At 47.7% G+C, this 104930-nt stretch carries 86 protein-coding genes, 4 tRNA genes and 1 riboswitch; of the genes, 58 read left to right on the top strand and 32 right to left on the bottom strand.

All coding sequences use genetic code 11. The features are described 5' to 3' along the window. Nucleotides 1–205: 205 nt before the first annotated feature. Nucleotides 206–919, bottom strand: a complete 714-nt coding sequence (locus BGO59_RS17260; protein ID WP_080058690.1) for a YebC/PmpR family DNA-binding transcriptional regulator — start codon at nt 917–919, stop codon at nt 206–208. 96 nt (nt 920–1015) lie between these two features. After that, entirely contained in the window at nt 1016–2269 is a 1254-nt protein-coding gene (gene lysA / locus BGO59_RS17255) for a diaminopimelate decarboxylase (protein ID WP_293685002.1), read from the bottom strand. 42 nt (nt 2270–2311) lie between these two features. On the opposite strand from lysA, the gene BGO59_RS17250 reads away from it, so the two are divergent. The 7 genes from BGO59_RS17250 to BGO59_RS17220 all read left to right on the top strand — a co-directional run bounded on the left by BGO59_RS17250 (nt 2312) and on the right by BGO59_RS17220 (nt 9943). Then, nucleotides 2312–3703 (top strand): alkaline phosphatase, encoded by a 1392-nt coding sequence (locus BGO59_RS17250; protein WP_293685000.1) that lies wholly within the window; start codon nt 2312–2314, stop codon nt 3701–3703. A gap of 60 nt (nt 3704–3763) precedes the next feature. After that, a complete protein-coding gene (locus BGO59_RS17245; protein WP_293684998.1) occupies nt 3764–4486 on the top strand; it encodes a 6-phosphogluconolactonase in 723 nt (240 codons plus the stop codon). 123 nt (nt 4487–4609) lie between these two features. Beyond that, complete coding sequence (locus BGO59_RS17240; RefSeq protein WP_293684996.1) at nt 4610–5920, top strand: NCS2 family permease; 1311 nt, start codon at nt 4610–4612, stop codon at nt 5918–5920. Between the two features lie 13 nt (nt 5921–5933). After that, nucleotides 5934–6767, top strand: a complete 834-nt coding sequence (locus BGO59_RS17235; protein ID WP_293684994.1) for a 5'-methylthioadenosine/adenosylhomocysteine nucleosidase — start codon at nt 5934–5936, stop codon at nt 6765–6767. 132 nt (nt 6768–6899) lie between these two features. Beyond that, nucleotides 6900–7982, top strand: a complete 1083-nt coding sequence (locus tag BGO59_RS17230; protein WP_293684992.1) for a lipase family protein — start codon at nt 6900–6902, stop codon at nt 7980–7982. 181 nt (nt 7983–8163) lie between these two features. Then, entirely contained in the window at nt 8164–8778 is a 615-nt protein-coding gene (locus BGO59_RS17225) for a TetR/AcrR family transcriptional regulator (RefSeq protein WP_293684990.1), read from the top strand. A gap of 13 nt (nt 8779–8791) precedes the next feature. Next, nucleotides 8792–9943, top strand: coding sequence for an NAD(P)/FAD-dependent oxidoreductase (locus BGO59_RS17220; RefSeq protein ID WP_293684988.1), 1152 nt, complete (start codon nt 8792–8794; stop codon nt 9941–9943). A 6-nt stretch (nt 9944–9949) separates the two neighbouring features. Here BGO59_RS17220 and BGO59_RS17215 read toward each other — a convergent pair whose 3' ends face one another. The 4 genes from BGO59_RS17215 to BGO59_RS17200 form a co-directional block, all read right to left on the bottom strand. Then, a complete protein-coding gene (locus BGO59_RS17215; protein ID WP_293684986.1) occupies nt 9950–10678 on the bottom strand; it encodes an alpha/beta hydrolase-fold protein in 729 nt (242 codons plus the stop codon). A 74-nt stretch (nt 10679–10752) separates the two neighbouring features. Further along, the gene (locus BGO59_RS17210; RefSeq protein ID WP_293684984.1) at nt 10753–11346 is read right to left on the bottom strand and encodes a GDSL-type esterase/lipase family protein; all 594 of its coding nucleotides are present in this window, start codon (nt 11344–11346) and stop codon (nt 10753–10755) included. 6 nt (nt 11347–11352) lie between these two features. Next, nucleotides 11353–12438, bottom strand: coding sequence for a homoserine O-acetyltransferase (metX, locus tag BGO59_RS17205; RefSeq protein WP_293684982.1), 1086 nt, complete (start codon nt 12436–12438; stop codon nt 11353–11355). 109 nt (nt 12439–12547) lie between these two features. Continuing rightward, a complete protein-coding gene (locus BGO59_RS17200) occupies nt 12548–13861 on the bottom strand; it encodes an O-acetylhomoserine aminocarboxypropyltransferase/cysteine synthase family protein (RefSeq protein ID WP_293684980.1) in 1314 nt (437 codons plus the stop codon). A 204-nt stretch (nt 13862–14065) separates the two neighbouring features. Beyond that, nucleotides 14066–14169: riboswitch (SAM riboswitch) on the bottom strand. Nucleotides 14170–14357: 188 nt separating this feature from the next. Between BGO59_RS17200 and BGO59_RS17195 the strand changes: the two genes are divergently transcribed. After that, nucleotides 14358–14684 carry a DUF721 domain-containing protein gene (locus BGO59_RS17195; protein ID WP_020598119.1) on the top strand — a complete coding sequence of 109 codons (327 nt, stop codon included), beginning with the start codon at nt 14358–14360 and terminating at the stop codon, nt 14682–14684. Nucleotides 14685–14736: 52 nt separating this feature from the next. Here the strand turns inward: BGO59_RS17195 and BGO59_RS17190 are convergent, their stop codons facing one another. The 3 genes from BGO59_RS17190 to BGO59_RS17180 form a co-directional block, all read right to left on the bottom strand. Continuing rightward, complete coding sequence (locus BGO59_RS17190; RefSeq protein ID WP_293684978.1) at nt 14737–15528, bottom strand: polysaccharide deacetylase; 792 nt, start codon at nt 15526–15528, stop codon at nt 14737–14739. Then, the gene (locus BGO59_RS17185) at nt 15480–16478 is read right to left on the bottom strand and encodes a glycosyltransferase family 2 protein (protein ID WP_293684976.1); all 999 of its coding nucleotides are present in this window, start codon (nt 16476–16478) and stop codon (nt 15480–15482) included. The genes BGO59_RS17190 and BGO59_RS17185 overlap by 49 nt, the downstream gene beginning before the upstream one ends. A gap of 182 nt (nt 16479–16660) precedes the next feature. After that, complete coding sequence (locus BGO59_RS17180) at nt 16661–18259, bottom strand: Na+/H+ antiporter (RefSeq protein WP_293684975.1); 1599 nt, start codon at nt 18257–18259, stop codon at nt 16661–16663. Nucleotides 18260–18368: 109 nt separating this feature from the next. Here BGO59_RS17180 and BGO59_RS17175 point away from each other — a divergent pair, with 109 nt between their 5' ends. The 3 genes from BGO59_RS17175 to BGO59_RS17165 all read left to right on the top strand — a co-directional run bounded on the left by BGO59_RS17175 (nt 18369) and on the right by BGO59_RS17165 (nt 21175). Next, nucleotides 18369–19361: an ion channel gene (locus BGO59_RS17175; protein WP_293684973.1), complete on the top strand. Its 993-nt coding sequence runs from the start codon at nt 18369–18371 to the stop codon at nt 19359–19361. A 26-nt stretch (nt 19362–19387) separates the two neighbouring features. Beyond that, nucleotides 19388–20311 carry an LD-carboxypeptidase gene (locus BGO59_RS17170; protein WP_293684971.1) on the top strand — a complete coding sequence of 308 codons (924 nt, stop codon included), beginning with the start codon at nt 19388–19390 and terminating at the stop codon, nt 20309–20311. A 66-nt stretch (nt 20312–20377) separates the two neighbouring features. Continuing rightward, nucleotides 20378–21175, top strand: coding sequence for an SDR family oxidoreductase (locus tag BGO59_RS17165; RefSeq protein WP_293684969.1), 798 nt, complete (start codon nt 20378–20380; stop codon nt 21173–21175). Nucleotides 21176–21239: 64 nt separating this feature from the next. Here BGO59_RS17165 and BGO59_RS17160 read toward each other — a convergent pair whose 3' ends face one another. Next, on the bottom strand, nt 21240–22592 hold the full coding sequence (locus BGO59_RS17160) for an amidohydrolase (protein ID WP_293684967.1): 1353 nt from the start codon (nt 22590–22592) through the stop codon (nt 21240–21242). Between the two features lie 204 nt (nt 22593–22796). On the opposite strand from BGO59_RS17160, the gene BGO59_RS17155 reads away from it, so the two are divergent. The 7 genes from BGO59_RS17155 to BGO59_RS17125 all read left to right on the top strand — a co-directional run bounded on the left by BGO59_RS17155 (nt 22797) and on the right by BGO59_RS17125 (nt 32152). After that, complete coding sequence (locus BGO59_RS17155) at nt 22797–24779, top strand: glycoside hydrolase family 97 protein (RefSeq protein WP_293684965.1); 1983 nt, start codon at nt 22797–22799, stop codon at nt 24777–24779. Nucleotides 24780–24981: 202 nt separating this feature from the next. Continuing rightward, nucleotides 24982–27438: a bifunctional aspartate kinase/homoserine dehydrogenase I gene (gene thrA / locus BGO59_RS17150; RefSeq protein ID WP_293684963.1), complete on the top strand. Its 2457-nt coding sequence runs from the start codon at nt 24982–24984 to the stop codon at nt 27436–27438. Between the two features lie 27 nt (nt 27439–27465). Next, on the top strand, nt 27466–27708 hold the full coding sequence (locus BGO59_RS17145; protein ID WP_293684961.1) for a hypothetical protein: 243 nt from the start codon (nt 27466–27468) through the stop codon (nt 27706–27708). Nucleotides 27709–27726: 18 nt separating this feature from the next. Continuing rightward, nucleotides 27727–28176 carry a hypothetical protein gene (locus BGO59_RS17140; protein WP_365982257.1) on the top strand — a complete coding sequence of 150 codons (450 nt, stop codon included), beginning with the start codon at nt 27727–27729 and terminating at the stop codon, nt 28174–28176. A 68-nt stretch (nt 28177–28244) separates the two neighbouring features. Beyond that, a complete protein-coding gene (locus BGO59_RS17135) occupies nt 28245–29381 on the top strand; it encodes a TIGR02281 family clan AA aspartic protease (RefSeq protein ID WP_293684959.1) in 1137 nt (378 codons plus the stop codon). A gap of 87 nt (nt 29382–29468) precedes the next feature. Beyond that, complete coding sequence (locus BGO59_RS17130) at nt 29469–31058, top strand: AAA family ATPase (RefSeq protein ID WP_293684957.1); 1590 nt, start codon at nt 29469–29471, stop codon at nt 31056–31058. 62 nt (nt 31059–31120) lie between these two features. Then, nucleotides 31121–32152, top strand: coding sequence for a galactitol-1-phosphate 5-dehydrogenase (locus tag BGO59_RS17125; protein WP_293684955.1), 1032 nt, complete (start codon nt 31121–31123; stop codon nt 32150–32152). On the opposite strand, the gene BGO59_RS17120 is transcribed toward BGO59_RS17125, so the two are convergent. From BGO59_RS17120 to BGO59_RS17105, 4 genes are all read right to left on the bottom strand, one after another. Next, nucleotides 32153–33553, bottom strand: a complete 1401-nt coding sequence (locus BGO59_RS17120) for a DUF4932 domain-containing protein (protein ID WP_293684953.1) — start codon at nt 33551–33553, stop codon at nt 32153–32155. Between the two features lie 171 nt (nt 33554–33724). Then, nucleotides 33725–34129 carry a hypothetical protein gene (locus BGO59_RS17115; RefSeq protein ID WP_293684951.1) on the bottom strand — a complete coding sequence of 135 codons (405 nt, stop codon included), beginning with the start codon at nt 34127–34129 and terminating at the stop codon, nt 33725–33727. 17 nt (nt 34130–34146) lie between these two features. Then, nucleotides 34147–34587, bottom strand: a complete 441-nt coding sequence (locus BGO59_RS17110) for a hypothetical protein (RefSeq protein WP_293684949.1) — start codon at nt 34585–34587, stop codon at nt 34147–34149. A gap of 52 nt (nt 34588–34639) precedes the next feature. Continuing rightward, nucleotides 34640–35008 carry a hypothetical protein gene (locus tag BGO59_RS17105; protein ID WP_293684947.1) on the bottom strand — a complete coding sequence of 123 codons (369 nt, stop codon included), beginning with the start codon at nt 35006–35008 and terminating at the stop codon, nt 34640–34642. A gap of 109 nt (nt 35009–35117) precedes the next feature. On the opposite strand from BGO59_RS17105, the gene BGO59_RS17100 reads away from it, so the two are divergent. From BGO59_RS17100 to BGO59_RS17090, 3 genes are read left to right on the top strand one after another with little or no spacing between them, the layout of a single operon-like run. After that, on the top strand, nt 35118–35333 hold the full coding sequence (locus BGO59_RS17100; RefSeq protein WP_293684945.1) for a hypothetical protein: 216 nt from the start codon (nt 35118–35120) through the stop codon (nt 35331–35333). Nucleotides 35334–35335: 2 nt separating this feature from the next. Further along, nucleotides 35336–35755 (top strand): PIN domain-containing protein, encoded by a 420-nt coding sequence (locus BGO59_RS17095; RefSeq protein WP_293684943.1) that lies wholly within the window; start codon nt 35336–35338, stop codon nt 35753–35755. Further along, nucleotides 35755–36831, top strand: a complete 1077-nt coding sequence (locus BGO59_RS17090) for a Gfo/Idh/MocA family oxidoreductase (RefSeq protein ID WP_293684941.1) — start codon at nt 35755–35757, stop codon at nt 36829–36831. Before BGO59_RS17095 ends, BGO59_RS17090 begins: the two co-directional genes overlap by 1 nt. A gap of 82 nt (nt 36832–36913) precedes the next feature. Here BGO59_RS17090 and BGO59_RS17085 read toward each other — a convergent pair whose 3' ends face one another. Beyond that, nucleotides 36914–38215, bottom strand: a complete 1302-nt coding sequence (locus tag BGO59_RS17085) for a RagB/SusD family nutrient uptake outer membrane protein (RefSeq protein WP_293684939.1) — start codon at nt 38213–38215, stop codon at nt 36914–36916. Nucleotide 38216: 1 nt separating this feature from the next. After that, nucleotides 38217–41405, bottom strand: a complete 3189-nt coding sequence (locus BGO59_RS17080; protein WP_293684937.1) for a SusC/RagA family TonB-linked outer membrane protein — start codon at nt 41403–41405, stop codon at nt 38217–38219. A gap of 165 nt (nt 41406–41570) precedes the next feature. On the opposite strand from BGO59_RS17080, the gene BGO59_RS17075 reads away from it, so the two are divergent. Beyond that, nucleotides 41571–43802, top strand: coding sequence for a S9 family peptidase (locus BGO59_RS17075; RefSeq protein WP_293684935.1), 2232 nt, complete (start codon nt 41571–41573; stop codon nt 43800–43802). 181 nt (nt 43803–43983) lie between these two features. Then, nucleotides 43984–44304, top strand: a complete 321-nt coding sequence (locus BGO59_RS17070) for a hypothetical protein (RefSeq protein ID WP_293684933.1) — start codon at nt 43984–43986, stop codon at nt 44302–44304. 100 nt (nt 44305–44404) lie between these two features. On the opposite strand, the gene ruvA is transcribed toward BGO59_RS17070, so the two are convergent. From ruvA to BGO59_RS17040, 6 genes are all read right to left on the bottom strand, one after another. Further along, entirely contained in the window at nt 44405–44998 is a 594-nt protein-coding gene (gene ruvA, locus BGO59_RS17065) for a Holliday junction branch migration protein RuvA (protein ID WP_293684932.1), read from the bottom strand. A 108-nt stretch (nt 44999–45106) separates the two neighbouring features. Next, on the bottom strand, nt 45107–45628 hold the full coding sequence (locus BGO59_RS17060) for a hypothetical protein (protein ID WP_293684930.1): 522 nt from the start codon (nt 45626–45628) through the stop codon (nt 45107–45109). A gap of 60 nt (nt 45629–45688) precedes the next feature. Continuing rightward, nucleotides 45689–47263: a lytic transglycosylase domain-containing protein gene (locus BGO59_RS17055; protein ID WP_293684928.1), complete on the bottom strand. Its 1575-nt coding sequence runs from the start codon at nt 47261–47263 to the stop codon at nt 45689–45691. A gap of 108 nt (nt 47264–47371) precedes the next feature. Beyond that, a complete protein-coding gene (gene gatA / locus BGO59_RS17050; protein WP_293684926.1) occupies nt 47372–48811 on the bottom strand; it encodes an Asp-tRNA(Asn)/Glu-tRNA(Gln) amidotransferase subunit GatA in 1440 nt (479 codons plus the stop codon). Nucleotides 48812–48954: 143 nt separating this feature from the next. Further along, nucleotides 48955–49161, bottom strand: coding sequence for a twin-arginine translocase TatA/TatE family subunit (locus BGO59_RS17045; protein ID WP_026262249.1), 207 nt, complete (start codon nt 49159–49161; stop codon nt 48955–48957). Nucleotides 49162–49291: 130 nt separating this feature from the next. Then, nucleotides 49292–49753 (bottom strand): YkvA family protein, encoded by a 462-nt coding sequence (locus tag BGO59_RS17040; protein ID WP_293684924.1) that lies wholly within the window; start codon nt 49751–49753, stop codon nt 49292–49294. Nucleotides 49754–49939: 186 nt separating this feature from the next. Between BGO59_RS17040 and mdh the strand changes: the two genes are divergently transcribed. Both mdh and BGO59_RS17030 read left to right on the top strand, forming a co-directional pair. Next, nucleotides 49940–50881: a malate dehydrogenase gene (gene mdh, locus BGO59_RS17035; RefSeq protein WP_293684922.1), complete on the top strand. Its 942-nt coding sequence runs from the start codon at nt 49940–49942 to the stop codon at nt 50879–50881. A 152-nt stretch (nt 50882–51033) separates the two neighbouring features. Next, nucleotides 51034–51693 (top strand): hypothetical protein, encoded by a 660-nt coding sequence (locus BGO59_RS17030; RefSeq protein ID WP_293684920.1) that lies wholly within the window; start codon nt 51034–51036, stop codon nt 51691–51693. 67 nt (nt 51694–51760) lie between these two features. Here BGO59_RS17030 and BGO59_RS17025 read toward each other — a convergent pair whose 3' ends face one another. The 4 genes from BGO59_RS17025 to BGO59_RS17010 form a co-directional block, all read right to left on the bottom strand. Then, the gene (locus BGO59_RS17025; protein ID WP_293684918.1) at nt 51761–53146 is read right to left on the bottom strand and encodes a hypothetical protein; all 1386 of its coding nucleotides are present in this window, start codon (nt 53144–53146) and stop codon (nt 51761–51763) included. Nucleotides 53147–53324: 178 nt separating this feature from the next. After that, complete coding sequence (locus tag BGO59_RS17020; RefSeq protein WP_293684916.1) at nt 53325–55826, bottom strand: zinc-dependent metalloprotease; 2502 nt, start codon at nt 55824–55826, stop codon at nt 53325–53327. Between the two features lie 135 nt (nt 55827–55961). Beyond that, nucleotides 55962–59261 (bottom strand): S41 family peptidase, encoded by a 3300-nt coding sequence (locus BGO59_RS17015; protein WP_293684914.1) that lies wholly within the window; start codon nt 59259–59261, stop codon nt 55962–55964. Between the two features lie 389 nt (nt 59262–59650). Then, complete coding sequence (locus tag BGO59_RS17010; RefSeq protein WP_293684912.1) at nt 59651–60124, bottom strand: DUF4293 domain-containing protein; 474 nt, start codon at nt 60122–60124, stop codon at nt 59651–59653. Between the two features lie 181 nt (nt 60125–60305). Between BGO59_RS17010 and mnmD the strand changes: the two genes are divergently transcribed. The 19 genes from mnmD (at nt 60306) to BGO59_RS16915 (ending at nt 79177) form a co-directional block, all read left to right on the top strand. Beyond that, a complete protein-coding gene (gene mnmD / locus BGO59_RS17005) occupies nt 60306–60980 on the top strand; it encodes a tRNA (5-methylaminomethyl-2-thiouridine)(34)-methyltransferase MnmD (protein WP_293684910.1) in 675 nt (224 codons plus the stop codon). A gap of 79 nt (nt 60981–61059) precedes the next feature. Further along, nucleotides 61060–61650, top strand: a complete 591-nt coding sequence (locus tag BGO59_RS17000; RefSeq protein WP_293684908.1) for a DUF255 domain-containing protein — start codon at nt 61060–61062, stop codon at nt 61648–61650. Nucleotides 61651–61774: 124 nt separating this feature from the next. Beyond that, a complete protein-coding gene (locus BGO59_RS16995; RefSeq protein ID WP_293684906.1) occupies nt 61775–63796 on the top strand; it encodes a M13 family metallopeptidase in 2022 nt (673 codons plus the stop codon). A 101-nt stretch (nt 63797–63897) separates the two neighbouring features. Next, a complete protein-coding gene (locus BGO59_RS16990; RefSeq protein WP_293684904.1) occupies nt 63898–64446 on the top strand; it encodes a hypothetical protein in 549 nt (182 codons plus the stop codon). 116 nt (nt 64447–64562) lie between these two features. Next, nucleotides 64563–64645 (top strand) — tRNA-Tyr (locus BGO59_RS16985). A 37-nt stretch (nt 64646–64682) separates the two neighbouring features. Then, nucleotides 64683–64758: transfer RNA gene (locus tag BGO59_RS16980), tRNA-Gly, on the top strand. Nucleotides 64759–64824: 66 nt separating this feature from the next. Continuing rightward, nucleotides 64825–64896: transfer RNA gene (locus BGO59_RS16975), tRNA-Thr, on the top strand. A 159-nt stretch (nt 64897–65055) separates the two neighbouring features. Then, the gene (tuf, locus tag BGO59_RS16970) at nt 65056–66243 is read left to right on the top strand and encodes an elongation factor Tu (RefSeq protein ID WP_020598178.1); all 1188 of its coding nucleotides are present in this window, start codon (nt 65056–65058) and stop codon (nt 66241–66243) included. Nucleotides 66244–66422: 179 nt separating this feature from the next. After that, nucleotides 66423–66496, top strand: a tRNA-Trp gene (locus BGO59_RS16965). Nucleotides 66497–66509: 13 nt separating this feature from the next. Beyond that, the gene (secE, locus tag BGO59_RS16960; RefSeq protein WP_020598179.1) at nt 66510–66701 is read left to right on the top strand and encodes a preprotein translocase subunit SecE; all 192 of its coding nucleotides are present in this window, start codon (nt 66510–66512) and stop codon (nt 66699–66701) included. Between the two features lie 112 nt (nt 66702–66813). Continuing rightward, nucleotides 66814–67374, top strand: a complete 561-nt coding sequence (gene nusG, locus BGO59_RS16955) for a transcription termination/antitermination protein NusG (RefSeq protein WP_293684899.1) — start codon at nt 66814–66816, stop codon at nt 67372–67374. Between the two features lie 168 nt (nt 67375–67542). Beyond that, nucleotides 67543–67986 carry a 50S ribosomal protein L11 gene (rplK, locus tag BGO59_RS16950; protein ID WP_080058733.1) on the top strand — a complete coding sequence of 148 codons (444 nt, stop codon included), beginning with the start codon at nt 67543–67545 and terminating at the stop codon, nt 67984–67986. Nucleotides 67987–68012: 26 nt separating this feature from the next. Then, entirely contained in the window at nt 68013–68711 is a 699-nt protein-coding gene (gene rplA, locus BGO59_RS16945) for a 50S ribosomal protein L1 (protein ID WP_293684896.1), read from the top strand. A 3-nt stretch (nt 68712–68714) separates the two neighbouring features. Next, entirely contained in the window at nt 68715–69248 is a 534-nt protein-coding gene (rplJ, locus tag BGO59_RS16940; RefSeq protein WP_293684895.1) for a 50S ribosomal protein L10, read from the top strand. A 117-nt stretch (nt 69249–69365) separates the two neighbouring features. Further along, the gene (gene rplL / locus BGO59_RS16935; RefSeq protein WP_020598184.1) at nt 69366–69752 is read left to right on the top strand and encodes a 50S ribosomal protein L7/L12; all 387 of its coding nucleotides are present in this window, start codon (nt 69366–69368) and stop codon (nt 69750–69752) included. 329 nt (nt 69753–70081) lie between these two features. Further along, on the top strand, nt 70082–73951 hold the full coding sequence (gene rpoB, locus BGO59_RS16930; RefSeq protein WP_293684893.1) for a DNA-directed RNA polymerase subunit beta: 3870 nt from the start codon (nt 70082–70084) through the stop codon (nt 73949–73951). 120 nt (nt 73952–74071) lie between these two features. Further along, nucleotides 74072–78421: a DNA-directed RNA polymerase subunit beta' gene (gene rpoC, locus BGO59_RS16925; protein ID WP_293684891.1), complete on the top strand. Its 4350-nt coding sequence runs from the start codon at nt 74072–74074 to the stop codon at nt 78419–78421. 68 nt (nt 78422–78489) lie between these two features. After that, nucleotides 78490–78831: a nucleotidyltransferase family protein gene (locus tag BGO59_RS16920; RefSeq protein ID WP_293684889.1), complete on the top strand. Its 342-nt coding sequence runs from the start codon at nt 78490–78492 to the stop codon at nt 78829–78831. Continuing rightward, nucleotides 78821–79177, top strand: a complete 357-nt coding sequence (locus BGO59_RS16915) for a HepT-like ribonuclease domain-containing protein (protein ID WP_293684887.1) — start codon at nt 78821–78823, stop codon at nt 79175–79177. Before BGO59_RS16920 ends, BGO59_RS16915 begins: the two co-directional genes overlap by 11 nt. Nucleotides 79178–79314: 137 nt before the next feature. Here BGO59_RS16915 and BGO59_RS16910 read toward each other — a convergent pair whose 3' ends face one another. From BGO59_RS16910 to BGO59_RS16900, 3 genes are all read right to left on the bottom strand, one after another. After that, on the bottom strand, nt 79315–80328 hold the full coding sequence (locus tag BGO59_RS16910) for a zinc-binding alcohol dehydrogenase family protein (RefSeq protein ID WP_293684885.1): 1014 nt from the start codon (nt 80326–80328) through the stop codon (nt 79315–79317). Between the two features lie 241 nt (nt 80329–80569). Beyond that, nucleotides 80570–83431, bottom strand: coding sequence for a carboxypeptidase-like regulatory domain-containing protein (locus BGO59_RS16905; RefSeq protein ID WP_293684883.1), 2862 nt, complete (start codon nt 83429–83431; stop codon nt 80570–80572). A gap of 322 nt (nt 83432–83753) precedes the next feature. Beyond that, complete coding sequence (locus tag BGO59_RS16900) at nt 83754–86321, bottom strand: TonB-dependent receptor (RefSeq protein ID WP_293684881.1); 2568 nt, start codon at nt 86319–86321, stop codon at nt 83754–83756. A gap of 507 nt (nt 86322–86828) precedes the next feature. Here BGO59_RS16900 and BGO59_RS16895 point away from each other — a divergent pair. Beyond that, the gene (locus tag BGO59_RS16895; RefSeq protein ID WP_293684879.1) at nt 86829–87233 is read left to right on the top strand and encodes a hypothetical protein; all 405 of its coding nucleotides are present in this window, start codon (nt 86829–86831) and stop codon (nt 87231–87233) included. Beyond that, nucleotides 87169–87957, top strand: coding sequence for a transposase (locus BGO59_RS16890; RefSeq protein WP_293684877.1), 789 nt, complete (start codon nt 87169–87171; stop codon nt 87955–87957). Before BGO59_RS16895 ends, BGO59_RS16890 begins: the two co-directional genes overlap by 65 nt. Nucleotides 87958–88036: 79 nt before the next feature. Here the strand turns inward: BGO59_RS16890 and BGO59_RS16885 are convergent, their stop codons facing one another. After that, nucleotides 88037–88402 (bottom strand): VOC family protein, encoded by a 366-nt coding sequence (locus BGO59_RS16885; protein ID WP_293684875.1) that lies wholly within the window; start codon nt 88400–88402, stop codon nt 88037–88039. A gap of 103 nt (nt 88403–88505) precedes the next feature. On the opposite strand from BGO59_RS16885, the gene BGO59_RS16880 reads away from it, so the two are divergent. From BGO59_RS16880 to BGO59_RS16865, 4 genes are all read left to right on the top strand, one after another. Beyond that, the gene (locus BGO59_RS16880) at nt 88506–89102 is read left to right on the top strand and encodes a MarR family winged helix-turn-helix transcriptional regulator (RefSeq protein WP_293684873.1); all 597 of its coding nucleotides are present in this window, start codon (nt 88506–88508) and stop codon (nt 89100–89102) included. A gap of 654 nt (nt 89103–89756) precedes the next feature. Next, a complete protein-coding gene (locus BGO59_RS16875; RefSeq protein ID WP_293684871.1) occupies nt 89757–90683 on the top strand; it encodes a hypothetical protein in 927 nt (308 codons plus the stop codon). A 702-nt stretch (nt 90684–91385) separates the two neighbouring features. Beyond that, complete coding sequence (locus BGO59_RS16870) at nt 91386–92540, top strand: histidine kinase (RefSeq protein ID WP_293684869.1); 1155 nt, start codon at nt 91386–91388, stop codon at nt 92538–92540. A 92-nt stretch (nt 92541–92632) separates the two neighbouring features. Next, the gene (locus BGO59_RS16865; RefSeq protein WP_293684867.1) at nt 92633–93265 is read left to right on the top strand and encodes a response regulator transcription factor; all 633 of its coding nucleotides are present in this window, start codon (nt 92633–92635) and stop codon (nt 93263–93265) included. 584 nt (nt 93266–93849) lie between these two features. On the opposite strand, the gene BGO59_RS16860 is transcribed toward BGO59_RS16865, so the two are convergent. Beyond that, nucleotides 93850–94530, bottom strand: a complete 681-nt coding sequence (locus BGO59_RS16860; protein ID WP_293684865.1) for a hypothetical protein — start codon at nt 94528–94530, stop codon at nt 93850–93852. A gap of 357 nt (nt 94531–94887) precedes the next feature. Between BGO59_RS16860 and BGO59_RS16855 the strand changes: the two genes are divergently transcribed. The 6 genes from BGO59_RS16855 to BGO59_RS16830 all read left to right on the top strand — a co-directional run bounded on the left by BGO59_RS16855 (nt 94888) and on the right by BGO59_RS16830 (nt 103214). After that, nucleotides 94888–97098, top strand: coding sequence for a penicillin acylase family protein (locus BGO59_RS16855; RefSeq protein WP_293684863.1), 2211 nt, complete (start codon nt 94888–94890; stop codon nt 97096–97098). A 380-nt stretch (nt 97099–97478) separates the two neighbouring features. After that, the gene (locus BGO59_RS16850; protein WP_293684861.1) at nt 97479–98081 is read left to right on the top strand and encodes a hypothetical protein; all 603 of its coding nucleotides are present in this window, start codon (nt 97479–97481) and stop codon (nt 98079–98081) included. A 1188-nt stretch (nt 98082–99269) separates the two neighbouring features. Beyond that, nucleotides 99270–100076 (top strand): hypothetical protein, encoded by an 807-nt coding sequence (locus BGO59_RS16845; RefSeq protein WP_293684859.1) that lies wholly within the window; start codon nt 99270–99272, stop codon nt 100074–100076. A 466-nt stretch (nt 100077–100542) separates the two neighbouring features. Then, nucleotides 100543–101214, top strand: a complete 672-nt coding sequence (locus BGO59_RS16840; protein WP_293684857.1) for a hypothetical protein — start codon at nt 100543–100545, stop codon at nt 101212–101214. Nucleotides 101215–101683: 469 nt separating this feature from the next. After that, nucleotides 101684–102316 (top strand): hypothetical protein, encoded by a 633-nt coding sequence (locus tag BGO59_RS16835; protein WP_293684855.1) that lies wholly within the window; start codon nt 101684–101686, stop codon nt 102314–102316. A gap of 379 nt (nt 102317–102695) precedes the next feature. Beyond that, a complete protein-coding gene (locus BGO59_RS16830) occupies nt 102696–103214 on the top strand; it encodes a hypothetical protein (protein ID WP_293684853.1) in 519 nt (172 codons plus the stop codon). A gap of 126 nt (nt 103215–103340) precedes the next feature. Here BGO59_RS16830 and BGO59_RS16825 read toward each other — a convergent pair whose 3' ends face one another. Continuing rightward, entirely contained in the window at nt 103341–103547 is a 207-nt protein-coding gene (locus BGO59_RS16825) for a hypothetical protein (RefSeq protein WP_293684851.1), read from the bottom strand. A gap of 172 nt (nt 103548–103719) precedes the next feature. Here BGO59_RS16825 and BGO59_RS16820 point away from each other — a divergent pair, with 172 nt between their 5' ends. Both BGO59_RS16820 and BGO59_RS16815 read left to right on the top strand, forming a co-directional pair. After that, the gene (locus BGO59_RS16820) at nt 103720–103971 is read left to right on the top strand and encodes a hypothetical protein (protein ID WP_293684850.1); all 252 of its coding nucleotides are present in this window, start codon (nt 103720–103722) and stop codon (nt 103969–103971) included. Nucleotides 103972–104394: 423 nt separating this feature from the next. Continuing rightward, complete coding sequence (locus BGO59_RS16815) at nt 104395–104823, top strand: hypothetical protein (protein ID WP_293684848.1); 429 nt, start codon at nt 104395–104397, stop codon at nt 104821–104823. The last annotated feature ends 107 nt before the right edge of the window (nt 104824–104930 follow it).

The raw sequence follows: 104930 nt of genomic DNA, 5'->3' as shown, positions 1-104930 counted from the left end.
CAACGGGTTTGTACTACTATCAGGCGACGGTGCGGTACGCGCTGCTGGACAGGAATGCCCCCCCGCAAGTGCTGAAGGGCTGGGTACAGATCCTGCGAGAAGGCGTATCCATGAAATAAAGGAGAAAAGGGAGGAGGGACGAAAGGAGGAAAAGAGTCAACTACAGATTCCTTTCCTCCTTTCGTCCCTCCTCCCTTTTCTCCTTTTACTTCATATTGTGATAGACCATCTGTACATCATCGTCTTCTTCAATACGTTCGATGAGTTTTTCAACGTCGGCAGCTTCTTCGTCTGTTAACTCTTTATAATCATTCGGAATACGCTCGAACTCAGCCTGTTTGATTTCGTACCCTTTTTCTTCCAGGAATTTCTGAATACTTCCAAACGCGGTGAACTGACCGTAAATGACCAGTTGATCAGTATCATCATCGTACTCGATCTCATCCCCACCGAAATCAATCAACTCAAACTCCAGTTCCTCCCGGTCAATCCCTTCGGCTGGAATGCGGAAAACCGACTTACGCTCAAACATAAAATCGAGCATACCCTGTGTACCCAAACTACCACCAAGCTTATTCAAATAACTTCGAACGTTGGCTACTGTCCGGTTGTGGTTATCCGTTGCGGTTTCGATAACGAGCGCAATACCATGCGGAGCGTAGGCCTCGTATACAATCTCCTTATAGTCCTCCTGCTCTTTCGATGAGGCTTTTTTGATAGCCCGTTCAACGTTTTCCTTCGGCATGTTAGCCGCTTTGGCATTTTGGATAATAGCCCGCAGCCGTCCGTTGGTATCTGGATCAGGACCGGCACTTTTGACGGCCATAACGATGTCTTTGCCGATGCGAGTAAAGGTCTTTGCCATTTGACCCCACCGCTTCATTTTGCGCGCCTTCCGGTATTCAAACGCTCTTCCCATTGTTGTTAGTGGTCATTAAGTGGTCATTCCATAGTCACTTGGTGGTCATTCTATCGTCACTACTTAATGACAAACTAATGACATCCAAATGAGCATTTAATGACTATATACAGTTGATTCAAATTCAATAATTTCCTGCCCACGCATCAGATCCTCGAAGGTTTCGCGCTGGCGAATTAGGTACGGTTTACCTTCGTAGACCAGCACTTCGGCTGGGCGAAAACGGGCATTATAATTCGACGACATGCTGAAACCATAGGCCCCTGCATTTTCGAACGACAGCACATCACCCGGACGTACTTCGGGCAGAACCCGGTCGGTAGCGAAGGTATCCGTTTCGCAAATGTACCCGACAACGGTATACATTTTCGGTTCGCCTGCTGGATTCGAGATGTTTTTGATGTCGTGGTATGCATCGTACATCATGGGGCGAATCAAATGGTTAAGGCCCGAGTCGACTGCCACAAATGTCCGGGTTGGATTTTCCTTGACGATATTGGTACGCACCAGCAGATGCCCACTTTCACTGACCAGAAACTTACCAGGCTCGAACCAAAGCTCTAACTCACGACCATAGTGCTGGCAAAACTTCTGAAATGCCGCCGAGACCTGATTCCCCAGCTCAACCACATCCGTAACATGATCACCTTCTTTATAAGCAACTTTAAAGCCGCTGCCAAAATCAATGAATGTCAGATCAGGATAGTCGGAAGCCAGATCGAACAGGACATCAGCCCCTTTCAGAAAGGCATCGGCATTTTTGAAATCCGACCCCGTATGCACATGAAGCCCCGTTACCGAAATCTGATATTTTTCCACCAACGCCCGCATTTCGGCCCGTTGCAGGATTGAAATACCAAATTTGGAATCCGCGTGACCAGTCGAAATCTTGATGTTACCTCCTTCGCTGATGTGCGGATTGATACGGATACTTACCGGAACCTGACTACCGTAGTTTTGGCCAACCCATTCGAGCAAAGGCAGGCTATCGACATTCAGTTGCAGGCCCAGTTCAATGGCTTCCCGGATTTCGCCGAACGACACTCCGCTGGGCGTAAACATGATCTGGTTGGGTGTAAATCCGGCTAGCATACCCATCCGGGCTTCGTTGACCGACACCGAATCCATTTCAACCCCCTGCTGGCGCATCAGTTTCAGAATCGACACATTTGTCAATGCCTTGGCTGCGTATTTTATCTTGAGGTTAACTCCGGCAAAAGCTGACCGGAGCAAGCCGATTTTTTCGATAATTTTGTCGGCATCGTACACGTACAATGGCAGACCGAACTCGTCGGCTATGGCTAGTACATCGACACCCTGAATCTGATAAACCTGGTTATTTAGTTGCATACCTTCCTAAAACGAATCGCAAAATTACGCCATCTTTCCCCCATGTACAAAATTCAAAGGTATCTGTTCATACTTATCCTGCTTGGTACGTATTCGGCTTTTGCTCAGCAACCTACCGTTACCAAAGGAAAGAGCCGTCAGGCCAGCATAAATCAGCCATCCAGATCGGCCTCGAAGCTCCAGTCGGGCCCAATGGTGGGGTATTCCGACATGCGGGAAGTGATGCTTTGGGCGCAGACTAAGGAACCCGCCAAGGTTCAGATTCGCTACCATGAAACGGGCAAGGCTGCTCCGGTTTATCTGACCAATGAAGTACAAACGACCCGGCAAGCGGCTTTTACCGCCCACCTGCTCGCCGATCAGGTGGAACCCGGAAGAACGTACGAATACGACGTGTTAATCGGGGGCCAGAAGGTGAGCCTGCCCTACCCGACCCAGTTTCAAACCCAATCCCTGTGGCAGTGGCGGACCGACCCACCGACGTTTCGTTTCGGCGTCGGAAGCTGCACCTACGTCAACGAACCTGATACCGACCGCCCTGGTAAACCCTATGGCGGAGGATACGAGATTTTTACGGCAATGGCAGCTCAGAAACCCGATTTTATGCTCTGGACGGGCGATAATACCTACACCCGCGAAACTGACTGGAACAGCCGTACGGGGGTATTGAGACGGTATACACATACGCGCTCTTTACCTGAAATGCAGCCTTTATTAGCCAGCACTCACAACTACGCCACCTGGGACGATCATGACTACGGCCCCAACGATGCCGACCGTTCGTACTGGCTCAAACCGGTTACCCTCGAAGCGTTCAAGCTCTTCTGGGCCAATCCGAATTTCGTTTTTCCGGAAGGATGTGCGGGTACGTTTTTCTGGAACGACTGTCAGTTTTTCCTCCTTGATGACCGAACGTTCCGCGCGCCAAACGACATGCCCGATGGCCCGGAGAAAGCCTACTTTGGCGATAAGCAAATTCAGTGGTTACTGGATGCGTTGACCTTTAGCCAGGCTCCGTTTAAGTTTATCGTGACGGGTGGTCAGATCATTAACCCGACCAAAGCGTTTGAAAATTATAGCATTTATGGCACCGAACGAGACCGGCTCCTGAAGGCGATTGCCGATGCTAAAATACCTGGCGTCCTGTTCATCACCGGCGACCGTCACCATTCGATCCTGCATAAACTGGACCGCCCGGGCACTTACCCGATTTACGACCTAACGGTTTCTCCGCTGACTTCATCCGTAGCGCAACCCCGCGCCGACGAGTTAAAACAACCGACATATGTAGACGGCACACTGGTTACCGAACGTAATTTCGGACTCCTAAGCGTGAGTGGACCTCTCAAGGATCGCGTACTGACCATAAAAGTTTACGATCAGAAAGGCGCCGAACGCTGGAGCCGCGATATACGCGCCAATGAATTAAAGTAATAGCTCGGTTTGCAGCTTTCGGTTTAGACCGGACTGCCGTAAGCCGAAAACCAATTAAACATGACTATTCAAAAATTCCCTGACCACAACACCCTTTCGCAACATACGGCTGAGTACATTGCCGCGCTGATCACTAAAAAACCTAACGCCCTGCTTTGCCTGGCATCCGGCGATACCCCCATCGAAACCTACCACCGATTTGTAGCCCTGGCGAAAGCCGGGAAAGTTGACGTTAGCCAATGCACGTTTGTAGGGCTTGACGAATGGGTTGGCTTTGGGCCGGATGACTTCGGTAGTTGCTCGTATTACGTGTTTCGGGACTTGTTCAATCCGCTACAGCTACGGCCCGACCAGATTCATGTGTTCGATGCCAAATCAGCAGATCTCCCAGCCGAATGCGCCAAAATCGATGCGGTGATCCGGGCGCATGGCGGATTGGATTTACTGCTCGTTGGTATGGGCATGAACGGACATATTGCCCTCAATGAACCCGGAACGCCATTCAACTTAGGGTGTCACGTATCGCAATTAGCCGAAAGTACAATTACCGTTGGGCAGAAATATTTCGATAAAGAAACGACCTTAACGCAGGGAATCACCGTTGGCCTACGGCATCTGGCCGAAGCGCGCGACGTGATTTTGCTGGTGAGTGGCGAAAAGAAAGCGTCAAAGCTGCGCGAAGCCCTGACCGGGCCCATCACCAACGAAGTACCAGCCAGTATTATGCAAACGCACCCCAATGGCCGGGTTTGGGTTGACGAAGCGGCTGGAAAATTGCTTTAATTACAGCGTGGTCATTGGTTGCCATTTGCTTTGCGTCATTAATTGTCATTTCTTGTATGTTGCGTACGAAATACAGTCCAATTAGCGCCAAATGCATCTTTAATGACAACCAATGACCATCTAATGACTACTCCTACCCGGAATTACCGAACCGAAATCCTGGCCGGTGTTTCGACCTTTCTGGCGACGATGTACATCATTGTCGTGAATCCGGCGATTTTGAGCCAGGCGGGTTTACCATTTAGTGGCGTTCTGACGGCAACGGTGCTGCTTTCTTTCTTTTGCAGCCTGATGATGGGTCTATATGCTCGTAACCCTATTGTAGTAGCGCCGGGTATGGGCATGAATGCCTTCTTTACCTTCACGGCTGTAAAAGGGATGGGTATTCGGCCCGAAGTAGCCTTGGGAGCCGTTTTTTGGGCGGGAGTTTTGTTTCTCCTGATGTCGGTACTGAATCTTCGGTCGGCCATTGTCCGAGCCATTCCGCAACCGTTACGCTATGCCGTATCGGCGGGTATCGGACTATTTATCACGCTTATTGGGTTTGAGAACGCCAAGTTTATCATTGCCAATCCAGCTACGTTAGTTGGCATCGCTCACCTGAACGACCCGATTGTTCTCACGTTTGTTTTTGGGTTGTTGCTCACCAGCGTATTAGTCATTCGCGATGTACCGGGGGCTATTATCATCGGTATTGTGCTGACGACGCTGGCAGCCTGGCCTGTCGGACGGTGGTGGGGCGATGCATCTGCCATTAATTTCGGGCAGAAAACACTGGTCAATTTTCAGGGCATTTCGGCAGCACCTGATTTTTCACTACTTGGCAAGCTGGATTTAGTCAGTTCGCTCTCCTGGTCATTATGGCCGGTCATTTTTGCGTTCGCCTTTACCGATCTGTTCGATAGCCTGTCTACGTTTGTGGGTGTGGCCGAAGCTGGTGCCTTGCAGGACGAGCAGGGAAATCCACGGAATTTGAACCGATCACTCCTCACCGATGCCGTGGCGACAACCTTAGCTGGAATACTGGGTACCAGCCCCGGTACGGCTTATATTGAATCGGCGGTAGGGATTGCGCAGGGTGGTCGTACTGGCCTGACGGCAATCGTGGCTGGCTGCTGTTTTCTTCCGTTCCTGTTCCTGTCGCCCTTATTGTCTATTATTCCGGCCATTGCTACAGCTCCCGCACTGGTACTGGTGGGTGCGTTTATGATGAAGCCCGTCACCCGTATCAATTGGGGGCAGTTGGACGATGCTTTACCGGCTTTTCTGGCGCTGGTGCTGATTCCGTTCAGTTACTCCATTACGCAGGGCCTGATTTGGGGATTTCTGTCCTGGACTGTGATTAAACTGGCCATCGGCAAAACGGCCGAGCTCCCGTTGAGCCTGCTGATTGTCGATGTCTTTTGTGTACTGGCCCTCACAAGTGGCCATTGAATAGACCTATTGCATGAAGAAACACCTCATTTTTACCGTATTCGTTCTTTCACTCGTCCAGTCGTTCGCCTTTGGTCAACGCTATAAAGCCAAACCCATTACGGGCTTGCTAGGTGCATTCGGAGCCGAAGTAGCTTTGGTTAAAGAATCGTTGCAAAAACCTAAAACGGTTGTTGTTGACGGCATTACGTTTACCTGCGGACGAATTGGCAAACAGCGTATTGTGGTAGCCGAAACGGGTATTGGCAAGGTGAATGCGGCCATGACCACCTCGCTCATGCTCGATCATTTTCGGCCGTCGCGCATTCTCTTTACGGGTATTGCCGGGGGCACCAACCCCGACCTACAACCCGGCGATATTGTGATAGCCGGACGAACTGCTCACCACGATTACAGCTCCATTACCGACAAAAACACCCCCACCCGGCAAACCCGCAACGCCATCACCAAAGAATTCAATCCCGTTTATTTCCCCGCCGATTCGTCACTGATGCATCTGGCCGAAAAGGTAGTCAAAACAGTCTCGTTAGAAGGTATTCCATTAGCGTCGGGTGGGGTCTCGGATCGTCCGGTAAAGGTGGTAACAGGTACGGTTGTGACGGGCGATGTGTTCGTAGCCTCGGTTGATAAAGTAAAAAGTTTGCGGACCGATTTTGGGGCCGACGCGACCGAAATGGAAGGCGCGGCAGTAGCCCAGGTTTGTTATCAGATTCAGGTGCCCCACCTGATTATGCGCAGCCTCAGCGACCGGGCCGACGCCGAAGCCCACATTGCTTACGACAAATTTTACCCGACAGCCGCCCGCAATTCTGCCAAACTGGTGATCGCACTGGTTAAAGCGTTATAGCCATTTAGTCAAAACAGTACGTACAATGAAGTAAGCTGGCTGTTTTTTTTCATTTTTGAAAAGACTAAACGATTGATCAATAAGTTATTGTGGCTTATTGATCAAGTCAGTACTGCTTAGCATTTCTCAACTATGAAACACGCGACTGTTTACTTTTTTCTGGTTTTACTCCCAACGTTTCTTTACGGCCAACCCCTAAAGCCCGGTTTCGACAAAGCGGAATATATTGAACTTCTGAAAGTCTCAGCGCAGTTTGGCGACTCGACTTACGTCAGGGCTTTTCCAACACCTGAGCGATTTAAACTAATTTATCGTTCGCCGATAGTCGGACTGGACAACCGCTGGGATCTTTGGGCCAACAACCAGGGCGTAGCTGTTCTGAGCATTCGAGGCACTACGGCCAACAGTGTTAGCTGGCTGGCAAATTTCTATGCGGCCATGGTTCCGGCCAAAGGCGAACTCCAGATCAGCGACACCGAAAAATTTGCGTATGAGCTGGCATCCAGCCCATTGGCAGCCGTGCATGTTGGTTGGCTGGTCAGTACGGCCTTTCTGGCAAAAGACATGCTCCCTAAAATCGATTCGTGTTACCGGGCTAGTATTAAAAACATGCTGATCATGGGGCACAGTCAGGGAGGGGCAATTGGGTTTCTTCTAACGGCTCACCTCCGCCAGTTGCAAAAACAATCCCGAATTCCTGCCGATATACAGTTCAAAACCTATTGCAGTGCCGGACCTAAACCCGGCAATCTGCATTTCGCTTATGAGTACGAAGCTGCCACGCAGACAGGGTGGGCCTACAACGTCGTTAACTCTGCCGACTGGGTGCCTGAAGTTCCGTTGACCGTTCAGACTGTCAATGATTTTAACCCAACCAACCCTTTTGTGGGAGCCCCGGCCATGATCAAAAAACAGAAACTTCTGAAACGAATCGCACTCAAGTATGTGTATAACAGCCTGAGCAAACCTGCCCTTAAAGCCCAGAAAAACTATCAGAAGTACCTGGGTAAGCTGGCCTCCAATACCGTGAAGAAAAATCTGAACGGCTATGTCGCTCCCGACTATTACAAAAGCAACGACTACGTTCGAACCGGCAACACCATTGTACTGCTAGCCGATAGTACCTATTTTGCCAAATACCCGGATAGTAAAGAGAAAATCTTTATCCATCATTTCCACCGACCGTATTTATACCTCACCGAGAAGCTACCTTGACAAGTCGGGATCGATAGCCTAGAGAGGTCACCTGGACAAATTCTATTTTATGCATTGCGTATGCCCGAAACGGGTCATATAAAATGACACGCGTTAAGCGGAGAAGATTAATTGAAAATTTCCCTTTAGTAAATGAACGTTTACTTATTAAATGCTATTACCCCTGTAAATAGCAAGTTCTATGCGGCCAAGAAATATTGAAAAGGAAGAATCGATCCGAGCGATAGCGCTAAAAATCATTCAGGAAGAGGGGCTGGAAAACCTGAGCATGCAGAAGCTGGCCAAAGCCGCCAATGTATCGCCCCGAACCATTTACATCAAATACGAAAATAAAGAAGACCTGCTTATCAAGCTTTTCATCGACGAAGTGCTGGGCACTTATGAAGCGGTTGTACTAGAAAATTTCGATGAAAGCATGGCGTTTTCTGCAGGTGTCAAAAGGCTCTGGCAGAACAGCTTCCGGTATTTTCAACACAATCAGCAGGCGTTTGCTCTGATGCAATATGGAAAATCATCGCCCTTACTGAACAAGGCATTTCGGGAGAGGGACATTAAGGAAGGTCAGTTCTTTGCCCCTATTCATCGGTTTATGGCTCGTCATGCCAGGGCCGGTACTATTCAACATTTTCCGTTTCAAGTCCACAGGGCATTACTTTTCGCTCCCTTATTCGACCTAATCAACGAGTACGTCGAGCATATTAACCGACCCACGCAACCAATCACTGAAAAACTCATGCTCGACTGTTGCCAAATGGTAATCAATGGTATGCTTATCGAAACGAACAAACACCAGTAATCACAACAAAACAATGAACCCGACTACAAATAAAAAAATAGCTATCGTTGGCGGTGGACCAGGAGGCCTAACCCTCGCCCGACTTTTACAACAGAAAGGAGCGACCGTGACCGTTTACGAACGGGATGTTAATCAGCATGTCCGCGTACAGGGCGCTACACTGGACCTTCACCACGACTCTGGTTTGCTAGCCTTACAGGAAGCCGGACTGATAGACGCTTTTAAAGCCGCTCATCGGCCGGGAGCCGACCGGACGCGGATCGTAGAAAAAACGGGAACAGTTATATTCGATGATAATTTTAATGATAGTAACGATCTGTTTCGGCCAGAAATTGACCGTGGACCGCTAAGAAAACTATTACTGGATTCACTACAACCTGATACCGTCGTATGGGACAGCCAGTTCGTATCGCTAACTCCATATGGCAATGGCTGGCTGCTCGATTTTAAAAATGGTTCGTCAGCTTTTGCCGATCTGGTGATTGCCGCCGATGGAGCTAACTCCAAAATACGGCCACTCATTACCCCAATCAAACCTTTCTATTCGGGAGTTACCATTGTAGAAGGCAGCGTTTATAATACTGAAACCACAGTATCTAGCATCCATACACTGTTGAACGGTGGTAAAATTTTTGCGCTTGATAACGAAAAAACACTAATTGTCAGCTCAAAAGGAGATGGTAGCCTGGTGTTCTACACGGGCTGCAAAACAGATGAATTCTGGTTCCGTGACAATGGAATCGATTTTAGCGACCGGGCGCAGGTGATAAACTGGTTTAAGGAAACCTTTAGTGACTGGGATGCCTGCTGGCTCGAACTAATCGAAAATGCCCGTTTACCCTTAACGCTGCGCCCGCAGTACTGTATGCCTGTAGACCAGACCTGGGAGGCTTTACCGAACCTGACGCTGCTGGGTGATGCGGCTCACCTAATGCCCCCTTACGCAGGTGAGGGAGTTAATATGGCGATGCTGGATGCCCTCGAATTAAGCAAATGCCTGACCAACGAAGCCTATACGAATACCCAAACGGCCATTGCAGCGTATGAAAACCAGATGCGGACTAGAGCCTCTGAAATAGCCCGACTTACATTGGCTCAAACGGACAGCCTGCATTCGTCCGATGCGATTTCTAATTTGCTTGAGCTATTCAATCAAACCGAATAAAAGCACCTACAGATACAATTGCACCATTTTTCGCCAGTCTTCGGCCTGATGAGCCCGCCCATCCCAGAGGTATAAGTCGTGCGAGACGTTCTTAGCCCAAAGTGTTTCGCTCAGGCTAAGATTACTGGGAAGAAAAGGGTCGTCGGTCCCTACGGTCATGACAATCTCCATTCGACGAAGATGATCAATCAGCGCTTCATCCTGTAGGTTTGGCAGAAAGTGGTTGGGGCTGTGGAAATAAATATCGTCGTCGTAGTAGTTGTCAAACAGACCACGAAACTCGGCAACGGGCTCCGACAGGTTATAACGCCCACTGAATGCTGCTACTTTCCCAAACCATTGCGGATGCCGAAACGCAATATTCAACGCATGGTAAGCTCCCAGACTACATCCATGCGAAATCATAAAGGGTTGAGGATTGATCAGCCTTGAAAACGTAAGTACTTCATTCAGAATGTATTGCTCATACTGATTATGACGTCGAATGCGATCTTGCGGAGCAGCTGAACGATTATATACGCTTTCCCGGTCGACGCTGTCTACGCAAAAAAGCTGAAGCCATCCATTCTCAATACGGTCGGCTAAGGCCTCAACCAGGCCCAGTTCTTCATATTCATAAAATCGACCACGCCGGGTTGGAAACACCAGAACCCGCGCGCCAGCATGGCCAAAAACGAGTAATTCCATGTCACGGCTCAGATTAGGACTGAACCACTTATGATACTCACGGTTCATACCGCATGTGTTAAGTACCCATGAAAATACATCGGCCCAACTAATAAATTAGTATGAGGCAAGTAAATAAATCGTTAAAAACTTGGGATTTGCTGTTCGAGCGTTCGCTTCCAGGCCTGGTATCCAGCCGGACTTAAATGCAGTCCGTCATTCTCAAACGACTCCCGACGGGGTTGCCCATTTGGCCAGAGCAACGGGGCGGTCATGTCGATATAATGGGCATTTCGCCTTTTTTCAACTTCTTTGCCAATCAAATAGTTGGTGTACCGAATCCGATCAACAATTCCCCAGCGGGCTGGGCTAATTTTTATAGATAAAAAGAAAAGTGGCAAATCCGGAAAATGCTGCTGCATTTTATCGGCGAATGTGCAGAAGAACAAATAAACCTCTTCGGGATGCCGGCCGTCGCCCAGGTCATTGTCGCCTGCATAAAATAGGACAGCTTTCGGGGCTGCGGGCAGCAGCAGTCGTTCAAAAAACCAGGAGCAGGCCGCCAGCGTCGATCCACCAAACCCAAGGTTCAGGGAGTTGATTTGTGGAAAATCCTGCGCCAGCGTTGTCCAGAGCCGGATGGATGAACTACCATAAAAAACCACCCTGTCGGATGCGGGCGGTAATGTCATCAATTTCGTTTCCAACTGCCGAACTTCGGCTTCATACCAAACCATATGCTGTTATTTAACCTGCCGAACAACCGCTTCCAGTTTCGCTATTTCAGCATGAACGGGAGCGCTTGCCATCCATTTTCGAATGATGTTCGCCAGTGGTCGAAATTCAATCAGAAAACCATCATGACCATATAATGAGTCGATTTCTTCGTAGGTCGCATTCGGAATATGGCGAGCCAGAAACTGTTGCTCAGTAGGTGGAAACAGCAAATCAGACCGAATACCTACCACCAATGTATACGCTTTAATCTGGGCCAGTGCATTCAGAATACTACCCCGATTTCGGCCCACATTGTGCGAATCCATCACCTTGGAAAGTGTCCAGTACGTAAAGGCATTAAATCGGTCGGCCAGTTTATCGCCTTGATACCGCTGGTAACTGGCAGATTTGTAGCCGTCCAACTGCTCGTTATTATCCAGTGCCTGTGTAAATCCATAGGTATCGTAATTCCGATACGAAATCATGGCCATCGCACGGGCTGCTTTCATCCCCGACACACCCGCATCGGCTCGGTTCTCTGGCCAGGTTGGGTCGGCTTCAATAGCCATTCGTTGAGCTTCGTTAAAGGCAATGCACCAGGGCGAAGCAACGGCGCTGGCGGCAATGATGATTAGATTCTGAATCAGGTTGGGTTGTAAAATTGCCCATTCCAACGCCTGCTCACCACCGACCGACCCACCAATACAGGTTTCAATTTTTTCGATACCTAACTCTTGCCGTAATAAATCCAGCGCGTTCACCATATCCCGAATAGTAATCGCTGGAAAATCATGATAGTAGGGTTGCCCGGTCGCAGGGTTCACAGACAACGGCCCGGTTGAGCCATAGCAGGAGCCCAGCACATTGGCACAAACAATAAACTGCCCGGTTCCTGTCGAAGGAGCAGGGTCAAAATATCGACCGGGGCCTACCATGCCTCCCCACCAGTCGCCTGCATCGGCATTACCCGTCAGCGCATGGCATATCCATACGACGTTCGACCCATCTTCATTCAAGGTACCGCGCGTTGTATAGGCCAGCCGAAATCCCGGCAAACTCTCACCAGATTCGAGCGAGAAAGAATACTTGTAATCGAAATACTGTAGTGTCAATGGAAAAAAGTTTTCAGTTCACAAATCGTAGTCTTCAGTTTACAATGGATGAATTCCTAAAAACAATGTAGCATCAGTCCACTGCAAACTGAAGACTAAAGACTGTAAACTATGTTAACACTGGTTGGGCAATCTGAGCGAACGCCTGTTCGAAATCAGCTTTGATATCGTCGATATGTTCAATACCAGCCGAAACCCGCAAAACACCGGCTTCAACACCTGCGCTGGCTTGTTCCTGCTCGCTCAGTTGTTGATGTGTGGTAGCCGCCGGGTGGATGATCAGCGTTTTCGAGTCGCCCACGTTGGCCAGGTGGCTCACCAATTTCAGACTGTTTACAAACCGATCCGCAGCATCTTTGTCACCTTTTACCTTGAAGGTAAATACGCCCCCAAAACCTTTCTTTAAATACTTTTTAGCCAGTTCATGGTACGGGCTACTTTCCAGACCAGGATAGTTGACAAACTCAACCTGATCATGCTGTTCGAGCCACTGGGCCAGTGCCAGCGCATTCTGAACAGTCCGATCCACGCGCAACGAGAGCGTTTCCAGTCCCTGAATCAGTAAAAATGCATTGAACGGACTCAGCGCCGGGCCGTAATCGCGTAAACCTTCAACCCGGGCCCGAATAATGAACTGGATGTTGCCAAATGGCCCGCCTACTCCAAAAACATCGCTGAATACCATGCCATGATACCCTTCCGACGGTTCACTGAACTGAGGAAATTTACCATTACCCCAGTTGTAATTTCCCCCGTCGATAATAACCCCGCCGATACTGGTGCCATGTCCACCAACCCATTTTGTAGCCGACTCAACAACTACAGCTGCGCCATGTTCGAGTGGTCGGAACAGGTATCCACCTGCTCCAAATGTATTATCAACAATCAGAGGGATATCATGCTGTTTCGCCAAAGCTGCAAACGCTTCGAAATCGGGAACGTTAAAGCCCGGATTACCTATAGTTTCGAGGTAAATAGCTTTCGTGTTTTCATCAATCAGTTTAGCGAATGATTCGGGCTTATCGCCATCCGCAAAACGAGCGTCGATACCCAGCCGCTTAAACGACACCTTAAACTGATTGTAGGTGCCTCCATACAGGAATGATGTGGTTACGAAGTTATCGCCCGCATTCAGAATATTGTTCAGCGCAATAAACTGAGCCGCCTGCCCCGACGACACAGCCAATGCCGCTACGCCACCTTCTAAAGCCGCCATGCGTTTTTCTAACACATCGGTGGTTGGGTTCATGATGCGCGTATAAATGTTACCGAAGGCTTTCAGGGCAAACAAATCGGCGCCATGAGCCGAGTCGTTGAACACATAAGATGTTGTTTGGTAAATAGGTACTGCGCGAGCGTTGGTTGTAGGATCTGGCTCCTGGCCTGCGTGTAGCTGGAGTGTTTCGAAATGCAGTTCTGACATGATTAATGATTTAGTTCTAACGTGGTTTTGGTAAAATTGTATGATTTCCGATCCATAGCAGGTTGGTTTCGGACGAACCTGTACCGGCCGCAACCGATAAATGGACGAACACGACAAACCCTCCCAGTTTTCGTGGTAGAAGGTGGCTGTGCTTAGTAGGCCCCGGCGGGCATACAGCGTTGAATACAGAGCATGTGAAGAAACGATTTATAGTCCCTAAATAACTTTAGGCAGGAGTTAGCACCTTGCCATGTGGTAGGTTGCCAGCGGTTCACAGAGCCTGATCTCTCCCCGCTTCTTTATAAATCAACGCGCGTCGGTATGATAAAACCGCGTAACTATTGACTTGATACTGCAAGTATAACAGCCAACGGGTGCGAATCCAAAAAACGGCTGCTTTTTCTAAGCGTTTAACTATTTTTTACATAATGCCATCAATTGTCATACATGGCGTTTAATCCTTCTTTACTTTTGCAGTGAAAATACCTTCCGCCCCATGAACCAAACGTACCGCTACAATCGCGACAACGCTACCCGGGTAGCAGGAACCACTACTGTAAAGGACGCCATTGGGCAACTGCTGAAGGCTTACCAGCTTCAAACCCGCTTTAACGAAACCTATCTGGAAGCTTTTTGGGGGAAAATGATGGGGCCAGCAATTGCCTCCCGAACAAACCGACTCTACGTTCGCGACCGAAAGCTTCACATTGAAATTGCATCGGCCCCGCTTCGCAATGAACTGGTCAACGCCAAACAGAAACTGATTCAACTCGTCAACAAAGACATGGGCAGCGATGTCATTGACGATGTTATTTTTATCTAGAGAATTCTGAAGTTTTAGAAACTGTCTAAACGTTTTTTGTTTAGACAGTCGATCAGACTTTTAATTCGTCTACAAATTCCTGCATTCCCTTGAATTCGCCCATCGGTTTCAAATACCGTAACAGCTTTTCGACCCGATCCAGCAACTCATCGCGCGAATGCCGACGCACGTAGGTAGGAATTTTTTCATAAGCCGATAAGTCCGTAAACTCCCAGGGGTGGACATACAGGTTCAGAAAACCATCCGCTTTAAGGGTCTGTCGGCAAAGTGATTTGTAGTAGCTAAACGGAAAATTTTTCAGGCTCAGCCAGAAGAGTGGTAAGCGAAGCATCGGTGTGACCGATGCCGGAATTTGCCAGACCCCCACTTCCCGAAACGGGTGCCGGGGTTCGCCCCAGTGATTATATCGGCCAGGGAGCCAGGTTGGGTGTAACGAGGAATTATACTGATAACCAGCCTGCTTCACATCGTTTGGATCAACAAACCCCATCCGCGCCCGTCGAAAGCCCGTAACCGGACGTTTGAGCAGATCTTCCAGTGCTAATCGGGATTTGAGCAGATCGGCTGGTTCAAAGGTTGTGTGGTAGTAGCCGTGCGACGCTATTTCATGCCTGTTGGCCAGACGCAACACTAAGGCCGACTCATGAAGGGCATAATTGGCCGTTGTGAACATCGTGGTTCGAACATCCAGTGCATCGAACCGCTCAGCCAGGAGGGTTAACCCACGCGTTGAAACGGCCACCTGCTCATCCAATGGAATGTTGTGGCCGAATTCAACGGCAGTATCAAATTCTTCTACGTCAACGGTGAATAAAATATTTCTTCCTCGATTGGGGATTGCCATGGCGTTACAGTCTCCTCGATCTCGCTCGTGTCGCCGATAATATAAGCAGGTCGGCCTTTCACTTCGACAAACGTTTTGCCCAAATATACGCCAATAATGCCGATCATGATAAACTGTACCCCACCAATCAGCACCAGCAGCAACACCAGCGTTGTCCAGCCCGATACGGTTTCATTGGTAAAGTAATGCTCATAAATCGCTTCGGCCCCAAACAGGACAGCAAATAACGACATGCAAAAACCGAGGGTGACCGATAGGTAAAGCGGACGCGTTGAGAACGACGTAATGCCCATAGCCGCCAGTTGCATCATCTTACGGAACGAATATTTCGAACGCCCCGCATACCGGGCGGCTGGCTCATACAAAATGCGGCATTGCCGGAAGCCTACCCATGAAATAGCACCCCGCAGAAACAAATCAGCTTCTTTGAACTGCTTGATGGTATCTACAACTTTCCGATCAAGCAGCCGGAAATCAGCAGCCCCATCTTCAATTTCCAGGTTCGAAACCCGGCGCAACACCCGGTAGAAATATTTTGAGGTAGTGCGTTTGAACCACGACAGCTTAGGATCGGGCCGTCGGACGGTATAAACCACCTCAAAGCCCTGGCGCCATTTTTCGATTAATGCCGGAATCAATTCGGGTGGGTGCTGCAGATCGGCATCCAGGCAAATAACAGCGGCTCCCCGCGCGTTATCGTAGCCAGCCCGTAAAGCCATCTGATGGCCAAAATTTCGGGAGAAGGAAATGAACCGCACAACCGGATATTCCTGGCTCAATTGCCGCAATACATAGCGGGTTTGGTCAGAACTACCGTCGTCAACGATCAGGATTTCGTACGATTCATACTGTGCCATCACCGCCATCAACCGATGCACCAGTACGGGAAGATTCTCTTCTTCGTTATAAGCGGGTACAACCAAACTGATCATACCCTGATGAAATGCCATAGGTTACTAATTAGTAAGGAATTATTACGGATGGGGTTTCGAAGAAACTGGGTATAAATATAAGTAGATTTACCTAATGCACAACAAAAAAACTGTTGCATAATCGTTAATTCTCCGATAAAGCCATTTAATATCCTAGCTATTAACCACTTGCCATTCCTAGAATATATCCCAATTTTATCCTATGGTTGGGCTAAGCTCAGACGAGCTGCTTCCAGATCCAACTCCTGTTCCATTTTTCGTATGACCTCCCCATCCAGTAGCGTACTTTGGCGCTGCTCGGTTAGCACTGTACGTTCCACATCAATTAGCTCTAATTGCAGGCGTATAGCCTGCTGATAGAGTTCTGTTGGTTTGTGAGGAGTGCTGATTGAGCCGCGTAGCATCCCATTCAGCTCATTGATTCGTAGTTCGTACGTATTTTTCACATAGTTGAGCACATCATCATGTACAGACCCTGCTGAGTGATTTTCTTCCAGATGCGTAATCACCTGTAGTGCCATTCTACGACGCAACTTGCGTTCTTCCTGTTTTTCATCGACATCCTCGCGCACATTGAGGGTTTCCACCAGCACGGGTAAGGTCAGCCCTTGTATAACCAGCGTAACCAGAATAACAATAAATGTGATGAACAAAATCAGGTCGCGAGCCGGAAAGGGTTGACCATTGGGTAAGGTATTGGGCAACGCCAAAGCACCAGCCAGCGAGACAACCCCACGCATACCCGCCCAACCAACAACCATAATCTGCTGCCAGGCTGGTTTGTCTTCGCGTTTGCGGATACGTGAACTGAGCAAGCGTGGCAGATAGGCGCCGGGAAACACCCATATCAGCCGACTAATAACTGCCACCACACTGATCAATAAGGCATAGTTGATCGCTTCAGGGAGCGTATATCCGTTCAGATCAGCCACAATCATGGGTAGTTGCAGACCGATCAGGATAAAGACGAGTCCATTGAGTAGAAAAACGACGATCTCCCAGACCGAATTTGTCTGTAATCGACTGTGATAGGTAAAAATCTGGGAGGTTCGGGCCGACAGAAATAAGCCCGTCGTTACCACGGCCAATACACCGGATAGGTGAAAGTTTTCGGCAATCAGGTAAGAGCCGTAGGGGGTTAGTAGTGTTATGGCCGTGCTGGTCACATTATCTTTACTGATGATTCGATGAACCCAAATCATTATCCAGCCAATGGCCAGCCCAATCGCTACACTAATCAACGCAATACCAATAAACTGATAACTGGCCTCCCAAAGGACAAAATGATTGGTGAGTATCGCCACTAGTCCATAGCGATAGATAATCAGGCTGGTAGCATCGTTTACCAGACTTTCGCCCTCAAGTATGGTCGTAATTTGCCTGGGTATGTTAAGTCCTCGCATAACGGACGTAGCCGCTACAGCATCAGGGGGTGCAATAATAGCTCCCAGCAAGTAGCCCTGCGCCAGTGAAAAACCAGGAATAAATGTGTGAGCAACCAGGGCGACCAGTGTTGAGGTGAATAAAACCAGGCCTACAGCCAGCAACGATACCGACCGACTGTATAATTTTAGTTCCAGATTATCGATCTGCCAGGCAGCCGAGTACAATAATGGGGGTAGGAAAACCAGGAAAACCTCATCTGGCGACAAAATAACGGGAGGTAAGCCCGGAATCCAGCCAATCAGAAGACCTACAATAACCAGTAGGATTGGATACGATATGCGCAGCCAACGGGCTATCACCACCAATAAGGTCGTGACGCCCAGCAGACCTGTTACAATTTCAATTGGATGCATTGAATGATCAGAATTGGAATGATTGCAGCTTAGCGGTTAAAGCCCAACAAATTTGCTATAACTTTGTCAGTAGACCATAACTGGTGATAGAGTAACAATTCTACTCATTATGAATTCATCAACCCGCCAGGTTTTTAAGAAGACCCCCAAAAACAGTCGGTTAGTTGAACAGGAAGAACAACGAAACGACATCGGCTTTGGCACCAAACTCACCGATGCCCAGGCCCGATTGGTCAATCAGGACGGGAGCTTCAATTTTGTTCATGCCAATGTCAGTTTATGGGACCAGTTAAATGTTTATAACCGACTCATTACCATGAGCTGGTCGCATTTTTTTGGCTGGATTTTACTGGCATATCTGACAGCAAATACGCTTTTTGCGGGCATATATATGCTGGCGGGTGCTGGCACTCTCGAAGGCATGGACGACGACTCCATTTATGGGCCCTTCTGGAAGTGTTTCTTTTTTAGCTCCCAAACACTCACGACCGTAGGCTATGGGCATATTTCACCCAATAGTTTCCTGACCAGTTGTATTTCGGCTTTCGAGTCGATGGTTGGGCTATTGGCATTTGCCCTCGCCACCGGGCTACTCTACGGTCGGTTTTCGCGCCCGGTAGCCCACATCCGTTTTTCGAAACACGCTGTACTGGCCCCCTATCTGGATGTAAATGCCTGGATGTTTCGAATTATCAACACCCGACCGAATCAGCTTATTAACCTGGAAATCACTGTTAGCTTATCAAGGGTGGAAGCAAATGACAAAGGTTCGCTGGCCCGAAAATATTATAACCTACATCTCGAGCGGAATAAAGTAGCTTTCTTCCCGGCCAACTGGACGCTGGTACACGCCATTACAGAAACCAGCCCTTTGTACGGCCTTACCGCTGAAGATCTGGAAAAATCAGATACTGAATTTTTGATTTCGTTTCAGGCACTGGACGACACCTTTGTGCAGGGTGTGCATCGACGTTTTTCGTACCGCCACGATGAGGTTCGCTGGGGGTATAAATTTCGGCCTATGTACGATGGGGCACAAACGGGTCGTGTCCTGCTTGACCTGGATAAGCTTGACGATATTGAAGAAGTACCGTTGAATTGAGTACCTCAAAAAACAATACATTAACGTTGATTCTACCTCCTTTTTTACAGCCCGGCGATACGGTTGGCGTAGTGGCTCCTGCGAGTTGGTTTCCTTACGAAGAATTAGCCGATGGGCTTCGCATTTTGCGAGAAGACTGGCAGCTAAACGTGATCGAAGGGGATAGTTTGCATACGATTGACGGACCTTTTGCCGGTTCAGATGACCTCCGGCGGGCCGACATTCAACGATTATTCGATGACCCAGGCGTTCGAGCTGTGTTTGCCGCCCGGGGTGGGTATGGTTGCTACCGCATTGCTGATGGTCTTGATCTGACGGGATTACGGGCTAATCCAAAATGGCTAATCGGTTTCAGCGACGTAACGGTATTACTCAGCCTGTTGTTCAACCATCAGATTGTGAGTCTGCACGGGCTTATGCCTCGTCAGTTTGGCGATCCTGACCGAGCCGCTTCACTGGAGTCGGTACGACAGTGGTTGTTTGGTGAAACGCCCGCTCAGTACACCGTACCCGTACATCCCCTTAACCGTCTCGGTCAGGTCACAGGTGCATTAGTAGGGGGCAATTTGACCATGCTGAGTAATTCGATCGGTACGCCTACCGATGTGGATTTGTCTGGAAAAATTCTGTTCATCGAAGACATCGACGAAACGTTTTTCTCCCTCGACCGCATGCTCACCCAGTTTCGGCGGGCCGGGCGGCTGGCCAATCTGGCCGGTTTGGTCGTCGGCCAGTTTACCGATATGCGTGCTAACACGTCGCTTCCTTTTGGTAAGGACGCCTTCGAGATTATTGCCGATGCCGTTTCGGCCTACAGCTACCCGGTGCTGTTTGATTTTCCGGCTGGGCACGTTCCGTTCAACCTGGCGTTGCCAATTGGTCAGGAAGTCGAACTTGTCGTAGCAAAACAAAACGTGCGGATTAATTTTTCGACAGGATTTACAGGATGAACATGATTTCTGATTGTTAAGAGTCAAATCATGTTCATCCTGTAATCCTGTCGAAAAATTAATCTCATGCTTTTCTCCAATTCTGTCGTCTGGATTACGGGCGCATCGTCTGGTATCGGAGAGGCCGTTGCGTTAGCCCTATCTAAGCAGCAAAACATATCTCTTATACTATCTGCGCGTCGTGCCGATGAGTTACAGCGGGTCGCTAACCAAACGGGTCTACCAGCATCCCAGGTATTGATCGTACCGATGGATATGACGGATATAAAAAGCTTGCCTGCACATGTAGAAACGGTACGCCAGCGATTTGGCCGTATTGACTATTTATTTCAAAACGCGGGCATCAGCCAGCGAAGTATGGTAGCTGATACCGATTTTTCGGTTTACCGGCAGATTATGGAAGTCAATTTTTTCGGGGTGGTTGCGCTCACCAAAGCCGTTTTACCGATTATGCTGGCACAGGGCAACGGCCATTTTGTAGTGACCAGTAGTGTAGCGGGAAAATTAGCCACCAAACAACGCTCCGGCTACTGTGCCAGTAAACATGCCCTACACGGCTTTTTCGATGCCCTTCGGTCGGAAGTCTATGAGGCTGGTCTTCGTGTAACCATTGTGTGTCCTGGCTATATCCGAACAGCTATTTCGCTCAATGCCCTGGAAGCCAGTGGGCAGAAGCATAACAGAATGGATGATAATCAGGAAGAGGGAATGGCTCCCGACACCTTTGCCCAGCGGTTGCTACAGGCTGTTGATGCGCAAAAAGAGGAAGTCTATATTGGAGGGTCTGAAATCTACGGCATCTACCTCAAACGATTCTTTCCGAACCTATTATCCAGAATTCTTCGCAATCGAAAAGGGGTTTAAACACAGAGGCACAGCGAACATAGAGATAAAACTTTGTGTTCGCTGTGCCTCTGTGTTTACATTTCTACTGACCACCCAGAGTCAATTCCTTAACGGCAACGCCTTTGTTGGCGAATTCCATATAATCGGTAGTTAGGCGGCATAACGATTTCATCCCCAGCACAAAACCGCCTTCGTCGATGTAAAAATCGGGCGTATGGTGCGAAGGCACTTCCGTTCCTTTTTTGCCTTTAGGCATTCCTCCCAGGAAGAAAAAGAAGCCTGGCACTTTTTGCTGGTAGAACGAGAAATCTTCGGCTCCGGTTTGCGCAGGCGTAATTTTCACATTGTTCTTTCCGGCAACCGTTTCGAGCGATGGAATCATCTGGTCGGTTAGTTTCGGATCGTTGTATGTAACCGGATACATCACATCAATCTTCACTTCGGCTTTAGCGCCAGCGCTTTCGGCAATATTGGTAGCGATCTCGTTAATCCGGCGATGCACCAGTTGCTGGGCTTCGGGGCTGAAGGTGCGAATGGTACCAATCATGTTTGCTTCTTCGGGAATAATATTCTGACGGATACCACTATGCAATGCACCAACCGTTACCACGGCAGGGTTATCGGTTAATGTAAGGTTACGACTTACAATAGTTTGCAAGCCCATAACTACCTGTGCTGACGTTACGATAGGGTCTACACTCGACCAGGGAGCCGCACCATGCGCCTGCTTTCCTTTAATTTTAATCGCATACGAATCAACTGCAGCCATCGTAGCGCCCGGACGGTACTTAATGGTTCCTACTTCGGTTTGTGAGTTGATATGCAGTCCAAAAATGGCATCCACTTTCGGGTTTTCCAGAACCCCCTCTTTCACCATCAGATAAGCGCCCCCCTCTTCACCCTGGGGAGCCCCTTCTTCGGCTGGCTGAAAAATAAACTTAACCGTTCCACGCAGATCAGCCTTAACGGATGTCAGAATTTCAGCTACCCCCATCAAAATGGCCACGTGCGAGTCGTGTCCGCAAGCGTGCATAACCCCCGTTTGCTGGCCATTATACTCCGTCCGCTCCTGCGATTTAAAGGGAATATCGACCCGCTCGGTTACTGGCAATCCGTCCATATCAGCCCGAAGCGCCACCACCGGGCCGGGTTTACCTCCCTTTAGCAAACCCACAACGCCAGTTTTGCCCACACCCGTTTTCACCTCCATACCCAGCGACTGCAAATGGGCGGCAATTTTGGCGGCTGTCTGAAACTCCCGGTTTCCCAATTCAGGATGCTGGTGAAAATCCCGACGCCAGGTTACCACCTTTTTCTCAAGGCTTTCAGCCATTTTATCCATCCGGGTATTCAACGTAGCCACCTGCGCAACTACCGATTGCGTCAGAAGCCCGCCCAAAAGCAGTGAAGAGATTAATAAATTATGCTTTTTCATCAAAAAAGACAGTTTTTGAAACTTAGTTCGATTAGCGTTCAATTTACGGATAAGTCAGTAGAAAATAAGGCTATTATAGCTACTCCCTCATCAAACAGTTCCGATCTTATCACCTCACCATGTTATATTTTCCGTTTATCGACTAGGACAAAATTCTTTCCGCAAGGCACTTTTGCTTATTTTCCCGTTGATAAGTCATCGTTTATGCAATCGCCCAGTTTATATTTCCTGCTAATCGTTCTGCTGATACAGGCACGCGTTGCCCAAAGTGAGATACGAGTATCGTCGCCCAATGGCCGTATCGATTTTATTTTCAACCTAAGCCAAACAGCACCTACTTACAGAATTCTATTCAATAAAAAGGTCCTGGTCGATAACTCCACGCTGACGCTCACGTTTCAGAACGATGACCTGTTTGGCCCGAATCTGATTCAGCAAAAGCCAACCATCGAAACCATTGACGATACCTATGAACTGGTAGTGGGGAAAGTCAGAAAAGTGCATACCGTTTATCGGGAAGCGGCTATACCCCTGGTTGAACGGGATAAAGCAGGCAAATCGGGCCGACAGATTACTTTATGGGTTCGGGTATTCGACGATGGGGTCGCTTTCCGATATGAATTCCCGAAGCAGGCAAACTGGGAATCGTATGTACTTACCGATGAGCATACTACGTTTCAGCTACCACAGAATCCAACGGTCAGGGCTCTGTTTCTACCCAACTTTACCACCTCGCACGAGGGAATTTATACGACGATTCCATTGGCGAAGATCAAAAACGACACCCTGATGGACATGCCCGCGCTGTTTGAGTTCCCCAATAAAACGTATCTGGCTATTACAGAAGCAGCACTGGTCAACTATGCAGGCATGTATCTGGTGAAAAAGAATAATGTGCTGACCAGTCAGCTTTCGCCCTTACCGAACCAGACAGCGGTAAAGGTAAAAGCCACATTACCCCATCAAACACCCTGGCGCGTTATGCTCATTAGCGACCGCATCGGTGCGCTGATCGAATCAAATATGCTGACCAGCCTCAATGAACCCAATAAGATCGAAGATATTTCCTGGTTGAAACCCGGCAAAACCACTTTCCCATGGTGGAACGGGAACATAACCCCCGACACCACCTTTGCCCCCGGCAACAACTTCGAAACCCAGAAGTATTACATTGATTTCTGTGCCGCCAATCACATCGATTATCATTCCGTGGTCGAATATGGATTACACGAATGGTACGTCAACGATGGGGCAGGCTTCGTACCGGGTCCGAACGTCAATGCCGCCAAAGCCGTACCGGGGCTGGATATGCAACAGGTGTGCGATTATGCCAAAAGCAGAGGTGTTGGTATTCGGGTATGGGTGTATTGGTCAGCGCTCTATCCAAAACTGGAAGAAGTCTTTACCCAGTACGAAAAATGGGGAATCAGCGGCCTGATGGTCGATTTTATGGACCGCGACGATCAGGAAATGGTCAATATTCAGAATGAGATTTTGCGCTCGGCAGCCCGGCATAAATTGCACATCCAGTTTCACGGAGCCTATAAACCGACAGGCCTACACCGCACCTACCCCAACGAACTCACCCGCGAAGCTACCCTTAACTACGAAACCAACAAATGGAGTGGGCTCGACACGCCCGATCACGACATTATGTTTCCATTTACCCGACTTCTGGCTGGCCCGACAGATATGCACCTCGGTGGTTTTCGAGCCGTCCCCGATAAACAGTACAAAATTCAATATACCCGACCCCTTATGCACGGTACCCGCTGCCACCAGTTGGCGATGTACGTTGTGCTCGAAAGTTACCTCAATATGGTATGCGACTACCCAGACGCCTACAAAGGGCAACCAGGTTTCGCGTTCATCCAGCAAGTGCCCACTACCTGGGACGAAACCCGCATTTTGAATGCCGAAGTAGGTCAATACATTACGGTAGCGCGTCGCAAAGGGACCGACTGGTTTATTGGCAGTATTACCAACTCAACTGCCCGCGAATTATCCGTCAAACTGGATTTTCTATCCGACGGAAATTATACAGCCGAACTATACGCAGATGCGCCAGATGTTGCCCAAAACCCAAATCACCTCATCCAGCAAACGCAAACGGTCGGTCGGCTGGAAGTCGTTTCGCTGACATTAGCGGCTGGCGGAGGTCAGGTAATGCGACTACGAAAGCAGTAATTGTATACACAATAGTCATAGGACAAAACGGCTTTCTTTCGAAGAATTCTATAATGTTTAGGATAGGCATTATCTTTGCGTCCTTAAAAATTACCTCATCAATAGCTTCCTGAAAATGAATAATGGACAATGCACAATGAAAAATGTGCACTAGCGTAACCGTATCATTATTCATTCTACATTATTCATTTTACATTACTCTATGCAGGTTCTTAAATTCGGTGGCACCTCCGTCGGTTCCGTAGAAAGTATAAAACTGGTTCTTCAAATCATTGATAACCACCGCCAAAATGGCGACCAGATTGCTGTAGTTTTTTCGGCAATGGGGGGTGTTACTAACCAGCTTATCGAAATCGGACGCATGGCCACTACCGGCGAAACAGACTATATGGAACTGGTTCGGCGGATTGAAGACCGACACTTCAACGTGGTGAAAGCCCTCATTCCCATCAAGGAACAGAGCAAAGTGTTTGCCCACATTCGTGGGATCATCAACGAACTGGAAGACCTGCTACGTGGCGTTTCGCTCATCCGGGAGCTATCAGCCCGCACCCACGACCTGATTACCAGCTTTGGCGAGCGCTTATCCACAACGGTCATTACCGAATGTGTAAAAAGTCGCGGGATAGCGGCACAGTATTGTGATGCCCGTAAGCTGATCAAGACCGATGCGCAGTTTGGTCATGCCGAAGTCAACTATACCCTGACGAACCAGCTGATTCAGGAGTACTTTGCCAAGACAACGGATTTACAGTTAATTACAGGCTTTATCGGCTCCACCGAGAAAAACGAAACAACCACACTCGGCCGGGGTGGCTCAGATTACACGGCCTCGATCATCGGGGCTGCGCTGAATGCGGAAGTGATCGACATCTGGACGGATGTGGACGGGATGATGACGGCCGACCCCCGGAAGGTGCCCAATGCCTTTAACATTCCAACCATTACCTATGCCGAAGCTATGGAACTCAGTCACTTCGGTGCGAAAGTCATTTATCCGCCGAGTCTGCAACCAGCCTTTGCCCGTAATATTCCGATTCGGGTTCTTAATACATTCAACGCTACGCACAATGGCACAGTCGTGAGTCGGACTGCCGAACGGCGTCAATATACCATTACGGGTATTTCGAGCATCGACGACATTGCCCTGGTCAACGTACAAGGTTCGGGTATGATCGGTGTAGCGGGTGTATCGGCCAAGTTATTTGGTGTATTAGCTGCTCACCGGATCAGTGTCATTCTGATTTCGCAGGCTTCGTCGGAACACTCCATCTGTTTTGCCATCGACCCACGGGGGGCTGATAACGTAAAAGCCATTCTGGAAGCTGAATTTGCTACCGAAATCGAACACGGGCATATCGACAGCATTGCCATCGAGCGTGACTTGTCGGTGATTGCCACGGTAGGCGAAGGCATGAAAAAAAGCTCCGGTATCGCCGGAAAACTGTTTTCGGTACTGGGTAAAAATGGGGTAAACATTGTGGCTGTTGCGCAGGGCTCATCGGAGATTAACATCTCGGTTGTTATCAACAAGAACAACCTGTCGAAGGCCCTCAACTCGCTGCACAATATCTTCTTCCAGTCCGAAGCCCGCGTGCTGAACCTGTATCTGGTCGGTACGGGTCTGATTGGCAAAACCCTGTTAAAGCAAATCCATGACCAGTCGGAATTTCTGCGGACCGAAAAACTGCTGAAAGTGTGTGTGGTAGGCATGACGAACAGCCGAAAAATGCTGCTCGACCCCAAAGGCATTTCGCTGGACGACTGGCACGAACGGCTTTTAACCGAAGGCGTAACCACCTCGTTACCCGCCTTTGTGGATCGAATTAAAGATTATAACCTGCCCAACTCGGTATTCATCGACTGTACATCGGATAAAGACATTGTGCAGTTTTATGAATCGCTGCTGGACAGCAATATCTCCGTTGTAACTCCCAACAAAGTAGCCAACTCAGGCCCCTATAGTGAATATCGGCGTTTGCAGCGTACGGCCCTGAATCGGGGAGTTAAATTTCTGTACGAAACCAACGTCGGTGCAGGCTTGCCCATCATCAACACCGTGCAGGGGCTGATGACGGCAGGTGATCGTTTCCTGAAAATCGAAGCGATTCTATCAGGAACGTTATCGTTCATTTTCAACACCTTCCGCCCCGGAACCTCCTTCGCCGATGTAGTCCGCGAAGCGAAGGAAAAAGGCTATACCGAACCCGATCCCCGCGACGATCTGAGCGGGCTGGATGTAGCCCGAAAAATCCTGATCCTGGCCCGCGAAGCCGGTTTCCCACTCGAACCGGAAGACATCACGATTACCCCCCTACTACCCGAAGTTTGCCAGTTGGCCCCAACTGTACCCGCCTTTTTTGACGAGTTGGAACGGAATAATGCCTATTTCGAAAACCTGCTTTCCGAAGCCGAAGCCAACGGTGAAAAGCTCCGTTTTGTCGCCAGCTTCGAAAACAACAAGGCAAGCATCAGCCTGCGCCCGGTGGGTCAGGAGCACCCATTTTATCAACTAACGGGTGCCGACAACATCGTTTCGTTCACCACCGAACGGTACAAAGATCGGCCCCTAGTCGTGAAAGGGCCCGGTGCAGGTGCTGAAGTTACCGCTTCGGGCGTATTCGCCGACGTGGTCAGTATCGGGAGTTATCTGGCGTGACGGCTCAGTAAGAACCAACCCTACGCTATGTCTGTTAATGAAGAAAAACAACGATTACCAGATGGACAAGAACGTTACATACCTCAACAAATACCATCGGCAGCAGAGCAAAAAAATGATCAGGAAAGTCTCCGAGCAGCCCTTGATGTCATTGCAAGAGTGCATCGAGCAAGCAAAGCGGCTCAGGGACCAGCCCCTCAAACCCGTGCCGAAAAAATAGCCCTGGATCGGGCCTTACGTATAGGCGAAGAAAAGCTACTCCGTAAGTAGGCTAACGCGAATAATAAACTGATCCCTGAAGAGCCGTTTACTGATGCATGGCAGGCTCAAGGTGGCGAAGGTGGAGCCGAACATCAGGTTTACGTTCAACTAGGCGTTTACTTTAAACGGAACAATCTCAACTATTACAGCACCTGGTTGAGCTATTTTCATAACCTGCTGCTTCATAACTGGCTTTTTCCAGAAACAGGCTACACGTTCCTGGGCTTGATGGAAGTCGATGATTCATTAATGGCGGTAGTTAGCCAAAAAGCTCTTCGTGGTATACGTGGAGCGACTCCCGAAGAAGTCGCTGACTATATGGAACCGTTCGATTTTATTCCTCTGCAAAACAATGATTATATCAATTCAAGCTTTGGGATTATCGTCAGCGACCTCCATCATCGAAATGTACTGGTAAGAGATGATGGTGAGCTATTGGTGTTTGATCCCGTTATCTATTTGCAGCCAATTAAGTAGTGACTAAAACAACATAGAGAGTCTTAGCTAGTGTTGTTAGTATCGGGAGTTATTTGGTGTAAATAGATATGCGTAAAGTTAGTTTAGGAGGACTTCTATTGGCCTTGTTGTGCAACCCTGCCTTTGCCACAATACAGGCAGGGGATACGCTTTCAACAAGCCGCTATCTTAATGCTATAAACCATTGGTTATTTGGCCGAACCGAAGCAGCGCATAAGGCTCTTCGCCTTATTTCATCTCAGGACGCAGTGCCAGTTGAACGAGATGCAGCCCGGTATTTATTACTAGAAGAAATGTATTACTGGACGGGCAACTATCATCAGTATCTGCACCTTGCTGACTCGATGGGATTCCAGTCTTCCAGTTACGAAATGGCCCGATTACTCTCGAATCAGCCTGAGCTGCGAATTCATTTACGAAGAGATACGTTGCAAGTACCATTCAGGCTTAAACACAAAGCCCATGCCGTTGTAGAGGTACTGATCAATGGGCGGGTGGTTCGGCTTGCCGTAGATAGCGGAGCACAGCGAACATTTATATCCAATCGGACGGCAAAAGCAATCGGGCTAAAAAAACTGTCTGATATTAAAGTGCTTAATTACGAAGGGCAATCAGTGCCAGCGTCAATAGGCCTTGCAGACTCCCTTAATTTGAACGGATTAGCTATTTATAACTTGCCCGTTTTTAGTGCTTATTTACCTATACCTGGTATTGATGGCTTGTTAGGTTGGGATGTATTACGCCGGTTTACTATCATAATCGACTATCCCAATCGGCAACTTAGTATCCAGAAATCAATACCGGACTCCACGCTGGAACATAATCTTCTGGGCGGAAGTCAACCGATGCTTTTGGTACGAGGCCCATCGAACAACCAGTTAAACTTCATATTGGATACTGGCTCAAACGAAAAACTTCGTATCTCTCCAACAGGAGTAACCAAAATTGGCCCTTATCAGATTGGAAGGAAACTTTCAATAGGTGGCAGCGTAGGCCGTTTAGTTCATATTGGTCTGGAAAAACAGGTTAAGAAGCTTTCAATTCGTATCGACGGTAGGCAACGGCAATTTCGGCGTTCAACCCTGTATAAATCCGATCAGGTAATTGGGCAGTTTTTACGAGATGGACTGATTGGGGCCGGGGCTTTCCGAAAGGGGCGGTTGACCCTGGATGCGCCTAATCATCATTTTAATTACGTAGAGTGAACTACCGTTAGCCAAACCCTATCACAGCCTACTTAGGACATTATCAACGGAGAATCGTTATCTTCGTACACAAAACCTTTACCCTTTGTGATCGCCGACTCCCAGCAGCAAGCCCTTATTGATCGTATTCGCGACATTGGCCATGCCGAAGCCATCCGTCGGTTTTTCGGTTTGCTCAAGGACCTGATCGATATGGTCAACCTGCCCAATGGCGATGCCCGGCTGGCGTTTGTCGTAAAACCCGATAAAGCGTCTATCACGGCTAACATCAACTTTTTTCAGGCGTTACGGATTCAGAAACCGCGTCGCGGTGAGGTTGAGTATCACCTAACGATTAAGAAATCATGCCAGGATCGGCTTAAAAATCTGGACGAAATAGGCTTTGAGCCGTTGACCGAAAAATCTGATTATCTGGCGGTAATCATTGGGCAATCAACGGCTCATCTGCTGTATAACCCTACGTTGCGCACCTGCTGGGAAGACTGTCTGCTGGAACTGGTCGAAAGCACCAAACGCGGCCCGCACCTGGCCCGGCATAATGCGGATGTGTACCAGGCAGCCGAAGACGAAGCGTTTCTGAGCGACATGATTCGACTGGCTGATGACCCTAGTTTGGGGGAACGGCTGATCAATGGACAGTTGCTCGAAGAGCCGGAAGCGACGTATGAGCCGGAGCCATCACTACCCAATCAGCCGCACAACCTCATCTTGTTTGGCCCGCCGGGTACAGGTAAAACGTTTGCTCTACAGCCCTACCTGACCGATAAAAATGCGAGTCTGATTACCTTTCATCCATCGTATAGCTACGAAGAATTTGTAGAGGGGATTCGGCCGGAAGTGGTCAATGGGCAGATCAGTTATAAAATTCGCCGGGGTATTTTTCATCGGGCTTGTCTGACGGCCATTCAACAGGCAGGTTATGGAACCCTGGCCGACTGCCTGAATGATTCAGCCGAAAACCGAAGCAAAAAGCTAAAACGGGCGCCAGCACATTACCTACTCATCGACGAGGTCAACCGGGCTAATGTCGCCAGTGTATTTGGTGATCTGATCACGCTGCTTGAATCGGACAAACGGCTGGGTGCCGACCATGAGCTCTGGCTAACTCTGCCCTACTCCCAGGAACGTTTTGGCGTGCCCATCAATCTGTTTGTGATCGGTACCATGAACACTACTGACCGATCCATTGCCCTGCTCGACATTGCGCTCCGTCGGCGGTTTTCGTTTCGGGAGATGCTGCCCGAACCATCCCTTCTAAAAACAGTCGACGGTGTCGATTTAGCGCAGTTACTTCGAACCATAAATGAGCGTATTGACTATTTGCTCGACCGAGATCATCAGATTGGCCACGCGTACCTCATTAACATTGAAACCTTTGCCGATCTTTGCCAGACATTTCGCGACCGGATCATCCCGTTGTTGCAGGAATATTTTTTTAACGACTGGGCCAAAATCCAACTGGTTCTGGGCGACAATATCGCCTGGGGCAAAGACCCCGATCATCGGCTCGTTCGGACCAAGAAGAAATATACGGCTACTACCGCCAGCAAGTTGTTTGGCGAACTACCCGACTCGATGGATGAGGTAGTAACCTACGAGATCAACCCAAATCTTCAGCAAGGCAACTACGATCAGGTGCCTATTGATGCGTTTATCAGGATTTATCAGAAACTGTGAGTAGAGCGGGAGGAAGCCCGCTTTTTATAAATCATTTAAGCGGGTTTCCTCCCGCTCTACCTATGAAAGCACTCGTTCTTACTGAATACAATCAATTCGATCTGCAGGACCTGCCGAAGCCAGGTATCCAGCCAAATGACGTTCTGGTTCGCGTACAGGCGGTAGGTATTTGCGGATCTGATGTTCACGGCATGGATGGCAGCAGCGGCCGACGCATTCCGCCTATTGTAATGGGTCACGAAGCCAGTGGCATCATTGCCGAGGTAGGTGCCGATGTACGCGACTGGTCGGTAGGCGACCGGGTTACCTTCGATTCGACCGTGTATGCGCTGGACGATTGGTACAGCCGCCGGGGGCATTACAACCTCAGCGATGGCCGGGAAGTGGTGGGCGTATCGACACCGGACTTTAAACGGCAGGGGGCTTTTGCGGAGTATGTCTCGGTTCCTCAGCATATTCTGTACGCCGTTCCCGACAATGTTACGTTTACACAGGCCGCACTGGTCGAGCCAGTAGCCGTAGCCTTACACGCCCTTAGCCTTACACCAATCCAGGTTAACGACTCCGCCGTAGTAGTTGGAGCAGGGATGATTGGGCTATTTATTATTCAGGCGTTGAAACTGGCTGGCTGTACAACCATCATTGCCATCGATCTGGACGACGACCGGCTGGCCTTGGCGCAAACCTTGGGTGCCACACACGCCATCAATGCACGGAGTGGTGAGGTAGCCCGGCAGGTGCAGGCACTTACGCATGGGCGCGGAGCCGATGTTTCGTTTGAGGTAGTGGGCGCTGGCCCGACGGTTAAAACCGCTATTGAGTGCGTTCGAAAAGGAGCTACCGTAACCCTTGTCGGAAATCTGGCTCCGACGGTGGAGATTCCGTTGCAAGCCGTTGTGACGCGTCAGTTAAGACTGCAAGGTTCCTGTGCCATCAATGGAGAATACGAAGCGGCTTTGGCTCTGATCTCATCGGGTAAAATAAATGTCGAAGCCATCCTGAGTGCCGAAGTACCACTCGAAGAAGGAGCAGACTGGTTCAAGCGGTTATACGCGAAAGAAAAGGGACTGATCAAGGTGGTATTGAAACCGTAACTACGGCTGAGCGGCTGCCCAGGAAATAATGGCCGGGTACAGATCGGCAACGGTTTGGCCCGGTTTTCTTGTTCGATATAGCCGCAGCAACTCCTCATTAAATTCTTTAAAACGCTGGAAGCCCCGGTTTACGACCATCCCTTTTTCGACGCCCGCATTGAGCGTATCGAAACTTTTGGCATCGAACAAATCAGCGTACAAGAGCGATACGAGAGCATAATTCATATACTCTTCAAAGCACGAAAGTGCATTGCTATAGCCCGCCGATGGCTTGCCGTTCGTAATCCACTTCGATAGGTCCTTAAAAGCGGCTCCGATTTGGGGTGTGTATTTTTCAGCCTCTGGGTTCAGGTAGTTGTGATTCAGCTCGGTAAATACAATTTTCATCCGTTGCCCTTTCGTAATGGTTGGCGGCTGGCTTTTCTGCGTCGCACTTACAAAGGGGAAATCAACATGAGCCTGCGCTTCGGTAAAGTCGTTGTCGCTGAAATTATTGGCCGATTGATTCCAGCCGACCAGTGGTGAAAACAATACTTTGACAGCCGAATAACGCGTGGTTGGAAACTGTTTTTCCAGCCAGTCTTTCATGCAGGCAACATTAACATTCTGGCGAAAATCAGTAATCAGGCTATTGTAATAGGGTTGATTTTTTTGATAGAACACCCTGAATTTCGATTCTTTGGCAAATTGCTCCAGTAAGGGAATATAGGGCGACAGCGTATTTTGCTCGCCCCAACTGACCCGGTCATAGATACCGCCGTTCACTAGCCTATCGCCCTGAAACTGAAAGGCGTAGCTGTCCATTTTCAGATTATGGTACTGATCGGCCGAAGCCCGCAACAGGGAGTCAATCACCTGCACCGCCCGATTAGTTTTGTAGGGCATAAACTGTGTCATCACGGCCGAATAGTAGTCAGTCCCCTTATAGATAGCCTCGGTTTTGCCATAGTCGGTCAGGGCAAATACCACATTGATCAGCTCATAGACTTCGGGAACCTCAATAATCGTTTTGCCCTGATTGGCCTTTTTGTAGGCATCCGTAAAGACGGCGGCTTTGACAAACGGGTGACTGGAGAAATGACACTGAACCGTATCGCCCTTGGCCTGTCGGATGATCTGAAAATCCGTCTGAACCCCATGACGCAACAGCAATACAACAGAATCCTGTTCCGAAACGAGGGTTAAGGGTGTACGTTCAGTCTCGGTACCAAAATCATAGGAAAAATCTTTAGGGAGGTCGTTGATTCCATTGAAATTACCTCGTTCCTTGTTCATGTACATAAACATGGAATTGCGCTGCGTTCGTATGATTGGTTTCTGGTTGGATTGACCAACGGCTGTAATCACAGCAAGAAGGGTAAGCAGAAAGGGATTAACAAGCTTGCCGACGAATGACTTCATAGCGTTGAATTTGGCCACCGACCCAAGTGTGGGGATCTGGATACTGGATTTCGTGATGAATGCAATATAGAAAACCATATTCATTCAATAGCATTATCCAGTTGTAACGCGGGTGGGAACCCGTGATTTTCAAGCAAAGAGCGCGGGTTCCCACCCGCGTTACAAAATTGATTAATCAGCCGCTTCATATTGAGTGACGATGTAGCCATCCGATAATTCAAGTGACTGCTTGCTAAGTTGTGTAATCGTGGTCTTTTTTAGGGTCGCGCAAAAGACAGTAGGGCACAATACCCAGTCAGTATAATTAATCGTAACTCCCTCGCGGGTGAACGCTGTAGGGGCACAGCAATTACCCTGACCAGACGCACCATTTCGCCGATACACAATAACCCCATCTGGCCGATACTCCAGATCATAATAGGCATCCGTATCGTGAAACGTCCAGTTTGTGTCCTGTATTGGTCGATACCGAATGAGGTGCCAGCGCTGATAAAAATCGTCCAGGGGGCCAACGGCCTGATCACGCTGACAGGCTCCTATCAGAATCAGCAAGAGGACTATAAACGGGTTTCTCATTACGTTGACATGTATTCTTAAGGATACGGTGCATACGTTACCAAAGCTCTGTCCTGTTGAATCACTAATTCACTCGGGTTGAGCTTGGCAATCTGCCAAAACGGGTCAAATAGAGCACAGGAAACCATAGCGCATAGGCCATTGGGCGTTCGCTCAGGCATGGGTATGTCAGCCACATTCTGTAGATCCAGGATGTCCCCTTTCCACCTAAATCGGGCAGGTGAGCAACAGGGATCATATTTGCCGTCTTCGCCGTACAGAATGGTTCCGTTCGGCCTGAACTCAACTAGTGCCCAGGGATTGGGTTGCACCACTTCTTCTGGATTGCCAGTAGCGTACTGAATCTTCGCTATTCGCCATTTCCGGTATAATAGATCGTTGGGCGCTACGTCGTCGGTTCGTCGGCACCCCAATACCAGTAGAAGCAGTACAATTCCGTTGAGTAAATACGATTTCATAATTTCTGCTCTAAAGGTTATGCTTCACAAATTCGATTTTAAGATGAGTGATTTACAGACTTCGTTTATAGAGAACATACGGCTCCTGCGACCATAACCGACTCGTTATTTCCTCCCGGTCAGCAGTTGGTAGTTGACTCATATCTACTGAACTACCATCGCAACGGTAGATATGACATCCCATACATGACCAATGATAAGCGTACAAATCGATATAGGTTTCGCCTTTGTATGTAGCTGCCCGAACGATATCAGCATTAAATTGGTCAATGAGGCTGCGAAGCCAGGGCAGATTTTGGGCAGGATTCAGTGCTCCACAGGCTATTGTAGTGGTATAAGGGCCAACACCGATGTCATCATTCTTGCGGCAGGACATCGTAACCAGATTAACCAGAATCAATCCGATAAAGAGTGGTTTCATAGGCTATTGGTAGTCGTTATGAGTAGAAGACCCTATTTTTGAGCATTCGTTGGAATAGTTTCTATAAAAGGTGCGCATTCCTTCGTATATTGATAAAACAACTCAGTCTATGAACGCTATCAACATACAGAATCAACCAGATCGTTACGTAATCAGTATCGATAAAAAATCAGTGAGTCAGGAATTTATGCTTGACCTGCTCGAACGGTTACAACTAGAGCAGTTAGCGCAGAAAATTGACTTCGATGAGTCTATTCTGGCTTTAGGAGAAGAAATCAATGCTACTTGGTGGCAACAGAATAAACATCGCTTTATCAAAGAATAGCCGTGAAGAAAGTTATCATTGACCATAACATCTTGTTTGCGGCTATTCACACCAAATCGTCTCTTACCCGACAGCGCTTGCTAAACAATCCATTTGCTGTTTACACGCCCAATTATTTGATTGTCGAATTATTTAAACATCGCCAGCGAATCGTTGAAAAATCGAAAGCAACAGAAGAAGAGGTGCTCAGTTATCTAAACCAGGTTATTCACAAAGTACACTTCTTTAACGAAGAACTAATCAGTCTCGAAAATTTTTTCACAGCGTACCATCTTTGTAAGGATGTAGACGAGAATGACACTGCCTACATCGCTTTAACCCTTGAGTTAGATGGCGAATTGTGGACACGAGATGAAGAATTAAAAGCTGGGCTCCGTCAACGTGGGTTCAATCGATTTTTTGATGAATTAATACTACCCTAATGCCAAATCCTCTTCGTATTGCCATTATTGGCCCTGGCAAAGTAGCGCATCTTCATGCGAAAGCGACTTTGCAAACACCCGATACCCAACTCGTAGCCGTTTACGGACGTACCTATCAAAAAGCCGAAGATTTTGCCAACCAATACGGCATTCGGGCGTACAGCGACATTTACGACATGGTCGACCGGGAGAACGTTGATCTCTGTCTGGTCTGTACCACACACCCCTCACACCGGGAGGTTACGGTAGCTGCGCTGAATGCTGGCTCGCATGTGTTGGTTGAAAAGCCATTGGCCTCTACCCTGGAAGACTGTGACGCGATGATCGAAGCCGCCAACCGGAACAATCGCTACCTCGGCACTATTAGCCAGCGTCGTTTCTACGCGCCTTCCATGCGGATTCGGGAAGCGATCGATACGGGCAAGATTGGCAAACCAGTACTGGGAACAATTCAGATGCTTGGCTGGCGGAGCGAAGAATACTATAAAAGCGATGCCTGGCGGGGCACCTGGGCCGATGAAGGCGGTGGTGTATTGGTCAATCAGTCGCCCCACCAGTTAGACCTGCTGCTGTGGTACATGGGTGATATTGACGAAGTGTATGGCGTATGGCGCAACCTGAACCACCCCTACATTGAAGTGGACGACACGGCGCTGGCTATTGTTAAATTCAAAAATGGAGGCCTCGGCAACATCATCGTCAGCAACAGCCAGAAACCGGGCATTTTTGGAAAAGTACACGTGCATGGCGAAAATGGGGCATCGGTGGGTGTGCAGACGGATGGAGGAGCCTTATTTATTGCGGGCATGTCGAGTATTACCGACCCGCCCGTAAACGACCTCTGGACTATACCGGGCGAAGAAGGAAAACTGGCCGAATTCGTAGCCGAAGACACGGCCTTTTTCAATACCATCGATGCAACGGTATATTATTTTGGTATTCAAATCGCTGAGTTTCGGGATGCTATTTGGGCGGGTCGCCCACCGATGGTCACGGGCGAAGATGGTCGTAAAGTTGTCGCTCTTTTCCAGGCTATTTACGAATCGACCCGAACGGGAATGCCTGTAAAATTTTAGAGAAAGGTATAATGAAAAAGGAGAAAAGGATTACCTCACGGCAGTTCCTTCTCTCCTTTTTTCATTACACCATTCCGTCTTTTTAGTTCGCTGGATCGGCGGGCGTACTCGTGTTGTTATTGCGCTCCGTCAGCGGATAGGGGAAAAAGTTCCGGTTCCGCTCAGCTCCGGTAGCACCCGGGCCAGGCCTGTTGAATCGACGGTTATCTTCAAGCCGGAATCCCTGATACGCCAACTCAATCTGCCGGTTCCGGTAGATTTCAGTCAGGATTGCATCGGCGGTTTGCGCACCCGAATAAGCAGGCAGAGATGCTCCCAATCCAAACGCATCCGTCGTTTTGGTTAGCACTTTATTTAGCGACGCAACGGCATTGGTCAAATCACCTTTGCGAGCGTAGGCTTCGGCCTGAATCAGCAGGATTTCACCGGGTAGGTAAACGGGTACAGCCGCGTTGTTGGCCGTGTAGAAAGCCGTGGCAATTACGGGCGCTACAGCCGTGTTGGTACTCGGTTTGGTCAAAAACGAAATCCGTTTATCAGCCGGATCTGGAGCTAACGCACCTGTCAGTCCCAGGCTAGCATTCGTTGGTTGAAACACGTTCAGATTACCAAATGTGTATTCAAACAATGGGTTTCGCGTCACGTCATCGAAGTTGTAGACTGACTTTTTCGTTAAATCGACCTTCGCAGCCGCAGCCAGAGCTTTATCATAGTCACCAGAGAAAAGTGCATAGCGCGCAATGAGCGCCTGAATCGTATTCGATATATCGATACCGGACACAATCTTGCTGCTAAAATCAGCCGAAACAGGTGCCGAAGCAACCTGTGTTGCCGCTGTTTCGAGCGTCGTAATGGCTTCTTTAAACACCTGGGCTCGTGGAACAAAGGGAACGTTCGTTCCTGTCGTAACGGGCGATTGCTCAAAAAATAGCCCCAGCGTTCCTAGCGACAATGCCCGGAAGATAGACGCATAACCAATAATCCCACTCTTGGTTCCGGCATCGTTCACCACACCTGTATTCGCCAGAATCAGTTCAGCATTGGCGCGGACCAGATGGCTTTGGGTCCACAGGTTACGGACAACGCCGTTGATATTCGACACGTTTCCGCCCCCAACGGCGAGGTTCGCTTCATCGAGGTTACCCACGTTCAGAACAAAATCTTCGCGGGTCGTGAGTCCGGCACCGGCTGTGCTGGCGTAAAGCACACTTAATGCGCCCCCCGTTGTGTACCGATATTGCAGACCATTGCTCAGTGTAATCAGACCGTCGGACGAGCTAACGGCCTGCGACTGGCTGATGGTACTGGGATTTAAAAACGTCTGATTACAGGAAAACTGTAGCAACAGCCCTGTCAGACAAATGGGTATGAGAAACTTTTTCATATTAGAATGTGGCTGACAGTTTAAGTTGGTAGGTGCGTGGAATAGGGACGTTCCCGAAGTCGATACCGCGCAACAGGTCGTTGTTCCCCCCGGCGTTCGTTTCAGGGTCGAAGCCCGTGTACTTATCCCATGAATAGAGGTTTCGACCCACCAGACCGATGTTCAGTCGGCTAAGACCTTTTACCAGCGTTGGCAGCGTATAGCTCAGCGATACCTCACGAAGCTTAACATAAGACCCTGGATCAACCCGGAACTCCTGGGTATTATAAATACCGAAAATATAGCCGCGTTTTAAGGTTCCGCGTAGCTCCTGCTCAGCATAATCGCCCAGGCCAACTCCCTGCCGTGTACGTTTATCAGCATTGAACACATCGACGCCCTGAACAGCATCCAGCAACACATGCACACTCAGCTTTTTGTAGGAGAAATTCGTGTTAAACGAGCCAGTCCATTTAGGGTTTGGGTTACCGATGATAATGTTAGCCGTTGGTTTGGAAGGGTCAATTGCTCCGTCGCTGCCACGAGTGGCCGGTACATAGTTGATGGCCCCGTTATCCTGCGAAGCTGCCCGCTCCGACTGTGGGAAGCCCGATGGCGACAGGAATAGCGAACCATCTGGATTCCGGGCATACGCTGTCCCGTAGAAAACGCCGACCGGCTGACCAACCATCAGATAAACGGGCGTACCAGAAGCCGAGGAGGCATCAGGGCTAATGATTGGTAGCCCACCCAGATCAAGCACTTTGTTCCGGTTGTGGTTGTAGATCACCGTGAAATCCCAGGTAAAATCCTTGGTCTTAATCGGTGTAGCATCCAGCACAATCTCAAACCCTTTGTTTTCCATCGACCCTACGTTATTCACGATGCTCGTTCCACCCGTGGTGGGTGCTAGTGTCCGGTTAACAACCAGATTGCTGATTTTCTGATGATACGCCGTAACACCCAGGCCAATCCGACCATTCAGGAACGCCAGATCGATACCGCCTTCGAGTTCACCCATCCGCTCAGGCTGTACATCAGGGTTAGCCAACTGTGTACCCGGAACAACCGTGTTTTTACCCAGATAACTTACCGGGCTAAACTGGTAGAAACGAGCATACGAGCCAATACCCGACAGGTTACCCGCTTCACCATAACTAGCCCGTAATTTCAGACTATTGAAGGCGTTGCTAAAGGAGAGGTTCTTCCAGAAATCCAGATCCGACAGAATGAACGAGCCACTGACTTTGGGATAATATTGGTTCGTTTGAGTTGGCGAGAATTTTGAGGACTGATCGCGCCGAACGGCCCCCGTAATAAAGGCCAGGTTACGATACCCAAAGGTAGCCTGGGCAAACATACCACTCAGGCTATACCGATCCAGATCATATTTCACTGAATAGGAGGCACTGGCTCCACTAACCGTTTCGATGAATGGCGACAGGTTCTGCCCGCTATTAATCGAGTAATCGGCCTGGAAATACTGATAGCTATACCCGATGGCCGCGTTGATTTTAAAATCCTCGCTAAACTGGCGTTCGTACTGCGCATTCAGGTCATTGTTGAACTGGACAACCTGATTGGTAGCCGTAGCGGCAAATCCATTTGGATAACGAGCCGCTGGTAAGCCTGCAATGGCCTGATAGGGGTACGGACGGATGTAGTTTTTACCAAACTGCGAGTAGGCATCAACCCCAACGATGTAATCGACACTTAAGCCTTTGAGTGGGGTCAGGTTCAGTTGCAGGCTATTGATGGTCCGGCTGACCGACTGCGAAAACTTCATGTCCTCAATCGTCGACAGGGGATTCACACGGGTTGGCTCAACAGCTTGTAGGTTACCGGCCGCATCTCGCTGGGTAATGTCGTAGATGTTGTTCGTAATATTGACCGAGTTGATCGGGCTGTAAAACACGTTGCCGTTGGCTTTCTCGTTCGACAGGCTATTGATGTAGCTCAGTCCCACCGATACTTTAGCCCAATTGGTCAGTCGCTGATCGACACGGGCGCGGAGGTTATACCGAGTAAAATCCGTCTGTTTGATAATACCCTGATTTTTCAGATAACCGAACGATACATAGTACTGCGTGTTATCGCGTCCACCAGCAACGGAAATGTTATTGTCGGTACCTGTCCCTTTCTGGAAAATCTGATCGAAATAATTATACCGCTGTACATCGACCAGATTTGTAGCCAGGGCCGATAGAGTACCGTCGCGGTAAATATTTGTAGTAGTGGTTCCTGGATTGGCAGCGACCTGAGCAGCCGAAATAACGCCAATTGGATAAAGCCGAAGCGAAGAAAATCCAAACTGCTTGCCATACGTATTCACGGGCACACTCTTACGCAATTCATTGACGTTAAACGAAGTCGTAAACGTCACGGTCGGTTTGCCGGTTTGCCCACGCTTAGTCGTGATAATGACTACGCCATTGGCCGCCCGCGAACCGTATTGAGCAGCCGCAGCCGCCCCGTTGATTACGTTGATCGTAGCAATATCGTCGGGATTAATATCCGACAGGCGGTTTTGTCCAACGTTGGCATTACCCACATCATTCGCCAGCGCCAGTTGCGAAACGTTTGTACTGGCATTGCTCACAATGACTCCATCGACGACGTACAACGGATCGGATGAACCCACCAGCGACTTTATCCCGCGTAGGCGAATGCTGATACCCCCCGCTGGATCGCCCGAGTTTTGCGTGATCTGCGCACCTGGCATTTTACCCTGCAACGAATTGATCAGATTGCCCGAGCCCGACTGTTGTAAGTCAGTTGCCTTGATGGTACTGATCGCATTACCCAGTTCACGCTTGGGAGCCGACAGCGTTGAGCCCGTAACAACAACCTCATCCAGATTGGTAGGAGCCGCCACCATCTCCGCATCTAAAGTCAGTTCAGTAGCATTTCCAAGGGTAACGTCTTTCCGCAGAGTTTCATACCCGATAATCGTAAACGCAACAGTAATAGGACCAGGTTTAAGGGTTACGGGCAGGGTGTAATTTCCTTCGGCATCGGTGGTTGTTCCGACGGTTGTCCCAACGATCACAACGGTCGCTCCCGGAAGAGGCAGTTTCTCAGGGTCAGTAACGCGGCCCTTCAGCGTATAGCGCGTGCTTTGTGCCAAAGCTGTCGTACAAAGCAATAAGGTCAGACAGAACAGCCATAGCGAATGGATTGATCTGCTAACCAGTACGTACCTGTTTGTCATAGGTCTGTAGTTAGTTGGTGAACGATACGAGAAATAATTGTTAATTAATTGTGAAATATAGCGATAAAAGACGGCCTAAAGACACCCGCAAAGCATGATTCATTGCACCAAACCGAAAAGCCTTTTTTTGTAAATTTGAATCTTTGATAAGTCATACAATTCTTCATGAACAACCGTAATCGACTCGGGCTGCTTTTGCTGGCTGCTACTTTATTGGCTCATTTGAGTCTGGAACAGGCAGTTGCACAGTCACGGCAGCGCTATGCCAATCTTCAACAAGCCCTGTTTTCGGGCGGCCAACTGACCGGATCGCCCGGCCCCCGCTCCGTAAACTGGATTGAAGGCGGTAGCAAGTTTTCGTTCATCGATGGCCAAAACACCATCAAGACCTTTTCGCCCAAAGACCAGAAAGAAGAGGTAATCTTCGATGGTGCTCAACTGAAATTCCCCAATTCTGACCGTCCGTTTGCGTATGGCTCGTTCCAGTGGTCGAAAGACTCGAAGAACATCCTTTTTCAGAGCAATTTTCGGCCCGTCTATCGGCGTTCGGGTATTTCGGACTACTACGTGTACACGGTAGCCGATAAAAGCCTGAAACTGGTGGCCAAAGACGCACAAACGGCCGAACTGTCGCCCGATGGCCAGAAAATTGGTTACGAACGGGGTGGCAATCTGTTTGTATTCGATTTTGCCACCCAACAGGAAACCCAACTCACCGACGATGCCAAACCCGCTTTGTTCAACGGTCGTTTTGGCTGGGTATATGAAGAAGAATTTGGACTGGCCCAGGCCTGGGAATGGTCGCCCGATAGCAAGTTCATTGCGTTCTGGCAGTCGGACGAACGGCAGGTGCCAATGTATCGCCTGACAGATTATAAAGGCTTTGACGAAAAATACGACTCGCTTCCCTACCCCCGCGTGGGCGATACCAATCCGATTGTCCGCATCGGGGTCATTGAGATTGCCAATAAAGCCAAACAGTGGATGAAGGTCGATCTGGGTGATGGCTATATCCCACGTATTTACTGGACTTCGCTCGAAGGCCAACTGGCAATGATGCACCTGAACCGCAAGCAGAATCACCTGCGGTTGTATATGGCCAATGTGCGCACGGGTGATGCGCGCCAGATTATGGAAGAGACCTCCAGCACCTGGGTCGACATCTTCGATTTCTTCGCGGGCATCAACCACCTGATGTATTTCCCGGCAGGTGTTCAGGAGTTCTATTGGGTTTCTGATCGGGATGGCTATGCACATCTGTATCGCTACAATTATTCAGGTAAACTGCTCAATGCCGTTACAACTGGTAAGTGGGAGGTGACGTATGTCCATTACATCGATCCCAAAACAAAGAAGGTTTATTTCACGTCGACCGAAGCCTCTCCCCTGGAACGTCAGTTGTTTGTAGCCGATGTTGACGGCAAAAACAAACGACGACTGACCAGTGTAGCCGGACGACATGCAGTAAATTTTTCACCAAACGGCCAGTATTTCATCGACAAATATTCGAACGTTAACACGCCTACCCAGGTTGAACTTCGCGATACAAAAGGCCAGCTTATCAAAGCACTGGAAACCAATAAGCGGGTTTGGGATTACATTGCCAGCCACGATTACGCCCATAAAGAACTGGCAACCTTCACAACCTCCGATGGCCAGCCTATCGACATTTCAATTATAAAACCCATTGATTTCGATCCAAGTCATAAATATCCGGTCGTGCTGGACATTTACGGTGGGCCGGGTGCTCAATCCGTGTATAACGAATTTGCGACTACGGGCTGGCATCAGTGGCTGGCTCAAACCGGCTACGTAGTTGTTAGTGTGAATAACCGGGGTAGCGGAGGGTACGGACGTGATTTCGAAAAGATCGTTTATGAAAAACTAGGCAAGTACGAGAGCCTCGACTTTGCCGAAACGGCAGCCTATCTGTCTAAACTTCCCTGGATCGATGCCAACCGGATGGCCATTCGCGGTCATAGCTACGGTGGCTATATGAGCAGCTATACGATGCTGACCCATCCGGGCGTATTCAAAGTCTCGATTGTGGGTGCTCCCGTGACGGACTGGCGGCTCTACGACTCGATATACACCGAACGATACATGGGTTTACTGCCCGAAAACGAAGAGAAATATAAAGCCAGCGCGGTTACAACTTATGCGAAAAACCTGGCCGGAAAAATGTTCATTGCCCACTCTACAATGGACGAAAACGTACACGTTCGAAACACATTTCAATTAATGAACGCCCTCGAAGATGCCGGTAAAGATGCGGATTTACGGATCTATCCGCCCGGTGCCCACGGTGTTGCGTATAGTGCGAATACTCAGCTATTACTCTATCAGCAATACACAACCTATCTGGAGAACTACTTAAAAAATACACCTGTCAACTAACAAAAAAGTCCAGCCAAAAAGCTGGACTTTTTTACTATAAAGGGCCTTTAGAGCCAACCTGAGGGATTTATATAAATTCTAAATTATCGGAGTGCTAAACAAACGTAGACATAGCTGGTTAATAATGCATTCACGACACTAATTAGATTAATAAGTAAATTCACTAAAACCATCAAACGTTATGAAAAAGCTAATCATTGCTGCTTCTGTCTGCGCTATGCTGGCAGCCGCACAAACCAGTTTTGCCCAGGCCGTTCAGGAAGGGAAAGCGGTTAAAAAAGAGATGAAAGCTGAAAAGAAAATTTCAAAAGCACATGAACTCAATGCTAATGCTCGCACTGGTAAAGGGCTTGAGATAGCCGGTGTTTCCGATCCTAAAACGCGGATGGCAAAAGCTGACCGTAAAATGGAAAAAGCCGAAAAGAAAGCCCTGAAAAGCGATGCGAAAGAGCTAAAAGCCGTGGCAAAAGCCAAAACTAAAAAAGCGGCTGGCGTTGATTAACTCCTGATAGAAACTAAAGGCGAGGATCATTTCCTCCTCTATCCATATCATATAGCCAACAAACGTAGTCAGGTTTTCTGGCTACGTTTGTTGTTTCTAACTAGCCCTGTCGCAGCGCTTGCCGAATAACCTCTTCTACGGTCAGATTCGGTTCTGCTTTCAGCGCATCATCGACACTCTTTTCGGCAGTGGCTTTGGGAAATCCTAAGGCAACCAGTGCAGCCAGCGACTCCTCCCGAACGGGATTGGTAGCTTGCTGGCGGTAGGTGGGGCCATCCGGCACTACACCCGATTTTTTCATTTTGTCGCGCAGTTCCAGAATAATCCGCTGGGCGGTTTTAGCACCAATCCCTTTGATGGCCTGGACAGCCCTTACATTTTCCCCAAGAATAGCCAGCCGTAAATCGCCCGGCTGCATAGCCGACAGCATACCGAGCGCTGTATTCGGCCCAACACCCGACACCCCGATCAGATCCAGAAAAAGCGATTTTTCATCGGCGCTGGCAAAGCCATACAATGCCTGAGAATCTTCCCGAAACAGATGATGAATGAATAATTTGATGCGGTCGCCACCTCCGGGTAAAATAGAATAGGTTTGAAGCGATATGTGTACCATATAGCCTACACCATGAACGTCGATAATCGTATGGGTAGGCTCTTTGTAGGCAAGAATCCCGTCTAAATAAGCAATCATTCGTTAGCGGTAAAGGCTTGTTTATAAGCCCATTATATAACTATAAAGATACAAAAAACCGACGACTTATCCATCAGAAAGCCGTCGGTTTTACGATCTTACGTTCACTTATTTGAGTCGCTCCTGTAGGAGACTAAAAATAGCCTTAATATCCTGTTGCATTTCACCCTGTCGAGCTTCAAGACGGACCTGACCTTCTTTCAAATTAGCGACATCAGCTTCGAGACGAGCCTGACCTTCTTTCAGATCAGCAACATCAACTTTGAGTCGTTCCTGACCTTCTTTCAAATTGGCTACATCAGCTTCGAGACGAGCCTGACCTTCTTTCAAACCAGTTACATCAGCTTCGAGACGAGTTTGACCCTCTTTCAACTCAGCGACATCCGTTTTAAGACCAGCTACATCCACTTTGAGAACTACAATGTCGCTGGCTATCTGATTCGTTCGCTCTTCTACTAAATCGACTTTGACTTCTAGCCGATTTAGCCGCTGAATAACTACATCAACCTGCTCTCGGGTGTCGGTAACATAATCGACTATCTTACCAATTTGGAAAATAATGCGCTCTTGTGTACGAACAACATCCGCTAACACAGGCTCAATTTGATCTAATCGCTCGTTAGAAGTCATGGTGAGTGAATTACAGTAGTAAATCTAACGAATTAGACGATCTATGCAACTTTTGGTTACTTAACCAACAATCAACTTTTGACCGGGGCGGAGCGCATTGTTACGAATGTGGTTTAATTTTTTCAGCCGCTCAATAGTCAAACCATCATATCGCTGGGCAATGTTCCAAAGCGTATCGCCGTCCTGTACGCGATGGTAACGAGGCTTATACCGCTTACTTTTTGCCACAACTTCGGCTTTCTTAGTTGCTTTAGCGGTTCCCTGATGGGCCAGTCGCTCCGCACGTGTTTCGGCAACTTCCTTCAGGATTGTCAACTTCTGTCCACGCTGGATTCGGGTAGACCGTAAATGGTTCCAGCGTTTCAAGTCATACAGCTCTACGTTGAACCGATCCGCAATATCGGTCAGATTGTCTCCTTTTTTAACGACATACGTTTGCTTGCGGGGCTTCCGCATCACAATCGTTTCAATGTCTTCTTCGGGTTCATCATCTGATTCAGCCAGAGCCTGTTTTGCAGCAACCGCCGATGTTTCGTCCAGAGTTATGTTCGCTAAACCATTCTGACTCCGTGCAGTCCAGGCTCCTATTGAATCAGCACCGTACCGAATATCCTCGGCACTGGCCAACAGAATATGCTCCATCCGGCCTGGTATTTTACGAGCCGAATCCATAATAGCCTGCCGACGACTGGCAAAGTAGCCATATTGCTGATGAGGAATGCGTAAGGGGTATCGCCGGGTATAATCGGGCAAAATCGTCGTCGTAATAGCCGGATTCATTTTCTGCAAATCCGTCAGCGGCATTGTACTATGCTTGGCAAACGTTTCTAGATTGAAGTAGCCCGAAATGTGAATCGTATCATGCGGAATTGGATACTCATAGTTTTCCGCAATGATACCATGGTCGTTGGCATAGTTCATCAGGTACGTAAAAGCCACGAACTGAGGGACGTAACCACGCGTCTCTTTAGGCAGGGCGTCGTAGATTGAATAAAATGAATCACCACCCGTTCGGCGCATGGCCCGTTTCACCGCTCCAGGCCCGCAGTTGTAGGCGGCCATTGTCAGTTCCCAATCACCAAAGATGTTGTACAAATCGCGCAGGTATTTGCAGGCCGCTTCTGTCGCCTTGACCGGGTCCATCCGCTCGTCTACGTAATCATCCTGAGAGAGTCGAAGATCACGGCCAGTACCAGGCATAATCTGCCAGAGACCACCAGCACCTGCCCGCGAAATAGCCCGTGGGTTCAGGGCTGACTCAACGATGGAAAGGTATTTTAATTCGTTCGGTAGCCCATATTCGGCAAGCACCCGTTCGTAAAGTGGAAAGAACAGGGGCATTCGTTCCAGCATGGTTTGGGTGTAGCTCGCCCGGCGGAAGGTAAAGTAATCGACGTAAGCCTGAACGGCTTTGTGGTAATTCAGGGGGATGTCTTTCTGTAGCTTTGCCAGCCGTTCGCGAATCAGACTGTCAGGAACAGTCGGCACATAGGCCAGCGTATCTTTCTTAACTATCGTACTGTCCAATTGAATCGTAGTCTCGGCGTGGGCGCTGCTTACCGACCCAATGAAGGTCGCCCCCACTACCGCACTCAACAGCCCCAGTCTTAACAGGCTACGGTTCAGGTAGTTCATATAATTATTAATGAATAATGTAAAATGTATAATTGATAATGTAGAGGGTCAAAATAATAATGGTTTAGGCCTCGGTAGTTTTAACCATTATTCATTGTTCAGTCTACATTATCCATTTTTTATCATCATTTTTCTTGCCAATCCGATCAAAGACTCTTCGGCAAAAGGCGGAGCCATCAGTTGTATACCTATCGGCAGCCCGTTTGCGTCGGTACCATTTGGAATCGATATAGCTGGGTAGCCTACTACGTTTGCCTGAACCGTAAATATATCGGCCAGGTACATTTGTAATGGGTCCTCTGTTTTTTCGCCCAATTGGAATGCAGGTGTGGGTGTGGTGGGTGACAGTAAAAAATCGTATTGCTCAAACAGCCGCTCGGTTTCCTGCCGAATCAGTCGTCGAACCTGTTGTGCTTTGGTGTAGTAGGCGTCGTAGTAGCTGGCACTCAGCGCAAACGTACCTAACAAAATCCGCCGACGTACTTCAGCGCCGAACCCTTCTGTCCGACTTTTTTTGTACAACGTCAAAAGGTCCATTCCTGATGTACCCGTCGATAAACTTCTATATCCATAACGTACGCCATCGAAACGCGAGAGGTTCGACGACGCTTCGGCCGTTGTCAGAATATAATAGGTAGGAAGCAGATACTGTAACAGCGAAATCTCAACGGGTTCAACCGTATGACCTGCCGCTTTCAATTGATCGATAGTACGTTGGGTAGCTTCCCGAATGCTTTGATCGACCCCTTCACTTTCGACTCCATCGCGCAAATAGGCTATACGCAGTGGGCGTTCAGGAAGCGACGCCTGGCTATACGCCGAAACCGGCCGACTTGAAACTGTACTATCAAACTCGTCGGGGCCAGCCATAATTTCGAGCAGGAGTGCGGCATCGTCGGGCGTATTGGCAATCGGTCCAATGCAATCGAAGGAAGATGCGTAGGCGATTAAACCCCAGCGGCTCACGCGGCCATAGGTGGGTTTCAGGCCTACAACGCCACAGAACGCAGCCGGTTGACGGACCGAACCACCTGTATCGGAACCGATACTGGCTAAACAAAGACCAGCCTGTACTGCTACAGCCGATCCACCACTCGATCCACCAGGCACGCGACTGGTATCAGCCGCATTTCGAACCGGGCCGAATGCCGAATTTTCGTTCGATGAACCCATCGCAAACTCATCGCAGTTTTGCCGACCAATGATAATTACATCCTCATCAATCAGTCGTTGCACGGCTGTGGCCGTAAATTGCGCCGTAAAATTGTCGAGTATACGACTACCTGCCCGTACACCATGATTGGTATAACTGAGCACGTCTTTGATACCAATCACCATACCCGCCAGTCGACCAGCCGTACCATCGGCCAGTTTTTGGTCTACTAAATCGGCCTGTCGACGGGCCTCATCGGCATATACTTCGGTAAATACGTTAAGGTGCTGGGCTTCCTGAATACGAGTGAGGTACTGCTCTACCAACTGGCGGCAGGTAATCTGGCCTGTTTTTAGGTCGGCCTGTACAGAAGAAAAGCTACGGTATAGCGTCACAAGGAAATGGCTTATCGCTACCCAGCCTTCAACGGAAAAGAATTACGTTCTCTCGTAGGACAGGCAGCTAAACTAATAAAAACAGACAATCAGACGGCCCCTTACTGGAACCGCCTGATTGTCTGCCTAGATACAATACATGATTAGTGTTTATCCGACTCTTTAAGACCTTCTTCGATGTTTTCGCGAACGTCTTTAGTAGCGTCTTTGAATTCTTTGATGCCTTTACCGAGGCCCCGTGCGAGTTCGGGAATTTTTTTAGCGCCGAACAACAGGAGCAACGCCAGGAAGATAAAAATCATTTCCTGACCGCCCAAACCCATAATTGCAAAAATGCTTGAAACCATGATTCCTGGAATTTGAATGTATGCAAAATTAATGAATTACGAAGTACGATTTACGATTTACGATATAAAAGTTACGAACTAAGATTGGACTTTTGCCAAATCGTCAATCGCAAGTCATACATCGCTTCTCACTTTATCCGATCTTAATCGTTGCCGCTCGGCGAGGTGACTCACCCTGCTGATTAACGACCGGATTTTCCCACTGTCTGAACTTTTCTATATCGTCTTTTAGGCCACTAAACAGCCAGAGCATCAGCGCGATATCGTCGGTCAAACCAATAACGGGTAGAAAATCCGGTAAAAAATCCAGGGGCGACACAAAATAGATCAGCACGGCAATCATTCTGAGCAGGGTTTTCCAGGGTACTTCCCGGTAATCGCCCGATGCGTATGCTTTCAACAACCGGGTCACCACGCCTAATTGGTCACGGAATGCCGAAAAGTTAGCCCCTGTCAACCCCCCACTTTTTTCAACGGCTTCCCGAATCAATTCAAACAAACTACGACTATTTCGGGCATATCGGGATGCACCAGCGTTGGCACGCTTGAAGAAAATAGAGGATAGAACTCTGGATATAAGATTACTATTTTTCATTGGCATGTCCATTCCGTAGAATGGCTGATTAACAAAGCAGATGGCAGTGAATGTCTAACAACTTTTTTTGAATAATCTATTAACGTTGGAACCCAACCATAAGTTTTATTACCGTTGTATTGGTTTGTGTAGAACCGGGACTGTACTTTTGCGGTCTCGTGTTAACCCTTTAATTCCGAATACCGTATGAAAGTTACAGTAGTAGGTGCTGGGGCCGTTGGAGCCACTTGCGCCGATAACATTGCCCGCCGGGAGCTTGCCCATGAAGTTGTGCTGTTAGACATCAAGGACGGGCTTAGCGAAGGTAAATCCCTCGATATGCTCCAGGCGTCAACGTTGCTCGACTGCGACGTTAAAATAACCGGTTCTACCAATAATTACGAAAAAACGGCAGGTTCGGATGTCGTCGTTATTACTTCGGGGATTCCACGTAAACCTGGGATGACCCGCGAAGACCTTATTGGCATCAATGCGGGTATCGTGAAAGGCGTTACCGAAAACATTCTGAAATACTCGCCCGACGCTATTTTCATCATCATATCGAACCCGATGGATACCATGACCTATCTGGCCCTGAAAGCCTCAGGTCTGCCCAAAAATCGGGTAATCGGCTTAGGTGGTGCGTTGGATTCGGCTCGTTTTAAAACTTATCTGTCGCTGGCATTAAACTGCTCGCCCAACGATTTGCAGGCTTCGGTTATCGGTGGTCACGGCGATACAACCATGATTCCGCTGACCCGTCTGGCAACAAAAGCGGGCGTTCCGGTCGGCAATTTCCTGGACGAAGAAACACTGAAAAAAGTAGCTGCTGATACGATGGTTGGCGGTGCTACCTTAACCGGATTGATCGGCACCTCGGCCTGGTATGCACCGGGAGCGGCTGGCGCCTATATGGTCGAAAGCATTCTGCGCGATCAGAAACGTGTGATTCCATCCTGCGTACTGCTCGAAGGTGAATACGGCCAGTCGGACATTTGCCTGGGTGTACCCGTAGTGCTGGGCCGCAGTGGTTGGGAAGAAATCATTGATTACAAACTGAACGAGGAAGAGCAGGCTGCCTTCAACAAATCGGCCGATGCCGTTCGCAACATGAATAGCGTATTGAGCACGCTAAACATCGGTATCTAATTCTTTCGATTGCTCATTATTTGAAAAACCGGTCCCAACGACCGGTTTTTTGTTTTCCCCACTTCATACGGTGTTAATGCCGTTTCAGCCAAAGTCGATTTCCAAGCCCACTCGTCGCTCTGTAACTATGCAGTGTTTAACAGCCTCTTTTTATGAAAGCCTTATTAACCACTGTACTGTTTCTTGGCGCACTGATTAGTGCTTTTGCCCAGACGCGTGAGATTTATACGAATCCAAATTTCAAAAACCTGGCCAAAGACCATAAAGTCCTGGCTATTCTTCCCTTTAAAACGACTCTGCAATTACGCCCCAAAGAAGTAGAAAAAAATGGGGGACCTGCGGGTGTTGCAGCGCTCGAAAAACGGGAAGGCCTGGGCGTACAAAGTGCCGTTCATTCCTACTTTCTGAAGCGGAAGGAAAGCAACGATATCTTTGTTGATTTTCAGGACCCGGCCCGGACAAACGCGCTGCTGGAACGTAATGCTGTAACCTATGAAACGCTGGCGAGTTTTACACCGGAAGAACTGGCAAAAATTCTGAAAGTTGATGGCATTGTATCGGGTACATTTGAAAGTACACAGCCCATGTCGGATGGAGCTGCGATCGCCATGACGCTGGCCGTCGGATTTGGTGGTGCTACCAATACCGGAAAAACAACCATCAGCATCAACGATGGCAAAACGGGCGAACTCCTCTGGAAATATGACAAAACCCTGTCGCGCGGTTTTGGCAGCAATACCAGCAGCATCATCACAACCATCATGCGTAAAGCCTCCCGTCAATTCCCCTACGATAGAGACTTCAAGGAGTAGCGCCAAGCTCTCTCCTGTGGTGTCAGATGCTTCCATCTGACACCACGTTACTAACACCACACTCTTATTAGATAAAAATCTGATACTGCAATGTCAACTGACCACGACGGCCACCCGGTGCGTACTGATTACCTGAAATCTGGTAAAAAGGCCGATTCTGGTAATCGAGGGTAAACTTACCGTTATGTCCTTTGATCAGGTAGTTGATTCCAATGTTGTAAACGCCCAACGTCTTTGTTAAACGCTCATAGTTCGCAATCTGCGCCTGGACATAGGGCATAAGCGTGCCATTACCGGGACCGAACAGATCGCGTTTTAACAAATACCCAACCTGGCCATAGACTAAACTTCCTGTACCAAACATTGGAAATGCATTCCCTTGCGTGTTAGCCGGATAGCCAGCCACAATACCACTACCAGGGTTCATGATTCCGTTGAAGCGCAGATAATTTGGACCATAGTCGGTACGGAAATAACCCAGATACGCATTCACGGCTGTCCCTTTTTCTCTGTCAAGGGGCATATCCAGGAATGACGCAATGGACCACAGATTCATGGTATGATACGCCGTATCGCCAGCCGCAGGAACGCTCACGGTAGCATTTTTCTGGGTAATAAAGCCCGCTTCAAGATTGAAAATCTTTTTAGAACCCAAATAGGTGCCTGTATTGTAGCCAGGTGTCTGGTGCGATTCCTTATCGAAAAACTGCCACATAAAAAGTCCCTGATACTGCTTGGTGTGGCCTTTTAGTGCAAAAATGGCGTTCGGTCCATAGATCGGCAGAGCCGAGCCGTTGGTCTGAATCGGGAATGGATCACTCATCGCAATCCGGTAATCCAGATGCCCAATTTGCCCTCGTGCATAGAGACTTAGCTTCCGCGAAAATTCGTCCGTCTGATCAACCGTAGCCTGGGCAAACACCGGAACATCCATACTCATAATGTTACTTACCCCCGGCGCTGAAAATCGGGATAGGCCATTGACAATCGTCAGACCATAGCCGATTTTCAGGTAATCCTTATTCTTCCAGACGATATATTCGCCTACCGCATCATGAAAAAAGGGTTGGATTTTCCGGTTCGATGTAGCCGTTGGGTTGAATCCACCATTCAGGTAATTAAAATTATTCAGCCCAAACTGAAGGTATAGAAAAACGTGATCGCTGACCTGTCCGAATAGCTGGATACGCGTCCGGCGCAGACCAATATCGAATGTATTGTCTTTGGGCTCACTCACAACCGTAGTCCCCGGATTACTTTGATTAAACCGAAGCCAGCTCTGATTTAAAAACGTAACTTTAAAAAAACGGGAGCCCGACGCATTTAGGTTGTATTTCAGTTCGTTTATTTCGGGCGATTTTGTGGTATCGGGTTTAGCATATTGTTGAGCAATTGTCAACTGGCTGAGCATCACCAAAGCAATTACCCAGACAGTTTTTAGAGAAAACATCATATAGATACTGTTTTTGGATCGAAACGAGACAGACATGAGTCCCACTGTAAACGAGCAAGCAAATTAAAAAGAGATTAAAATTAGATTGCGTAATGCGATCAATACAACAGAACTAGTCAGAAAAGGCAAAAAAAAATCCGCCTGCTTTAAAAGCAGGCGGATTTTTATGACGTAGAGCTTATTTCCAGTCGCACGCAGGAGCGAGCCATTCCTGGCCCGTATCGATCGGCATACCGTCGGGGGGCGTTTGCGGATTAGTGGGCTTCAGGTCAGCAATATTGCCTTCGGCACGGCGTATCTGATCCAGTGCCAGCAGGCGGTGAGCGTTTGCTTTCGGATTAGTAGCTGGAGCCGAAATCTTCGCTTTCAACTGACTGAGCTTTAGCAAGGCGATTCCCCGCGCCTGTGGAGTGGCTTCCAGGCTGTTCGCCAAATCGAGTAGTTTTTGTAAAAGCAATTTTTCGGTCAGCCGCTTTACTTCGGCCTGATAACCATCAGCCGGATCGGCTTTGTACCAGGTGGTAGCTAATAGCTGATCGAGCATACCTTCCAGACTCAGTTGAGCCGGATCGATAGCCGATTGGGCTACCAGTCGGCTTACCCGCTCGGAATTAAACAGCATCTGGAGTGTCATGCCCGCAGCCGCTTCGGGCGCTGCCAGTGGATCGAAGGAAAGCCCTGTCCGACGTTTGAATACTTCCCGTGGATTAGGATCATACCGGAACGGATGGGGTGGAATCAGAGCCAGCACTGATTTAGGAACTGCCAAAAACGCGGGATCAATCGTAGACAGTAAGGCGTCTAAGGCTCGCTTCTGCTCCTGAACTGGCACCGTCGCTACAACCGGCTGACCATCACCCCGTAGCGCATTGGTGTAGACTTGCCCCGCTACAACCTTGGCAGCCGCTTCGACCTGATAGCGGTGGAACATATACATCGGCACTAGTACCTCTTCCAGTGTAGCCATAGGTGTTCCGGTCGGAATTTTTTTCTCTGTGAAATTGGCCAACGCTATCCGGCGCACATCGCTCACTCGTTTTAATTCATCGACAGCGTTGTTGCCATTGTCCCACAGGTGCGTACCAGGATGAACAGACCCCTCTGGGCGGGCATCTTTGTCTGTCAGGAACGTAAGGCCGGACTTATGCATGTCGTTTACGATTTTATCGAGTGCCTGTTTCTCATTAGTACCACTCGGAAACTGCTCATAACCGTAGCGGATGCTCCATTTGTCGTAAATACCAATCCCTTTTGCATAGGCATCCGACAGGTCGATACTAGCTCCTTTCACTTTAGCCACCATCGTTGGGTAGTCCATAACCGATGCCCGACCAAACTCACCTCCTCCCTGTGCACTAGCAATGTAATTATGTGGCAAACCAAGCGTATGGCCTACTTCATGGGCAGCCAATTGCCGAAGTCGCTCAATGGACATCTTCATCATAGGGTCCGAATTAGGATCGGGTGCGGTGGCTCCGGGGTAATCGCCAACCAGCCCCTGTGCAATCAGGTAATCCTGCCGAACCCGCAGCGAGCCCAGGGTTACTTTGCCTTTGATAATTTCGCCTGTCCGGGGGTCGCTGATACTGCCGCCGTAGCTCCAGCCGCGTGTTGAGCGGTGTACCCACTGCACGAGATTATATCGAATATCCATCGGGTCGGCATCGGCAGGAAGCAATTTTACCTGGAACGCATCCTTATAACCAGCCGCTTCAAACGCCTGATTCCACCAGGCCGTTCCTTCCATCAGTGCCGAACGGATTGGCTCGGGCGTTCCGGGGTCGATGTAATAAATGATGGGCTTAACTGCTTCACTAACAGCCGCCGATGGGTCTTTTTTCTCCAGTCGATGCCGTGAAATATACCGCTTCATGATCGGCTGGCTAACGGGCGTTGCATAGTCGAAGTATTCAATACCACCGTAGCCAATGCGTGGATCAAAAACCCGTGGTTTATAGTTAGCATCGGGCAGTTGCACAAATGAATAGTGCTGATGAATGGTGACAGCCGTTGGTGTTGGCACCACTTCGCGCAGATAGGCGCCTGGATTGTCGCCTGTAAGCGTCAGTATAGCCTCAAATTCGGTATTCTGTGGAAACGCTTTTGTATTCGGCAGGTAGATCGCACAACGGGCCGGGTCTAGCCGAAAAGCTCCCTGACGCGTGCGGGTGATGGCCTGAATAGCGCCGACCAGATCCTGCATCATAAACGGTGTCAGATCGACCAGTACCTTGCCGTTCTCTTCGGCAGCCACATCGAAGCCCGCATGAACGGATTTGGCAAACGATTCTTCAACCGCCCGACGCTCCAGCGGGTCATTGCTGATGGCACGATACGAATAGTTAGGCTCGATCATCAAGACTTTAGGCCCACTCCGCTGAAACTTGATGATATGCTCCTGACCCAGCCGCCCACGATCAAGACCAATATCATTGGAGCCGACGCCCTGCGCCAGCGAAGGGTAAAACAAAAGCTCTGTATCGAACTTGTCGATTTCGAGCCAGATTTTGCCTTTTTTGGCATCCCAATAATAGGTCAGATAGCCCGGATGTTTTTCCATGCCATTGGTAAAACCGGCAATGGTAGCTGAACCTCCAGAACCACCCGCAGGAGCCTGGGCGGCCAATTGATACATGGGAATAAGTACAAGTGCTAAGAAGGTAACTAAACGTTTTTTCATGTGCTAACAGGTTGTCTTTTGCTGCTGACGATAGTTAATTAGTGGATATTAGGTGGCTGTTTCTTGTAACGCGGGTGGCACGCACTCTCTGATTAAAAATCGCGGGTTGCCACCCGCGTTACAGCAAATCTCATTTTACTTGCCCGCACTGACCTTGCTGGATTTGGCTTCGTCTAGTTGCCTGATGAGTTCTTTTACGGCTACATCGAGCTGGGTATTCTGATCGGTATAGCTTTCGCCAATGGGACGAGATACAGGAATATCGACCGGACGTGGATTCAGTTCCATATTCTTGCCTGTATTGTCGGTAATGCGAATGAAAGGCAGGCGAATCGATGAGCCGTCGATCAATTGGGCGGCTGAAGTATAAATGATCCAACCACCCGTCGGTTCGCCCACCACTTTACCCAGTTTAAGCGACCGATACCCTTCCGTGAAATCTTCGGCGTCGGAGAGTGAATGCTGATTAGTGACCAGAATCGTTGGTTTTTCCAGTGACCGCTGTCCCAGTTGTGTACGCGCCGGTGAGGCCGGAAGCCCACGGGGAGTCATGGTCATATAGCCTTTACGGGCAAATACGTCGAGGGCATACGCATTCACAAAGCCACCGTTATTATTGCGCACATCAACCACAACGCCTTCACGAGCGTGGTTATCGGCATCCAGATCGATGTACAATTGGTTGAGCGATTCGGCCGACATATCGAACATATGCACGTAGCCTAGCCGTCCGCCACTCGCTTTCGCTACATATTCGCGCTGCTGCTCAACCCACTGTTTATATAACAAGCCTTTTTCCGTAGCCAGGCTAACGGGCAATACGCTCACCTCATGGGGAGTTGCATTGGGAGCCGATACGATCGAAAGGTTGACCCGACGGTTGATTTTATTATTTAATAACTCATCCAGATTGGTACTCGTATCGATTGTTTTCCCATCAACGGCCTGCAAATAATCTCCGGGTTTAACCGTACCTACCAACGCCACGGGTCCTTGCGACACGACTTCTGTAATCAGGAGTTTGCCGGTATTCTCATACGTAATCCGATCAAACCGGAGTCCTAGTCGTCCGGTTGTTATATCGATGGCTCCCTGCGGGCCTGATACGCCCGAGTGCGACGCATTCAGTTCGCCCACCATCAGGCTTAGTAATCGGCGTAATTCATCGGGGGTACGGGCTCCAGCCGCCAGCGGTTCATAATTTTTACGAACGGTTTGCCAGTCGATACCATGAAATTCAGGATCATAGAAGCCTTTGTTCTGTACATCCCAGGCCTGCTGAAATACCTGAAGTTTTTCGCTGGAAAAATCAACATCCATTTCAGCCGTTACAGCCACTGGTTTAGGTTCCCGTTTTTCCAGCGAAATCGATTGAATACGCCCCTGTTCCAGATAAAATACCTCTTTGCCATCGGCCGTAAACTGCGCATTGCTTTTCGGGCCGGGCGTTGTCGTTAACTGACGGGCTACACTTCGCTCTGCGCCCGTTTCATCGAGAGAGTAGGTGTATAAATTCTGCCGACCGGCCACGCTGGCTACCAACAGAAGTGTTTTACCATCTTTACTGATCGACTGCGCATCAACTTCCATACCGATGGGCAATAAACTCAACCGCTGGCGAATACCGTCAAACACAATGCTGGTTGTTTCTTTACCCGCACTTTTCGCTTTTGTGCCCGGCAATGAACTAGCAACGGAATCGCGGGAGGCAACTTTATCAGGGGCGCTTGGAGCTATGGGTGCCGTAGTCGTTCGAATCGTCCGGGGCACTTCCTCATTAAACAGGTCGCGAAACTGATCCTCCCGGAATTTGGGCAATCGTGGAACCAGATCAACTCGGGCAATCTGCGCCATTTCGGTCCGCTGGTTGGTTCCAAACAGAATGTACTTCCCGTCAGGGCTCCAGTTTACATTTCCACCAAAGGTATTAGCCAGAAAACTTACCGGATGACTTTCGCCACCCGTTGCGGGTACGACCGAAATATTCCGAAACGTTTTAGTCCCATAGGCAGCGAAGGCCAGCCATTTATTATCTGGCGACCAGGCTACCGAACCCGTACTGGCAAAAGGCGGACGGCCCAGAAAACCTTTATACACCACCCGGTCTTTCTTATTACCCAACTCCATCACATGCAGTTCCTGCCCATTTCGCAGGAAAGCGACCGATTGCCCATCAGGCGATACAACCGGAGCCGCATCGTCCTGCTGAGAGTCGGTAAGGCGGATTTCCTCGCGAGTCGAAAAATCATACTGATAGAGGTTGGCAATACCATTTCGCGTACTTATATACAGTAGCATCCGGCTATTAGGTGTCCAGGCCAGTTGCGACTCGAGCGCGGGGGTGTTACTAACCCGAACCGCATCGCCACCCTCTTTCGCCGAAGCCGCAAACACTTCACCGTGAGCGGTAAACGCTACTTTCTTCCCATCGGGCGATACAACCAGATCCCGAAACTGACTCGTAAGCTTTACATGATCGACAGCAGGGCCAGCCGCTGCACCCCGTAGGTGAATGGCTACCGGGGCTGTTTGCTTCGTGGTAATGTCATATTTCCAGATTTGAAAATCACGCTCAAAAACGATCGACTTTCCATCCTGACTGATGGATGGCCAGATGACCCGCCCGTCTTTAAACGATGTGAGCATCATAGCCTGTCCTTTCAGTGCCTTGGCCCATAAGTTCTGTCCACCACCTTTATCCGACATAAAATAGACCGTTTGACCATCTGGGCTCCACATGGGCCAAAGTTCCTTTGCTCCTCCTTCGGTCAATCGCTCATAGGTGGGTTTATCCCCTTTCTTCGCGCCAATCTTACAGGTCCAGATTTCGGATTGGTCAAGATGGCTGCTTCCCTTTCGCCACCATTGAGCCGCAGCAATACCACGGGCCGAAAATGCCAGTGTACTACCATCGGGTGAGGGGGTTCCAAAAAATTCGCTTGCATACCGATCGGCCGTAACGGGCATCGGCGTACCTCCGGTAATAGGCATCCGGTAGATGTCGTTCATACCCGAAATATCGCGGCTGGTCGACTGGAAATAGACCATTTTGCTATCATTCGACCAGGCCGTAAGGCTTTCGGCTCCATCGTCGAACGTTAGTCGGCGCAAGGAACCCGTTTCCAGTGTTAGCAGATAAATATCGCCATTACCGGAGCGGGTTGAGGCAAACGCCAGGTATTTGCCATCGGGCGAATACAGGGGTCGGGTTTCGTTGTCGGTATGCGCTACCAGCAGTCGGGCTTCACCACCAGCGGCAGGTACAGTCCAGATGTCGCCACCCGAAACAAAGGCAATTTCTCTTCCATCGGGCGATAAAGCGGGCTCTGCAAAGGCAAACTTTGGGGTTGGGTTCGTTGTCTGTGCAATACCTGGTTGGCTAAGCCCTATAAAAGCTGCTAACCCAATGCGCATTACACGGGTAGACGTGTTCATAAAAAAGAGGTTTGTTGATAACGTATAGAAGTCGGCCTAGTCAGCAAAATACTAGTTGATTCGTAAGACTGATTGTGTAGAAAGACCAAGCCACTTAGTTGGGCAAAACGTGCCTGAAGACGGCAGTAAAATTCCGTTCTGCCATCACCTGATTTACAGTTCTTACCCAATAGTACAATGCCTATTCAGCCTCAAAATTCTTATTTTCAAAAAAACGAAATAAGATTAAGGCTTTTTCATAGAAAAGACAACTTCCTTCTGTGCATTACCCAAAAAAGAATAAAAAATCTTAAACCGATACTTATTTATAACCAATAAAAAAGCCTGCTGTCTGACGATATATACGATCATCAAACAGCAGGCTTTTACTAGCCTAACGAAAAATAAGCCTAGCGTAACCGATCAGAACCCCGCACTAATTTCTCATCCCGACGAATGAAACGGTTTGCCAATGCGTTAAATACAAGAGCAGCAATAATGGCGTAAAAACCGGTTAAAAAATCACCCTGATTTTCCGGATCACCATACAATTTGCCCAGATAGAGCGTCCGATAGAGAACAATGCCCATAATGGCCGTAAGCATCAAGGCATTAACAGCACATAAGGCTGTCTGTGTCAGCCGATTCTTATACTGGAAAATAGCGTAAAGAGCCACAACTCCCACCAGAGCGATTAATAAGGCTAAATACCAGACAGTATCAGCATACGTAGTAACTCCCTGCTGCTGAGTATATTGTAGTGCCGATAAATGAGCCATTTCGGGCGATTTGGTACCCGACTTCTCCCATAATGGTGTGGCCAGTGCTGTACCCATTGCAACAGCAATAAGAAATAGAAATATGGATTGAACGCGTTGAATCATTTGACTTACTAAATAATTGACTATGAATGGCCCATGCCGACTAGATTACGAGTAAATCGCGATTTTCGTTACCCAGCCTACAGAAACCAGACACAAAATTAGCCCAAAAACGAACAGATTAAGATTAGGTTAAGGTTGTTTCTGTAGATTCTTTACACGCTGTGCTACTATTTTCTTTCACATGAACGCCAATGTCCGCTTGCTAATCACTGCCGATGGCTCTCATACCGCCATTAATCAGACGCTCGATAAAACCTATCATTCCATTCATGGCGCCTATCAGGAATCCCAACGAGTCTATATTGAATTAGGATTACTGGACGCTTTCGACCGATTCCCTGACCAGGAGCTACATATTTTTGAAATGGGATTTGGAACGGGACTAAATGCTCTTTTAACGGCTCAACAGGCTCTGTCCCATCAGCGTCGGATTATGTATACAGCGGTCGAAGCCTTTCCGATGGCGCCTGACGATGCGCGACACCTAAACTACGACGAACTAATAGGCACTAACTATTTAGCCAGTCTTCACGAATCGCCCTGGAATAAGTGGGTACCCATCAATCCGTGCTTCAGTCTGTTAAAAATTCATTCTCAACTCCAGGACTGGGCTACGTCAGAATCCTTCCACCTGATGTATTACGATGCCTTTGCGCCTACGGCCCAGCCCGAACTGTGGGAGCCGGAAATTTTCGCAAAACTGGCTCATTTATTGCTCCCAAATGGTATACTGACCACTTACTGTTCAAAGAGTTATGTACAACGAAACCTTCGTTCGGCAGGTCTTACCGTTGAAAAGCATCCCGGCCCTCCGCATAAACGGGATATTTTACGGGCAGTTCGGCCTGTTTCGTAAGTTACTTTTTTAGCAGAACTCAGACCTGTTTACTAATTTTATTAGCCCCCGTACGTTACTAATTAAAACAACAGCCTGTATGAACCGCCTGTTTCTCTTTTTCGCGGCCTTCGTTTTATTAACGATCAGCGCATTTCGAACCTCCTTACCTGTCGATCTACCGACTGCTAGGCCGACCGACGAGCGCAAGCACATTAACTGGTTGACCATCCAGGAAGCTTACGCGCTTACTCAGAAGAAACCAAAGAAATTTGTTATCGATGTATACACAGACTGGTGTGGCTGGTGTAAGGTTATGGATCGCAAAACGTTCTCCGAGCCCGCCATTGTCGACTACGTGAACGAAAATTTTTACCCGGTCCGGTTCAACGCTGAACAAACCGCCGATATAACCCTGGGCAAACAAACGTTCAAGTATATAAGTGGCGGTAGTAACGGGGTTCACGAATTGGCTGCGGCCCTGATGAGAAATCAGATGAGCTATCCGACAACGGTATTCATGGATGAAAAATTTAACCTGATCCAACCAATTGCCGGATATCTGGAGCCCCGTACCTTCCATCAGATTATCACCTATTTTGGGAAAAATTATCACCAGAAAGAGCCTTTCGACCAATTCAAAGCGGGTACTTATACACGTGAGTTCCAGGCTTCGCTGGCGGGTAAATAAATAGTGAATCAGGTAACGCGGATGGGAATCCGCGATTGGGGACGTGGTTAGTCTGACCCCAATCGCGGATTCCCATCCGCGTTATGTATTTTTGTATTCTTTACGTTTACAACTCACTCTATAAATGAACAAGCAATTAGCTTTTCTTTCGGCGGTTGTCACAATCGGCCTGATAGCAACCGTAGCCCCCCGTAAATTTATCGACCCGGCCAATATGGATTTATCGGTCAAACCGGGCGATAATTTCTACCAATACGCCAATGGTAACTGGCTTCGGGCGAATACCATTCCGGCATCAAAAACATCGTGGGGAACCTTTCAGGAATTGCGTGAAAAAAGCCTGGATGCCATGAAAACACTGCTTGAAGATGCATCCAAAACGGCGACAAAAGGTCGTCTCTATCAGATGGTTGGCGATTACTACGCCAGTGGTATGGATAGCCTGACGATCGAGAAACGTGGCTTTGACCCCATCAAGCCCGATCTGGCTCGTATCGAAAAAGTAAATAACAAAGCCGCTTTTCTGGATGAACTTGCCTATCAGCGTACGCAAAGCAATGGTATGTTATTTGGCTTTAGCATTACGCAGGACCGCAAAAATGTGTCGAAATATTTACCCCAATTAAGCCAGGGCGGTACTACTCTTCCCGACCGTGATTATTACCTGAAAAACGACGCCCGCAGTGTAAAAATTCGGGATGCCTATCGGGAACATTTGAACAAAATGTTAGCGCTCATCGGCGAAGAACCAACCCAGGCGTCACAGGATGCCGATGTAATCATTCGTCTGGAAACAGCACTGGCCAAAGCACAAATGCCCCGCGTTGAGCTTCGTGATCCTTACAAAACCTATAATAAGCTGAGCGTAAGCAAATTCAGTCAGTCAACACCTTCTATTAACTGGGCCGACCAACTAACCAAATTTGGGTCTAAAGACCAGGATACAGTACTGGTACAAAGTCCCGCTTTTTTCCACTCCCTCGATAGCCTGATGGCGGCTACTCCCATTGAGGATTGGCGTACGTATATGCGCTGGAATATTGTGAAAGGGGCAGCCCCCTATCTAAGCGATGCGTTTGTAAAACAGAACTTTGCCTTTTCCAGAACCTTAACCGGCCAGAAAGAACAAACCCCTCGCTGGCAACGAGTTAGTAGCCTAATCGACGGCTCTTTGAGTGATCTTCTTGGACAACTCTATGTACAGAAATATTTCAAGCCTGAAGCTAAACAGCGGATGTTAACCCTGGTCGATAATCTGGAAGCTTCATTCAAAGAACATATTAAAAGCCTCGACTGGATGAGTAACGATACCAAAACGAAAGCCCTGGCTAAATTGGTCGCTTTCCGCCGGAAAATTGGCTATCCCGATAAGTGGAAAAACTACGATGGAATCACCATCAGCCGCAATGATTTCTATGGGAATGTACAGGCGGCCGACAAATGGCAGTACAACTACATGATCAACCGCCTTGGCAAACCCGTCGATAAAACGGAGTGGCGTATGACGCCCCCAACCATCAACGCATCGTATAGTCCGGTGAACAATGAGATCACCTTCCCGGCCGCCATTCTTCAATTTCCATTCTTCGATTTTGAAGCCGATGATGCCATCAATTACGGCGGAATTGGCGCTGTAATCGGCCACGAAATGACCCACGGCTTTGACGATTCGGGCCGACAATACGATGCCGACGGTACCCTTCGGGACTGGTGGTCCAAAACCGACGCTGATAATTTCAAAAAGCGGGCAGATCAGGTAAAAGAGCAGTTCTTCGGCTTCAAGGTACTTGATTCCATCAAAGTCAATGGTCAGTTAACCCTGGGCGAAAATCTGGCCGATCTAGGCGGCCTGGCCATTGCCTACGACGCATTCAAAAAAACGGCGCAAGGTAAAGCAAATGGCAAAAAGAGTATGATTGACGGATTCACCCCCGATCAACGTTTTTTCCTTTCCTGGGCCCAAATCTGGCGAACAAATGTCCTGCCCGAAACTCAGGCGCAGTTGATTTTGACTGACCCGCATGCACCTGGCTTGTACCGCTGCAATGGCCCTGTTTCGAATATTGACGCCTGGTACCAAGCGTTCAATGTTCAACCAGGCGACAAAATGTATAAAAAGCCGGAAGCACGCATTAAAGTTTGGTAAATCGACTGATTTTATGGCGAATGGTCTGGTTTGCTATACCTAACAGGTAGGAAGCCAGACCGTTAAACTTTAGTCAGCAAAGCGCCTAAACCCTTTCACGCATGTGTATCCTTCGTTGGTGTATAGCCAGTTTGTTTCTCATGATGCTGGCCTGTCAGACTAAACCAAAACAGGAAAAAGAAACCGCCGTAACAACCGGAACCATTCAGGAAGACAGCATCCTTGCACTGGCTACCCGACCCGGCCCCGATGCCCCCCGCTCGGCTGCCGATCGATTAGTTCGTGCTCTTTATTTTGAACATAGTACCAAAGACAATCCACTTCGTGAAACCAAAGACCGAAGCCTGATCGATCAGTTTTTTGCTAAATCCACCGCTGACCTGATCTGGAACGATACACAAAAATCTTCGGGCAAGGTAAATCGGTCGAAAATAAATCTGCTTTTCAAGGCACCCGATACGGCAGTCAAAAAAACCTGGGTTGAACCAGCAGCCATAGGCGGTTCTAAATCAGTCGTCTACGTTACGTTTCTCAACAATAATAAACCGGGCGACATTCGGGTCGAACTCAGCCAAATTGCTGAAAATCGCTGGCGAATTACTGAAATGATCTACCCCGATAGCACCCGGTTGACCGAGTTATTGAAGTAAGTTTCCTGCTTATCTAAATTATTTTTAGATCATCTGTTGACAACACCGCAAAAACATGTAATTTTGCAACTCCAAACCGGAAACGGGGCGGAAAATGTTCTTTAACAGTGATTTTTGGGGAGTTTCCAGAGTGGCCAAATGGATCAGACTGTAAATCTGCTGGCGTACGCCTTCGGAGGTTCGAATCCTCCACTCCCCACAATACTACAATTAACTTGTACAGGTTGATTGTAATTGCGGAAGTAGCTCAATTGGTAGAGCGATAGCCTTCCAAGCTATAGGTTGCGGGTTCGAGACCCGTCTTCCGCTCCATAAAGTTTACGGTTCACAGTTTACTGCTGCTTAACAACAGTAAGCCGAAAACTGAAAACTTTTTTTGCCGTTATAGCTCAGCGGTAGAGCACTTCCTTGGTAAGGAAGAGGTCCGGGGTTCAAGTCCCCGTAACGGCTCAAGGTTTCTTTCGGGAAATCTTTTTGATGGGACCGCCCAAGCGGTTTTAAGCCCAAATGGCGTCAGACCTCAAACGGTATGATTTCGCTGGGTTTAATTTTGTTCAGCGAATTCATTCAATAACTAATCAACAGTTCACAATAGCGTTTTAAAAAAACATGGCAAAAGAGAATTTTGACCGCTCGAAACCGCACGTAAACATCGGTACGATTGGTCACGTTGACCACGGTAAAACGACGCTGACGGCTGCCATTACGAAAGTGCTGGCCGAAAAGGGTCTGGCCGCAATTCGGGACTTCTCCTCGATTGACAACGCCCCAGAAGAAAAAGAGCGGGGTATCACCATTAATACATCGCACGTTGAGTACGCAACGGCAAACCGCCACTATGCGCACGTTGACTGCCCAGGCCACGCTGACTATGTGAAAAACATGGTAACGGGTGCTGCCCAAATGGATGGAGCTATTCTTGTAGTAGCTGCAACCGACGGTCCAATGCCACAAACTCGGGAGCACATCCTGCTTGCTCGTCAGGTAGGTGTACCTCAGCTGGTTGTGTTCATGAACAAAGTGGACATGGTTGACGACCCAGAACTGCTCGAACTCGTTGAGATGGAAATCCGCGAACTGTTGAGCTTCTATCAATTCGACGGTGACAATATCCCAGTTATTCAAGGTTCGGCTCTTGGTGGCCTGAACGGCGATGCTAAATGGGTAAAAACCATCGAAGAACTGATGGATAACGTTGATAGCTGGATCCCACTTCCTCCACGTCAGACGGATCTGCCGTTCCTGATGCCGGTCGAAGACGTATTCTCGATCACAGGTCGTGGTACGGTAGCAACCGGTCGTATCGAGCGGGGTGTTATCAACTCGGGTGATCCAGTTGAAATCCTCGGTATGGGTGCTGAAAACCTGAAATCAGTTGTAACGGGTGTTGAAATGTTCCGGAAAATTCTGGACCGTGGTGAAGCCGGTGACAACGTAGGTCTGCTGCTCCGTGGTATTGAAAAAACCGATATCCGTCGTGGTATGGTTATTTGCAAACCAGGTTCGGTTAAGCCTCACTCGAAATTCAAAGCTGAAGTTTACGTATTGTCGAAAGAAGAAGGTGGTCGTCACACCCCATTCTTCAACAAATATCGTCCTCAGTTCTATTTCCGTACCACCGACGTAACGGGCGAAATTACCCTGCCTGCTAACGTTGAGATGGTAATGCCAGGCGATAACATCACGATTGATGTAACGCTGATCAACAAAATCGCTATGGAAAAAGGTCTCCGTTTCGCTATCCGCGAAGGTGGTCGTACCGTAGGTGCTGGTCAGGTAACGGAAATCCTCGACTAATATTCGAATAATTTTAAACAAGTGCATTTCTTCACGGGAATGCACTTGTTTTTTGAAATTATTTCGTAATTTTGCAGTCCAATTCAGAAGTCATTGGGTGTCGTTTACATAATTGGCATTCATCATGTTACATGATAAATGCAGTTACAGACCACAAATGACTGTTAATGAACCAATACACGGGTGTAGTTCAAGGGTAGAATAGCGGTCTCCAAAACCGTTGATGGGAGTTCGAATCTCTCCACCCGTGCCAATCCTTACAAAAGATGGACAAGTTTATCTCGTTTCTGAAAGCCTCCTGGGAGGAAGTTCAGCATAACGTGACTTGGCCTAAATTCAGCGATCTCCAGGGTAGTTCGACACTCGTACTGGTGGCTTCGCTGATTTTTGCGCTACTGGTCGGGTTAATTGATTTAGTGTTTGAGAACGGACTGAACGCATTTTATCAGTCGTTTTAATTTTAGTCATTCAGTAGTCATTATAGTCACAATTTGTTACCCTTCGTGCAAGCACGTCATAGTGGCAAATGGCAATCAATGACCATGTAATGACAACAAATGACAACTAATTATGAGCGGCATACAATGGTACGTCATTCGGGCGGTGTCGGGTCAGGAGAAGAAGATTAAGTCGTATCTCGACAACGAAATAATCCGGCAAAAACTCGATGAAGTGATTCCGCAGGTTCTTATACCAGCGGAAAAGGTGTACGAAATGCGTAACGGTAAAAAACGCGTTCGGGAGAAGTCATTTTTCCCTGGCTACATCCTCATTTCAGCCGATTTAGGTAATAACCGGGCACTCGACATGATTTTGAATATGCCGGGCGTATTAGGGTTTCTGGGGAATTCTCAGGCGGGCACTACCTCAAAAGTACCTGTTCCACTTCGTCAGGCCGAGGTCAATCGTATTCTTGGTAAGGTCGATGAAGAAACACAAGAAGTTGTTGCCCCAACAGCATCCTATCTGAAAGGTGAAAATGTTAAGGTAGTTGATGGGCCTTTTGGTGGTTTCATTGGCACTGTAGAAGAAGTATTCGACGACCGGAAGAAATTGAACGTCGTTGTAAAAATATTTGGCCGGAACACTCCGGTAGAACTCAGTTACGCACAAGTAGAAAAGGAAAGCTGATCGATCTGATCAATTTTCCGTGGTTCGGCGTCCTATGCTTCCCTCAGAGGATGACCAGCCAAAACCAGTTGATTTGTTATGAAAGGTGTGCGGATTGGTTATGTGGCTAACCAGTTAGAACCTAAGTAGTAACGGGGCCGCTTAGGCGGTCGTAACTCAATTACCACAATGGCAAAAGAAGTAGGTGGCTACGTTAAGCTGCAAGTCAAAGGCGGGCAGGCCAACCCCTCACCTCCGATCGGTCCAGCGCTTGGTTCCAAGGGTTTAAATATCATGGAATTCTGCAAGCAGTTCAATGGCCGAACCCAGGACAAAATGGGTATGGTATTGCCAGTTTTGATTACGTATTATAAGGACAAGTCCTTTGATTTCGTCATCAAAACGCCACCCGCACCGATTCTGCTGATGGAAGCAGCGAAGCTGAAAGGCGGATCTGCTCAGCCAAACCGCAAAAAAGTCGGCTCAGTAACGTGGGATCAGGTTCGGACCATCGCAGAAACAAAGATGCCCGATCTGAACTCATTCACCGTTGAGTCGGCAATGAAGCAGGTAGCTGGTACAGCCCGCAGCATGGGTATTACGGTGACGGGTACACCGCCGTTTGAGAATTAATCAGACTTGCCGAAGCAAACAAAGACATGGCTAAGTTAACGAAAAAACAGAAAGAGGCTCAATCGAAGTACGACGCTTCCAAAGAATATTCGCTCCAGCAGGCAGCCGAAATTCTGAAAGAGATTTCGTACACGAAATTTGATGCTTCTGTGGATATTGACGTTCGGTTAGGCGTTGATCCGCGTAAAGCCGACCAGATGGTTCGTGGCGTTGCAACGCTGCCCCACGGTACGGGTAAGACGGTTCGCGTTCTGGTGCTATGCACCCCGGACAAGGAAGCCGAAGCGAAAGAAGCAGGTGCTGACTTTGTAGGCCTGGATGATTATATTCAGAAGATTGAACAAGGCTGGACAGACGTCGACGTGATTATCACGATGCCGAACGTTATGGCTAAAGTTGGTCGTCTGGGTAAAGTTCTTGGTCCACGCGGTCTGATGCCAAACCCAAAATCGGGTACGGTAACTCCCGAAGTTGGCAAAGCTGTTCGTGAAGTGAAAGCCGGTAAAATCGACTTTAAAGTTGATAAGCAAGGGGCTATTCATACCAGCATTGGTAAAGTATCGTTTACGCCGGAGAAACTGGCCGAAAACGCGCAGGAAATCATCAGCACGTTGTTGAAACTGAAGCCTTCGTCGGCTAAAGGAACGTACGTGAAAGCGATCAACCTGTCGAGCACGATGAGTCCTGGTGTAACGATTGACAAAGGCACAGTAGCCGGAATTTAAGCCATGAAACGCGAAGAAAAAGGAGCAATTATTGAGGAATTGGCTGAAAAGTTTCAGAACGTTCCCTTCTTCTATATCACGGAAGCGAATGGCATGACGGTTGCTGAAGTCAACACGTTACGTCGGATGTGTTTTGAGCGGGGTATCGAGTACAGAGTGGTGAAGAACAGCTTCATCAAAAAAGCGCTCGAACCGCTTGCAACGGATTTTACGCCGTTCAACGAGACGGTGCTGCATGGTCAGTCGGCGGTGATGTTTCACCCTGAAAATGGCAAAGCACCGGCGCAGCTTATCAAAGAGTTTCGTAAAACAAATGATAAACTGAAACTGAAGGCTGCTTCTATTGATTACAGCCTGTTTATTGGCGCCGACCAGCTTGATACGCTCATCGCACTGAAGAGCAAGCAAGAGCTTATTGGCGAAATCATCGGTCTGCTGCAATCACCAGCCAAGAATGTTATCTCGGCTCTGCAAGGTGGTGGCAACAAACTGGCCGGTATCCTCAAAACGCTGTCGGAGCGCGAGGAAGCAGCTTAGCTGTAGCGTGGGTGGAAACCCGCACTTTCCGGCACTTAAAAGCGGTTTCCACTGGTACGCCAGCCCGGCCGCATTACAAAAACAATTGTATCACAATCAAAATAAGAAAATACTACAATGGCAGATTTAAAAGCGTTCGCTGAGCAGCTTGTAGGCCTTACGGTTAAAGAAGTAAACGAACTGGCTGCTATCCTAAAGGATGAATACGGAATTGAGCCAGCAGCAGCTGCTCCCGTAATGGTAGCTGGTGGTGCCGCAGGTGGTGGCGATGCTGCTCCGGCAGTGGCTGAGAAAACGTCGTTCGACGTAATTCTGAAGTCGGCTGGTGCTGCTAAACTGGCTGTCGTGAAACTGGTTAAAGATCTGACCGGTCTGGGCCTGAAAGAAGCTAAAGAACTGGTAGACGGAGCTCCGAAACCAGTGAAAGAAGGTGTTGCTAAAGATGAAGCTGAAGCACTCCGTAAGCAATTGGAAGAAGCTGGTGCTGAAGTAGAAGTTAAGTAAGCTAAAGGCTCTTTCGCATATCACTCCAGACAGGGGAGGCCAGACCAACGTCTGGTCTTTTCCTGTTTGGAGCTATTTTTGTCTAAAAGCACTTGCAAAAGACAAACTTATTTTTATTGCCTTATGTTATCTATTGACTCTCCAAGGGTTGGGTGACAGCCTGGAGAGTACTGATCAACGATTTATACACTACGATTTACGAGTTTTTCAGTGGAAAACCTAATTAATAAATTGTAATTCTGTAGATCGTTCATCAGATTCTGTGCCGTGGCATCTCTACGCCACGCACCTATTTTTAGAATCGGTTACGCACTAAACGAAGCACAATCTTGGCGACAAACGCGAAAATCAGTACACGCAAAAATTTTGCGACGATTCAGCCAGTGATTGGGTACCCAGATTTTCTGGATATCCAGGTAAAATCCTTCAAAGATTTTTTCCAGCTTGATACGCCTTCGAACCAACGCTCAGAAGAGGGTTTGTTTAAGGTATTTCAGGAAAACTTTCCCATTACTGACTCCCGCGAAAATTTTAAGCTGGAGTTCATTGATTACTCGGTCGATCCACCAAAGTATTCTGTTGATGAATCGATTGACCGGGGATTGACATATTCGGTGCCCCTGAAAGCCAAACTGCGTCTATCGAACAGTGATCCTGACAACGAGGATTTCGAAACGATTGAGCAGGAGGTATTCCTGGGCAACATCCCGTATATGACCGAGAAAGGCTCGTTCGTCATAAACGGGGCCGAGCGGGTTATTGTTTCGCAGTTGCACCGTTCTCCAGGTGTGTTCTTCTCCATGAGCAAGCACACCAACGGTACTAAACTGTATTCAGCCCGTATTATTCCATTTAAAGGATCCTGGATTGAGTTCTCGACCGACGTCAACAACGTCATGTACGCATACATCGACCGGAAGAAGAAATTCCCGGTAACGACATTGCTGCGCGCTATTGGCTTCGGCTCTGATAAAGACATCCTCGACCTGTTTGGCCTGTCGGAAGAGATTTCGGCAACGCCCGCTAATCTTAAAAAGGCAATTGGCCGCCGGTTGGCCGCCCGGGTACTACGCACCTGGACGGAAGACTTTGTGGATGAAGATACAGGTGAAGTTGTGTCGATTAGCCGAAACGAAGTGCTGCTGGAACGCGATTCAGCGGTTTCGGCTGATGATATTGACGTCATTATGGATTCAGGCCAGAGTTCAGTTATCCTGCATAAGGAAGACATGAACATGGCCGATTACAATATTATTTATAACACGCTGCAAAAAGATAGCTCGAACTCCGAAAAAGAGGCCGTCGAGCAAATCTATCGGCAGTTACGTAATGCTGACGCGCCGGATGAACAAACAGCTCGGGAAATTATCCAAAGCCTGTTCTTCTCCGATAAGCGGTACGATTTAGGGGATGTTGGCCGGTATCGGATTAACAAGAAACTGCAACTCGACATCTCGTCTGAAATGCGGGTTCTGACGACCGAAGATATCGTCTCTATCGTGAAATACCTGATCGGTCTGATCAACTCGAAAGCTGTTGTCGATGATATTGACCACCTCAGCAACCGACGTGTTCGGACAGTAGGTGAGCAATTATACGCTCAGTTCGGTGTAGGTCTGGCCCGTATGGCCCGGACCATCAAAGAACGGATGAACGTACGGGACAACGAGGATTTCAAACCCGTTGACCTGATTAATGCCCGTACACTTTCGTCGGTTATTAACTCATTCTTCGGTACCAACCAGCTATCGCAGTTCATGGACCAGACTAACCCACTGGCCGAAGTGACGCACAAGCGTCGTATGTCGGCACTGGGGCCTGGTGGTCTGTCACGCGAACGAGCAGGTTTTGAAGTTCGTGACGTACACTACACGCACTATGGCCGTCTGTGTACGATCGAAACGCCGGAAGGTCCGAACATCGGTCTGATTTCGTCGCTTTGCGTTTACGCAAAAATCAACAGCATGGGCTTCATCGAAACACCATACCGGATTATCGAAAACGGTAAGGTCTCGATGGACAAGCCTGTAATGTACCTGACTGCAGAAGAAGAAGATACCCATTACATCGCTCAGGCCAATGCCGGTATCGACGATAAGGGGAACTTCCAGGTAGATCGCCTGAAAGCACGGTTTGAAGGTGATTTCCCGATGGCCGAACCAGCGAACGTAACCTTTATGGATATTGCTCCGAACCAGATTGTATCGGTAGCTGCTTCCATGATTCCGTTCCTTGAGCATGACGATGCCAACCGTGCCCTGATGGGTTCGAACATGCAACGTCAGGCTGTACCGCTACTTCGTCCAGAAGCCCCAATTGTGGGTACTGGTCTGGAAGGCCGTGTTGCAGTTGACTCACGAACACTGGTTATTGCAGAAGCGGATGGCGTCATCGAGTTTGTTGATGCGACGAAGATTGTTGTTCGATACGATCTGGGAGAAGAGGAACTAGCGGTTTCGTTTGACGACGATCGGAAAACCTACAACCTCATCAAATTCCGCCGAACCAACCAGGATACCTGTATTAACCTCAAGCCGACTGTATTGAAAGGCCAACGGGTGAAAAAGGGTGATGTCCTTTGCGAAGGCTACGCGACACAAGCTGGTGAACTGGCTCTTGGACGTAACATGAAAGTGGCGTTCATGCCCTGGCAGGGTTATAACTTCGAGGATGCTATCGTGATTTCGGAGCGGGTAGTTCGTGAAGATATTTTCACCTCTATCCACATCGAAGAATTCGAACTGGAAGTACGGGATACCAAACGCGGAGAAGAAGAGTTAACCTCCGAGATTCCGAACGTGTCGGAGGAAACCGTTCGTAACCTTGACGAAAACGGTATCGTTCGCGTCGGTACGGAAGTTAAAGAAGGCGATATTCTGATTGGTAAGATCACACCGAAAGGCGAAAGCGATCCTACCCCGGAAGAAAAACTGCTCCGTGCCATCTTTGGTGATAAAGCGGGCGACGTGAAAGATGCCTCGAAGAAAGCACCACCGTCGCTGAAAGGAGTTGTTATCGATACCAAACTGTTTGCCCGTCCTGCTAAAGAAGAGCGTGGCAAGCATAAGGACGAAGTGAAGGCTTTGATGAAGAAATACAGCCGTGAGTTGAATGACTTCCGCGCTCGTATGATTGAAAAAACAGTGTCCTTGCTTGAAGGTAAAACCAGTGCTGGTGTCAAACATAAGTTCGGTGACGAAATTGTCAGCAAAGGCGTAAAATTCAGTCGGAAAAACATCGTCGATAACCTGTTCCCTGACAAGAACGCGTATCGGGATGAAAGCGGTTATGCTGTACCGGAAGAAGCTAATCTTCTGGCCGACATGAATCTGAACGACTGGACGGACGATGAAAAAACCAACGAGCTGATTACGGCACTGGTGAAAAACTACAACACCCGTCGTAGTGAGATCACGGGCCGGTTCAAACGTGAACGGTTTACGCTTGAAGTAGGTGACGAACTACCGGCAGGTATTGTGAAACTGGCCAAAGTGTACATTGCCAAGAAGCGGAAGCTGAAAGTGGGCGATAAAATGGCTGGTCGTCACGGAAACAAAGGTGTTGTTGCCCGGATCGTTCGCGATGAAGACATGCCGTTCCTCGAAGATGGCACTAAAGTCGACATCGTTCTGAACCCATTAGGTGTTCCATCCCGGATGAACCTCGGTCAGATTTACGAAACTGTACTGGCCTGGGCAGGTCAGAAACTGGATCGTAAATACGCTACGCCAATTTTCGACGGAGCAACTGAGCAGCAGGTAGCCGACGAGCTGAACGCAGCAGGTTTACCTTCGTTTGGTCGGACATATCTCTACAACGGTTTGACAGGTGAGCGTTTCGATCAACCCGTTACGGTTGGTATCATCTATATGCTGAAACTGGGTCACCTGGTTGATGACAAGATGCACGCTCGTTCAATTGGGCCCTACTCGCTTATTACACAGCAGCCGCTGGGTGGTAAGGCACAGTTTGGTGGTCAGCGATTCGGTGAGATGGAAGTATGGGCGTTGGAGGCATTCGGTGCGTCGAACATCCTGCAAGAAATTCTGACCGTTAAGTCTGACGATGTTGTTGGCCGCGCGAAGGCATACGAAGCAATCGTGAAAGGTGAAAACCTGCCGAAGCCTAATATCCCTGAGTCGTTCAACGTACTGGTGCACGAGCTACGCGGCCTGGCCCTTGAAATTACATTAGAGTAATAGGAGTGAGAAGCGAAGAGTTAGGAGTGAGAATCCTCCGGTAGCATTTTTTGCGCCAGCCATTCTCACTCCTCGCTCCTAACTTCTAACTCCTCTTTTAAAACCTATAATCTCCAACCAATGTCGTTCAAAAAGAACAAAAAACTCAATAGCGACTTCCAGAGCGTGACCATCAGCCTGGCATCGCCGGAGTCTATTTTGGAGAGTTCCTACGGCGAAGTGACACAGCCGGAGACTATCAATTACCGGACCTACAAACCCGAAATGGGTGGCTTGTTCTGCGAGCGCATCTTCGGGCCAGTAAAGGACTGGGAGTGTCATTGCGGGAAATACAAGCGGATTCGCTACAAAGGCATTATCTGCGACCGTTGCGGGGTTGAAGTGACCGAGAAAAAGGTTCGCCGGGAGCGTATGGGCCACATCGAACTGGTGGTGCCTGTTGCACATATCTGGTATTTCCGCAGCTTACCCAACAAAATTGGCTATCTGTTAGGTCTTTCGACCAAAAAGCTCGACCAGGTTATTTACTACGAACGGTATGTAGTTGTTCAACCGGGTGTGAAAGCTGAAGATGGCATCAACCAACTCGACTTCCTGACTGAAGACGAGTATCTCGACATCATTGACAAACTGCCCAGCAGCAACCAATACCTTGACGATAAAGACCCGAATAAATTCATCGCCAAGATGGGGGCCGAAGCGTTGGAGATGCTGCTGTCGCGTCTGAATCTGGACGAACTGTCGTATTCGCTTCGCCACTCTGCTGCTACGGATACATCGCAGCAACGGAAAGCAGAAGCCCTGAAGCGACTGAAAGTAGTAGAAGCTTTCCGGGAGGCAAACGGCCATATCGAAAACCGTCCTGAATGGATGGTGATTAAAATGGTACCTGTTATTCCTCCCGAACTGCGCCCGCTCGTCCCCCTCGACGGTGGCCGGTTTGCTACGTCCGATTTGAATGACCTGTATCGTCGGGTAATTATCCGGAACAACCGTCTGAAGCGGCTTATCGAAATCAAAGCCCCTGAAGTGATTCTGCGGAACGAAAAGCGGATGCTTCAGGAAGCCGTCGATTCGCTGTTTGACAACTCGCGTAAAGTGAACGCCGTTCGTTCAGAAGGTAACCGGGCGCTGAAATCGCTGTCCGACATGCTGAAAGGTAAACAAGGTCGTTTCCGGCAAAACCTGCTCGGTAAGCGTGTTGACTATTCAGGTCGTTCGGTTATCGTAGTAGGCCCAGAGCTGAAACTGCACGAATGTGGTTTGCCGAAAGATATGGCGGCTGAGTTGTTCAAGCCGTTCGTTATCCGCAAACTCATCGAGCGGGGCATTGTAAAAACCGTAAAATCGGCCAAGAAAATCGTGGACCGGAAAGATCCTGTAATCTGGGATATTCTGGAAAATGTATTGAAAGGCCACCCTGTATTGCTCAACCGGGCTCCAACGCTGCACCGTTTAGGTATCCAGGCGTTCCAGCCAAAGTTGATCGAAGGAAAAGCTATTCAATTGCACCCACTCGTCTGTACAGCTTTCAACGCTGACTTCGACGGTGACCAGATGGCCGTTCACGTGCCGCTGGGTCAGGAAGCGATTCTGGAAGCGTCGTTGCTGATGCTGGCATCACACAATATTCTGAACCCTGCCAACGGAGCGCCGATCACGGTACCGTCGCAGGACATGGTATTGGGCCTGTATTATGTAACAAAAGGTCGCAAGAGCACGCCCGAGTACCCGATTCCGGGCGAAGGCATGACGTTCTATGGTGCCGAAGAGGTAATTATCGGTATCAACGAAGGTCGGATTTCGAAGCACGCCAACATCAAGTGCCGGGTTAAGGTTCGGGACGAAAATGGGGAAATCGTGTCCAAGATAATCGACACGGTAGCGGGCCGATTGCTGTTCAACCAGGCGGTTCCTGAAGAAGTGGGTTACATTAACGAACTGCTGACGAAGAAAAAACTGCAGCAGATCATTGCCTTGATCTTCAAGATTTCGGGTGGTGCGCGGACAGCTCAATTCCTTGATGAAATCAAAGAACTTGGATTCCAGATGGCCTTCAAAGGAGGTCTGTCGATCGGTCTGAGCGACGTGATGATTCCAGAAGCCAAACAAGGTCTGGTTGAAGAAGCCAAGGCCGAAGTACAAGGCGTTTGGGATAACTACCTGATGGGTCTGATCACGGAGAACGAACGTTACAACCAGGTTATTGACATCTGGACGCGCGTTAACTCCCGTCTGACCGAAACACTGATGAAGCAACTCGAAGCCGATCAGGGTGGTTTCAACTCAATCTTTATGATGATGCACTCGGGAGCCCGTGGTTCGCGTGAGCAGATTCGTCAGTTGGGCGGTATGCGGGGTCTGATGGCCAAGCCACAGAAAAACCTGCAAGGCTCGGTAGGTGAGATCATCGAAAACCCGATCCTGTCGAACTTCAAAGAGGGTCTCGACGTATTGGAATACTTTATCTCGACGCACGGTGCCCGGAAAGGTCTGGCTGATACGGCTCTGAAAACAGCTGATGCCGGTTACCTGACTCGCCGTCTGCACGATGTAGCCCAGGATGTTATCATCAGCGAAGAAGACTGTGGAACGCTGCGCGGTCTGCAGGTTTCGGCTCTGAAAGATAATGAAGATATTGTTGAGCCACTGTCCGAACGGATTCTGGGTCGTACAACGGTTCATGACATCTATGATCCGCTGTCGAAAGATCTGATCATCGGTGCCGGCGAACTGATTACCGAAGAAGTAGCCGCACAGATCGACGAAACCAGCATCGAAACGGTTGAAATCCGTTCGGTACTGACCTGCGAATCGCGTCAGGGTGTTTGTGCTAAGTGTTATGGCCGTAACCTGGCATCGGGCCGCATGGTCGATATCGGTGAGGCTGTAGGCGTTATCGCTTCGCAGTCTATCGGTGAGCCAGGTACCCAGCTTACGCTTCGTACCTTCCACGTGGGTGGTACCGCATCGAACATTGCCGTTGATGCATCGATCAAAGCGAAATTCGACGGTCTGATCGAGTTTGAAGAAATGCGGACGGTTGAATCAGAAGATGCTGAAGGTAACGCACAAACGGTTGTTATGGGTCGTTCGGGCGAAGTTCGGATTGTGAATCCTGACGACCGAAACCAGGTTCTGATCAGCAACAACGTTCCCTATGGTGCATTCCTGCGGGTGAAAGAAGGCGATATAGTGAAGAAGGGCGATGACATCTGCGCATGGGACCCTTACAACGCCGTTATCCTTTCTGAACTGACGGGTACACTGACCTTCGATGCGATTGAAGATGGTATCACCTATCGTGAAGAGTTCGATGAACAGACGGGCTTCCAGGAGATGGTAATCATCGAAAGCCGCGACAAAGCGAAGAACCCGGCTATTGTTGTACAGGGTACGACAACACTGACGCTGCACCTGCCTGATAACGATGGTGGTCCGCTTCAGAAGAGTTATAACCTGCCTGTTGGTTCGCGTCTGGTTGTAAAAGCTGGTCAGAAAATCAAAGCAGGTCAGCCACTAGCGAAAATTCCACGTAACGTTGGTAAAACCCGCGACATCACGGGTGGTCTGCCACGGGTAACGGAATTGTTCGAAGCACGGAATCCATCGAACCCGGCTGTAGTGAGCGAAATCGACGGTGTAGTAACCTACGGTACAATTAAGCGGGGTAACCGCGAAATCTTCATCGAGTCGAAAGACGGCACGAAGAAGAAATACCTGGTACCGCTGTCGAAGTTCATCCTTGTACAGGATAACGACTTCGTACGGGCAGGTGCTCCGCTATCGGACGGTGCCATTACGCCAAGCGATATTCTGGCCATCAAAGGACCGACGGCTGTTCAGGAATACCTGGTTAATGAAATTCAGGAAGTATATCGTCTGCAAGGGGTAAAAATCAACGATAAGCACATCGAAGCCATCGTGCGTCAGATGATGCAGAAAGTTGAAATTATCGACTCAGGTGACACCAACTTCCTCGAAGGACAGGTTGTGGATAAGTGGGCTTTCCGCGAAGAAAACGACAAAGTGCTCGACGCTAAAGTTGTTATGGACGCTGGTGACTCACCAAACTTCAAGCCAGGGATGATCGTTACGAGCCGTCAGCTCCGGGATGAGAATTCCAGCCTGAAACGTCGTGACATGGCTCTGGTGACTGTTCGCGATGCCATGGCTGCCGTTTCACAACCAACACTGATGGGTATTACTCAGTCGTCGTTAGGTACAGACAGCTTCATTTCGGCGGCCTCCTTCCAGGAAACCACGAAAGTGTTGAGCGAAGCGTCGATCCGTGGTAAGCGTGATACATTAGATGGCTTGAAAGAGAACGTGATCGTAGGTCACCTTATTCCAGCGGGTACAGGTATTCGTCGTTACCAAAACGCGATTGTCGGCTCGAAGGAAGAGTTGGAGACCATCACTGAATCGCGCGATCAATTCGCCCGCAGCAAAAAACGGGCAACGGTGTAAGCCTCGACATAAGTTAATGCACGTAAAACGGCTCTGGTCAACATGACCGGAGCCGTTTTTGTTATCTCATGGATTCGCTTTACCTTTCTGCTATTATGATTCATTCATTTTTGCAGCCCTATACAGATCCAATCAAAGCACTATGTCGGCAGCATAATGTAGTCCGTTTATATGCTTTTGGCTCTGTCACTTCCAATGATTTTGACGAACTTATCAGTGATGTTGATTTACTGATAGAGCTACCCGATGAATTAGCCCCGGAAGTAAAAGGAGAAACCTATTTCAGGCTTCTGTTTGAACTAGAACAGTTGCTTCATCGGCCTGTTGATTTAGTGATGGGGCAATCGTTTCGTAATCCCTATTTTGCCCACGCGGTTGAGGCATCCAAACAGTTACTCTATGCAGCGTGATATTCGCAAATATCTGATGGATATAGCGATCCAAATCAATCATGTTGATAGCTTTCTCCAGCATGCGCGTGATTTTGCCAGCTACGATACTGATTTAATCGTTCAATACGCCGTAGAGAGGGCACTAGGTATTATTGGAGAAGCGGCCAATCAAGTGCGGAAAATGGAACCAAAGATTGCTATCAGTAGCCTACAGCAGATCATTAGCCTCCGAAACTTGCTAATTCACGCCTACGATGGAGTCAATAATACAATTATCTGGAGTGTTATTATTAACCACCTGCCTACCCTAGAGGTAGAAGTTAATGAGTTACTCAACCAATTAGATTCTGGTCACTCGCGATAGTTTTCACTGAATCGCGCGATCAATTCGCCCGCAGCAAAAAACGGGCAACGGTGTAAACATTGATAGCATAACAAAAAGCCCCGCTCAGAAATGAGTGGGGCTTTTTTATAGTTTATCAGTCAATGGAGTACTTATCGTCAAAACGATATGACCCATTTCCCAATCGTTTTTCCTGATTCCAACTGGGCATGGGCCTGTTTGAAATTATCGGCTGTCAGGCCATGTAATGTGTGCGTATGCGTGGTTTCCAGGACACTCTCATCCAGCAGGTCAGCCACTCGGCCAAGAATAAAGTGCTGCTCAATCATGTCATCGGTCTGATAGGTCGAGCGAGTATACATAAACTCCCAGGAAAAGCTAACGCTCTTGTTTTTCAGCTTGTTGAGCAACACTGGAACGGAACTACCTGTGATGGATGCAATGTGGCCCTGTGGCTTAATCAATTCAACCATGGCATCCCAATAGAGATTTGCATCTACAAAATCAACAATGTAGTCTACGTAGTGAAAGCCAGCATTCCGAACTTCGGCTACGAGGTCTCGGTGATTGACGATTATATCAGCGCCCATTTTTTTGCACCAATCTATCGTTTCAGGGCGCGAAGCGGTAGCAATTACAGTCAAACCCAGTAGTTTTTTAGCAAGTTGAATGGCAATCGATCCTACGCCCCCTGCCCCACCAATAATCAGCAGTGTCTTCGTTCGATCCCGCTCTATAGAAAGGCGCATTCGGTCGAAAAGGATTTCCCAGGCTGTTAAAGCTGTCAATGGAATGGCGGCAGCCGCTTCGGGCGATAACCCATAAGGTTTACGGCCCACAATACGCTCATCGATGAGTTGAAACTCAGCGTTACTGCCTGGTTTTGTTATATCACCGGCATAGTATACCTCATCGCCCACGCTGAATAAACTCACAGCATCGCCAACCGCTTCTACTACGCCCGCAGCATCCCAGCCAATAATTTTAGGTTGTTCGAGTACAGTGTCTTTTGCCGAATTCTGCCTGATTTTAAAGTCTACTGGGTTTACCGATACGGCTTTGATTTTTACCAGTAACTGACGGCCTTCGGGTGTTGGCTTTTCTGTGTCAAACTCAATAAAACTAGCTGCATCTGTAATCGGAAGCGACGTTTTGAATCCTACTGCTTTCATTATCAATATCGTTTATGTACAATTTATTCACGGCGTCATAGCCTGTCAAATCTTTGCATATCCAGCTATCATCGGCTACTTAACTAAGTAAAGTTGGCACAAACGCTCACCTAAAAGTCGGGCGTTCGACACAAATTTACAGGAGTATGTCATTGTAGTAGAGCCTAAATTATTATGATGTACATCGCTCTAAAGTCTAGCCAAAGTAGATTCAGCGTCCTAAAAATCTGATTTTCATTCGTTAGCGCATCAATTCATCGAACGTCAGGCTTATGTAATACATACCGCCAATTTGCGCTAAACCATAGCCCTGGGCATAGTACTTGTTCAGAAGATTGGTTCCTCCCAGCTTAACAACAGTTTTATAGGTCGGTAGTTTATAAGATACCTGTGCATCCAGACTTGACCAGGCCGATAACCAGACATCTCCAGCAGTAATCCCCTGCTCCCACCATACCCGGTCTGTCCAGCGATAGGTCAGTGTAGCTCCTACATGATCTGTGATATGGGGGTTGCTCAGGCTGACAGTATAACGGTTTTCGGGCGTGTTGAAATAGTTGCGCCCTCGCTGAGCGACCTCAGGCTTACTCATTTTACGTTTGATTATTGGATCACCCACGTTATCATTCACCAGATTCCCCTGGGAATCGCGCAGCGTAATTAAACCCACCTGATGGACGTAGTTACCCGTCAACAAAAAATTCCGCCCCAGCGTGTATTCCATTCCTGCCCCCCAGCCATCTACAATAATGTCGCTAAGCGAATTTACATTGACTTGTACGATTCGATAGGCATCTTTACTCAGATCAGCGATCTGTCCGGTGTTTGGCGGGTAAACATTCTGGGCTGTAATAAAGTCGGTGTATTTGCTATGAAAGTAGTTAGCATCAATAGATATCTTACTATTAATGAGTGTTTTATAGCCAATTTCCCAGGTCCTTAATTTCTCTGTTTTAAAACTACCAGGGGAAAATGCACGGGCCTGAAGCTGAGCCTCGTTAATGCGGCCTGCCGCAAAATCGGCAACATCGCTCTCCAGGTAGGCCGGTTTCGACAGTAATCCAGCCGTTTCAAGAGTAGACGCTAATCCACCAACTTCGCTAGATCGCCCTGCTATTGGCACCGAAAACAACTGACCCGGCGTCGGATTATGAAAGGCCATTTGCCAGGAGGCCCGGAAGTTATGCGATCCAAGGCTGGCTACTGCTGATGCACGGGGCGACAAACCGCCTGCCAAATACTGATTCTTATCATACCGAACAGCAAGGGTAGGTTTAACCACCAGCTTCTCACCAACCACTAGTTCTTTGGACGCCTGAATATATGCACCGTACTCATTTATAGTGTATTCCGAACTATCGGGCTTTAAGGCTACCAACGTACCACCCGTATTAAGCGCATAATGACGAAAACTGGCCCCAACAACAATGTCTGCTACACCAATTAGCTCCTTGAAATTATACATGCCTTCGTAGTGCCACAAGGCTGAATTGTCGCGAAAACGAGTGCCTCTGGCGCCACGATAACCGGGAATTGTATCGGTGTTATAGGTTGTTGCAAATGCATCGCGTGCGACATCGAACCGATCTGTACCTGGCAGAAAACGACCTCGGTCGGCCGTTAGTCGGGATTGACCAACCGTCACTTTATTCTCAACATAAGCCTGGCCGAACTCTGTAGCCCATTGGGCGAGGGATTTCCAGCTCGTGTTGATACCAACCGCTGTCTGGCCCAGGTTCCAGGCTTCGGCCGTCTGCTGGGTCGTGTACGCCCGGAGAAAAAAGCTTCCGCCACGCACTTCAGCCTTGATCTGGTGTCGTTGGTAATCCGGGAAATACTCTCGAAAATTAGCCGTGCGCATAAAATTTCCGTTGCCATAGTTCCAACTGATCGAAGCTTCAACATCGTCGGTAAGTTTGTAATGCAGGGACAGATTCGCTCGGTTATTGACTACTTTACCATTGTTGCCCAGCAACTCTAATTCTGTGTAGCCCGTACGCGTTACTAACTTATTCTGTAACAATACATTGGCGTAGTTCGACGGGAACAGATAGGCACTGCCATTACCACTTACCTCGTCGCCATATACGTTTACGCCATCATACTGAAAATTGTTGTCCGGATTATTGTTTGGGATGTACCCTACCCCTGTAGCAATCCCCCCCCGATTGCGGTCGGTAGCAAAGAACCCTGTTCGGGAACGCGTCTGTCGATCACTGTAGTCATCGGCAATGAAGTCGGTCCCCATAAACCGCTGTACATTCACCTTAAACGCAAAGCGATCACCAAGTTGTCGGGCATACCGAATCGCCAGATCACCAAAGGCTTTCGGCCCAAAATCTGGCTTCCCAACATTATTTACGCCCCCTTTCAGTTGAACACTTAGCCCCTGATACGTAAACGGATTTTTACTGTTCGTACTCATAAGGCCCTGTTCGGCATCTGGCCCGTAAAGCGCCGACGAAGCCCCCGGCACCAGTTCAATACTCTCGACGTCTAAATCTGGAATACCCGCCACAGCACCGAATCCAACGCCTAAACCCGGCGACCGATTATCCATACCGTCATTCAGTTGCACAAACCGGGAATTGTTGTTCGACCCGAAACCACGTACGTTAACGGATTTAAAGGTCAGACTTTGGGTGATCAGATCAACCCCTTTTACATGCTGGAGCACGTCAAATGGGCTAAAAGCAGAGGACTGACTAAACAACTTCGTGTCGAGTCGTTCTATCGTCACGGAGGCCTTTTGAATATCTTCAGGAACACGGCTTGCTGCATGCACCAATTCATCGGCAATCACGGTTTCTTCAATCAGTTTTACCTGAATCCGCCGGAAATTACTCCCGCGAACCTGCACTTCTTTTCGTTGATACCCGATCGACGATACAGTAATGATCAGTGGTAACTCGCTGGTCGTTTGTAACGTAAATCGCCCATCGGCCTGCGAAGTAGTCCCATTGGTGGTTCCCTGAATAATGATGGTTACGCCTGCCAGGGGATGCTCTTTTTCATCGGTGACGATACCGGCAAGGTTTAACTGCGCAAAAGCCGTAGCTATTCCCTGAAGCGTAAATCCCAGTAAAAGAAAGAGATGTCTCATAAGCTACCGTTTTGATGAAGTAGTAGTTGATCATATACGTTCGAACTACTGACACGAATTGATGTTTGATGATGACTTGTTTCTGGATACTCTAAGCCTTGTTCGTTGTTTTACGAAATCAATTATATGATGCCTTATCCATTACGCAAACCCATACACGTTATTACTTACACAACTTTAAGTAACCGCAAATATCACAAAAATAGAGAAGCTGTTTGCGTTATCTGATACATAACGCAAACAGCTTCTCTAAAGTGAAAAAATTTATGCTCTGGTCGCCGAAATAATAAACTCTACGTTTATTAAAGGCACACTCACCTGTTTAGAACGTATAGCGGAACGTTATACCATACGTTCTGGGATCCCCCACAATACCTGCATAATGGCCAGCACTTCCGGGAGCCGCTAACAACTGCTCGTAGTAGTTGGTATTGAAGAGGTTTCTACCCCATATGAATACCGAAACCCCTGTCGATGCCCGGAACCCAAGTCGGCTATTGACCAAGCTATATCCGTCAATATTTAAATACTGGGAAGGCGAAGGGCTTGATGAAAACGATGACCGATAGAACGCATCAACGCCAAAGAAATAATTGCCTTTCAGGTTGAACAACTCTCCTCGTGCCGTTGCCTCGCCCCCTAATGAACCCGACCATTTAGAAATACCGGGCAGAACCCCGCCCGAAACATCCTTGAAGGCCTGCTCACCTCCTGTTTCTTCCAGCGGTACAGGCGCATTCTTGAACGATACGTAAATACCATCGGTATAAGCCAGTGCCGTGTTGAGCGTTAAATGATTGCCCACCCGCACGTTTCCATCCAGCTCAACGCCTATCACCCGAACCTTCTCCGCATTAGCCAGATACCCTCTATTCACGCCTGGTTCAGGGGTTTGGACCTGCGTTTGATAGTCTTTGATTTCAGTATCATAAAAGACAAGATTCAGCGTAGAATTTGGCGACGGCTTGGTCTTTAAACCAAATTCTATGTGATTGACAGACTCAGGTTTTACTTTAGCCAGATCGAGTAATACCTGCCCATTGGCCGTTGGTAGTCCGCCGATATTGATCCCAACCGGTTTATAGCTTATCGCATACGTTCCGAATGCATTCACCGCATTACCGACTTTATATTGCAGGGTAACCTGTCCAGAGAAATTGCCCTCCGATACATCCGTATCAAACGCCTGATTGGTATAAACTGCATTCTTTAAGGCAAGAAGCGCAGGATCTGTCGTTTGCAATCCGCCGTACGTTTCCCGCTTATAATTGGCAACTTTCTTATCGTAGTTGTAGCGAATACCCGGTAAAACGTGAAGATTGTCGGTAATGGCCCAGTCAAGTTGACCAAAAACGGCTAAGCCTGTGCTTTGAATCCGGTTCGTGGTGCGAATACCAAAATTATCGAACAAACCTGGGGTTTTCCAGAGTGCGCTAGTAGAGCTTTGAGCAAAACGCCACTGGGCTGAACCCGCTTCTTCAGTCTGCACAGGATCGGATTTCAGATCCTGCCAAAGGCCGAAAAATCCAATCACACCACTCACTTTCGACGATACCTTACCGGCATACCGTATCTCCTGCGACCACTGATCATGGATGGAATTACCCGAGGAAATGGTAAAGACCGGTAAACCGATGTAATCGCGGTCGTTCAGAGGAGTCCACCGCCAGTGACGCCATGCCGTCGTAGAGGTTAGTGTACCGTTTCCGATTTTTATATCAGCGTTAAGCGATATGCCACCCAGCTTATTATCCGCCTTGGAAGGAGTATCCAGATCGACAATGCGTTCAAAGGCGCTCGAATAAGGTAGCTTATAATTTAAATCGGCAATAATGGCATTAAACTGGCGATAAGCCGCCCGTTTTGTTGGCACCACACCTGCTACTGGCCAGCCGTAGCCATTTGGTTTTTGTGTAGATGCATCACCGATCAGGGTAATTTTTACATTATCGGAAGGCGTATACAGCAGTTGACCACGGAAACCAATATTGTTGATGTCATTGATATTTTGCTGGGTGTGTACATTGTAGAACAGACCGTCCCGCTGCGTACCCGTAAACGACACCCTTGCCGCCAGCTTCTTGCTCAACGGACCTGTTAGAGAGCCCTTTGCCTGAATGAATCCGTAATTGCCGTAGCTTAATTCAAAACTTCCGCTGGGCACAAAACTAGCCTGCCGTGTCGTAATGTTGAAGGCACCCGCCGTTGTGTTCTTACCGTATAAGGTTCCCTGAGGCCCTCTTAATACCTCAACCTGCTCAATATCAATAAAGTCGAGCGCGGTAGCAGCCGGGCGTGCGTAGTATACTCCATCGACATAAAAGCCCACACCCGGGTCGATACCATCGTTCGTCAGGCCAAACGTTGAGCCTAATCCGCGAATATTCAGCGTCGTATTCCGAGCGTTTGACGCATACAACTGTACGGTTGGTACTAATTCCTTCAGTCGATTCACATTGAAAGCACCAGCATCTTCGGCCCGGGTCCCTCCTACGATCGAGATCGGAATGGGAACCTCCTGCGCTGACTCCTGGCGTCGTCGGGAAGTAATCACGACATCAGCTAACTGATTGGTACCCTCCTCCAGCTGAATTTCTGTATTATTATCGCTGACGATAACTTCCTTGGTTTGATACCCCAGGAATGATACGACAACTGTAAATGGGAGTTTCTGACCAGTAAGCAGTTTAAACTGCCCATCCTGATCGGTTGCATTACCGTTCGTTGTTCCTTTAATGGTTACTGTGGCTCCAATCAGTGCTTCTTTTGTGCGAGCGTCAATAATCTTTCCGGTTACTGTTGAATTGATTACAGGAGCATTTTGTGCGGAAACAAGAAGGGAAAAAAGAACTAACCCTATCGAGAAAGTGGATTTTAAAAGTCTATACATTCTACTTACGTTTAATTGTATTTTTCATGCATGAACTACAATGCCGTACATATACTGAACTAATCACTATATGGCCTTCATCGTATTCGTCATGCGTGTGTGCTGGTTGTTTATTCTTTATTCTCCTATTAATCCGGGTTGTAGATAGACTATTAGCACTTATAGTCTATTGAATTAATAGGTTTCACAAAACAGCTACATGTTTTTTTCTATTCCAAATGATACTGCTGAATAACCGTGAAATCGATCAATTTTCTTTTTTTAGATCTATTAAAAAATGGAAAAGGTCAATTCGCTTTTATCAATGCTCCATACAAGGTAGACTTATGCGGAAGTGGTTTTATTGTAACCGGCGGAAACGATCGGAGCCAAACACTATATTTATAGATTCCAACAATTAGTCTGTTGTCGTACCTCAAGGAGCACTCTACCCTGCTAAAATAGGTCAACAATAAGAAGGGAATTGGATATTTGTAGTTCTCACGCTCCAAATACGACCAATTCCCCATGAAGCACAGCCTCAAAGGCGAAATTACGTCTATTCTCTATTCGGCACCAATCGTTGACAATTTAGCGCGAAAAACGTTCGTCGCCCTATTTATTACTGCTCTGATTCAAACACGAAAAGTACAATTTAACGAATTAGCGACGGTGCTTAATGATGAGGCTAAAATTGCCTCCAACCAGAACCGTATCGAGGACTTTTTTCGAGACGTTACCCTGAATTTTAACGTCGTAGCCCAACTCATGATGAGTTTACTGCCCCAAAAAACAAAACTTCGTTTAACGATTGATCGCACCGAATGGGAACGCTCCGGCGTCCCGGTTCGGCAAATGTCAAGTCAATATGCTGATGGTGCTGGTCGGCTATGGGGATCTACAACTGCCCCTCTACTGGGAGCTGCTGGATAATAAAAGTGGAAATTCCAGTAGTCAGGATCGGATTGATTTGTTAGATAAGTGCTTTACGATTGTTGATAAAAAACGCGTTGGATTGGTGGTGGGCGACCGGGAGTTTGTGGGTAATAAATGGATTAAATACCTAAAAGACAACAACCTAAATTTTGTAATGCGTTTTCCTAAACACCACTCGATCACTAGCAGTAAGGGAGAGACCTTTTTACTTACAGACCTAAAATTGAGCCTTGGGGCAAGCCGGATCTTTTCGGATTGTTTGGTCGATGGATGTTGGGGAAACGCTTGGGTGAAGCGGCTGGATGAAGACGAATATTTGTATGTATTTGGGAGTGTCAAGGCGGAGTTTTTAGCCCAACTGTATCGAAAGAGGTGGTGTATCGAAACCTTTTTTCAGAATCTTAAAGGACGTGGTTTTGACTTGGAGTCGACCCATCTTCGTAGTTTGACCAAACTGAGTAAGTTAGTCGCTTTGGTAAGTTTGGCCTATGCTTTTTGTGCTAGCTTTGGGCTGTACTATCATCAGAAAGTACAATCGATTAAAACTAAGAATCACGGCTACAAATCCACTAGCTTTGCTCGATATGGGTTAAATCAAATCCGAACTATCTTGCGGGAGTCAGTCAGCAACCCTGCTACTGGTTGGCCCTTACTGAAACGGCTTTTCAACTGGCTAAAGCGTCAAATCGCTCAAAATCAGACAGCTATTTTAGCAGGGTAGAGTACTCAAGGAGTATCATCCATAACTATAGGTTTGTAAAGACGATAGTTATCCATCGTCTTTATTTTACTCTTTTTTGTTAGTTCTTATCCATCCAAAAGCGTAAAATGTTGCCATCAGGATCTTTGAAGCTGGCGATGTAAGCTCCTTCCCCCAGATCCATAATTGGATGAATTAATTCAATGTTGTGTCTGGTCACAAAGCGCTCAATATCATCGACTGCAAACGATAAAACCGTGTTGACATTCGATTGCCCATGCACCTTTTGCTTGAGTACCGCATAATGAATGCCGTTGTAGTCACATTCCCAATGTTCAGGCATGTAACCATGCCGGTTCAACTCTAGAGGAATACCTAATTTTTCGCGATAAAATTTTGCTAACCGATCCGGTTCAGGTGATGACATGATCACTCCGGTCAATCCTTTTACTTGTACATCGTCCATAATTACATCATTTATGATATTTACTCTACAAAAATACATCAAAGATGATTATTTATATCATAGATGATGTTTTATTTTTATTTTTACATCAAAAATGACCTACATGAATAAGGCTGTTGAATTACTCAATCGATGGGCGAGCTATGAGGAAGAAAATCCCAAGGCGGATTTGGTCCAGTTCTGCCAAGCTTATTTAGTGAGTCAGCAACCCAAGACCAGCTTAGCCACCTTTTGGCAGTCTCCAGTTCCCCCCAATAAGGCCAGCATGCTGATTAAATTAATTGGTCGGATTTCTAAGTTACATACTCTTCATGCGCTGGCTGCTTTCAAAGAATGCGGCCTTAACAGCTTCGATGAGTTTTTGTATCTCAGCTCCATCGCTTACATGACTAATCCAAAGAAGACCGATGTTATCACGGCTCACTTCAGTGAATTATCGTCAGGCTTGTTGATTCTTGACCGGCTCAAAAAATCGGGCTTAATCCTGGAACAAGGCGATGCACTTGACAAGCGTACAAAACGGTTAACGATCACCAGCAAAGGGCAAAATCAATTGGAAATCTGTTACCAGAAACTGAATGAGGTAAATCAAATGTACTTTGGCAACCTGACTGAAGAACAGGTTGAGTTAGGGAATCAACTGTTGCAACCGATAGAGGCCAAACTAGCTCAGCAATGGTTAGAAGCTAAGATGAAGTAGCAGAAGCTAGCTTCTTACCTTTATCTTATCCAATCAGGTTCGCTCTAAAAGTGGCCAGTGCTTATATCCAATAAGATTCCGAACTCGTGGACCTGATATCTAAACTGGTCCACGAGTTCGATCATCCGATTTTGAGGTTATTCTACTGGCAGGGTGTAGATGTGTGTGAATACAGAACTGGCTAAGCGCTTCTTAAAAAAAATGGCCTAAATGAAAAGGGCATATTTCCCCTAGTTTTGTATTACCCAGAAATAGTACTTGCTTACTTATTTCACTGAGTGAAAACGTTAAGCAAGTGATTACAAAGTCAATACGTATGTATTTCCCTAATGGGAATGGTTGAATATCAGGATGAATCCTGAATGGTGTGGATAGAATTGAAAATCGGGCTGTCGTCTTTGGTAGCCCGATTTTTTGATGCTAGTAGTGAGGTTTCTTCCTGGCAGCGGGCGGCAGTAAGAAACCGTTTTATAAGTCAATGCAGTTGCAGCAAGTTAATCTAAACGAAAATCTGCATCGAAGGCCATAGAGCTAATCTACCATTAAAGCTTCAAGCTTTAAAATCATTAATTTTCGCTATTGCTACTAGCTGTAGGCTTATTGTACTTTGCTCTGACAAACAGTACCCAATCACTATAAACCTATAAGTTAATTATGAAAAATGTGGAGGTTTTACGTAAACTACTCGCGGCAGAAATACCCAGCTTTTCTTTCCAGTTTGAGAAAATGCTTCGGCGCTTAAATTTTGACGAAGCGGCATTATTGATGGATGGGATAAATAATATTCCGCAAACAGGATTTGCAGTAAACCTGCAAACGAGATTTTTGTACGATCTGGAGCCAGAATTTGGGCTTACCCCACCCAGGCATTTTTTTATTAATTCAAAATTTCTTTCGTCAATAAATTTATCCAAAAAAAAGAAATTTGTAGGTATTCGGATTTATTTTGGAGTCGACAACACAGGTGGATCAAACAAGTTAACGTTAATCCTGACAAATGTGGTGAAGGTTAGATTCGATCCAGATAATGATATATTTACTTCGACAGACGTTAATTATTATATTCCAAAAGATTCAACTGATGGAGACTGGCAGGAAATTAGTCAGGAACGGGCAAAAGAACTAAAAGATAACCTCAGAGAAATTAAAAAAACAATCAACAATACCGGCAAAGGCAAGTACAAAATTGACGGATACTTCATTGGTAGTGATGCCTTACGCAATGTTTTATCAAAATCCCTGCTTGATGAATTTAATCAGACAATTACTAAAAAGGGGATAAAGATATACCTGGGGCTTGGTAGAGATAATATGATTAATAACTATGAAGTTGACTCCAAGGATCAGAATGGCGACAATAATGAGGATAAGCTTGGAGAATTTCAGCTGATTATGGTGGGAATGGATGACCCTAAACTTGGCCCCCTGGCAAGCTTCAGAAAAATATTTGCTACGCTGGAAACAGATATCAGGAAATACGTAGAAGGACACGAAATTGACATACCATTACATATTGAGCTGCCTTCGGGTGGTAACTGTATTAAAACATCTGAGAAATATCCACCAACAAATCCCATTTGATTGACAGTACATCAGTGCGTTTTGAAAGTAACAATCTATTATGGCGTGCTGATGTACAATCTACTTCATTGAGCCTGGAAAATAAAAACCCATAAGCTGTGGAATTATTTTTATATATGTTTGTTGGCTTCCTGAATATCATTCCTATTGTTTATGGCATACCTAATTTTAAATACTTTGGAAAATCACTAAGAGTATTTTACATTGGGTATTTAGCCTCTTTTCTACTATGGCTCCTGTCTAATGTACTAAAATATTATTCTTTTAATACACACATATTATATTATATAGTCCCAGTAATCAGATGTACATTTCAGTGTTTATTTTTCAGGTATGCTTTAACTAATTTAAAATGGGCAAATTATATTACATCCCTACCTGTTATTGTATTCATATATATAGTAAGTAATCTACTAATTTTTGGTGAACGAAAAATGGCTGTCGACTTATTTTTAATTGTCGACAGCTTAACTGTAGGGCTTGGACTATTCTTTTTATGGTTTCAGATTACGTATGAAAATAAACTCACCATAAACCCTTTATTCTGGATTAATATAGAGCTAATTGAATCCTCATTTCTTAATATTCTATCCAATTTTTTCCTCGGCCAATTTTATGAGTATTTTAACAATGTTTATTTTAACATGATAAATTATGGCTTTTGGGCGATAGTAGGTATAATTAACTTATGTATAATTGTCTATGCAATGGTTCGAGCCCGCTCCAAACTTCCCGATCTGGATGAAATACCAAGTTTTTAAAGAATGGGAATATGCATACCGTTGTCTTTTTCTACTCATTCTACTTTTTATCAAAACAGGGGCTAGTTGTCAGGCTCAGGCAGTTGGATTTGTCTCGTTTAAGGCCACGAATGAGTTTACTGATTCTACTTACAACTTAAAAAAGCCAATAAAACTAGATTACAAACGAACACACGTTATAATCTCCTTTTGCGATAAACGTGATTCCGTCAGCGCTCGTTATGCTTACCGCTTGGTGGGCTTCGACAATCGCTGGCACGAAAATGGGCCACTAACAGCAGTTAATTATATTAACTTACTAGGAGGAGAGTACACAATCCAGGTTAAAAACCTGAACTTCCCAACTACCATTGCTTCTCTGTCGTTTCAACTAGATAAAGCATTCTGGCAAAGCCCCTGGTTTGTACCAATGATTGTTGCTTATGGGCTTTTGCTTGTCGGCGCGGTTTTATATTTTATTCGAATATATCGATTGCGCAATCAAATTCATCTCCAGCAAATTCGAAATGAAATAGCAGCTGATCTGCACGATGATGTGGGCACCGCCCTGAGTAGTATTACATTTTTGGGCGAAATGGCCAAGTCCAGATTTGAAAAAAAACCCGAAGATATTCGCCCAATTCTCGAACGTATTATGAATGAGTCCCGCGAGATGATGCAAACAATGCGCGGGGTTGTGTGGGTAATTAATCCTCAAAATGACTCACTAACTGATTTTTTTGATAAGGTGAAAGCCTTTGCAGAAGCCATTCTGACAAGTAAGAAAATACAGCTCTCTTTTTCGCTTCAAGATGCTCGCAGTCAACACATGGGACTTGAAGTACAGCGGAATCTATTTCTGATCTTTAAAGAAACGATTGTAAACATAGCGAAGCATTCGGAAGCTACCGATGTATCAATCGGAATAAAGGTTGAAAAAGACTATATGTGGATTCGGATTAGAGACAATGGAAAGGGTTTTGATTGCGATCAGGAAACAGAAGGCAATGGCCTCCGCAACCTGAAAAACCGGGCTTTACAAATTGCCGGAAAACTGGATGTAGAATCAAAACCGGGTGAAGGAACAGAGGTCAAAATGATTTTGCCAATCACATAAATTCGCTATTGACAAACCCAATTTGTAACCGGAGATTTGATATAATAAATTCAGCGGGTATTGACTGATACCTGTCATTCTCTCTACGAACTATGATCCGGGTCGCGATTTTTGATGATAATAAAACCTTTACGGATAATCTGTCTCTCATGTTTGAGGGCAGTGATGATTTTTTGCTGGTGGGGGCATTCTCAAATGCCTTAAATGTCCTGCAAAAAGTAGAGAAGGTAAAACCGGATGTGATTATCATGGATATCAAAATGCCGGATGTGTCGGGGATTGAGGCCGTTAAAATTATAAAACAGGCTCACCCTACACTTCAGATCCTGATGCAAACCGTTTTTGAGGATGACGATAAGGTGTTTGCCGCTATCTGCTCAGGAGCATCAGGTTATATCCTTAAAGGCACTTCTCCAGACGATCTCCTGGAAGCCATAGCGGAAGTATATACAGGGGGAGCTCCAATGAGTCCGATAATTGCCCGAAAAGTGCTTTCATTCTTTCAGAACGTTAATCAACCCCAGCCAGAACTGTATGATCTATCAAAACGCGAAAAGGAAATCTTAAAATGTTTGGTAGAAGGCTACAGCTATAAAATGATCGCAGAGTCCTGTTTTATTAGTACTAATACGGTCAATTCTCACATTCGAAAAATTTACGACAAGCTACATGTGAACTCATCGCATGAAGCGGTATCAAAAGCTTTACGGCAGAAGTTAATTTGAGCCCACAATGCCATTCAAATAAACATATTATTATTTATATATAACCCTAAAAATCACCAATTTATGCTATTTACAGATAACTCAAACATGACGAACTTTGATTCAAGAATCAGGTACAATACAAAAACAATATAAATGGACTACTAATAGAAATAGTTACTATGAGTCAGCTATGAAAGTTATACATATTCTATCCATACTATTTTATTGTTAAACGCTTTTTTCTATCCACTCCAGTTTACCTGTCAAACCGTACTTATAGGAAGCTATTGAGTACGGTTTGACTTCCTTTGAGTCTCTTAAACGACAAGTTACCAGACCCGTAAGCTTTGATTATCAAATAGCTACTAAAACTTCAGATACCTTCGCAAGCCGAAACACTTAAGGATAGCTCATTAAATTACCCTTCAGAGTACGCAAACGATCAATCAACTAACAATACCGCTTCATGCCCCTATGGCGTGTTCAACACAGAAGCTTCCAGCCATTTAACGAAGATTGTTCAGTGGTCCCTAACATCAGATTGAAAAAAACGAGCCACTTTCTGTGAAAGTGGCTCGTTTTTTTCAATCTGATAACATTATCTACGCAGCCCGACTACTCTGCGGACGACGCAGAATAGGTGACCGAAGCGATTGCGCGTTAGCTTCTTCTATGACCTGCTCCGACACCATACCCAGGTGATTAGCCCGTTTCAGAACATAATCGAATGGCAGGTTGAAATAATTAGCCACTTCGCTGCGGAAACTATCGGGAAAACGCGTGAGCCGCAGCCCAAAGAACTTACGCACTTCCGATTCAGGAAGCATAGCAGCCAGGGCTACCCGCTCAGCTTCTGCCAGCAGTTCCTTCCTGATCGGATATAAATGTTCCAGACCAACGGAAGCCGCCAGAATATTTAAAAACAGATTCTTATACATCATCGACAACTCGGCGGGCAATATTACCCACCCCTGCTCCCGAAATTTAGCTGAAAAGCCAGTCAGGCCCTGCTCTCCCCGAATTTCACCCGCAATAAATTCGTCTGGAAACAGAAGCCGATCATCCGTTTTCTGTAGCCGGAATACAACGGCTTCAACAGGGCTTTTTTGAAACAGCAGGTTAGCCGGAAGCGCCCGGGTTGCCTCCCATTGGTCCGTCATACGCATAAACAGACTTTCGTTTACGGGCAGATTGTCGGGATTACCGAGGCTTATGAGCATTCGACGAAAAGCGGCCAGAAAATCGATCTGGAGTTGGGCTGGATTCGAACGTCCTTTTTTCATGCAGATTGAGTTGCCAGATACAGTTTTGTCAACAATTGCTGGCTCATTAGTCGTGTTGTTCGTTGAAAATTGGGGAAGTAAATATACACAATAACTAACTGAAAACAAAGGCATAAACCAGGAAAAGTATTATCCTGGTTTTCATTCCGGCTCTGAGTTCATATCTTACTGCGACCATCATTTCCAATGCTCTGTACTGTTGTTTTAGCAGGATACCGATTCTTTTTCAATGACAGAAATATCATAATTCCGAAAAGAGTTGCCTGTTCGCTGAAAAAAAACCATTTATGCTGGCTAACTGCCAGGAAAGGCTATTTTTGTTTTGTAACTCATCCGGTTTCATACAGCCTTTCATCAATGATCTACCTTTCTCCTTCAGTTAGTCGTTCATTACCTTTTTTATTTTTACTGCTGATCTCGTTCATCGCCCGGAGCCAGCCGTTTACTAACGCAGAAATTGCCCGCTGGAAGCAGCAGGCCAAACAGGTTACTATAACCCGTGATACCTGGGGTGTGCCACACATCAGCGGCAAAGCCGATGCCGATGTCATTTTTGGGGTACTGTACACCCAGTGTGAAGACGATTTTGCCCGTGTAGAAACCAATTACATTGACGCCATTGGCCGCATGGCTGAAGTGGAGGGTGAGTCAGCCTTATACCACGACTTACGGGCCCGGCTCTTTCTGGATTCGACACAAGCTATAGCCATTTATAAAAAGAGCCCCGTCTGGATGAAAAAACTGCTGGACGCCTTTGCCAATGGCGCCAACTATTACCTCTATACGCATCCAGCAATAAAATCCCGGCTGCTCAAGCGATTTCAGCCCTGGATGCCGTTGATGTTCAGTGAAGGAAGTATCGGCGGCAATATCAGCGTGATTTCGACGGATCGACTGAAAGCATTTTATGAACACAACAAATTTACATCATCGATCAACGATTTTGACAAGTATGAGCGAGAGCCTGTTGGTTCGAACGGTTTTGCCATTGCTCCCGCCAAAAGTGCGACAAAAAACGCACTGCTGCTTATCAATCCGCATACGTCATTTTATTTCCGGTCGGAGGTACATCTGACCAGCCAGGAAGGTTTGAATGCGTACGGTGCCGTTACCTGGGGACAATTCTTTATCTATCAGGGCTTTAATGAGTATTGCGGCTGGATGCATACTTCCAGCGGGGCCGACTCGATGGATGAGTACCTGGAAACGATTGAGAAAAAAGGCGATGCCTATTACTACAAATCCGGTACGGCGTTCAAGCCCGTTCGTAGTCAGCGAATTCGATTACCGTATAAATCCGGAAATGGCATCCAGTATAAAGAGTTTACTATGTACTGGACCCAACACGGACCCATAGTGGGCGAAAAAGACGGAAAGTGGATGTCGGTTGCCATGATGAATACCCCCCTGAATGCCCTGGAACAATCGTATCTGCGAACCAAAGCGAAAGGATATGCGAGCTACAAAGAGGTCATGAAGCTCAACGGCAACGCATCGAACAATACGGTTTTTGCCGACCGTGATGGCAATATTGCGTACTGGCATGGCAACTTCATGCCCAAACGCGACCCTAAATTCGATTGGAGCCAGCCCGTTGATGGTAGTAACCCCGCTACGGAATGGAAAGGAATGCACACGGTCGATGAACTGGTACAGGTTCATAATCCAGCTAGTGGCTGGATACAAAACTGTAATTCGACGCCATATACGGTTTCGGGTGGTAGTAGCCCAGCTCAAAGTGCTTATCCAGCCTACATGGCTCCTGATGCCGAAAATTACCGGGGTATCAATGCCGTTCGGGTGCTGAGTCAGAAGTCACTATTTACACTCGACACCCTGATTGCCGTTGCCAACGACCCACATCTGGCCGGTTTCGATGAGTTGATTCCTGCACTAGTTAAAGCCTACGAATCGGTTAAAACGAACAATATATCAAATGAGGTAGCCGAAGCCATTCAAGTGCTCAAAGACTGGAACAGATGCTATGGTACGGCATCGGTCGGTACGACACTGGCTATTTTCTGGGGAGAAAAAATTCAGCGGCTGGCCCGCAGTCGTGTTCCAGCTACTCAACGACTCGATTTCCTGAGTTTTACTGATTTCGTAATCAACCAAACGACACCGCAGGAAAAAGTTACGGTTCTGAACGAAACCCTGGCCGAACTAACCCGCGATTTCGGCACCTGGAAAACGCCCTGGGGCGACATCAACCGCTACCAACGCCTGACGGGTAACATTCAGGAAGTCTACGACGATCAGAAACCCAGTATTTCGGTTGGGTTTACCCCTTCCGTTTGGGGTTCACTAGCCGCCTATGGTACCCGTACTGCCCCTAATACTAAAAAGCGCTATGGCTATGTGGGCAATAGTTTCGTAGCGGTCGTTGAATTTGGTAAACGAGTGAAAGCCCGCTCTGTGGTGACAGGTGGCCAAAGCAGCCGTCCCGGCGAAACCCACTTCACCGACCAGGCCACACTGTATTGTGCCGGTAAATTCAAAGACGTTTGGTTTTATCCCGAAGACATAAACCAGCACATCGAAAAAACCTATCACCCCGGCGACAACTAAAAGTTGTCTGTGTTAAGTCTATGATATATGCTGGTGGGTTGGAATTGATAATAGACTTAGCACTACCCATAAAGCAGTCTTTTGCCATGAATAAACGAAATATACTAACCGCGGAACGCTTTCTTACTGATTATCAATAGAAAATAGTTCCGTAACTTTGCGGTTGGGTGTTCCGGCCAAAAAGCAGTGTTTCAAAGTCCAGCGTCTCGGCGACAGGCCGCACGTCTCGCAGGGTAGCGTTTGGTTTCCATTTCCGGATTCCGTGCGACAATTTGAACACCCCAGTTGGGCAAGTTTAAAAGCGAGTTAGGGCAATTCCAGGCGACAGGTTGCAGTCTGAAAGCCAGACAATAATGTTTTTACTCCACCGAAGTACTTATATGACAGTAGATTATCTTATCAATTTTGCAGAGTCTATTTCTCAAGACAGTTTTCTATACAAGCTTTCTGAAGAAAACCAAAGACAGGACGCTTACTGGATTTTAGAAGGCGATTTGAAACTGATTGTAAATTATCAGAATGAGTGGTGGGGTATCACAGAGAAAAATTGTAAAGTAAGTTTTGCTCAGCAGGATAATGTCTGGGACTTATTAGCAGGCACCCAATGTATTCCCTTGACAAAGCATAATATTAAGTCTTATCCATCTTTAGACTATGTCTTTTACTTTGGTGACTTGCAGATTTCGACTTGGTTAGCAGAAAACAATTGGCAGAAAGACTGGGGGTTTAATGATAATTTCAAAGATCCTGTAGGCCAGGATTACGTAAATTGGTGGATGGATAATTATCCTCTCTATTTTGACGAAGATAATTTCATTATCGAGGGAGGTTGGTCAATGATTTGGCCTGATGACAATGAGCCACTTCAATATGATGGCAGTAATGAGTTTTTATTTTGCACGATTTTCGGCGGTGAACCTTATTACGAAGTTTACAGATATCGAGATACGGGTAAATTTACCACTTACTTTAGAATCACATAGGCAGTTTCCCAGCGACAGGCAGCTCGCCCCAAAGGAGGCCAAGCAGCCCAACCAAACGAGGGTGTAAAGGTTGACGCTGCATTTGTTGTTTGAAGTGGTCTCCTCATCCATCAACCCTCGCGGGCGTTGGGTGGAGCAACAAGCTAAAAAACAACGTAGTGGCTGTGTCTCGGTCGACAGGGTCATCGTCCCGCGACAGAACGGTTTGGCTCGTTGGTCAGGTTCCGGTCGACACGAGAAGCGCCCCGGTTGGGCAAGCTGATAAAAGCAAGTTGGCCAAGTAGCGGTCGACAAGGCAATTGCCCCGCGACAACCTAGCAAACAGCTTGGCGCAGATCTGAAACGTAGTAAAAAAGGGCTTCTCGCTCGGTTTTCAGCGGATTTCGTACGTTGTTAATCGCTCCGCGTCTGTCATCGTTCCGGCGACAGGACGCTCGCCGGTTGGGACGCCAGGCAGCCCAACCAAACAGGGGTGTAAAGGTTGCAAGTGGTTGGTGTTCAGTCAGGTAGCGTGCTCATTCATCAACCCCTGTGGTCGTTGGGTGAGCCAGACAAGATGTGAGTGCAAGGCGGGTTACGGGCGACAGGTTGATCGCCCTGGTGGGTAAGTTTGGGCTTCCATTTCCGGGTTTCGGTCGACAGCTTGCAAGCCGCAGCGATCAGGCTTTTGGGCTCATTGGGCGGTTTCGGTTGACAAAGGGTACGCCTGAGTTAGCCCGTTTTTTGGGTCTCGTGCAACACGAGAAACGCAGTGGTTTGGCAAGCTGACAAAGCGTAAATTCGAGACCTAGCAGAAGGGCTTCGCGCTGGTCTGAAAAGTGGATCTGTGCGTTTTGCCCGCTTCGCGCTGTCACCCTGCCGGGCGACAGGACGCTCGCCGGTTGGGAAGGCTGGTAGCCCAACCAAACAGGGGTGTAAAGGTTGCAAGTTGGTCGTGTTCAGTTAGCTTGCGTGCTCATCCATCAACCCTCATGGGTGTTGGGTGGTCCGGCTAAGTAGTGGCGTGTTTGCCGTCGTCGGTTGACACGAGGCCCAGCTCGGACAGCCAGCTTTTAGGAGTTCACTTCCGGCTCCGGTTGACACGAGAATCGACCCGTAGGTTGGACTTCGACAAGTTAGGCAGGTCGCGAGCGACAGAGGAAACTTTCCTGTTTGGCAAGTTTTGGCTATTTCGGTTAGTTTTGCCTCATGGGTAAACAGGCCAGCCAGTACGACAAGATTTTTAAAGAAAACATCGAAGCCGTTATTCCGAGTTTGATGCAAAATATTCTCGGTATCACGGCTGTTAAATCAGAAGAATTGCCCGATGACATTCAGCACACCAAGGAGCGCAAGCCCGATGTATTGAAGAAAATCACCGACAACCAAGGCAAGACTTTTGTGCTGCATCTGGAATTTCAGTTGGTCGATGAGCCGGAGATGGTCTATCGAATGGCCGATTATCACATCATGCTGGCGCGTAAGTATAAAATCCCCATTCGCCAGTATGTATTATTTCTGGGGGCCGGCGTGCCCAAAATGGAAACTCGTTATGAAAGTGAGTTGATGCACTATGAGTTTCCCCTCATTGCCTTCACCGACCTTGATTATCACACGTTTCTTCAATCGGAACAGCCCGAAGAAGTAATTCTGGGCGTTCTGGCTAATTTCAGGGGCGAAAGTCCCGAAACGGTTCTGCATCAAATCATTCGTCGTGTTGAAGAAACGACCCAAGGGGATTTGGCGTTAAAAAGGTATTTCAGTCAATTGCGCGTGTTGGCGCAGTTGCGTAACTTAGGACAAACACTCGGAGAACTCGCTATGGATAGTATCGCCAAATTTGTAAGTATAGAGAAGGATGCGGCTTATATGGTAGCCCAAGAGAAAGAGCAGATTAAGTTCGTAACTAACTTATTGAATGACACCGATTTTTCAGTAGAACGAATTGCTAAGGTTGCAGGTGTTTCGGTTGATTTTATAACGAACATTCAGCAAAAGTTAACAAGTGATAAGTAAGGGTAGCCTTCCGTCGACAGGATACACGCCCCATGGTCAGGCTTGGCAGCCCAACCAAATGAGGGTGTAAAGGTTGGTGTTACGTCCGTAGTTTTACGTAGCGTTATCATCCATCAACCCTCATAGGTGTTGGGTGTTGCAAACAGTTATAAAAGGTCGTGTGCCGGGTCGCGTGTGACAGGCCGCACGGCTCATTAGGGTAATTTTTTGGCTCTTTGGGCGGGTTTCGGTCGACACGAGAAACGCCGAAGTGGGTCAGCTTTGGGGTCACCTACGACACAAGAAACGCCCCGGTCAGGCCAACTCAACTAAAAGCAAGTTTGCTAAGTCCTGGCGACAAGCCAGCCGCCCCAAAACTTGGGCTTTAACAGGTTAGGTGGGTTGCGTGTGACAATGGAAACGCCCCAAAATGACAGGTACGTTCAATGTGATAATAAAGAAGAGATTTTGTTTCTAATAGCAGGGTATGAATATAAATACATTCCACACACTGATTACCCATTTGCCAGTGCAACAGCAATGTTTCAAAACAAAACGTAGCAATTGGCGGAAAGCAGAATCTAAAATAGACTGGCTTGAAAAAATGAATGACAAGCTATTCGAGAACAAAGAGACTGTCAGTATATGCAGACAAGATATTTTTAATACCAAAGACGTAAGGGAGAGAATTATTAAAACAATTTATTGGGGATACCCAAGAGGTATGCGCGGAAATCACTTTGTCAATATTCTTATTAATATCGAAATTATAGAAAAAGCAATCAAAGAATTTAGTATTCAAAAATATCAAAACTCGCAAGATTTCGAAGAAGTAATTCAAGCTTTTAAAGCTGTGCCTGGTCTTGGCTTGTCGACATACAGCAAATTACTATATTTTTTCAAAGTTCGACTCAACGACAATCAATGCTTAATTTTAGACCAAAGAGTAATTGATGTCTTATCAAGTAAGTTTTACAGTAATTTTAAAGCATTGAGTCGAATTAGTTACAGTAATGCCGAAAGTAAGTATTTTGAATACGTGGAAATGCTTGGAGATTTATCTAAACAATTAAACATTGAAGGAGAAAATATTGAGCAATTTCTTTTTATATTCGGAAACGGTCTCAAAAAAGAAGCGTTTCAATTAGATGCCAAATAAAAATTCGCATGGGTCGCTTCTCGGCGACAGGAAGCACGTCCCACAGGAGAGTTTGCAGCCCAACCAAACGAGGGTGTAAAGGTTGAGTTTGTGTGCGTTCAGTCGAGTGACTCGCTCACCATCAGCCCTCGCGGTCGTTGGGTGAAAAGTCCAAAATGTGCTTCAAAGTCGGGCTTCTGGGCGACAAGTTGCAAGACTCGTTATGGAAGTTAAGTTTGTTTGTCATCTTTTGTGCGACAGGACAATCGCCGGTGAGGACAATTTCAAAATCTCAGTGGTTGGGTTCCGGTTGACAAAACAGGCTTGCAACTTTATAATCCAGTATGAAGTCTACAGTTCTAATAATTGTAACAGTCTCAGGACTGCTTCTTCAATGTAATAGTGACACCTCTGCTACTAAAAAGGTCGAAAAGCTCGTTGCCGAAAATCAATATGACTCTGGTTTAAACAATATGACTCTGGTTTAAACATGAACTTTAAATTATACTCTGATAGTACCTATACATTCACTATTCACGAGCAGAGCCCGAATTATGAAAAAACTGAAAAGTTTGATGGCTTCTGTCGGCTAACGAACGATACAATTTATTTCACCCCTTTCCAGTTTAAGCCAGTAAATAGCCAGAAAGCAGTCCTTAAAAATAACTTTATCGAGTTTGTAGAAGCTAAATTTCCATTAAAATTGAAAATAAGAAAGCCAATAATGCCTTCTGTTTCTGACTCTCTGGCCTCAAAATCGTATGCGCTATTTATGTATGATTCCAAGCATTACAATTACTTCCCCCAAAGCGTGAAACCCTATGATTTGACCCAACAAGAATTAGCTGAGGTGGACAGGCAGTTAAGAAATTATTTTGAAAGAAATAAAGCCAAACTTGAAAAGCCAATAGATAGCTATTGCAAACAAGTTACGGCGGTGCTCAACGTCAGCCAAGAAAAAGAGGTTTATATTGCTTGCCATTGTAAAGGCAGAGACACAAATAAAGACTTTGAATATGAGATGATGATTCACTTTCGCGATGGAGGTAGCTGTCATTTGGGAGTTAAAGTAAACCTGACTAAGCATACCTACTCAGAAGTTTTTGTTAATGGGGACGCCTGACAACATAATTGTATTTGTGCGCTCTGCGTAGGTTAGCTTTCTGTCGACAGGGAGCACGTCCCAGCGGAAAGCAGGGCAGCCCAACCTAATGAGGGTGTAAAGGTTGACACTACGTTCGTTGTCTGGAGTGGTCTCCCCATCCATCAGCCCTCATGGTCGTTGGGTGATGCAAACAGAAAGCAAAGCGTGTTTGCTGTTTCTCGTTTGACAGTAAGCGCGTCTCAAAGGCAGGACGTTTGGCTCGCTGGGAGGCTTCGGTCGACAACGGAAACGCCCCGATTAGACAGATCTAGAATTCCAGGTCCAGCCACTCGTCGACAAGATAAACGTTGATATGCATTTGACTTACTCAGATTTTGAGATTGACATCTATGACGACATGAATTACAATCCTGCGTCGGCTGACAATGTGGTAAAGTATGACCATTACTATGCCTCTAACAACCTTCAACGGTTTATCTTGACCCAGCACGGAATTAAGACTACCGATGTGGACGGGGAGCTAATTAAGCAAGTCTGCATTGCTGCATCAGGCGGTAAAACAGGTATTCATGAACATTGCTGTGTTATACTGGATAACGCCCTAACTATCTGTTGTGCTGACTCGGTTTTTAGTTTGACTTTACCTGACCTCACCTTGCGCTGGCAGACAAAAGTTGATCCAGCTACCTGCTTTGAAATCTTTAGTTATAAGAATAATTTTCTTATCCACGGTGAATTGGAGATTAGCAGGATTGATAGTGAGGGGCGGATAGTTTGGCAGTTTTCAGGGAATGATATTTTTACCACGCCAACCGGAAGAGATACGTTTACCATTAAAGACAACGTCATTTATGCTACTAATTGGGACGAACAAACTTTTGAAATTGACGCTGACACAGGATACGTATTAAACTGAGTTCTATAAACGGTTAGAGATGGGGCGTCTCGGGTAACAGGGAGCACGTCCCGAGGGAGGGCTGGCAGCCCAACCAAACAGGGGTGTAAAGGTTGCAAGTTCTTGTTGTTCAGTTATCTTGCATCTTCATCCATCAACCCCTGTTGGCGTTGGGTGGACAGCCAAAAGCATGAAAAAGAACGTAGCGGTGGGGTCGCGTGCGACAATCAGCGCGTCCCGAAGGCGGGCTGTTTGGCTGGTTGGTCGGCTTTCCGTCGACAGCATGAACGCCTGAATTAGGTAGCTTTTGGGTTGCGGTCGACACGAGAATGGCCCCGGCTGGGCCAGTTTCAAAAAGCGGGTGTGCGACAAGCCAGCCGCCCCGACAGGCCAGTTTTGGGCTTCGTGCTCGGCAAAAACCAGTCGGTCCGGCTTCGCGCTTCGGCTTTAAGCGGCTAGGTGCGTTGTTGATTTGCTCCGCGCCTGTCACCGTTCCGGCGACAGGACGCTCGTCCCGAGGGCAAGCGTGGCAGCCCAACCAAACGAGGGTGTAAAGGTTCAGGCGGTTCGCATTCAGTCAGGTGACTCGCTCATCCATCAGCCCTCGCGGGCGTTGGGTGAACTCAACAGCAATAAACAACGTATTAGTCGGCTTCCGGTCGACAGGCCGCACGTCTCGACGGGTCAGCTTTGGGGTTCGTTGGGCGGTTTCGGTCGACATCCTGAACGCCGGAGTTGGGGGGCTTTTTGGTCACCTGCGACACGAGAAACGCCTTGACAAGCCAGCCTTTTGGCTCGTTGACAACGTAGCGTTCGACAGGGCAATCGCCCCACAACAACGTAGTGAAAACGCTTGGCGCGGGTCTGCAACGTAGTAAAAAAGGCTTCGCGTTCAGCTTTAAGCGGTTGGGTGCGTTGTTGATTGGCTCCGCGCTGTCACCGTTCCGGCGACAGGGAGCGCGTCCCGAGGGAGAGTCAGAGCAGCCCAACCAAATGAGGGTGTAAAGGTTGAGGTTACGTTCGTAATTTTGAGTAGTTCAATCAGCCATCAACCCCTGTGGGTGTTGGGTGCGCCAGACAGCCAATAGCGTAGTGGTCGGATCATGTGCGACAGGGGGCACGTCCCGTAACAGGGCGATTTTGGCTCGTTGGCCAGTTTCGGTCGACACGAGAAATGTTCTAATTAGGCAGAAAATAGTATATGGGCGTACTAAAGTTTGGCTTTCCAGAGCGCGTTTTTTATGACAACAAAGAGGACGGTAACACACAAATACTTGCGGCAGAGATTGGTCTTGTTCTTGCCAGCACACCACCGTTCGACTACCCTACGCTTCAACAAGTTAAATCGGCCGCCGTTCAGACTTCATACGTAGTAGAAGGCGAAGGAATTGTTGAAGAAAACGGCAGGAATAAATGGGTTTGTGGTTTGTTCAAAGCTGACGATTTAAAAACACCCATATATATCGAAGATGTCGGGGCTGACACCGACAAAGTGAGCTGCCTTCAGTTTGAACGCGGTGATGACCAAGCAATACTTGAATTCTTACACTACCTTTCTCAATATTGTGGGAGTATCGTCTTTTACGAAGACACTGGTGTCGCAAAACTGATTAGATACGTAGAAGTTTAGTGCGTTTTGGGGTCTTGGGCGACAGGCAGCACGTCCCGGTGGAAAGTTGGAGCAGCCCAACAGCCACTGTGTTCGCGGGCGAACGAACCCAGAAGAACGCATGAGAA

Origin of the sequence: Spirosoma sp. 48-14, from assembly GCF_001898575.1 — a bacterium.
Taxonomy (GTDB): Bacteria; Bacteroidota; Bacteroidia; order Cytophagales; family Spirosomataceae; genus Spirosoma.
This window is presented reverse-complemented; position numbering and strand designations above follow the sequence as displayed.

Coding starts and splice junctions, on each gene's coding strand:
- tuf (WP_020598178.1), top strand. CDS start 65,056: ATGGCAAAAGAGAATTTTGACCGCTCGAAACCGCACGTAAACATCGGT.
- BGO59_RS16915 (WP_293684887.1), top strand. CDS start 78,821: ATGCAGCGTGATATTCGCAAATATCTGATGGATATAGCGATCCAAATC.
- BGO59_RS17185 (WP_293684976.1), bottom strand. CDS start 16,478: ATGGCATTTCATCAGGGTATGATCAGTTTGGTTGTACCCGCTTATAAC.
- BGO59_RS17025 (WP_293684918.1), bottom strand. CDS start 53,146: ATGATGTTTTCTCTAAAAACTGTCTGGGTAATTGCTTTGGTGATGCTC.
- BGO59_RS17055 (WP_293684928.1), bottom strand. CDS start 47,263: ATGAACTACCTGAACCGTAGCCTGTTAAGACTGGGGCTGTTGAGTGCG.
- BGO59_RS17015 (WP_293684914.1), bottom strand. CDS start 59,261: ATGAACACGTCTACCCGTGTAATGCGCATTGGGTTAGCAGCTTTTATA.
- BGO59_RS17080 (WP_293684937.1), bottom strand. CDS start 41,405: ATGACAAACAGGTACGTACTGGTTAGCAGATCAATCCATTCGCTATGG.
- rpoC (WP_293684891.1), top strand. CDS start 74,072: ATGTCGTTCAAAAAGAACAAAAAACTCAATAGCGACTTCCAGAGCGTG.
- BGO59_RS16905 (WP_293684883.1), bottom strand. CDS start 83,431: ATGAGACATCTCTTTCTTTTACTGGGATTTACGCTTCAGGGAATAGCT.
- BGO59_RS17245 (WP_293684998.1), top strand. CDS start 3,764: ATGACTATTCAAAAATTCCCTGACCACAACACCCTTTCGCAACATACG.
- BGO59_RS16835 (WP_293684855.1), top strand. CDS start 101,684: ATGAACTTTAAATTATACTCTGATAGTACCTATACATTCACTATTCAC.
- rplK (WP_080058733.1), top strand. CDS start 67,543: ATGGCAAAAGAAGTAGGTGGCTACGTTAAGCTGCAAGTCAAAGGCGGG.
- BGO59_RS17250 (WP_293685000.1), top strand. CDS start 2,312: ATGTACAAAATTCAAAGGTATCTGTTCATACTTATCCTGCTTGGTACG.
- BGO59_RS17175 (WP_293684973.1), top strand. CDS start 18,369: ATGAATTCATCAACCCGCCAGGTTTTTAAGAAGACCCCCAAAAACAGT.
- BGO59_RS16865 (WP_293684867.1), top strand. CDS start 92,633: ATGATCCGGGTCGCGATTTTTGATGATAATAAAACCTTTACGGATAAT.
- BGO59_RS17235 (WP_293684994.1), top strand. CDS start 5,934: ATGAAGAAACACCTCATTTTTACCGTATTCGTTCTTTCACTCGTCCAG.
- BGO59_RS17135 (WP_293684959.1), top strand. CDS start 28,245: ATGCGTAAAGTTAGTTTAGGAGGACTTCTATTGGCCTTGTTGTGCAAC.
- rplJ (WP_293684895.1), top strand. CDS start 68,715: ATGAAACGCGAAGAAAAAGGAGCAATTATTGAGGAATTGGCTGAAAAG.
- BGO59_RS16895 (WP_293684879.1), top strand. CDS start 86,829: ATGAAGCACAGCCTCAAAGGCGAAATTACGTCTATTCTCTATTCGGCA.
- BGO59_RS17260 (WP_080058690.1), bottom strand. CDS start 919: ATGGGAAGAGCGTTTGAATACCGGAAGGCGCGCAAAATGAAGCGGTGG.
- BGO59_RS16910 (WP_293684885.1), bottom strand. CDS start 80,328: ATGAAAGCAGTAGGATTCAAAACGTCGCTTCCGATTACAGATGCAGCT.
- BGO59_RS17115 (WP_293684951.1), bottom strand. CDS start 34,129: ATGAGAAACCCGTTTATAGTCCTCTTGCTGATTCTGATAGGAGCCTGT.
- BGO59_RS17085 (WP_293684939.1), bottom strand. CDS start 38,215: ATGAAAAAGTTTCTCATACCCATTTGTCTGACAGGGCTGTTGCTACAG.
- BGO59_RS17155 (WP_293684965.1), top strand. CDS start 22,797: ATGCAATCGCCCAGTTTATATTTCCTGCTAATCGTTCTGCTGATACAG.
- BGO59_RS17105 (WP_293684947.1), bottom strand. CDS start 35,008: ATGAAACCACTCTTTATCGGATTGATTCTGGTTAATCTGGTTACGATG.
- BGO59_RS16890 (WP_293684877.1), top strand. CDS start 87,169: ATGCTGATGGTGCTGGTCGGCTATGGGGATCTACAACTGCCCCTCTAC.
- ruvA (WP_293684932.1), bottom strand. CDS start 44,998: ATGATTGCTTATTTAGACGGGATTCTTGCCTACAAAGAGCCTACCCAT.
- BGO59_RS17225 (WP_293684990.1), top strand. CDS start 8,164: ATGCGGCCAAGAAATATTGAAAAGGAAGAATCGATCCGAGCGATAGCG.
- BGO59_RS17230 (WP_293684992.1), top strand. CDS start 6,900: ATGAAACACGCGACTGTTTACTTTTTTCTGGTTTTACTCCCAACGTTT.
- mdh (WP_293684922.1), top strand. CDS start 49,940: ATGAAAGTTACAGTAGTAGGTGCTGGGGCCGTTGGAGCCACTTGCGCC.
- BGO59_RS17180 (WP_293684975.1), bottom strand. CDS start 18,259: ATGCATCCAATTGAAATTGTAACAGGTCTGCTGGGCGTCACGACCTTA.
- BGO59_RS16840 (WP_293684857.1), top strand. CDS start 100,543: ATGAATATAAATACATTCCACACACTGATTACCCATTTGCCAGTGCAA.
- BGO59_RS17090 (WP_293684941.1), top strand. CDS start 35,755: ATGCCAAATCCTCTTCGTATTGCCATTATTGGCCCTGGCAAAGTAGCG.
- secE (WP_020598179.1), top strand. CDS start 66,510: ATGGACAAGTTTATCTCGTTTCTGAAAGCCTCCTGGGAGGAAGTTCAG.
- thrA (WP_293684963.1), top strand. CDS start 24,982: ATGCAGGTTCTTAAATTCGGTGGCACCTCCGTCGGTTCCGTAGAAAGT.
- BGO59_RS17210 (WP_293684984.1), bottom strand. CDS start 11,346: ATGGTTTGGTATGAAGCCGAAGTTCGGCAGTTGGAAACGAAATTGATG.
- BGO59_RS16830 (WP_293684853.1), top strand. CDS start 102,696: ATGAATTACAATCCTGCGTCGGCTGACAATGTGGTAAAGTATGACCAT.
- BGO59_RS17070 (WP_293684933.1), top strand. CDS start 43,984: ATGAAAAAGCTAATCATTGCTGCTTCTGTCTGCGCTATGCTGGCAGCC.
- BGO59_RS16870 (WP_293684869.1), top strand. CDS start 91,386: ATGCAATGGTTCGAGCCCGCTCCAAACTTCCCGATCTGGATGAAATAC.
- BGO59_RS16815 (WP_293684848.1), top strand. CDS start 104,395: ATGGGCGTACTAAAGTTTGGCTTTCCAGAGCGCGTTTTTTATGACAAC.
- BGO59_RS17195 (WP_020598119.1), top strand. CDS start 14,358: ATGAACCAAACGTACCGCTACAATCGCGACAACGCTACCCGGGTAGCA.
- lysA (WP_293685002.1), bottom strand. CDS start 2,269: ATGCAACTAAATAACCAGGTTTATCAGATTCAGGGTGTCGATGTACTA.
- BGO59_RS16845 (WP_293684859.1), top strand. CDS start 99,270: ATGGGTAAACAGGCCAGCCAGTACGACAAGATTTTTAAAGAAAACATC.
- BGO59_RS16850 (WP_293684861.1), top strand. CDS start 97,479: ATGACAGTAGATTATCTTATCAATTTTGCAGAGTCTATTTCTCAAGAC.
- BGO59_RS17040 (WP_293684924.1), bottom strand. CDS start 49,753: ATGAAAAATAGTAATCTTATATCCAGAGTTCTATCCTCTATTTTCTTC.
- BGO59_RS17010 (WP_293684912.1), bottom strand. CDS start 60,124: ATGATTCAACGCGTTCAATCCATATTTCTATTTCTTATTGCTGTTGCA.
- BGO59_RS17100 (WP_293684945.1), top strand. CDS start 35,118: ATGAACGCTATCAACATACAGAATCAACCAGATCGTTACGTAATCAGT.
- mnmD (WP_293684910.1), top strand. CDS start 60,306: ATGAACGCCAATGTCCGCTTGCTAATCACTGCCGATGGCTCTCATACC.
- BGO59_RS16990 (WP_293684904.1), top strand. CDS start 63,898: ATGTGTATCCTTCGTTGGTGTATAGCCAGTTTGTTTCTCATGATGCTG.
- rplL (WP_020598184.1), top strand. CDS start 69,366: ATGGCAGATTTAAAAGCGTTCGCTGAGCAGCTTGTAGGCCTTACGGTT.
- BGO59_RS17110 (WP_293684949.1), bottom strand. CDS start 34,587: ATGAAATCGTATTTACTCAACGGAATTGTACTGCTTCTACTGGTATTG.
- BGO59_RS17060 (WP_293684930.1), bottom strand. CDS start 45,628: ATGACTTCTAACGAGCGATTAGATCAAATTGAGCCTGTGTTAGCGGAT.
- BGO59_RS16880 (WP_293684873.1), top strand. CDS start 88,506: ATGAATAAGGCTGTTGAATTACTCAATCGATGGGCGAGCTATGAGGAA.
- BGO59_RS16885 (WP_293684875.1), bottom strand. CDS start 88,402: ATGGACGATGTACAAGTAAAAGGATTGACCGGAGTGATCATGTCATCA.
- BGO59_RS16995 (WP_293684906.1), top strand. CDS start 61,775: ATGAACAAGCAATTAGCTTTTCTTTCGGCGGTTGTCACAATCGGCCTG.
- BGO59_RS17220 (WP_293684988.1), top strand. CDS start 8,792: ATGAACCCGACTACAAATAAAAAAATAGCTATCGTTGGCGGTGGACCA.
- BGO59_RS17075 (WP_293684935.1), top strand. CDS start 41,571: ATGAACAACCGTAATCGACTCGGGCTGCTTTTGCTGGCTGCTACTTTA.
- BGO59_RS17160 (WP_293684967.1), bottom strand. CDS start 22,592: ATGAAAAAGCATAATTTATTAATCTCTTCACTGCTTTTGGGCGGGCTT.
- BGO59_RS17145 (WP_293684961.1), top strand. CDS start 27,466: ATGTCTGTTAATGAAGAAAAACAACGATTACCAGATGGACAAGAACGT.
- BGO59_RS17020 (WP_293684916.1), bottom strand. CDS start 55,826: ATGAAAAAACGTTTAGTTACCTTCTTAGCACTTGTACTTATTCCCATG.
- BGO59_RS16875 (WP_293684871.1), top strand. CDS start 89,757: ATGAAAAATGTGGAGGTTTTACGTAAACTACTCGCGGCAGAAATACCC.
- BGO59_RS17125 (WP_293684955.1), top strand. CDS start 31,121: ATGAAAGCACTCGTTCTTACTGAATACAATCAATTCGATCTGCAGGAC.
- BGO59_RS17165 (WP_293684969.1), top strand. CDS start 20,378: ATGCTTTTCTCCAATTCTGTCGTCTGGATTACGGGCGCATCGTCTGGT.
- BGO59_RS16860 (WP_293684865.1), bottom strand. CDS start 94,530: ATGAAAAAAGGACGTTCGAATCCAGCCCAACTCCAGATCGATTTTCTG.
- BGO59_RS17215 (WP_293684986.1), bottom strand. CDS start 10,678: ATGAACCGTGAGTATCATAAGTGGTTCAGTCCTAATCTGAGCCGTGAC.
- BGO59_RS16900 (WP_293684881.1), bottom strand. CDS start 86,321: ATGTATAGACTTTTAAAATCCACTTTCTCGATAGGGTTAGTTCTTTTT.
- BGO59_RS17190 (WP_293684978.1), bottom strand. CDS start 15,528: ATGGCAATCCCCAATCGAGGAAGAAATATTTTATTCACCGTTGACGTA.
- BGO59_RS16855 (WP_293684863.1), top strand. CDS start 94,888: ATGATCTACCTTTCTCCTTCAGTTAGTCGTTCATTACCTTTTTTATTT.
- BGO59_RS16920 (WP_293684889.1), top strand. CDS start 78,490: ATGGATTCGCTTTACCTTTCTGCTATTATGATTCATTCATTTTTGCAG.
- BGO59_RS17200 (WP_293684980.1), bottom strand. CDS start 13,861: ATGTCAGAACTGCATTTCGAAACACTCCAGCTACACGCAGGCCAGGAG.
- rplA (WP_293684896.1), top strand. CDS start 68,013: ATGGCTAAGTTAACGAAAAAACAGAAAGAGGCTCAATCGAAGTACGAC.
- BGO59_RS17240 (WP_293684996.1), top strand. CDS start 4,610: ATGACTACTCCTACCCGGAATTACCGAACCGAAATCCTGGCCGGTGTT.
- BGO59_RS17120 (WP_293684953.1), bottom strand. CDS start 33,553: ATGAAGTCATTCGTCGGCAAGCTTGTTAATCCCTTTCTGCTTACCCTT.
- nusG (WP_293684899.1), top strand. CDS start 66,814: ATGAGCGGCATACAATGGTACGTCATTCGGGCGGTGTCGGGTCAGGAG.
- BGO59_RS17030 (WP_293684920.1), top strand. CDS start 51,034: ATGAAAGCCTTATTAACCACTGTACTGTTTCTTGGCGCACTGATTAGT.
- BGO59_RS17000 (WP_293684908.1), top strand. CDS start 61,060: ATGAACCGCCTGTTTCTCTTTTTCGCGGCCTTCGTTTTATTAACGATC.